Annotated in this window: 99 protein-coding genes, 1 tRNA gene and 9 pseudogenes (2 of these 109 only partly in view); 65 read left to right on the top strand and 44 right to left on the bottom strand. The window is 70.0% G+C overall.

All coding sequences use genetic code 11. The features are described 5' to 3' along the window. A protein-coding gene (locus tag KO353_RS00280) for an ArsJ-associated glyceraldehyde-3-phosphate dehydrogenase (RefSeq protein ID WP_218285824.1) crosses the window boundary here: on the bottom strand, positions 1 to 126 show its start. It extends 918 nt beyond the left edge of the window; the window shows 126 of its 1,044 coding nt (coding positions 1–126); the start codon lies at positions 124 to 126; its stop codon lies off the left edge, out of view. Beyond that, entirely contained in the window at positions 126 to 926 is an 801-nt protein-coding gene (locus KO353_RS00285) for a metalloregulator ArsR/SmtB family transcription factor (RefSeq protein ID WP_218285825.1), read from the bottom strand. The genes KO353_RS00280 and KO353_RS00285 overlap by 1 nt, the downstream gene beginning before the upstream one ends. Positions 927 to 1,157: 231 nt before the next feature. Here KO353_RS00285 and KO353_RS00290 point away from each other — a divergent pair, with 231 nt between their 5' ends. From KO353_RS00290 to KO353_RS00325, 8 genes are all read left to right on the top strand, one after another. Further along, complete coding sequence (locus tag KO353_RS00290) at positions 1,158 to 1,823, top strand: hypothetical protein (RefSeq protein WP_218285826.1); 666 nt, start codon at positions 1,158 to 1,160, stop codon at positions 1,821 to 1,823. Beyond that, positions 1,820 to 2,122: a flagellar biosynthesis regulator FlaF gene (locus tag KO353_RS00295; protein WP_218285827.1), complete on the top strand. Its 303-nt coding sequence runs from the start codon at positions 1,820 to 1,822 to the stop codon at positions 2,120 to 2,122. Before KO353_RS00290 ends, KO353_RS00295 begins: the two co-directional genes overlap by 4 nt. Positions 2,123 to 2,163: 41 nt before the next feature. After that, positions 2,164 to 3,273, top strand: a complete 1,110-nt coding sequence (locus KO353_RS00300; protein ID WP_218285828.1) for an NAD(P)/FAD-dependent oxidoreductase — start codon at positions 2,164 to 2,166, stop codon at positions 3,271 to 3,273. 131 nt (positions 3,274 to 3,404) lie between these two features. Next, complete coding sequence (locus tag KO353_RS00305) at positions 3,405 to 6,701, top strand: transglutaminase family protein (protein WP_218285829.1); 3,297 nt, start codon at positions 3,405 to 3,407, stop codon at positions 6,699 to 6,701. 52 nt (positions 6,702 to 6,753) lie between these two features. Then, entirely contained in the window at positions 6,754 to 9,276 is a 2,523-nt protein-coding gene (locus KO353_RS00310; protein ID WP_218285830.1) for a circularly permuted type 2 ATP-grasp protein, read from the top strand. Positions 9,277 to 9,287: 11 nt separating this feature from the next. After that, positions 9,288 to 10,178, top strand: coding sequence for a transglutaminase family protein (locus KO353_RS00315; protein WP_218285831.1), 891 nt, complete (start codon positions 9,288 to 9,290; stop codon positions 10,176 to 10,178). Positions 10,179 to 10,194: 16 nt separating this feature from the next. Further along, positions 10,195 to 11,175, top strand: coding sequence for a threonine ammonia-lyase (locus KO353_RS00320; RefSeq protein WP_218285832.1), 981 nt, complete (start codon positions 10,195 to 10,197; stop codon positions 11,173 to 11,175). 67 nt (positions 11,176 to 11,242) lie between these two features. Next, positions 11,243 to 11,605, top strand: a complete 363-nt coding sequence (locus KO353_RS00325; protein WP_218285833.1) for a carboxymuconolactone decarboxylase family protein — start codon at positions 11,243 to 11,245, stop codon at positions 11,603 to 11,605. A 137-nt stretch (positions 11,606 to 11,742) separates the two neighbouring features. On the opposite strand, the gene KO353_RS00330 is transcribed toward KO353_RS00325, so the two are convergent. The 5 genes from KO353_RS00330 to KO353_RS00350 form a co-directional block, all read right to left on the bottom strand. Continuing rightward, the gene (locus KO353_RS00330) at positions 11,743 to 12,846 is read right to left on the bottom strand and encodes a branched-chain amino acid ABC transporter substrate-binding protein (protein ID WP_218285834.1); all 1,104 of its coding nucleotides are present in this window, start codon (positions 12,844 to 12,846) and stop codon (positions 11,743 to 11,745) included. A 92-nt stretch (positions 12,847 to 12,938) separates the two neighbouring features. Then, positions 12,939 to 13,679, bottom strand: a complete 741-nt coding sequence (locus KO353_RS00335) for an ABC transporter ATP-binding protein (protein WP_407928203.1) — start codon at positions 13,677 to 13,679, stop codon at positions 12,939 to 12,941. Next, positions 13,676 to 14,524 carry an ABC transporter ATP-binding protein gene (locus KO353_RS00340; RefSeq protein ID WP_218285835.1) on the bottom strand — a complete coding sequence of 283 codons (849 nt, stop codon included), beginning with the start codon at positions 14,522 to 14,524 and terminating at the stop codon, positions 13,676 to 13,678. The genes KO353_RS00335 and KO353_RS00340 overlap by 4 nt, the downstream gene beginning before the upstream one ends. After that, entirely contained in the window at positions 14,521 to 15,822 is a 1,302-nt protein-coding gene (gene livM / locus KO353_RS00345) for a high-affinity branched-chain amino acid ABC transporter permease LivM (protein ID WP_235691954.1), read from the bottom strand. The genes KO353_RS00340 and livM overlap by 4 nt, the downstream gene beginning before the upstream one ends. 4 nt (positions 15,823 to 15,826) lie before the next feature. Continuing rightward, positions 15,827 to 16,741 (bottom strand): ABC transporter permease subunit, encoded by a 915-nt coding sequence (locus tag KO353_RS00350; RefSeq protein ID WP_218285836.1) that lies wholly within the window; start codon positions 16,739 to 16,741, stop codon positions 15,827 to 15,829. A 313-nt stretch (positions 16,742 to 17,054) separates the two neighbouring features. Here KO353_RS00350 and KO353_RS00355 point away from each other — a divergent pair, with 313 nt between their 5' ends. From KO353_RS00355 to KO353_RS00370, 4 genes are all read left to right on the top strand, one after another. After that, complete coding sequence (locus tag KO353_RS00355) at positions 17,055 to 18,404, top strand: NAD(P)H-dependent oxidoreductase (RefSeq protein WP_218285837.1); 1,350 nt, start codon at positions 17,055 to 17,057, stop codon at positions 18,402 to 18,404. Positions 18,405 to 18,587: 183 nt separating this feature from the next. Further along, positions 18,588 to 20,807 carry an esterase-like activity of phytase family protein gene (locus KO353_RS00360; RefSeq protein WP_218285838.1) on the top strand — a complete coding sequence of 740 codons (2,220 nt, stop codon included), beginning with the start codon at positions 18,588 to 18,590 and terminating at the stop codon, positions 20,805 to 20,807. A 439-nt stretch (positions 20,808 to 21,246) separates the two neighbouring features. Continuing rightward, a complete protein-coding gene (locus tag KO353_RS00365) occupies positions 21,247 to 21,858 on the top strand; it encodes a TRAP transporter small permease subunit (RefSeq protein ID WP_218285839.1) in 612 nt (203 codons plus the stop codon). Continuing rightward, positions 21,855 to 23,165: a TRAP transporter large permease gene (locus KO353_RS00370; protein WP_218285840.1), complete on the top strand. Its 1,311-nt coding sequence runs from the start codon at positions 21,855 to 21,857 to the stop codon at positions 23,163 to 23,165. The genes KO353_RS00365 and KO353_RS00370 overlap by 4 nt, the downstream gene beginning before the upstream one ends. A gap of 36 nt (positions 23,166 to 23,201) precedes the next feature. Here KO353_RS00370 and KO353_RS00375 read toward each other — a convergent pair whose 3' ends face one another. The 3 genes from KO353_RS00375 to KO353_RS00385 all read right to left on the bottom strand — a co-directional run bounded on the left by KO353_RS00375 (position 23,202) and on the right by KO353_RS00385 (position 26,062). Beyond that, the gene (locus tag KO353_RS00375) at positions 23,202 to 24,689 is read right to left on the bottom strand and encodes an amidohydrolase family protein (protein WP_218285841.1); all 1,488 of its coding nucleotides are present in this window, start codon (positions 24,687 to 24,689) and stop codon (positions 23,202 to 23,204) included. 86 nt (positions 24,690 to 24,775) lie between these two features. Next, a complete protein-coding gene (locus KO353_RS00380; RefSeq protein WP_218285842.1) occupies positions 24,776 to 25,825 on the bottom strand; it encodes a TRAP transporter substrate-binding protein in 1,050 nt (349 codons plus the stop codon). Between the two features lie 163 nt (positions 25,826 to 25,988). Next, positions 25,989 to 26,062 (bottom strand) — tRNA-Gln (locus tag KO353_RS00385). Positions 26,063 to 26,202: 140 nt separating this feature from the next. On the opposite strand from KO353_RS00385, the gene KO353_RS00390 reads away from it, so the two are divergent. The 7 genes from KO353_RS00390 (at position 26,203) to KO353_RS00420 (ending at position 34,811) form a co-directional block, all read left to right on the top strand. Then, positions 26,203 to 27,261, top strand: a complete 1,059-nt coding sequence (locus KO353_RS00390) for a Ppx/GppA phosphatase family protein (RefSeq protein WP_218285843.1) — start codon at positions 26,203 to 26,205, stop codon at positions 27,259 to 27,261. Positions 27,262 to 27,266: 5 nt separating this feature from the next. Continuing rightward, positions 27,267 to 27,962: an RlmE family RNA methyltransferase gene (locus KO353_RS00395; RefSeq protein ID WP_218287193.1), complete on the top strand. Its 696-nt coding sequence runs from the start codon at positions 27,267 to 27,269 to the stop codon at positions 27,960 to 27,962. Positions 27,963 to 28,066: 104 nt separating this feature from the next. Then, positions 28,067 to 29,590: an IMP dehydrogenase gene (guaB, locus tag KO353_RS00400; protein ID WP_218285844.1), complete on the top strand. Its 1,524-nt coding sequence runs from the start codon at positions 28,067 to 28,069 to the stop codon at positions 29,588 to 29,590. Between the two features lie 145 nt (positions 29,591 to 29,735). Next, complete coding sequence (locus tag KO353_RS00405; RefSeq protein ID WP_218285845.1) at positions 29,736 to 31,058, top strand: RsmB/NOP family class I SAM-dependent RNA methyltransferase; 1,323 nt, start codon at positions 29,736 to 29,738, stop codon at positions 31,056 to 31,058. After that, positions 31,055 to 31,627: a GNAT family N-acetyltransferase gene (locus KO353_RS00410; protein ID WP_218285846.1), complete on the top strand. Its 573-nt coding sequence runs from the start codon at positions 31,055 to 31,057 to the stop codon at positions 31,625 to 31,627. The genes KO353_RS00405 and KO353_RS00410 overlap by 4 nt, the downstream gene beginning before the upstream one ends. 134 nt (positions 31,628 to 31,761) lie before the next feature. After that, positions 31,762 to 33,309: a glutamine-hydrolyzing GMP synthase gene (guaA, locus tag KO353_RS00415; protein WP_218285847.1), complete on the top strand. Its 1,548-nt coding sequence runs from the start codon at positions 31,762 to 31,764 to the stop codon at positions 33,307 to 33,309. A 389-nt stretch (positions 33,310 to 33,698) separates the two neighbouring features. Further along, entirely contained in the window at positions 33,699 to 34,811 is a 1,113-nt protein-coding gene (locus tag KO353_RS00420; RefSeq protein ID WP_456236920.1) for a tyrosine-type recombinase/integrase, read from the top strand. A 427-nt stretch (positions 34,812 to 35,238) separates the two neighbouring features. Here KO353_RS00420 and KO353_RS00425 read toward each other — a convergent pair whose 3' ends face one another. The 5 genes and pseudogenes from KO353_RS00425 to KO353_RS00440 form a co-directional block, all read right to left on the bottom strand. Next, on the bottom strand, positions 35,239 to 35,838 hold the full coding sequence (locus KO353_RS00425) for a cation transporter (RefSeq protein ID WP_218285848.1): 600 nt from the start codon (positions 35,836 to 35,838) through the stop codon (positions 35,239 to 35,241). Further along, positions 35,835 to 36,065: a hypothetical protein gene (locus KO353_RS16815; protein WP_328774483.1), complete on the bottom strand. Its 231-nt coding sequence runs from the start codon at positions 36,063 to 36,065 to the stop codon at positions 35,835 to 35,837. Before KO353_RS16815 ends, KO353_RS00425 begins: the two co-directional genes overlap by 4 nt. Beyond that, positions 36,047 to 38,065 carry a heavy metal translocating P-type ATPase gene (locus KO353_RS00430; RefSeq protein WP_328774484.1) on the bottom strand — a complete coding sequence of 673 codons (2,019 nt, stop codon included), beginning with the start codon at positions 38,063 to 38,065 and terminating at the stop codon, positions 36,047 to 36,049. Before KO353_RS00430 ends, KO353_RS16815 begins: the two co-directional genes overlap by 19 nt. A gap of 74 nt (positions 38,066 to 38,139) precedes the next feature. After that, the gene (locus KO353_RS00435; protein WP_235691955.1) at positions 38,140 to 38,478 is read right to left on the bottom strand and encodes a DUF411 domain-containing protein; all 339 of its coding nucleotides are present in this window, start codon (positions 38,476 to 38,478) and stop codon (positions 38,140 to 38,142) included. Positions 38,479 to 38,677: 199 nt separating this feature from the next. After that, positions 38,678 to 40,012, bottom strand: a pseudogene (locus KO353_RS00440) (Nramp family divalent metal transporter). Between the two features lie 83 nt (positions 40,013 to 40,095). Between KO353_RS00440 and KO353_RS16935 the strand changes: the two are divergent. From KO353_RS16935 to KO353_RS00450, 3 genes are all read left to right on the top strand, one after another. Further along, complete coding sequence (locus KO353_RS16935; RefSeq protein WP_407928204.1) at positions 40,096 to 40,281, top strand: hypothetical protein; 186 nt, start codon at positions 40,096 to 40,098, stop codon at positions 40,279 to 40,281. Positions 40,282 to 40,350: 69 nt separating this feature from the next. Further along, complete coding sequence (locus tag KO353_RS16940; protein ID WP_407928218.1) at positions 40,351 to 40,551, top strand: iron dependent repressor, metal binding and dimerization domain protein; 201 nt, start codon at positions 40,351 to 40,353, stop codon at positions 40,549 to 40,551. Beyond that, positions 40,548 to 41,000: a MerR family transcriptional regulator gene (locus KO353_RS00450; RefSeq protein WP_218285849.1), complete on the top strand. Its 453-nt coding sequence runs from the start codon at positions 40,548 to 40,550 to the stop codon at positions 40,998 to 41,000. The genes KO353_RS16940 and KO353_RS00450 overlap by 4 nt, the downstream gene beginning before the upstream one ends. 147 nt (positions 41,001 to 41,147) lie before the next feature. Here KO353_RS00450 and KO353_RS00455 read toward each other — a convergent pair whose 3' ends face one another. Beyond that, positions 41,148 to 41,426 (bottom strand): putative sulfate/molybdate transporter, encoded by a 279-nt coding sequence (locus KO353_RS00455; protein WP_218285850.1) that lies wholly within the window; start codon positions 41,424 to 41,426, stop codon positions 41,148 to 41,150. 665 nt (positions 41,427 to 42,091) lie between these two features. Between KO353_RS00455 and trbB the strand changes: the two are divergent. The 10 genes and pseudogenes from trbB to KO353_RS00505 all read left to right on the top strand — a co-directional run bounded on the left by trbB (position 42,092) and on the right by KO353_RS00505 (position 51,251). Beyond that, positions 42,092 to 43,060 (top strand): annotated as a pseudogene (gene trbB / locus KO353_RS00460) (P-type conjugative transfer ATPase TrbB). Then, positions 43,057 to 43,377, top strand: a complete 321-nt coding sequence (locus KO353_RS00465; protein ID WP_218285851.1) for a TrbC/VirB2 family protein — start codon at positions 43,057 to 43,059, stop codon at positions 43,375 to 43,377. The pseudogene trbB and the gene KO353_RS00465 overlap by 4 nt, the downstream one beginning before the upstream one ends. Further along, the gene (locus KO353_RS00470; RefSeq protein ID WP_218285852.1) at positions 43,377 to 43,649 is read left to right on the top strand and encodes a VirB3 family type IV secretion system protein; all 273 of its coding nucleotides are present in this window, start codon (positions 43,377 to 43,379) and stop codon (positions 43,647 to 43,649) included. The genes KO353_RS00465 and KO353_RS00470 overlap by 1 nt, the downstream gene beginning before the upstream one ends. A gap of 7 nt (positions 43,650 to 43,656) precedes the next feature. Continuing rightward, a pseudogene (gene trbE, locus KO353_RS00475) lies at positions 43,657 to 46,131 on the top strand (conjugal transfer protein TrbE). Continuing rightward, positions 46,128 to 46,877, top strand: coding sequence for a P-type conjugative transfer protein TrbJ (gene trbJ, locus KO353_RS00480; RefSeq protein ID WP_218285853.1), 750 nt, complete (start codon positions 46,128 to 46,130; stop codon positions 46,875 to 46,877). Before trbE ends, trbJ begins: the two are co-directional and overlap by 4 nt. A gap of 44 nt (positions 46,878 to 46,921) precedes the next feature. Then, positions 46,922 to 47,920, top strand: a complete 999-nt coding sequence (gene trbL, locus KO353_RS00485; RefSeq protein ID WP_235691956.1) for a P-type conjugative transfer protein TrbL — start codon at positions 46,922 to 46,924, stop codon at positions 47,918 to 47,920. 262 nt (positions 47,921 to 48,182) lie between these two features. Continuing rightward, positions 48,183 to 48,878 (top strand): annotated as a pseudogene (gene trbF / locus KO353_RS00490) (conjugal transfer protein TrbF). Beyond that, positions 48,875 to 49,834, top strand: a complete 960-nt coding sequence (gene trbG / locus KO353_RS00495) for a P-type conjugative transfer protein TrbG (RefSeq protein ID WP_218285854.1) — start codon at positions 48,875 to 48,877, stop codon at positions 49,832 to 49,834. Before trbF ends, trbG begins: the two are co-directional and overlap by 4 nt. Positions 49,835 to 50,219: 385 nt before the next feature. Then, complete coding sequence (locus KO353_RS00500; protein WP_328774485.1) at positions 50,220 to 50,990, top strand: TrbI/VirB10 family protein; 771 nt, start codon at positions 50,220 to 50,222, stop codon at positions 50,988 to 50,990. 3 nt (positions 50,991 to 50,993) lie between these two features. Further along, positions 50,994 to 51,251 carry a DUF2274 domain-containing protein gene (locus tag KO353_RS00505; protein ID WP_218285855.1) on the top strand — a complete coding sequence of 86 codons (258 nt, stop codon included), beginning with the start codon at positions 50,994 to 50,996 and terminating at the stop codon, positions 51,249 to 51,251. On the opposite strand, the gene KO353_RS00510 is transcribed toward KO353_RS00505, so the two are convergent. The 7 genes from KO353_RS00510 to KO353_RS00540 all read right to left on the bottom strand — a co-directional run bounded on the left by KO353_RS00510 (position 51,230) and on the right by KO353_RS00540 (position 59,289). Then, complete coding sequence (locus KO353_RS00510) at positions 51,230 to 51,763, bottom strand: LysR family substrate-binding domain-containing protein (RefSeq protein WP_218287194.1); 534 nt, start codon at positions 51,761 to 51,763, stop codon at positions 51,230 to 51,232. The two genes, KO353_RS00505 and KO353_RS00510, sit on opposite strands and share 22 nt — an antisense overlap. 105 nt (positions 51,764 to 51,868) lie before the next feature. Beyond that, positions 51,869 to 52,114, bottom strand: coding sequence for a LysR family transcriptional regulator (locus tag KO353_RS16945; protein WP_268906201.1), 246 nt, complete (start codon positions 52,112 to 52,114; stop codon positions 51,869 to 51,871). Positions 52,115 to 52,757: 643 nt separating this feature from the next. Continuing rightward, on the bottom strand, positions 52,758 to 54,518 hold the full coding sequence (gene recJ / locus KO353_RS00520; RefSeq protein ID WP_235691957.1) for a single-stranded-DNA-specific exonuclease RecJ: 1,761 nt from the start codon (positions 54,516 to 54,518) through the stop codon (positions 52,758 to 52,760). Further along, positions 54,511 to 55,536, bottom strand: a complete 1,026-nt coding sequence (gene glpX, locus KO353_RS00525; RefSeq protein WP_218285857.1) for a class II fructose-bisphosphatase — start codon at positions 55,534 to 55,536, stop codon at positions 54,511 to 54,513. The genes recJ and glpX overlap by 8 nt, the downstream gene beginning before the upstream one ends. Positions 55,537 to 55,564: 28 nt before the next feature. Further along, positions 55,565 to 56,857 (bottom strand): homoserine dehydrogenase, encoded by a 1,293-nt coding sequence (locus tag KO353_RS00530; RefSeq protein WP_218285858.1) that lies wholly within the window; start codon positions 56,855 to 56,857, stop codon positions 55,565 to 55,567. Then, positions 56,857 to 58,104 (bottom strand): LL-diaminopimelate aminotransferase, encoded by a 1,248-nt coding sequence (locus KO353_RS00535; protein ID WP_218285859.1) that lies wholly within the window; start codon positions 58,102 to 58,104, stop codon positions 56,857 to 56,859. Before KO353_RS00535 ends, KO353_RS00530 begins: the two co-directional genes overlap by 1 nt. 93 nt (positions 58,105 to 58,197) lie before the next feature. Next, positions 58,198 to 59,289: an OmpA family protein gene (locus KO353_RS00540; protein WP_218285860.1), complete on the bottom strand. Its 1,092-nt coding sequence runs from the start codon at positions 59,287 to 59,289 to the stop codon at positions 58,198 to 58,200. 127 nt (positions 59,290 to 59,416) lie between these two features. Between KO353_RS00540 and KO353_RS00545 the strand changes: the two genes are divergently transcribed. After that, the gene (locus KO353_RS00545; RefSeq protein WP_218285861.1) at positions 59,417 to 61,213 is read left to right on the top strand and encodes a PHA/PHB synthase family protein; all 1,797 of its coding nucleotides are present in this window, start codon (positions 59,417 to 59,419) and stop codon (positions 61,211 to 61,213) included. Between the two features lie 102 nt (positions 61,214 to 61,315). Then, positions 61,316 to 62,623, top strand: a complete 1,308-nt coding sequence (locus KO353_RS00550; RefSeq protein WP_218285862.1) for a hemolysin family protein — start codon at positions 61,316 to 61,318, stop codon at positions 62,621 to 62,623. A 153-nt stretch (positions 62,624 to 62,776) separates the two neighbouring features. Here KO353_RS00550 and KO353_RS00555 read toward each other — a convergent pair whose 3' ends face one another. The 4 genes from KO353_RS00555 to KO353_RS00570 form a co-directional block, all read right to left on the bottom strand. Beyond that, a complete protein-coding gene (locus KO353_RS00555; RefSeq protein ID WP_218285863.1) occupies positions 62,777 to 63,568 on the bottom strand; it encodes an IS5 family transposase in 792 nt (263 codons plus the stop codon). Between the two features lie 111 nt (positions 63,569 to 63,679). Beyond that, positions 63,680 to 64,114, bottom strand: coding sequence for an arsenate reductase/protein-tyrosine-phosphatase family protein (locus KO353_RS00560; protein ID WP_218285864.1), 435 nt, complete (start codon positions 64,112 to 64,114; stop codon positions 63,680 to 63,682). 60 nt (positions 64,115 to 64,174) lie between these two features. Beyond that, complete coding sequence (arsB, locus tag KO353_RS00565; protein ID WP_218285865.1) at positions 64,175 to 65,248, bottom strand: ACR3 family arsenite efflux transporter; 1,074 nt, start codon at positions 65,246 to 65,248, stop codon at positions 64,175 to 64,177. A 15-nt stretch (positions 65,249 to 65,263) separates the two neighbouring features. Beyond that, positions 65,264 to 65,560, bottom strand: coding sequence for an ArsR/SmtB family transcription factor (locus tag KO353_RS00570; RefSeq protein WP_235691958.1), 297 nt, complete (start codon positions 65,558 to 65,560; stop codon positions 65,264 to 65,266). A gap of 144 nt (positions 65,561 to 65,704) precedes the next feature. On the opposite strand from KO353_RS00570, the gene KO353_RS00575 reads away from it, so the two are divergent. After that, the gene (locus KO353_RS00575) at positions 65,705 to 66,211 is read left to right on the top strand and encodes an IS5 family transposase (RefSeq protein WP_218285867.1); all 507 of its coding nucleotides are present in this window, start codon (positions 65,705 to 65,707) and stop codon (positions 66,209 to 66,211) included. Positions 66,212 to 66,262: 51 nt separating this feature from the next. On the opposite strand, the gene KO353_RS00580 is transcribed toward KO353_RS00575, so the two are convergent. Then, on the bottom strand, positions 66,263 to 67,012 hold the full coding sequence (locus tag KO353_RS00580; protein ID WP_235691849.1) for an IS5 family transposase: 750 nt from the start codon (positions 67,010 to 67,012) through the stop codon (positions 66,263 to 66,265). A 600-nt stretch (positions 67,013 to 67,612) separates the two neighbouring features. Here KO353_RS00580 and KO353_RS00585 point away from each other — a divergent pair. The 6 genes and pseudogenes from KO353_RS00585 to KO353_RS00610 form a co-directional block, all read left to right on the top strand. Continuing rightward, positions 67,613 to 68,863, top strand: a complete 1,251-nt coding sequence (locus tag KO353_RS00585; protein WP_218285868.1) for a tyrosine-type recombinase/integrase — start codon at positions 67,613 to 67,615, stop codon at positions 68,861 to 68,863. A gap of 67 nt (positions 68,864 to 68,930) precedes the next feature. Continuing rightward, positions 68,931 to 69,287, top strand: a pseudogene (locus tag KO353_RS00590) (transposase); the annotation flags it as partial. A 92-nt stretch (positions 69,288 to 69,379) separates the two neighbouring features. Continuing rightward, a pseudogene (locus KO353_RS00595) lies at positions 69,380 to 70,208 on the top strand (IS256 family transposase); the annotation flags it as partial. Between the two features lie 17 nt (positions 70,209 to 70,225). Continuing rightward, entirely contained in the window at positions 70,226 to 71,611 is a 1,386-nt protein-coding gene (locus KO353_RS00600; protein WP_218285870.1) for a transposase, read from the top strand. Between the two features lie 21 nt (positions 71,612 to 71,632). Then, positions 71,633 to 72,091: pseudogene (locus tag KO353_RS00605) on the top strand (transposase); the annotation flags it as partial. Positions 72,092 to 72,166: 75 nt separating this feature from the next. Then, positions 72,167 to 72,460 (top strand): annotated as a pseudogene (locus KO353_RS00610) (transposase); the annotation flags it as partial. 61 nt (positions 72,461 to 72,521) lie between these two features. Here KO353_RS00610 and KO353_RS00615 read toward each other — a convergent pair. Beyond that, positions 72,522 to 72,926, bottom strand: coding sequence for a type 2 periplasmic-binding domain-containing protein (locus KO353_RS00615; protein ID WP_218285872.1), 405 nt, complete (start codon positions 72,924 to 72,926; stop codon positions 72,522 to 72,524). A gap of 90 nt (positions 72,927 to 73,016) precedes the next feature. Here KO353_RS00615 and KO353_RS16200 point away from each other — a divergent pair, with 90 nt between their 5' ends. The 8 genes from KO353_RS16200 to KO353_RS00655 all read left to right on the top strand — a co-directional run bounded on the left by KO353_RS16200 (position 73,017) and on the right by KO353_RS00655 (position 79,453). Continuing rightward, a complete protein-coding gene (locus KO353_RS16200) occupies positions 73,017 to 73,217 on the top strand; it encodes a hypothetical protein (protein ID WP_235691959.1) in 201 nt (66 codons plus the stop codon). A gap of 686 nt (positions 73,218 to 73,903) precedes the next feature. Continuing rightward, positions 73,904 to 75,280, top strand: a complete 1,377-nt coding sequence (gene mgtE / locus KO353_RS00625; protein ID WP_218285874.1) for a magnesium transporter — start codon at positions 73,904 to 73,906, stop codon at positions 75,278 to 75,280. Positions 75,281 to 75,348: 68 nt separating this feature from the next. Beyond that, positions 75,349 to 76,104, top strand: a complete 756-nt coding sequence (locus KO353_RS00630) for a hypothetical protein (RefSeq protein WP_218285875.1) — start codon at positions 75,349 to 75,351, stop codon at positions 76,102 to 76,104. Positions 76,105 to 76,125: 21 nt separating this feature from the next. Then, positions 76,126 to 76,353, top strand: coding sequence for a hypothetical protein (locus KO353_RS00635; protein ID WP_218285876.1), 228 nt, complete (start codon positions 76,126 to 76,128; stop codon positions 76,351 to 76,353). A gap of 32 nt (positions 76,354 to 76,385) precedes the next feature. After that, on the top strand, positions 76,386 to 77,096 hold the full coding sequence (locus KO353_RS00640) for an MgtC/SapB family protein (RefSeq protein ID WP_218285877.1): 711 nt from the start codon (positions 76,386 to 76,388) through the stop codon (positions 77,094 to 77,096). 95 nt (positions 77,097 to 77,191) lie between these two features. Continuing rightward, positions 77,192 to 77,982, top strand: a protein-coding gene (locus tag KO353_RS00645; RefSeq protein ID WP_407928205.1) for an IS5 family transposase whose coding sequence is annotated in 2 segments (ribosomal slippage) — positions 77,192 to 77,533 and positions 77,536 to 77,982 — 789 coding nt in all. Because the reading frame shifts where the segments join, the coding sequence is not laid out codon by codon here. A gap of 68 nt (positions 77,983 to 78,050) precedes the next feature. Beyond that, positions 78,051 to 79,157: an IS630 family transposase gene (locus KO353_RS00650; RefSeq protein WP_218285878.1), complete on the top strand. Its 1,107-nt coding sequence runs from the start codon at positions 78,051 to 78,053 to the stop codon at positions 79,155 to 79,157. Between the two features lie 128 nt (positions 79,158 to 79,285). Further along, positions 79,286 to 79,453, top strand: coding sequence for a VOC family protein (locus tag KO353_RS00655; RefSeq protein ID WP_218285879.1), 168 nt, complete (start codon positions 79,286 to 79,288; stop codon positions 79,451 to 79,453). A gap of 195 nt (positions 79,454 to 79,648) precedes the next feature. Here the strand turns inward: KO353_RS00655 and KO353_RS00660 are convergent, their stop codons facing one another. From KO353_RS00660 to KO353_RS00700, 9 genes are all read right to left on the bottom strand, one after another. Beyond that, entirely contained in the window at positions 79,649 to 80,446 is a 798-nt protein-coding gene (locus KO353_RS00660; RefSeq protein ID WP_218285880.1) for a potassium channel family protein, read from the bottom strand. Positions 80,447 to 80,626: 180 nt separating this feature from the next. After that, entirely contained in the window at positions 80,627 to 81,787 is a 1,161-nt protein-coding gene (locus KO353_RS00665) for an iron-containing alcohol dehydrogenase (protein ID WP_218285881.1), read from the bottom strand. A gap of 47 nt (positions 81,788 to 81,834) precedes the next feature. After that, a complete protein-coding gene (locus tag KO353_RS00670; RefSeq protein ID WP_218285882.1) occupies positions 81,835 to 82,905 on the bottom strand; it encodes an ABC transporter ATP-binding protein in 1,071 nt (356 codons plus the stop codon). After that, positions 82,902 to 83,894, bottom strand: a complete 993-nt coding sequence (locus KO353_RS00675; RefSeq protein WP_218285883.1) for an ABC transporter ATP-binding protein — start codon at positions 83,892 to 83,894, stop codon at positions 82,902 to 82,904. Before KO353_RS00675 ends, KO353_RS00670 begins: the two co-directional genes overlap by 4 nt. Before the next feature lie 5 nt (positions 83,895 to 83,899). Next, positions 83,900 to 85,357 carry an amidohydrolase family protein gene (locus KO353_RS00680; protein WP_218285884.1) on the bottom strand — a complete coding sequence of 486 codons (1,458 nt, stop codon included), beginning with the start codon at positions 85,355 to 85,357 and terminating at the stop codon, positions 83,900 to 83,902. A 10-nt stretch (positions 85,358 to 85,367) separates the two neighbouring features. Further along, positions 85,368 to 86,975 carry an ABC transporter substrate-binding protein gene (locus KO353_RS00685; protein WP_235691960.1) on the bottom strand — a complete coding sequence of 536 codons (1,608 nt, stop codon included), beginning with the start codon at positions 86,973 to 86,975 and terminating at the stop codon, positions 85,368 to 85,370. A gap of 26 nt (positions 86,976 to 87,001) precedes the next feature. Continuing rightward, positions 87,002 to 87,874, bottom strand: a complete 873-nt coding sequence (locus KO353_RS00690) for an ABC transporter permease (RefSeq protein WP_218285885.1) — start codon at positions 87,872 to 87,874, stop codon at positions 87,002 to 87,004. Then, positions 87,871 to 88,812: an ABC transporter permease gene (locus KO353_RS00695; protein WP_218285886.1), complete on the bottom strand. Its 942-nt coding sequence runs from the start codon at positions 88,810 to 88,812 to the stop codon at positions 87,871 to 87,873. Before KO353_RS00695 ends, KO353_RS00690 begins: the two co-directional genes overlap by 4 nt. A 6-nt stretch (positions 88,813 to 88,818) precedes the next feature. Then, positions 88,819 to 90,528: an amidohydrolase gene (locus KO353_RS00700; RefSeq protein ID WP_235691961.1), complete on the bottom strand. Its 1,710-nt coding sequence runs from the start codon at positions 90,526 to 90,528 to the stop codon at positions 88,819 to 88,821. A 306-nt stretch (positions 90,529 to 90,834) separates the two neighbouring features. On the opposite strand from KO353_RS00700, the gene KO353_RS00705 reads away from it, so the two are divergent. After that, complete coding sequence (locus KO353_RS00705; protein ID WP_218285887.1) at positions 90,835 to 92,424, top strand: ABC transporter substrate-binding protein; 1,590 nt, start codon at positions 90,835 to 90,837, stop codon at positions 92,422 to 92,424. Positions 92,425 to 92,518: 94 nt separating this feature from the next. On the opposite strand, the gene KO353_RS00710 is transcribed toward KO353_RS00705, so the two are convergent. From KO353_RS00710 to KO353_RS00720, 4 genes and pseudogenes are all read right to left on the bottom strand, one after another. Then, positions 92,519 to 93,451 carry a 2-hydroxyacid dehydrogenase gene (locus tag KO353_RS00710; protein WP_218285888.1) on the bottom strand — a complete coding sequence of 311 codons (933 nt, stop codon included), beginning with the start codon at positions 93,449 to 93,451 and terminating at the stop codon, positions 92,519 to 92,521. Then, complete coding sequence (locus KO353_RS16625; RefSeq protein WP_268906202.1) at positions 93,448 to 93,882, bottom strand: DUF1194 domain-containing protein; 435 nt, start codon at positions 93,880 to 93,882, stop codon at positions 93,448 to 93,450. Before KO353_RS16625 ends, KO353_RS00710 begins: the two co-directional genes overlap by 4 nt. A gap of 44 nt (positions 93,883 to 93,926) precedes the next feature. Continuing rightward, positions 93,927 to 94,121: pseudogene (locus KO353_RS16630) on the bottom strand (DUF1194 domain-containing protein); the annotation flags it as partial. Beyond that, the gene (locus KO353_RS00720; RefSeq protein WP_218285889.1) at positions 94,118 to 94,864 is read right to left on the bottom strand and encodes an SDR family oxidoreductase; all 747 of its coding nucleotides are present in this window, start codon (positions 94,862 to 94,864) and stop codon (positions 94,118 to 94,120) included. The gene KO353_RS00720 and the pseudogene KO353_RS16630, both read right to left, overlap by 4 nt. A 168-nt stretch (positions 94,865 to 95,032) precedes the next feature. Between KO353_RS00720 and KO353_RS00725 the strand changes: the two genes are divergently transcribed. The 3 genes from KO353_RS00725 to KO353_RS00735 are packed head-to-tail and all read left to right on the top strand — an operon-like array spanning position 95,033 to position 98,099. Next, a complete protein-coding gene (locus KO353_RS00725) occupies positions 95,033 to 95,845 on the top strand; it encodes a hypothetical protein (protein ID WP_218285890.1) in 813 nt (270 codons plus the stop codon). 8 nt (positions 95,846 to 95,853) lie between these two features. After that, the gene (locus tag KO353_RS00730; RefSeq protein WP_218285891.1) at positions 95,854 to 96,738 is read left to right on the top strand and encodes a hypothetical protein; all 885 of its coding nucleotides are present in this window, start codon (positions 95,854 to 95,856) and stop codon (positions 96,736 to 96,738) included. Then, on the top strand, positions 96,735 to 98,099 hold the full coding sequence (locus KO353_RS00735; RefSeq protein ID WP_218285892.1) for a hypothetical protein: 1,365 nt from the start codon (positions 96,735 to 96,737) through the stop codon (positions 98,097 to 98,099). Before KO353_RS00730 ends, KO353_RS00735 begins: the two co-directional genes overlap by 4 nt. A gap of 66 nt (positions 98,100 to 98,165) precedes the next feature. On the opposite strand, the gene trpE is transcribed toward KO353_RS00735, so the two are convergent. Together trpE and KO353_RS00745 are read right to left on the bottom strand one after the other, a co-directional pair. Continuing rightward, positions 98,166 to 99,674, bottom strand: coding sequence for an anthranilate synthase component I (gene trpE / locus KO353_RS00740; protein ID WP_218285893.1), 1,509 nt, complete (start codon positions 99,672 to 99,674; stop codon positions 98,166 to 98,168). Further along, the gene (locus KO353_RS00745) at positions 99,671 to 101,563 is read right to left on the bottom strand and encodes a peptidylprolyl isomerase (protein ID WP_218285894.1); all 1,893 of its coding nucleotides are present in this window, start codon (positions 101,561 to 101,563) and stop codon (positions 99,671 to 99,673) included. The genes trpE and KO353_RS00745 overlap by 4 nt, the downstream gene beginning before the upstream one ends. Before the next feature lie 133 nt (positions 101,564 to 101,696). Here KO353_RS00745 and tpiA point away from each other — a divergent pair, with 133 nt between their 5' ends. From tpiA to KO353_RS00805, 12 genes are all read left to right on the top strand, one after another. Further along, positions 101,697 to 102,437: a triose-phosphate isomerase gene (gene tpiA, locus KO353_RS00750; protein WP_218285895.1), complete on the top strand. Its 741-nt coding sequence runs from the start codon at positions 101,697 to 101,699 to the stop codon at positions 102,435 to 102,437. A 91-nt stretch (positions 102,438 to 102,528) separates the two neighbouring features. After that, entirely contained in the window at positions 102,529 to 102,861 is a 333-nt protein-coding gene (secG, locus tag KO353_RS00755) for a preprotein translocase subunit SecG (protein ID WP_218285896.1), read from the top strand. Between the two features lie 103 nt (positions 102,862 to 102,964). Then, positions 102,965 to 104,608 (top strand): CTP synthase, encoded by a 1,644-nt coding sequence (locus KO353_RS00760; RefSeq protein WP_218285897.1) that lies wholly within the window; start codon positions 102,965 to 102,967, stop codon positions 104,606 to 104,608. A 91-nt stretch (positions 104,609 to 104,699) separates the two neighbouring features. Then, positions 104,700 to 105,530 (top strand): 3-deoxy-8-phosphooctulonate synthase, encoded by an 831-nt coding sequence (kdsA, locus tag KO353_RS00765; protein WP_218285898.1) that lies wholly within the window; start codon positions 104,700 to 104,702, stop codon positions 105,528 to 105,530. A gap of 137 nt (positions 105,531 to 105,667) precedes the next feature. Continuing rightward, on the top strand, positions 105,668 to 106,966 hold the full coding sequence (gene eno / locus KO353_RS00770; protein WP_218285899.1) for a phosphopyruvate hydratase: 1,299 nt from the start codon (positions 105,668 to 105,670) through the stop codon (positions 106,964 to 106,966). A 40-nt stretch (positions 106,967 to 107,006) separates the two neighbouring features. Beyond that, positions 107,007 to 107,336, top strand: a complete 330-nt coding sequence (locus KO353_RS00775; protein ID WP_235691962.1) for an FtsB family cell division protein — start codon at positions 107,007 to 107,009, stop codon at positions 107,334 to 107,336. A 253-nt stretch (positions 107,337 to 107,589) separates the two neighbouring features. Then, positions 107,590 to 108,618, top strand: coding sequence for a pyruvate dehydrogenase (acetyl-transferring) E1 component subunit alpha (pdhA, locus tag KO353_RS00780; protein ID WP_218285900.1), 1,029 nt, complete (start codon positions 107,590 to 107,592; stop codon positions 108,616 to 108,618). Positions 108,619 to 108,646: 28 nt separating this feature from the next. Beyond that, on the top strand, positions 108,647 to 110,017 hold the full coding sequence (locus KO353_RS00785) for a pyruvate dehydrogenase complex E1 component subunit beta (protein ID WP_218285901.1): 1,371 nt from the start codon (positions 108,647 to 108,649) through the stop codon (positions 110,015 to 110,017). Between the two features lie 26 nt (positions 110,018 to 110,043). Beyond that, the gene (locus tag KO353_RS00790; RefSeq protein WP_218285902.1) at positions 110,044 to 111,411 is read left to right on the top strand and encodes a pyruvate dehydrogenase complex dihydrolipoamide acetyltransferase; all 1,368 of its coding nucleotides are present in this window, start codon (positions 110,044 to 110,046) and stop codon (positions 111,409 to 111,411) included. A 31-nt stretch (positions 111,412 to 111,442) separates the two neighbouring features. Then, complete coding sequence (gene lpdA, locus KO353_RS00795) at positions 111,443 to 112,843, top strand: dihydrolipoyl dehydrogenase (RefSeq protein ID WP_218285903.1); 1,401 nt, start codon at positions 111,443 to 111,445, stop codon at positions 112,841 to 112,843. Between the two features lie 3 nt (positions 112,844 to 112,846). After that, positions 112,847 to 113,830, top strand: coding sequence for a lipoyl synthase (gene lipA / locus KO353_RS00800; RefSeq protein ID WP_218285904.1), 984 nt, complete (start codon positions 112,847 to 112,849; stop codon positions 113,828 to 113,830). Between the two features lie 52 nt (positions 113,831 to 113,882). Further along, on the top strand, positions 113,883 to 114,115 hold the 5' end (the start) of the coding sequence (locus KO353_RS00805) for a type II toxin-antitoxin system RatA family toxin (RefSeq protein ID WP_218285905.1). Its footprint extends 244 nt past the window's final position; 233 of the gene's 477 nt are visible here — the first part of the coding sequence; the start codon lies at positions 113,883 to 113,885; its stop codon lies off the right edge, out of view.

Raw genomic sequence — 114,115 nt, forward strand, 5'->3', positions numbered from 1 at the left:
GTTCACGTGCACGACCTCGAGCCGGTTTCCGGCGCGCGGGTCGGAGGGCGGCCGGTCCGCCCCGCCGAGCGCCGCGCGCAGCACAAGCCGCCCGATCCGCCCCATGCCGTTGATGCCCACGCGCATCAGGCCGCCACCCTGGGGCCGATCGCCTCGAGCTGCGCCTTCGCCGCGAGCCGGTCCGCATGATCGAAGGGAAGGCTCACGAACAGGTCAATCCGACGTTGCAACGACAGGTAGAGGTCGTCGAGCAGCCTCTCCCGCTCGGCGGCGCTGCCTCGGAACGCTGCCGGATCGGGAAGCGGCCAAGCGGCGGTGACGGGACGGTCCCCGAACTCGGGGCACGTTCTGTTCTCGAGCGTGTCGCACAACGCGATCACGAAATCCATCCGCGGCGCGGCGGGGCCCGTGAACACCTCCCACGACTTGCTCGCAAGCCGCGAGACGTCATGGCCGAGGGAAGCGAGCTTCGCGATCACCTCCGGCATGGGCTCTGGTGCCGGGTCGGACCCGGCGGAATAGGCGCGGAAGCGCCCCGCCCCGAGACGGTCGAGAATCGCCTCCGCCATGATCGAGCGCGCGGCATTGCGCGTGCAGAGGAAGAGAACGTTGAAGGCGGGGGAGAGACGGTCGGTCCCGGAGTGATCGCTCGAGCAGGTCTCGGCGAGCAGACCGAGGAGCGACCGCAGCGTGTCGAGCCGTGCGGCGTAGCGGATCGAGCGCCCCTGGCGGGAGGCAGCCACCAATCCGGCCCGGTCGAGCGCCGCGAGGTGGAAGGAGAGGGTGGAGGGGGGGACGCCAAGCCGGGTTGCGATCTCGCCTGCCGCGAGGCCGGAGGCACCGGCGCTGGCAAGGAGGCGAAGCATGGAAAACCGCGTTTCCTGGGCGAGGGCAGCGAAGGCGCGGGTGATCGTCTCCGTTTCCATTGTTCCAGGATACTTGAAATCACTTTCCTCAGCAAGCCATCGCGAAACCCGCCTGAGGGAAGACCGCAAGGAAGGAATTCGCGCGAATGTCACGCGCCTGGAGCGAGGATTTCTCGAAATGAGACTTGTCTCGCGATTAACCGGAGGTTCAACGGTTCACCCCATGCTCAGCCGCAACGGGAGTCGCCCGTCGACTCTCGCGCTTCCGGTCCGGTCGGGAACGAGGCGGTCATGGCTGAGACAGGTCGAACGGTTCCGTTTGCGCTTCCCGCTGGTGCGGATCGCGAGGCGGCACGGTGCCTCGGCCTCGCGCACCCGCTCGGACCTCCGGAAGGGCTTCGTGCGGTCGAGGCCGCACTCGCGCGCGGTCTCGCCTCGGTCGGCGAGGCGCTCGTCGCGCTCGACCGCGCGGTGACGCTGATCGGCGATCTGCGCGCGCTTCTCGAACGCCTCGCCGACGCGGACGCGACGGCCACCGAGCGCGCTGCGGTCATGCGCGGCTTCGCCGCCGCGCGGCTCGGGCTTCGCTCGCTCTGCGAGAGCGTGGCCCTGCTCGACGGCTCCCTGCCGCGTGGCTTGAGGGTGATCACTGGCATCGACGCCGGGGCGATTGTCGTCGCGTCGTTCGATCTGCGTCCCGCCATCGCGGCAATCGCCGAGGCGCCGTCGGCGCGAGTCGCCGCCGCCATGCTCGCCCCTCGCGGAGCGCTCGCCGAGGCAGAGCGCGCGCTTGCCGAGGCGCAGCGCCGGCTTGCCGCCGATTTGCGACGGTTGCGCAATCGCCAGAGCCTCAATCGCGCGCTCACCCTCGCCTGGGGCGACGGCTCGGCAGCCGAACCGCCTGCACTGTGGCAGCGCCTCGCAGCACTGCTTCGCCCGCGGGCGCAGGCGCGATGACGTTGAACCACGGCTTCATCCTCTCCTCCCCCGAGGCCTTCGCCAGCACCGCCGAGCGATTGCTCGCCGCCGGCGACGATTTGGTCGCGCGTAGCAAGGCCTTCGGCGACCAGCAGGCTCTCTGGGGCGAGGTGCTCGCGGCGATTGCCGCCTCGGGAGACACCCTCCCGTCTGCGCTTCGTGACGACCTCTTGCGCCTCGCCGCCCTGGTGCTCGAGGACCTCGAGGAGGTCGAGCCGGATCTCGCGCTGCATGTGACGGTGAACCGGGCGATGCGCGACGGGCTCGGGGAAGGCTGAGCCGCCTTGCCACGGCGGCGCGGCTTGGCGAAGGTCGCGCCATGCACCGGACCGACATCGCCGTGATCGGCGCTGGAATCGCGGGCGCCTCCGTCGCGGCGGAGCTCGCCGCCGCCGGCCGTCGCGTCACCCTTCTCGAGGCCGAGGACACGCCCGGCTACCATTCAACCGGTCGCTCCGCCGCCCTCTGGATCCTCAACTATGGCCCGCGCGATGCCCGGCTTCTTTCGGGCGCGAGCCGGGGCTTCTTCTTGTCGCCGCCGCGGGGCTTCGCCGACCATGCGCTCACCCGACGACGCGCGGTTCTGATGATCGCTCCGCCCGGGCAGGAGCAGGCGCTCGCCGCAATGCTTGCGGAGGGCGAGGGGATGCGCGCTCTCGGGCCGGCGGAGGCATGCGCGCTCGTTCCCATCCTCCGGCCCGGGGCGGTGGCGGGAGCGGCGGTGGAGGAGGACGCGTTCGACATCGATGTCGCGGCGTTGCACCAAGCCTATCTCCGCATGCTCCGCGCCCATGGCGGGCAGGTGGTGACCGGGGCACGCGCGGAGGCGCTCACCCGCCGCAACGGCATGTGGGAGATCGCGACCCCCGCCGGCGCCTTCTGCGCCGCCGTCGTGGTCAACGCCGCAGGAGCGTGGGCTGACGTCGTCGCCAAGCGCGCTTCCGTCACTCCCCTCGGCCTCACCCCGATGCGACGCACCGCCCTGATCGTCGATGGCCCGCCCGGGCACGACCCCGACGCCTGGCCGCTCGTCGGCGATGTCGCCCACACCTGGTACGCCCGCCCCGAGGCGCGCCGGAAGCTGATGCTCTCCCCGGCCGACGAGACCCCGATCGAGCCTTGCGACGTTCAGCCTGACGAGCTCGACCTCGCGCTCGCGATCGACCGTGTGCAGGCGGCGCTCGATCTCCCGGTGGCGCGGATCGAGCACCGCTGGGCGGGGCTTCGCACCTTCACGCCAGACCGTTCGCTCGCGATCGGGCCGGGGAGGGAGGAGGGGTTCTTCTGGTCCGCGGGCCAGGGCGGCTACGGCATCCAGACCGCCCCGGCGGCCGCGAAGCTCGCGGCGGCTCTGGTGCTCGGGCGCGACCCCGGCGCTCTCGGGCTCGCCGAAGCCGCGCGTCTCGCCGACCCGCGACGCTTCGCCTGATCCCCCGGTCCGGCACCGGGCGGCGACAGGGGGCTTGCGGCCGCGCGGTCACGCCGCGGCGGGCGTTAGCGTCGCTCCCCGCCGGCACGGCGCGTGCTATGTCGCTCGCGCATCCAGCCCCCGAGGGAAAGATGAGCATCCATGTCGCGCTGACGCACCGAACCTCCTACCGCTACGACCGCCTCGTCTCCCTCGGGCCGCAAACGATCCGGCTCAGGCCCGCGCCGCATGCGCGCACGCCGATCCTGAGCTATTCGCTCACCGTCGCCCCGAAGCCGCACTTCCTGAACTGGCTCCAGGACCCGCAAGGCAACTTCCTCGCCCGCGTCGTCTTTCCCGAAGAGGTCGACCGCTTCGAGGTCACCGTCGACCTCGTCGCCGACATGGCGACCATCAATCCCTTCGACTTCTTCCTCGAGCCCGAGGCCGAGCACTTCCCCTTTGCCTACGACCCCCGTCTCGACCAGGAGCTCGCGCCCTTTCGCAGGCTGGAGCCTGCCGGCCCGAGGCTTGCCGCCTTCCTCGCCACCGTCCCGCGCGCCCGCCGCCGCAGCGTCGATGTCCTGGTCGATCTCAACGCAAGGCTTTCGCGCGAGATCGCCTATATCGTGCGCCTCGAGCCCGGCGTCTGGACGCCGGATGAGACGCTCGCCAACGGGAAGGGCTCGTGCCGCGACACGGCCTGGCTGCTTGTGCAGATCCTGCGCCATCTCGGCTTCGCCGCACGGTTCTGCTCGGGCTACCTGATCCAGCTCGTCGCCGACGTCAAACCGCTCGAGGGGCCGGCCGGCCCGTCGGCCGACTTCACTGACCTGCACGCCTGGTGCGAGGTCTATCTCCCGGGCGCGGGCTGGGTCGGGCTCGACCCGACCTCGGGCCTGCTCGCCGGAGAGGGCCACATCCCGCTCGCCGCGACACCCGACCCTGCCTCCGCCGCGCCGATCACCGGCACGCTCGAGAAGGCGGAGACCGAGTTCAGCTTCGAGATGAAGGTCACGCGCGTCTCGGAAACCCCGCGCGTGACGAAGCCCTACACCGAGAGCGCGTGGCAGGCGATCACCCGCATGGGCGGCCTCGTCGACCGCGCTCTCGAGAGCGGGGCAGTGCGCCTGACCATGGGCGGGGAGCCGACCTTCGTCTCAGCGACCGATCGTGACGCGCCCGAATGGACCACCGACGCCCTCGGCCCCACCAAGCGCCGCCTCGCGGGGCGGCTTCTGCGACGTCTGCACGCCCGCTGGTCACCGGGCGGGGCGCTGCTCTACGCGCAAGGCAAGTGGTATCCGGGCGAGCAGCTGCCGCGCTGGGCGCTCTACGTCCACTGGCGAACGGACGGAGAGCCGGTCTGGCGCGACCCGGCCCTTCTCGCCTCCGACGATGACCGCGACAACGCCACTGCGCGCGACGCGAGGCGCTTCGCCGAACGCCTCGCCGAGCGGCTCCAGGTCGATCCCGGCTGTGCGCTGCCGGCTTACGAGGACGTCCACTACTATCTCTGGCGCGAGCAGAGGCTTCCCGCCAACGTGCTCGCCGAGGACGCGAAGCTGAAGGACCCGCTCGAGCGCGCGCGGCTTGCCAGCGTGTTCGGCCAGGGGCTCGGCGCGGAGGTCGGCACGGTGCTGCCGCTGCGCCGGATCGAGGCGGGCGGCGCGCGGCGCTGGCAGACGGGCCGGTGGTTCTTCCGTCCGGGAACGCTGTTCCTGATCCCCGGCGACTCGCCGATCGGCTACCGCTTGCCGCTTGAGAGCCTGCCTTGGGCCTCCGAGGAGGCGATCGACGCCGAACCTGTGCGCGACCCCTTCGCCGCGATCGAGCCGCTGCCGCCGCGTGAGGCGCTCTGTCGGCATAAGGGCCTCGCCCAGCGCGTGGTCGAGCAGCGCCCGCCCGAGCCGGGCCGCGAAGAGCCAAAGGTCGTGCGCACCGCGCTCACGGTGGAGCCGCGCAGCGGGATCCTGCATGTGTTCCTGCCCCCCCTCACGCGCGCCGAGGACTGGCTCGACCTCGTCGCCGCGATCGAGGAGACGGCCGCCGAGGCGCACCGGAAGGTGATCCTCGAAGGCTACCTGCCGCCCTATCACCCCGGCCTCCTGCACTTCTCCGTCACGCCCGACCCGGGCGTGATCGAGGTCAATGTCCACCCCGCGCGGAGCTGGGACGAGCTCGTCGAGCGAACCGACACGCTCTACGAGGAGGCACGCCAGGTCGGCCTCGTTGCGGAGAAGTTCAATCTCGACGGCCGCCATGTCGGCACGGGCGGCGGCAACCACGTGGTGATCGGCGGTGCCACGCCGGCCGACAGCCCGTTCCTGCGCCGGCCCGACCTCCTCAAGTCACTCCTCGGCTTCTGGCACAACCACCCCTCGCTGTCGTACCTGTTCTCCGGCCAGTTCATCGGCCCGACAAGCCAGCACCCGCGCGTCGACGAGGCGCGCTCGGACAGCCTCTACGAGCTCGAGATCGCGTTCCGACGCGTCCGCGCCGGAGAGGAGACCCCGCCCTGGCTGACCGACCGGCTGTTCCGCAATCTTCTGATCGACGTCACCGGCAACACCCACCGCACCGAGTTCTGCATCGACAAGCTCTACGACCCGGTCAACCCGGGCGGGCGGCGCGGCCTCGTCGAGTTCCGCGGCTTCGAGATGCCCCCGCATCCGCGGATGAGCCTTGTGCAGCAGCTTCTTCTGCGCGCCGCGATCGCCGCCTTCTGGGCGAAGCCCTATGAGCGCCGGCTCGTGCGCTGGAACACACGGCTGCATGACCAGTTCATGCTGCCGCACTTCGTCGCGCAGGATTTCCACGACGTGCTCGAGGAGTTGGCCGGGCACGGTTTCGCGCTCGACCCTGCCTGGTTCGCGCCGCACCTCGAGTTCCGCTTCCCCCGGATCGGCAGCGTCGTCGTCCGGGGCATGGAGCCCGAGCTCCGCCACGCACTCGAGCCGTGGCATGTGCTCGGCGAGGAAGCCTATGCCGGCGGAACGGTCCGCTATGTCGACAGTTCGGTCGAGCGGGTTCAGGCAAGGGTCACGGGCTGGGTCGAGGAGCGGTTCGTGCTCGCCTGCAACGGCATCGCCGTTCCGCTCACGCCGACCGGAACGGAGGGCGAATATGTCGCCGGGGTCCGATTCAAGGCCTGGCAGCCCCCCTCCGCGCTTCACCCGACGATCGGCGCCCAGGGGCCGCTCGTGTTCGACATCTACGACACGTGGTCTGGCCGGTCGCTCGGCGGCTGCACGTGGCATGTCGCGCATCCGGGGGGGCGCGCCTACGAGACCTTCCCGGTGAACGCCAACGAGGCGGAGGCGCGGCGTCGCGCCCGCTTCCTGCCGATAGGGCACACGCCTGGGCAGATTCCGCCCCCGCGCGGCGCGGACGCGGGGACCGCAAGCCTCGAACACCCCTGCACGCTCGACCTCAGGCGCTTCGCCTGAGGCGGACCACGCCATCCCTGGCCGGCAGCGCCGGCTCGTCTAGAGTGAAGGCATGACGCCCGATCGAGCGGCTGTGGCCGCGCCGGCGAACCCGCCTCCGTTCTATGACGAGATGGTCGATGGCCGCGGCGGGATAAGGCCGCACTGGCGTGGACTCGTCGGCCTGCTCGCGAGCCTTCCCCAGGGAGGGCTGGCTGACCGCGCCCGACGCCTCGACCGTGCCTTTGAGGAGGAGGGGATCGCCACCGTCCTGCCGGCAGACCCGGGCCAGGGGCCGGCGCAACGGCCCTGGCGCTGCGACCCGCTGCCGATGGTGCTTCCGGCAGGCGAGTTCGCCGCCCTGGAAGCGGGCCTCGCGCAACGGGCGGCGCTGCTCTCGGCCATTCTCGCCGACCTCTACGGGCCGCAGCACCTGCTTGCCGCGGGCCTTCTCCCGCCCGCGCTCGTGTTCGCGAACCCTGCCTTCCTCCGCCCCTGCCGGGCGCCCGTCCCACCCGCCGGCCCGATCATCCACCTGATGGCGGTGGATCTGATCCGGAATTCGAGGGGAGAGTGGCAGGTGCTCGCCGACCGCACGGGCGCCCCGAACGGGCTCGGCTTTGCCCGGGAGAACCGCCGCATGGTCGCCCGCGTGATGCCGGAGGCGTTCCGCTTCGTCCAGGTGCGCCAGCTCCGCCCCTTCTTCGACCACTGGCTCGACAGCCTCCAGCGCGCCGCTCCTCCGGGCAGCGATAACCCGCGAATCGGTCTGCTCACGCCCGGCGCGGCCCACGCGAGCTGGGTCGAGCACGTGTTCCTCGCGCGCGAGCTCGGCTGCGCGCTCGTGGAAGGGGGTGATCTCACGGCGCGTGACGGGGCGGTGTTCCTCAAGACTCTCAAGGGGCTGCAGCGTGTGCATGTGCTGGTGCGCCAGGTCGAGGGGCGCCATGTCGACCCGCTCGAGCTTTCGCCCGACAGCGCCGTCGGCGTGCCCGGTCTTCTCGATGCCATGCGCGCGGGCGGGGTGAAGGTTCTGAACGATCCAGGAAGCCACCTCGCCGAGGCACCGGCACTCGCCGCCTTCCTGCCGCGTCTTGCCAAGCATCTGCTCGGCGAGCCCTTGCGCCTTCCCTCTGTTCCGACCGTCTGGCTCGGCGACCCGGCGGCACTCGCCGCCGTGCTTGCCGCTCCGGAGCGGTGGATGATCCGGCCCGCTCTCGACGGCACCGCCCCGGCCCTTCACCCGGGAGAGCTCGGCGATAGCGCCCGCGCCCATCTGCTCGCGCGGATCCGCGCCGCTCCAGCGAACTTCGCCGCGACCGAGGCGATCGCGCCCTCCGCCGTTCCCGCTCTTGACGGTCAAGGTCTCGCGCCGAAGCCGCTCGTGCTCCGCCTCTTCGCTCTCGCCGATGGCGCCGGCGCGTGGCGGACGATGCCGGGGGGGCTCGCCCGCCTGCTCGAGGAGGGTGATCGCCTCGCCGGCCGCCTGCCGCGCGAGGGGGTCGCCAAGGACGTGTGGGTGTTGAGCGAGGATCGCACCGACATCGTCGGGCCCGCCGCCTTCGCTCTCCCGCCGCTTGCGATCCGCCGCGTCTCGGCAGAGCTGCCGAGCCGGGTGGCGGATGATCTCTACTGGCTCGGCCGCTACGTCGAACGCCTCGAGAATGCCGCGCGCCTGCTTCGCGCCGTGATCGTGCGTCTTGCCCGCGGCTGGCTCCTGCCGCGCGATCTCGCCGAGCTCCGCGCGCTCGCCCGCTGCCTTGCCGATGCCGGGCTGATCGACCGCGAGGTCGCCTCGGCCGCGCCCGATGGCCCCGCACTTCCGGGCGCGATCGCGGAGGTCTGCCTGCCGGGGCGGCCGGTCGCCCAGCTCTTCGACCATGTCGGCCGGCTCACGCGAGCGGTGCGCGACCGGCTCACGACCGACATGTGGACCACCATCACTCATTTCGCCGCCGAGGCACGCGAGCGAGCGGCCGAGGCCTGCCGCGGCCTCGAGGAGCTGAACGAGGCGGCAGGCGCGATCCTGCGCTTCTCGGCAGGGCTAGCCGGCCTCGCCGCGGAGAACATGGTGCGCGGCGGCGGTTGGCTGTTCCTCGACCTCGGCCGGCGGATCGAGCGGGCGATGCACACGGCGCGCGACCTCGCCCACGCTCTCGACCAGCCGCCGGCTCGGGTCGAGGCTGGCCTGAGGCTCGCGATCGAGCTCTGCGACAGCGCCATCACCTACCGTGCGCGCTACCTCTCCGTCCTCCAGCCGGGCCCTGTGCTCGACCTCGTTCTTGCCGACCCGGGGAACCCGCGCTCGGTCGCCTATCAGCTCGAGGCGGTGGAGCGAAGGCTCGCCGAAGTCCAAGGCCTGCCGGAGGGCGATCTCGCCCGCACCGCCGGGGCGCTGCGCGCCGAGGCCGAGGCGATGGTCGAGGCCGTCGCGGCTGCGTCGGAGCCGGCCGTCGAGGCGGTTCGCCTTCCGGCCCGGCTCAGGGCCCTCTCAGCTCAGGTCGGCGCGCTGTCGGAGGCGATCGCGCGGCGCTATTTCAGCCACGTCCCGGTGGCGCAGGCCCTCGGCGTGGGCGAGGAACAGGCGGAAGGCTGAGGGAAGGGGAGATGCGCTACCGGGTCCGCCATACCACGACCTACCACTATGGCGAGATGGTCGACCTCGCGAGCCACCTCCTCCACCTCACCCCGCGTGCCCTGCCAGGCCAGGTGGTGCTTGCGGCCGCGCTTGCGGCCGAGCCGGAGCCGGTGCGGCTGAGAACGGGGCCGGACCATTTCGGCAACGACGTCACCTGGATGTTCATCGAGACGCCGCATGATTGCTTCAGCGTTACCCTCCGCGCCGAGGTGGAGGTCGCGTTCCCCCCGCCTCCTTCGGCGTCGGCGACGCTGCCGTGGGAGCAGGTTGCGGCGATCACTGCACGGCCCGGCGGCGAGGGCTGGCGTGCGTCCGAGTTCGCCGCACCAAGCCCGATGGCGCCGGCGGACCCGGCGGCCGGCGCCTACGCTGCGGAAAGCTTCCCGGCCGGTCGGCCAATCCTCGAGGGGCTGCTCGAGCTCCAGTCGCGGATCAGGCGCGACTTCACCTTCCGCCCGGGCGTGACCACCGTGTCCACGCCCGTCGCACAGGTGATCGCCTCCTGCGCCGGAGTCTGCCAGGATTTCGCGCACGTGATGATCGCGGGCCTGCGACATCTTGGGCTGCCCGCGCGCTACGTCTCGGGCTATGTGCGCACCCGGCCGCGCCCCGGCGAGCCGCGTCGTCAGGGGGCTGACCAGTCGCACGCCTGGGTCGGCGCCTGGCTCGGGCCAGGGCATGGGTGGGTCGATCTCGACCCGACGAACGATCTCGTGGTGCGGGACGAGCACGTCGTCCTGGGCTGGGGCAGGGACTATGCGGATGTCTCGCCGGTTCGCGGCGTTCTGCTCGGAGGCGGGGCGCATTCGCTTTCGGTCTCGGTCGATCTCGAGCCGATGGAGGAGGAGGGAGAGACGTGAGCACTGCGCCTGAGGGATGGACGTGAAGCTCCCGACCTTCGCGGACGTGCTCGCAGCGCGCGAGCGACTTGCGGGGCGGATCGTGCGCACGCCGACGCTCCGCAGCCCCGTGCTGGACGAAGCGACCGGCGCGACCGTTCTCATCAAGCCCGAGCCGCTACAGCGCACCGGCTCCTTCAAGCTGCGCGGCGCCACAAACCGGATCGCGCTCATGGAGGAAGACGAGCGGCGGCGGGGCGTGGTGACCTATTCCTCCGGCAACCACGGCCAGGCATGCGCCGCGGCCGGGCGGATGTTCGGCGCGCCCGTCACCGTGGTGATGCCGTCCGATGCCCCCGCGATCAAGGTCGAGAGCACGAAGAGGTGGGGGGCGCGGATCGTCCGTTACGATCGCGAGAGGGATGACCGGGAGGCGATCGCGCGCGGGCTATCCGACGAGACAGGCGCGACGCTTGTGCCGCCCTTTGACGACGCGGACGTGATCGCGGGCCAGGGCACGGCGGCGCTCGAGCTGATCGAGGACGCCGCCGCTGCGGGCCTGCGGCTTGATGCGTTGTTCGTCTGCACCGGCGGCGGCGGGCTGCTCGCCGGCTCGGCGCTCGCCGTCGAGGGGGCGGCAAAAGGGGCGGCGGTGATCGCGGTCGAGCCCGCGGGGCATGACGATCATGCGCGCTCCTTCGCGGCGAAGGCGCGGCAGCGCAACGCCCCGGGCGGCTCGACCCTGTGCGACGCGCTGCTCGCACCGACACCGGGCGAGCTCACCTTCGCGGTCACGCTCGGCCGGGTGCATGGTGCGGCCGTGGTGCCGGACGGTGACGTCCTGCGCGCGATCCGTTTCGCCTTCGACCATCTCAAGCTCGTCGTCGAGCCGGGCGGTGCGGTAGCGCTCGCGGCTGTACTCTACGGCACCGTGAGCCTCAAGGGAGCGGTGATCGGCGTGATCGTCTCCGGCGGCAATGTCGACCCGGCCGTGTTCGCGCGCGCCCTCGCGGCTTGATCCCTGTCAAGGCGTTGGCGTTCGCGGCAAGCGACCGTGCGGGCGTCACGACCGGAAAGGGGAGAGCATGCTCAAGGACTGGCTCGGCTTCCGCACCACGCTGCGCGGCGCAGTCGCGCATCTGACGAAGGCACACCCCGAGATCATCAAGGGCTTCGGCGCACTGAACCACGCCTCGAAGCAGACGAAGCACCTCGATGCCAAGACGCGTGAGTTCATCGCTCTCGGTGTCGCCATCACCACCCACTGCGAAGGCTGCATCAACGCCCACGTGGAGGCGGCTCTGAAGGCCGGGGCGACGCGGGAGGAGATCGCCGAGGCGCTGGGTGTGGCGATCGCTCTCAATGCCGGCGCGGCGCTCACCTATGCCGGCTATGTGATGGACGCGGTCGAGGCGCACACGGCCGAGGCACGCGGGACCGCGCCCTGAGCCTCGCGCGAAGCTCAGGTCCCGGGCGGCGAGGCCGGGAGGCCGACCGGACCCGGTGACGTGTGGAACGAAGAAGGGCCGCCCGCGTGCCGCGGACGGCCCCGTCTCAGCGGCAAAACGGCGCGCGGCGCCGGCGATCACATTTCGCTGTAGCTGCCGCCGCGCCAGACGTAGAACACGTAGTCGGGCTGCGTCACGTCACCCTTGCGGTCGAAGCTGATCGGCCCGAGCACGCTCTGCCACGGCCCCTGCGCCTTCAGGGTCTCGGCAACGCGGCGCGGGTCGGTCGTGCCGGCGCGCTTCGCGGCCTCGGCCCAGATCTGGATCGCGGCATAGGTGTAGAGCACGTAGCCCTCGGGATCGATGTTGCGGGCGCGGAACTTCGCCACGACATCGGCCGCCGCTGGGCGCTTGCGCGGGTCAGACGAGAAGGTCATCAGCGTGCCCTCGCCGGCGGGCCCGGTGATCTGCCAGTACTCGTTCGTGACAAGCGCGTCGGCGCCGATCGCAAGCGCCTGCAGCCCGCGCTCGCGCATCTGCCGCACGATCAGCCCGGTCTCGGTGTGGTAGCCGCCGAAATACACGACCTCGATATTGGCCTGCTGGAGGCGGGAGACGAGGGCGGAGTAGTCGCGCTCGCCGGCGACATAGGCCTGGTAGAGCGTCTCCTGCATGCCACCCGCATTCATCACCTTCTTGACCTCGTCGGCGAGGCCTTTGCCGTAGGCGGAATTGTCGTGGAGGATCGCCACGCGCTTGCCGCGCAGATTGCTCAGGATGTAGTTCGCCGCGACAAGGCCCTGCTGGTCGTCACGGCCGCAGACGCGGAACGTGTTCCAGCTTCCCTCGTCGGTATAGCGCGGGTTGGTCGAGGCCGGGCTGATCTGCAGCACGCCCTCTTCGGCATAGACCTTCGAGGCGGGGATTGAGCTGCCTGAGCAGAAATGCCCGGCGACGAACTGGACCCGGCGCGACACGAGATTGTTCGCGACCGAGACGGCCTGGCGCGGGTCGCAGGCATCGTCGCCGATCTCGAGCACGAGCTGCTGGCCGAGCACGCCGCCGGCAGCGTTGATGTCCGCCACCGCCTGCTCGGCGCCGGCCTTCATCTGCACCCCGAAGGCAGCGTACTGGCCGGTCATCGGCCCTGCGGTCGCAATGCGGATCTGCGCCTGCGCAAGCCCGCTGCCGGCAAGCAGCGCACACGCGGCGGCAGCCGCGACGAGCGTTCTGCGGAACATGCTTGTCTCCCTTTCTGGTTGCGGCCGCGCGCGGCGGCCCTTGTCGTGAGGCTAGGACAGATCGCCGTCGGCGGGGAAGGGGTCGAGCCCCTTCAGGCCCTGCCGCCCTCGAGATAGGCCGCCCGAACGTCAGGCCGAGCGAGCAGCTCCGCTCCCGTTCCGCTCATGGTGATCCGGCCGTTGACAAGCACATAGCCGCGATGGGCGAGCCTCAGCGCATGCCAAGCGTTCTGCTCGACCAGGAGCACGGTGAGCCCGGTGGTCCGATTGAGCTCGCGGATCGCCGCGAAGATCTGGCGCACCAGCATCGGCGCAAGCCCGAGCGAGGGCTCATCGAGAAGGAGAAGCCGCGGCCGGCTCATCAGCGCCCGGCCGATCGCGAGCATCTGCTGCTCGCCGCCCGAAAGCGTGCCGCCGCGCTGGCCGAGCCGCTCCCTGAGCCTGGGAAACAGGGTGCAGACACGCTCGAGATCCTCCTCGAAGGTGGCGGTGCCGAGCACCTCGGCCCCCATCCGGAGGTTCTCGAGCACGGTCATGCGCGGGAAGATCCGCCGCCCCTCGGGAGCATGCGCGATGCCGCGGCGCATGATGAGGTGTGTCGGCATGCCGGTGATGTCCTCGCCCGCGTGCAGGATCCGCCCGCTCAGCGGCGCAGGGCTGCCGCAGATCGTCATCATCAGGGTCGACTTGCCCGCGCCGTTGGCGCCGATCAGGGTCACGATCTCGCCCGGCATCACCTCGAGCGACACGTCGCGCAAAGCGACGATCGAGCCATAGGCGGTGGTCACGCCCGAAAGCGAAAGCAGCGGTGCCTCGGGCTGCGCCGCCGTCATTGCCGATGGAGCTCCGCATCGACCGCGATCGCCTCCTCCTCCTCGACGCCGAGATAGGCGGCGATCACCTTCGGGTCCTCGCGCACCTCGGCCGGCGTGCCGTCGGCGATCTTGCGGCCGTAGTCGAGCACGACGATGTGGTCGGAGATCGTCATCACCACCGACATGTCATGCTCGATCAAGAGGATCGAGCAGCCGCCGCCGTCCGCCCCGTGGTCGCGGATGAAGCGCAGAAGCGTGTTCAGCTCCTCGCTCTCGCGCGGATTGAGCCCTGCCGCCGGCTCGTCGAGGCAGAGCAGCTCCGGCTCGGCGCACATCGCCCGCGCGATCTCGAGCCGACGCTGCGCGCCGTAGGGAAGGCTTGCTGCGGCATCGTCCGCCCGCTCGAGGAGCCCGGTCCTGTCGAGCCAGAAACGGGCACGGTCGATCGCCTCCCTCTCGCGGCGTCGGAACGGGCCGATGCCGAGAAGAGCGAGCGGGAGGCGCCCGCCTTCGCGCATCAGCCGGTTGTGCTGCGCCACCATCAGGTTCTCGAGCACCGTCATGCCGCCGAACAGGCGGATGTTCTGGAAGGTTCGGGCGATCCGCGCGTCGCGCGCGATCCGGTGCTGCGGCAGGCGCTCGAGCCGGAACGTTGCGCCGTCGGCGTGGGTGATCGTGATGCTTCCTGCCGTCGGCCGGTAGAACCCGGTGAGGCAGTTGAAGACGGTGGTTTTCCCAGCGCCGTTCGGCCCGATGATCGCTGTGATCTCGCCCCGTCGTGCCGCGAAGGCCACTTGATCGACCGCGACGAGACCGCCGAAACGCATCGTGAGCCCCTCGACGGCGAGGATCGGCGCGCTCACCCTCTGCCCTCCGCGACGTGCTCGGCCGCAATGGCGCGCTGCGTGCCCAGGCTGACGGAGGGCTCGCGCGAGGCGACGAGGCCGCGGGGGCGCCAGACCATGATCGCGACCATGGCAAGCCCGAACACCAGCATGCGATATTCGTCGAGGCCGCGGAACACCTCGAAACCGCCGATCATCAGCGTCGCGGCAATCGCGACACCGAGCTGGCTTCCCATCCCGCCGAGAACGACGATGGCGAGGATCAACGCGCTCTCGATGAAGGTGAAGCTTTCCGGGCTGATGAAGCCTTGGCGCGTGGCGAAGAAGGCCCCCGCGAAGCCGCCGAACATCGCGCCCGTGGCGAAAGCGGTGAGCTTCACCGCAACGACCGAGAGGCCGAGGGCGCGCGCGGCGATCTCATCCTCCCGGAGCGCCTCCCACGCGCGCCCGATCGGATGGCGCCGCAGCCGCAGCGTGACGAGGTTGGTGATCAGCGCGAGCACGAGGATGAGGTAGTAGAGAAAGACGATCCGGTGCAGCGGCGACGGTTCGATGCCGAAGAAGCCGGCGAAGGTTCCCTCTCCACCCGCCATCGAGAAGGGCAGGCCGAAGAAGGTGGGGCGGGGGATCCCGCTCATGCCGTTCGGCCCGCCAGTGAGCGTCGTCCAGTTGAGGAGCACGACACGAATGATCTCGCCGAAGGCGAGCGTGACGATGGCGAGATAGTCGCCGCGAAGACGCAGCACCGGAAAGCCGAGCAGGATTCCCCAGGCAGCGGCGATCAGGCCCGTGAGCGGAAGCGCCGCCCAGAAGGAGAGGTCGAGGAACTTCGCCATCAGCGCATAGCCGTAGGCACCGACGGCGTAGAAGGCGACATAGCCGAGATCGAGCAGCCCGGCGAGGCCGACGACGATGTTGAGCCCCCAGCCAAGCATCACGTAGGTCAGCACGAGCGTTCCGAGATCGATCTCGTAACGTCCGACACCTGGGAGGAGCGGCAGGAACAGGGCGAGCGCGAGCAGCACGGGCGCCACCATCCGGCCGACCCGCGCAAGAGGCGAGGGGCCGATCCGCGGCAGCGCCTCGACCGCACGTCCCGCCTTCGCCTCGCGGCCCGCGAGGAACAGGCAGAACAGGAGCCGGCCGAGGAATACGGCCGCGACAGCCGCGAGGAGAAGCCCAGGGCGGGGGACGAGCGTCAGGCCGCGCCCGGCCGCCTCGGTCTTGAGCCCAAGCAGCGGCGCGCCGACCCCGAGCGCGACGAGCGCGGCAAGCCCGGCATCCTTGACGATGTGCGCGATGCTCCGCTGCGCCACGCTGTCAGACCTTCTCGACCTCGTGCCGCCCGAGCAGGCCGGAGGGCATGAAGAGCAGGGTGAGCGCGAGGATCGAGAAGGCGGCGACGTCCTTGTACTGCACGGAGAAATAGGCCGACCAGAAGGTCTCGATCAGGCCGATCAGAAGCCCGCCCAGGACAGCGCCAGGCAGCGAGCCGATGCCCCCCAGCACGGCGGCCGTGAACGCCTTCACGCCCGCGACGAAGCCGATGAAGAAGTCGATCACGCCGTAGTAGAGCAGGTACATCATGCCCGCGACAGCGGCCAGCGCCGCGCCGATGACGAAGGTGAGGCTGATCGTGCGGTCGGTGTCGATTCCGAGCAGACGCGCCATCTTCTGGTCCTGCTCGCAGGCGCGCATTGCCCGGCCGAGCGGCGTGCGCGCGACGATGACGGTGAACGCCGCAAGCACCACAAGCGTCGTCAGGATGATCAGGATCTGCATGATGCTGATCGAGACCGAGACCTGCTCGCCCTGGTGCAGGATGAACCCGCCCTGGACCACGGGCTCGAGCGGCTTGACGCGAGCGCCCTGACTTACCTGGACGAAGTTCTGCAGGAAGATGCTCATGCCGATCGCCGAAATCAGCGGAGCCAGCCGAAACGATCCGCGCAGCGGCCGATACGCGATCCGCTCCACGGCGAAGCCGTAGAGCGCGGTGAAGCCCATCGCAAGCGCGAGCACGACCACAAGCGCGATCGGCACGGCGGTGATGCCGCCCATGCCGAGCAGCAGAAAGGCGATGAGAGAGATGAAGGCGCCGACCATGAACACGTCGCCATGGGCGAAGTTAATCATGCCGATGATGCCGTAGACCATCGTGTAGCCGAGCGCGATCAGCCCGTAGATCATGCCGAGCGTGAGCCCGTTGACGAGCTGCTGCAGCGCGTAGTCCACGCCGTCTCCCCTCGTGCTCTCCCTGCCGCGGCCGGGCGCACCGGGCAGGGCGGCCGGCCCGCTCCGGAATGGCAGAAGCGAAGGCCGAGCGCAACGGTCTCCCGGCTTCGGTAGGGCTTCGCCCGACACCGCGAGCCGGCCGGCGGCTGCGTCGGGGCGCCGCTCTCGGAGCCTTCGGCGCCGATCCTCTCGATGCCGCTGCCCTGTGCTGCGCGCCCGTCACGAGGACAGCGCGTGCTCTCGCCGGCCCTCCCTCCACGCTCGCCCCGCGCCCGGCTAGGCTTGTGCTCTGATCGAGAGAGGGGAGGGAGCAGTGAACCTGCACGCGAAGCTGACGGCACGGGAAGCGGCGGGGCGGCCGGTGCGGATCGGCCTCATCGGCTGCGGCAAGTTCGCCTCGATGTTCCTTGCCCAGGTGCCGCGCACGCCCGGGCTGCACGTCGCGGCGATCGCCGATCTCGCGCCTGAGCGTGCGCGGGCGAACCTCACGCGCATCGGCTGGTCGCCGGAGCGCTTCGCCGCTTCGACCCTCGACGACGCCATCGCCCGGCGGGCGATCTGGCTGACGGAGGACGCCCTCGCCATGGTTGCCGACCCGCGCATCGAGGTCGTGGTCGAGGCGACCGGCCACCCCGCTTCCGGGATCGCCCATGCCCGGGCGGCGATCGCCGCCGGCAAGCACGTGGTGATGGTCAACGTCGAGGCGGACGTGCTCGCAGGCCCTGCGCTCGCGGCTGAAGCCGCGAAGGCGGGCGTCGTCTACAGCCTTGCCTATGGCGACCAGCCCGCTCTCGTGTGCGAACTCGTCGATACGCTGCGCACGGCGGGCTTCACCGTCACTGCTGCGGGCAAGGGAACGAAATATCTTCCCGCCTATCATGCCTCCACGCCGGAGACGGTGTGGAGCCACTACGGGATCAGCCCCGAAGCAGCGGCGGCTGGGGGGATGAACCCGCGGATGTTCAACTCCTTCATCGACGGAACGAAGAGCGGGATCGAGATGGCCGCAGTGGCGAACGCGACAGGGCTTGCCGCGCCACAGGACGGTCTCCTGTTTCCGCCCTGCGGTGTCGACGACCTGCCCCTGATCCTGACGCCTGCTTCCGAGGGCGGGGTTCTCGCGGGGAAGGGGATGGTCGAGGTCGTGTCGTCCCTGGAACGGGACGGCAGGGCGGTCTCGCGTGACCTGCGCTGGGGCGTCTATGCCGTGTTCGAGGGCGAGACGGAGTATGTGCGCCGCTGCTTTACCGAATACGGCATGCGCACCGACCCCTCCGGCCGCTATGCCGCACTGTGGCGCCCCTACCACTTCATCGGTCTCGAGCTCGGCATCTCGGTCGCGTCTGTCGCACTGCGGGGCGAGCCGACAGGTGCGCCGGAGGCGTTCAGGGCCGATGTCGTCGCCGTCGCCAAGCGCGATCTTCCGCTCGGGACGGTGCTCGACGGCGAGGGCGGTTCGACCGTCTGGGGCAAGGTTGTGCCCGCCTCGCGCTCACTCGCGATCGGGGCGCTGCCGATCGGCCTCGCCCATGGCGTGACGCTCACACGCCCTGTCGCGTCCGGAGCGATCATCGGCTGGGCGGATGTGCGCGCGAAGGACGACGACGCGACGCGCTATCGCCGCGCGATGGAGGAGGCGTGGCGCCAACGCGCCGCTGCCTGACGCGCGTCGCCGCTGACGATCCGGCTGCCCTGGCGTCATGCGGCCGGCGCAAGCTCTCCTAACGGTCCCCTCCCGCGTTGGTACCGCCGAGCCCTCTGCCACGCCGACGCCCCTTGCAACGCACCGCATCATGCCGTGGTCACGCTTCGTGACGCTCCGGCAACTATATGACGGAATGATGACATGCGTGTTGCGCTCGCCGTCGTGATGCCGCTCCTTCTCGTGCCCGTGGTCGCCAGCGCCCAGGGGAGCGCAGCGGGTGAGCGGCCGGTCTTCAACCGGATTGCGACTTTCGAGGTCGTGCGCAACCTTCTGCCTGAGCGTGATCGCGCGCGGAAATCCGTTGCCGAGATCGTCACCGCCGCCGCCGAGGGGACGCTCCTGATCTATGTCGATGGCGAGCAGAACGGTCTCGGGTTCGTCGACATCACCGACCCGGTCGCCCCGCGGCCCGCCGGATTTCTCGCTCTCGAGGGCGAGACGACGTCGGTCGTGGCGCATGGTCCCCGTGCCTATGTGGTGAGCGACACCTCGCCGGCGAAGGATCGCCCCTCGGGCTTCGTTTCAACGATCGACGTCGCCTCGCGCCGCATCCTCGGCCGCTGCGAGCTCGGCGGCCAGCCCGACGCGACGGCGGTGACGCATGACGGCAGGTTCCTCGTGATCGCGATCGAGAACGAGCGCGATGAGAGTCGTGACCGGGGGCGTCTGCCGCAGCTTCCGCCCGGGTGGCTGGCGATCCTCCCTCTTTCGGCGGAGGGGCTCGACTGTGCGGGGCTTCGCCGCGTCGATCTCACGGGCCTCGCCGAGGTCGCTCCCGAGGATCCGGAGCCCGAGTTCGTCGATGTCAATACGCGCGGCGAGGCGGTGGTGACGCTTCAGGAGAACAACCACATCGTCATCGTCGATGTCGCCTCGGGCCGCGTGCTGCGTCATTTTTCTGCCGGTACGGTCACGCTCTCGGGCGTCGATGCCCGCCGCGACGGCGTGATCCGCCCCACCCAGGCGCTCGAGAACGTCAGGCGCGAGCCGGATGCAGTGAAATGGCTCGACGAGACGCGGTTCGTGACCGCCAACGAGGGCGACTACCAGGGCGGGTCGCGCGGCTTCACGATCTTCAACGTCTCCGGTGCGGTCGAGTTCGACAGCGGCAACGCTCTCGAGCGGCTCGCGATCCGGCTCGGACACTTTCCTGAGCGTCGTGCCGGCAGCAGAGGTGCCGAGCCAGAAGGGATCGAGGTGGCGACCTTCGGCTCTGACCGGCTGATCTTCGTCGGCCTCGAACGCGCCTCGCTCGTCGCCGTCTACCGCGACCGGGGGCCGGGGCAAGTGCCCGAGTTCCTCCAGGCGCTGCCGACCGGTGTGGGGCCCGAGGGGCTTCTCGCCATCCCTTCGCGCGGCCTGTTCGTCGTGGCCGGAGAAGTGGACAATCCCGAGACGGGGCTGCGCTCGACCATCACCCTCTACCGCCTGGGCCCCGGCCCCGCACGCTATCCCACGATCGTCTCGGAGGACGGGCCGGACGGCGCCCCGATCGGGTGGGGAGCACTCTCCGGCCTTGCCGCGGATCGTTCCATCCCTGGCAGGCTCTATGCCGTTACCGACAGTTTCTATGCCGAGGCGCAGATCCTCACGATCGAAGCGGGTGGCGAGGGGCCGGCGAGGATCGTCGCCTCCACTGTCGTCACGGAGAATGGCCGCCCGGCCGCGGACCTCGACATCGAGGGGATCGCCGCGCGCGCGAGCGGCGGGTTCTGGCTCGTCTCCGAAGGCAACCCCGAGCGCGCGGAACGGCCGACCGAGAACCGGCTCCTGCGCGTGTCCTCCACCGGCGCGATCGAGGAGGACATCCGCCTGCCCGAGGAGCTCGCGCGTCACGCCGTGCGGTTCGGCTTCGAGGGGGTGGCGGCCGTGGGCGAGGGAGCGAACGAGACGATCGTGATCGCGGTGCAGCGCGAGTGGCGGGATGATCCCAAGGGCTTCGTGAAGCTGCTGCTCTGGCGCCCCGCGGACCGACGCTGGGGCGTGCTCCGCTATCCGCTCGACCCGACACCTCGAGGGTGGATGGGGCTGTCGGAGATCACCGCCGTTGGGCAGGATCGGTTCATCGTGATCGAGCGCAATAACCAGTGGGGAGAGGGCGCGATCAAGCGCCTCTACGCGATCTCGCTCGCGGGGCTTAGGCCGGCCGAGCCGGGTGCCGCCGAGGTGCCGGTCGTCACCAAGCGGCTCGTGCGCGACGTCGTGCCCGATCTCGCCGCCTCCTTCGGCACGGTGCTCGAGAAGCTCGAAGGGTTCACGATCGACGCCGCAGGCGAGGCCTTCGCTGTGACCGACAATGACGGCGTGGACGGCACCTCGGGCGAGACACAGTTCCTGCGCCTCGGCCGCCTTCCGCTCTGAGGCGCGAGGCGCGCCGCGGGTCGGCGGCAACCCGATCGGCACCAGCCTCCCAGGGGTCCGCCGTGCTGCGATCGGCTCCGTTTTCGTTGACCCCCCCCGGCGAGGACCGTTCCGTGAACGGAGCGGGCTAGGCATCCGCCCGCAGAAGGAGCCGTGAGGGGACGACGCACCGGACGACATCGTCCGGGTCGTCGGTTGCCCACGCCTTCGGCATCTGCCGCCTGTCCGAGCGACGTCGTGTCAGGCGCCGCCGCAGCCGCGCGCAGGCGAGGGGTGCGCACCGGCCCTTCGATCCGCGCGGCTGCCGGTGCTTCGGCCCGCACTTGCCCTCTGGCACCGATCTTGCTGTCCGATCGTCACGCTTTTCGTCACGCGTTGCCTCTTCGAGCGCGTCTCGGACCCCCATGCAGAAACGGCCCCCCACTCTCCCTTGCCGGCAATGACCTCGCCCCCGAACCCTCTGGTGCTGCGCCTCAGGCCAGCGACACGCCTGCTCGCGGTCCTCTGCGGCGTCTGGCTGCTCGGCTACAGCCTGCTCGTGTGCGTCGACATCGTCGCGCGCCGGTATTTCGGCATCTCGCTCCAGGGCACGGATGAGATCGGCGGCTACACGCTCGCGGTGCTCGCGGCCTTCGGCTTCGCCCACGCTCTGGCCGAGCGGCGTCATACGCGGATCGAACTCGCCCTCGCCGCCATGCCGCGCCCGCTCCGGGCGCTCGTGAACCTGCTTGCCGCGGCGGCGATCGCGGCCTTCGCCGTGTTCGCCGCGCTGCGCGGCCGGGCGGTGCTCGGGGACAGCCTCTTCTTCATGTCGGTGTCGAACTCGCCCCTTCAGGTGCCGCTCTGGATCCCGCAGGGCGCCTGGATGGCAGGCCTTGTCACCTTCGCGGTCGTTTCGGTGCTGCAGGCGCTACACGCCGCACTACTCGCCCTGCGGGGGCGTGCCGCCCAGCTCAATGCCTGGTACGGGCCTCCCACCATCGCGGAGGAGATCGCCGCCGAGACGGGCGGAGCCCTCGCGGACCAGAACGGGACGGGGGCGTCGCGATGAGCGGCTTCGGCGTCACCCAGGCGGCGATCGGTTTCGCCATCATGCTCGGGCTGATGGGGCTCGGGGTGCACGTCGCGGTGGCGATGGCTGCCGTCGCCCTGCTCGGCGCGGCACTCTATCTCGGCGAGCCGGTGATCAATGCTCTCGGCACGCAGATCTGGGCCGCGACCGACAGTTTCACTCTGCTCGCCGTTCCGCTCTTCGTTCTGATGGGCGAGCTTCTCGTGAAGGGCGGGATCACGGATCGGATCTATCGCGCGCTTGCCCTCTGGCTCGGGCCGCTTCCAGGGGGCCTGCTCCACACCAATATCGGCGCGTCGGCGATTTTCGCCGCCGTCTCCGGCTCCTCGGTCGCGACAGCGGCAACGATCGGCACGGTCGCTCTCCCCGCCTTCGCCGACCGCCGCTACGACCAGCGGCTCGTGCTCGGTTCGATCGCCGGCGGGGCGACGCTCGGCATCCTGATCCCGCCTTCGATCAACATGATCATCTATGGCGCGATGACGAACACCTCGGTGGGCAGGCTCTATGCCGCCGGCGTGGTACCCGGGCTTCTCTTGATGGCGATGTTCATGGCGGTGACGGCGGTCCTCTGCCGGCTTCGGCCGGCGCTGGCGGGAGGGCGCGAGCCCCTCACGCCGCTCTCCGTCCGGCTGCGCGGGATCGTCGATCTCGCTCCGCCGCTTGCTCTCTTCATCGTGGTGATGGGAAGCATCTACGCCGGCTGGGCGACGCCGACGGAGAGCGCTGCCGTCGGCGTGGTCGCCGCCCTCGTGCTCGCGCTCGCTCAGGGGCGGCTCACTCTTCGCCTCGTCGCCAGCGCGTGCGAGACGACCGTCTCCGTCACTGCGATGATCGTGCTGATCGTCGCCGCGGCATTCTACCTCAACTTCGTCCTCGGCATCCTCGGCGTGCCGCAGGCTCTGACGCGGTTCGTCACCTCGCTCGGGCTCGATTCGACCGCGTTCCTGATCGTCCTCGTCGCCTTCTATCTCGTGCTCGGCTGCTTCCTCGAGACGCTCTCGATGATGGTCGGAACGATCCCGATCGTGTTCCCGATCGTCACCGCCTACGGAATCGATCCGGTCTGGTTCGGGATCTTCCTCGTGATGATGTGCGAGATGGCGCTGATCACCCCGCCTGTGGGGATGAACCTCTATGTGGTCCAGGGCGTACGCGGCGGCGGGTCGGTCGGCGATGTGATCGTGGGCGCGCTTCCCTATCTCGCGATGCTCGCCCTGCTCACCGCGCTTCTGATGATCTTTCCCGGGATCGCTCTCTGGCTTCCGAGGCTCGCCTTCGCCTGACGCCCGCGCGCCGGTCTTCGCCGGAGGCCCGCGGGCTCAGCGCCAGCGGGCGCGGTGGAAGGCGGCGACGGCCTCGACGAGCTGCGCCACACGCTCCTCGCGCTCGGCCACCACCGCGCGCGAGCCTTCCGCCGCCCGAGCCGCCGCTGCGGCGACAGCGTCCGCGTCGAGGTGGGGGAACTCCCCGTCACGGTACAGCACCCGGCCGTCCACCATGGTCATGCGCACCGAAGCGGCCGAGGCCCGGGCCGTAAGAAGGGATTCGAGCGGCAGGCCCGGATCGGCATAGGCGCCGCGGAGCCTCTCGAGGTCGAGCGCGACGAGATCGGCCCGGAACCCGGGCGCAATCCGGCCGATCCGTCCGCTGAGCCCGAGCGCCGCGGCGCCGTTCTCGGTCGCCATCAGAAGCAGGGTCGCCGGGTCCGGTCGCGGCGGCGCGTGCCAGGAGGGCAGTGCCGCGAGCGCCGCGGCGAGGCGAAGCTCGGTCCAGAGGTCCTCGGTGTCATCGAGGGTCTGGTTGTCGGTACCGATGGCGACGCGGACACCGGCGGCGAGCCACTCCGCGAGCGGTGCCGCACCGCAGCCGAGACGGAGATTGCTCGAGGGGTTTCGCACCAGGATCGTTCCGGTCTCTGCGGCGATCGTCGCCTCCCGCCCCGTCACGTGCACGGCATGGGCGATCGACGTCGCCGGCCCGAGCACGCCGAGTGACGCAAGCCGGGCGAGCGTGCCTTCGGGGTAGAGCCGTTGCGCCGCACCGGCCTGCGCCACGCTCTCGAGCGCGTGCAGGTGCAGCGGCGCTCCCCGGCGTCGCGCCGCCGCCGCTACCGCCTCGAACACGCCGTCGCTCACCCATTGCGGGCCCGCAGGGGCGAAGCAGAGGCCGATCCGCCCGTGCGCGGGAAGCCGTTCGGCAAGCCTGTCGAACAGCGCCTCCGCCTCGGCAGCGGTGCGCGCGAACACCGGCGGGTCAGGCTCGCCGACGACGGCGCGCAGCGCCTCCGGAAGCGAGGCGAAGAACGCGCTCTGCTCCTCGGCGGGGAAGACGAGGCTCGCCCGGTCCTGTACGCCGACGCCGACGATGGCGCGCAGGCCCGCCGCGTCGTAGGCGTCGATGGTGCGAAGGAGGTCGTCCTCCTGGTTCGCCCGGCCCCAGGCGGTGTTGGCGTGGATGCAGGCGGTCGTGCCGGCGGCGAGCATGCGCAGCGCCGCAAGCGGCACCATCGCTGCCGGGTCAAGCCAGCCGCGCCGACGCTTCAGAGTCTGCCACGCCTCGAGGATCAGGTCGGGGAAGCCGAGCTGCACCTGTGTGAGGCCGCGGCCATGCTGGTGGGCATTGACGAGCCCAGGCATCAGGAGGCAGCCCGGAAGGGAGAGGGTCTCGGCGCCTGGCACGGCCTCGGCCGCATCCGGCCCGGCGGCGAGGATCGCTCCGTTCTCGATCGCGACCGTCCAGCCAAACTTGGGCGTCATCGCGTCGCTGCCGGGAAGAACGGCGTCGGGGCGCAGGAGAAGAGCTGCCATTGATCTCGTTCCTGCCCACGATGTGGGCGCGCGCGCGAGCAGCCTGCCGAAGCGGACGGCAGACGCCCGCGCGCGAACCGGAACGCCTAGTTGATCGTGAAACCGCGCGCGGCCCCGACGGTTGCGTTCCACACCTGCGTGCACTGTGCCCAGACACGATTGCAGGTGTCACGCCAGGTGGGGAGGATCACGGCGGTAACGGCCTCCCGGACCTTTGCCTGATCCTCCTCCGTCACGGTCACAAGCGTGTTGTTGAAGCGCTTGTGCTCGCGGCATTCCCCGCCCGTCGAGCAGGCGAGGGCGTCGCCGTTGGTCGTGGCAGCGAGCTCCCACATCTGGTCCTCCATGCGCTTGAACTCGCGCAGGAGCGCAGCCTGCTGTTCGGGGCTAAAGCGGCGCCACGCAGCGAGCGTCATGAAGTGTCCCTGCACTGCACCGGAGAGGCCGAGCGGCAGGATGTGGGTGGTGACCTCCGGCCAGTTGGCGGTGTTTCCGGAGGTGGCGGAGGTGATGGCGCAGGTGGTGACCCCGCGTTGCAGCGCCGGATAGACCTCGGAGAATTGCAGCGTGACCGGCGTGGCGCCGAGGTGCTGCAACAGGGCCGACATGGTGGGCGTGAAGGAGCGCACCTTCTGCCCCCTGAGGTCGGCGACGGAGCGGATCGGTGCGGCGCAGTAGATGATCTGCGGCCCGAAGGGCCAGAGCGTCATCACCTTCGCGCCGAACCGCTCCTGGAGCCGGCGGTCGAACACCTCGCGATAGGCGTCCACGGCGCGGCGAAGGTCCGGCACGGTGGTGGAGACGCCGATCAGGTCGAGCCCCTCGAAGAACGGGTCGTCGCGCGCCACCATCCCGATCTGGACGCTCATGACGTCGAACGCGCCCGAACGGAGGTGGCGCAGGCTGTCGGCTGCCTGGATGCCGAGCACGTCGAGCGGGTTGTAGGTGACGGTCAGCGGAATGCCGGTGGCGGCGGCGAGCCCGGTGAAGAAGGGCCGCTCGATGCCGTCCACGTGTTTGGTGTTCTGGCTGAAGTTGCCGGTGACACGGAGCGGGATCTGGGACGAGGCATCGAGGGGATGGGTTAGGATCAACGCGGCGGCGAGGCCGGCGAGGAGCGGGCCGGTGTGGCGCATGTGCGGTGGTTCTCCCTGAACGAGCGGAACGCACCAGAGCCAGCAATCGGCGTGCCAGGAGCGAGGCGGTCGTGCCGGGTGCGCGAGGGGAGGCAGCAGCGGGCACGCTCAACGAGGGCGGCCAATGCCGCCCACCGTCACCCCGCGTCGGCGTGCAGACCGATGGCTGGGGGACCTGGATTCGAACCAAGGCTGCCCGGTTCAGAGCCGGGAGTTCTACCGCTAAACTATCCCCCAACCCTCGCAGCGCGGGCGGATAGCACAGAGCGCCAGGGCGAGCAACGTCCCACCCGCCCTCAGGCGCCGTCGTCGCCCTTGCGAAAACCCTGCCGACCGCCCGATCATGCGACCGTCACAGAAGGTTCCGGCCGCGCCCCATGCCGCCCCACGCGCTGCACGCGGAGAGAGAGAGCCTGCCGCTCTACGCGGCGCTCGACCTCGGCACCAACAACTGCCGGCTGCTCGTGGCGGCGCCCACAGCGCACGGATTCCGCGTGCTCGACAGCTTCTCGCGTATTGTCCGGCTCGGCGAGGGGCTCGCGACCACGGGCGCCCTCTCGCCCGAAGCGATGGACCGCGCGGTGGCGGCGCTCGCCGTCTGCGCCGACAAGCTCGGGCGCAGGAAGGTTCGTCGGATTCGCGCGGTGGCCACGGAAGCCTGCCGTCGCGCCGCGAATGGCGCCCGCTTCCTTGCGCGGGTCAGGGAAACGACGGGCCTTGCCTTCGAAGTGATCGGGCCACGCGAGGAGGCGGAGCTCGCCGTCGAGAGCTGCGCCCCGTTGCTCGCCGGCCCTGAGCGTCGGGCGCTCCTGTTCGACATCGGCGGCGGCTCGACCGAGCTTGCGTGGCTCAGGATCGATGGCGAGGGAGAGATCACCCTCACCGGCTATGCCTCCGTGCCGCTCGGCGTCGTCACCCTCGCCGAACGCTGGCGCGAGGCCGCGTTCACGGCTGAAGGCTTCGAGGCGATGACGATTGAGGCGATGGCCGCGCTTCTGCCCTTCGATGCCGTCCATTGCATCTCGGCCGAGGTGGCGCGCGGGCAGGTTCGCCTCGTCGGCACCTCCGGCACGGTCACCACGCTTGCCGGCGTCTCGCTCGGGCTCGCGCGCTACAGCCGCGCGATGGTCGATGGCCGCGTCCTTGCGGTCGAGGCGGCCGATCGCGCTCTCGCGACCGTCAGGGAGATGGGGCGCGAGGGGCTGACGCGACACCCGTGCATCGGGCCGCAGCGCGTCGATTTCGTGCTGCCTGGCTGCGCGGTTTTCGCCGCGATCCGGCGCCTCTGGCCGGTTCCGGCGATCGTGGTGGCCGACCGTGGGCTGCGCGAGGGGATCCTGCTTCGGTTGATGCGCGCCGATCGGGGCAGGATCGCACGCCAGCCTTCACGGCCGGTGACGATCACCCGTTGGTCGCTCGAGCAGGGGAGCGTCTGACGGCGATGGCGCGGCGCGGCCGCGGCGCTGCCGGCGGGGCCGGACGGAAGCTCACCGTGACGGTCCGTTCCGCACGGAGGCGTGACCCGGCGAGCACGCGGTGGCTGCAGCGTCACCTAAACGATCCTTATGTGCAGGCGGCGAAGGCGAGGGGGTACCGCTCCCGCGCTGCGTTCAAGCTGATCGAGCTCGATGACCGGTTCCGGCTGATCCGAAAAGGCGCTCGGGTGCTCGACCTCGGCGCCGCCCCGGGAGGCTGGACCCAGGTCGCGGTCGAGCGCGCCGGCGCTGGAGGAACGGTGGTCGGGGTCGACATCCTGCCCGCGGCGCCCGTGCCGGGCGCGACCCTCCTTCAGGGTGACCTCACCGACGCCGAGGTCGCGCAGCGAGCCATCGCGGCACTCGGCGGCAGGGCGGATCTCGTCCTGTCCGACATGGCTCCCAACACGGTCGGCCATGCCGCGACCGACCATCTCCGCATCGTCGCGCTCGCCGAAGCGGCGATGGAGCTCGCCCTCGCGGTTCTCGCTCCGGGCGGGGCGTTCGTGTGCAAGGTGTTCCAGGGCGGGTCCGAGCGCGGCATGCTCGCCACGCTCAAGCGGCACTTCGCCTCCGTCCGGCATGCCAAGCCGCCGGCGAGCCGCAAGGAGAGCGCCGAGACCTACGTGGTCGCGACCGGGTTCCGCCCGGGCGGCGCCTGACGGCGCGCCCCTGAATTCCGCGTCACGCGCGGCTTCTTCGCTTGCGGCGCAACCCCCGGCGGGTTACCAGACGCCGCCAAGGTTGCGGACGAGAGGTTCCCGCCATGGCTCCCGACACGACGCCCGCCTCCACGCCGGCCGCCGCCGCGCGCGCTGCCGACCGCCGCGTGATCGAGGAGGCGCTCGCCTTCGACGACATCCTGCTCGTCCCGGCCTATTCACAGGTCCTGCCGAGCCAGACGAACGTCGCCACCCGGCTGACCCGCCGCATCGGCCTGAACCTGCCGCTGATCTCCGCGGCGATGGACACGGTCACCGAAAGCCAGATGGCGATCGCGCTCGCCCAAGCCGGGGGCATCGGCGTGATCCACAAGAACCTCGAGCCAGAGGACCAGGCGGCGCAGGTGCGCCAGGTGAAGAAGTTCGAATCCGGCATGGTGGTCAATCCCGTCACCATCCACCCCGACCAGACGCTTGCCGAGGTGCGCGCGCTGATGGCCACACATCGGATCAGCGGCATCCCCGTGGTCGAGCGCGGCACCGGCCGGCTCGTCGGCATCCTCACCAACCGCGACGTGCGCTTCGCGCAGGACCCGGCCCAGAAGGTCTACGAGCTGATGACGCGGGAGAACCTCGTCACGGTGCGCGAGCACGTGGGCGCGGAGGAGGCGCGGCGGCTTCTGCACAAGCACCGGATCGAGAAGCTTCTCGTCGTCGACGACGCCTATCGCTGCGTCGGTCTGATCACGGTTAAGGACATGGAGAAGGCGACCGCCCATCCCGACGCATCGAAAGACGAGCTCGGGCGGCTGCGCGTCGCCGCCGCGACCGGGGTTGGCGAGGACGGCCTCCGCCGCGCGGAGCTGCTCGTCGCGGCGGAGGTTGACGTGATCGTGGTCGACACCGCGCACGGGCACTCAGGCGGCGTGCTCCGCGCGGTGGAGCGGATCAAGCGCCTCTCGAACGCCGTCGAGGTGATCGCGGGCAATGTCGCGACACCTGAGGCGGCGCTGGCGCTGATCGAGGCGGGGGCGGATGGGGTGAAGATCGGCATCGGGCCGGGCAGCATCTGCACCACCCGGATCGTCGCCGGAGTCGGCGTGCCGCAGTTCAGCGCCGTTCTCGAGACGGCTGAGGCCTGCCACGCCCGCGGCGTTCCCGCGATCGCCGATGGCGGCATTCGGAGTTCGGGCGACATCGCCAAGGCGATCGCCGCCGGGGCGGACGCGGTGATGATCGGCAGCCTGTTCGCGGGCACCGACGAGAGCCCCGGCGAGGTGTTCCTCTACCAGGGGCGCTCCTACAAGGCCTATCGCGGCATGGGCTCGATCGGCGCGATGCGCAAGGGCAGCGCCGACCGCTATTTCCAGCAGGATGTCGGCGAGGCGGAGAAGCTCGTCCCTGAGGGAATCGAAGGGCGCGTGCCCTACAAGGGGCCGGTGGCGGCGGTGATCCACCAGCTCGTTGGTGGCCTGCGCGCCGGCATGGGCTATGTCGGTGCGGCAACGATCGCCGAGCTGCAGACGAACGCGCGCTTCCGCCGGATCACCGGTGCCGGCCTGCGCGAGAGCCACGTGCATGACGTCGCGATCACGCGTGAGGCGCCGAACTACCGGCTCGAGCAGTGAGCGCGCCCGCACGCGCCGTGGCGGTGAGGCCCAAGGCGCTCATGATGCGGTGTGACGATGCCCGCGCGACGGAGCGCGCCGGGAAAGGCCGTCGGAGCACCGCAAGCGCGCTGACGGCCTCTGATGCGGGGGCGGACGCGCCGCCGTGACGCCGCCTGCCCGCATCCAGACGGGAATCGAGCTGATCGAGGCGACCGAGGCGTCACCCGCCGCGCCCGCCGATGCGGTGGTGAACGCCTTCTTCCGCGCAAAACGCTTCATCGGCGGGAGCGACCGACGCGCGATCGCCGAACGCTTCTGGGCGATGCTGCGGTCGGAGGCCCGGCTGCGCTGGGCGCTCGAGCGAGCGCACGCGCCGATCACCCCGCGCACGCGGATGCTCGCTCAGCTCCTCGCCGAGGGCCTCTCCCCCGATGCCGTGGCCGGGCTGTTCTCTGGGGCACGCCGCGGCCCCGAGCCGCTCACGAGCGGCGAACGCGCGGCGCTCTTTCGCCTCGCCGCCCTGCCGGCGGGCGAGGCGCCCCCTGACGCCGTCCGCTTCGGCATTCCCGAGTGGCTCCTGCCGCGCTTGGCGGCGCGGTTCGGGGCGGAGCTCGAGCGCGAGATGGCGGCGATGGACGCGCCGGCACCGACCGACCTTCGCGCCAACCTTCTCAAGGCGACGCGCGAAGAGGCACGCGCCGCACTTGCCGCCGAAGGCATCGCCACTGTGCCGACACGGCTCTCTCCCTGGGGCCTGCGCGTCGAGGGGCGCCGGCCGATCACCGCGACGGCGGCGTTCCGGGAGGGCCTCGTCGAGATCCAGGACGAGGGAAGCCAGCTCGTCGCCCTCCTCACCGATGCGCGGCCGGGCATGCGCGTGATCGATCTCTGCGCCGGCGCGGCCGGCAAGACGCTCGCCCTCGCGGCGACGATGGGCAATCGCGGCAGGCTCGTCGCTTGTGATGTCAACCCCGGGCGTCTCGATGCCGCTGTGAAACGGCTCCGCCGCGCGGGTGTCGGCAATGTCGAGCGACGCCTGCTCGCACCCGGCGAGAAGTGGACCAAACGCGCCGCTGGCGGGTTCGACCGCGTTCTTGTCGATGCACCCTGCACGGGAACGGGCACCTGGCGCCGCAACCCCGATGCGCGCCTGCGCCTCCGCGCGGAGGATCTCGCCGAGCTCGTCGCCAAGCAGGCGTCGATCCTCGATCGCGGATCACGGCTGGTGAAACCGGGCGGCACCTTGGTCTATGCTACCTGCTCGGTGCTCGTGGAGGAGAACGAGGCGCAGGTGGACGCCTTCCGTCGTCGCCATCCGTCGTTCGAGATCGTGCCGCTTGCGCAAGCGTGGGCCGCGGTCGCGCAGGGCGCCCCTCCCTGCGAGGGACCGTTCCTCTCGCTCACGCCGGCACGCCACGGAACCGACGGGTTCTTCGCCGCCGTGCTGCGCCGCAGCGGCCCCGCACTCGAGGGTGGTGCGGCGTGATCGCGATCCGCCGCGCCCGCCCTGCCGATGCCGACGCGATCGGCGAGGCGCATGTCGCGGTGTGGCGGTCCACCTATGCCGGGATCCTGCCGGCCGACTATCTCGCTGCGATGTCCGCCCCGCGCCAGTCGGCGCAGTGGCGACGCCTGCTTGCCGTTCCCGCACCTGGGCACGCGGTGTTCGTCGCCGTCGCCACCGGCGCCGACAGCCCCGAGCATGACGGCGCTCCGCGTGTCGTCGGCTTCGCCTCCGGCGGCCGCGCCCGTTCCGGCGTGCGCGAAGCAGGCGAGATCGAGACGCTCTACCTGCTCGAGGACTGGCGCGAGCGCGGCGTGGGGCGGCGTCTGATGCGGGCTCTCGCTGCCCATCTCAACGCCATCGGTTGCCGCTCCGTCATGCTGTGGGTGCTGAAGGACAATCCCGCCCGCTGGTTCTACCAGCGCTTAGGCGGTCGGCCGGTCGCCGAGCAGATCATCCGCTTCGCCGGCGCGCCGGTGATGCAGATCGGCCTGTTGTGGGAGCCGATCACGGTTCTGCTCGCCGCCACCGCGCCGACGGCGGACCAGTAGCGCTCCGACGGCCCATCCCCGCGCCGCTTCCCTTGCACGGCGATGGCGTGCTGTTGGATGCGCTGGGTCCTGCTCGCCAGGCTGCGCAGGCCGCGCCGCTTCCCTTTTCGGCGAAATCCTGTACTCGGTCCGCCATGACGGAGCGCGTCCTCATCCTCGACTTCGGCAGCCAAGTCACGCAGCTGATCGCACGTCGCGTGCGCGAAAGCGGCGTCTATTGCGAGATCTGGCCCTACTCGGTTGACCCGCAGCGGATCGCCGACTTCGCCCCGCGCGCGATCATCCTCTCGGGCGGCCCTGCCTCCGTCACCGAGGGCTCTTCGCCGCGCGCCCCCGAGATCGTCTTCAAGCTCGACGTTCCCGTGCTCGGAATCTGCTACGGCCAGCAGACGATGATGGCCCAGCTCGGCGGCGAGGTTCAGAGTTCGGACCATCGCGAATTCGGCCGAGCCTTCGTCGATGTGATCGACGAATGCGCCCTGACCCAGGGCGTGTGGGCCAAGGGCGCGCGCGAGCAGGTGTGGATGAGCCATGGCGACCGGGTGACGCGGCTCGCGCCGGGGTTCCGGGTGGTCGGCGTCTCCGAAGGTGCCCCCTTCGCCGTGACCGCCGATGACCACCGGCGCTTCTACGGGGTGCAGTTCCACCCCGAGGTGGTGCACACGCCCCATGGCGCGCAGCTTCTGCGCAACTTCACCCACGGCATCGCCGGCTGCTCGGGCGACTGGACGATGGCCAGCTTCCGCCAGGCGGCGGTTGCGCGGATACGCCGCGAGGTCGGCACGGGGCGCGTGATCTGCGGCCTCTCGGGCGGCGTGGACAGCTCCGTTGCCGCGGTGCTGATCCACGAGGCGATCGGCGACCAGCTCAGCTGCATCTTCGTCGACCATGGCCTGATGCGCCAGGGCGAGGCGGAGGAGGTGGTGGCGACGTTCCGTGATCGGTTCAACATCCGCCTCGTGCACCGCGACGCGTCCGATACCTTCCTCGATGCGCTTGCGGGCGTGACCGATCCGGAACAGAAACGCAAGACGATCGGTCGGCTGTTCGTCGAGGTGTTCGAGGAGGAGCAGGCGAAGCTCGGCGGGGCGGAGTTCCTCGCGCAGGGAACGCTCTATCCGGACGTGATCGAGAGCGTGAGCGTCACCGGCGGGCCGTCGGTGACGATCAAGAGCCATCACAATGTCGGCGGCCTGCCGGAGGGGATGCGGATGCGGCTTCTCGAGCCGCTGCGCGAACTGTTTAAGGACGAGGTGCGCGCTTTGGGACGCGAGCTCGGGCTTCCTGAAGCGATCGTCGGCCGGCACCCCTTCCCCGGCCCGGGCCTCGCCATACGCATTCCGGGCGAGGTGACGCGGGAGAAGGTGGCGCTCCTGCGCAAGGTGGACGCGATCTTCCTCGAGGAGATCCGCTCGGCGGGGCTCTATGACGCGATCTGGCAGGGGTTCGCGGTCCTGCTTCCCGTGCGCACGGTCGGCGTGATGGGCGATGGGCGCACCTACGACCACGCCTGTGCGCTCCGCGCCGTCACGAGCACCGACGGCATGACGGCGGACGTCTATCCGTTCGACATGGGGTTCCTGATGCGGGTCGCGAACCGGATCGTGAACGAGGTGCGGGGGATCAATCGCGTGACCTACGACATCACCTCCAAACCTCCCGGAACGATCGAGTGGGAGTGATGCGATAGGCTTCGGCATGGTTCGCCACCTATCGTTCGAACTGATCTAACGAGCTAAATTCATCGGGTATTCCTAGTGTAGTGCTTCGCGATCTATCGCGCGCAAGCGCGTTGATCTGACGGCATCGCCGACGGTATCGTCTTTCAGGCAGCGCCGGCATTCTCGGATTTGCCCGCCTGGAGGTCGATCAACGGCAATCCCGATTTTTGCACCCAATACGCTGAATTGATTGGTGATTTTCGCACGACTGACGGTATCGTTTCTGACGGTATCCCTAACCCTGGGGAGGGGCGTATCGTATGCGCTGAGGAGGGCGTCATGCTCACCGATATCGCCCTCAAGCGGCTGAAACCAAAAGGAAATCGCACAAAGTTGCTGACCGTGACGGTATGTATGTCGCGGTCCTGCCGTCAGGTGCGATCTCGTTCCGCTACGACTATCGGCTGAACGGGCGCCGCGAAACGCTGACCCTCGGCGCCTACGGACCTGGCGGACTGACGCTCGCCGAAGCCCGCGAGCGCTGCCTCGTTGCTCGGAAGACCGTTGCGGGCGGACAGTCTCCCGCGCAGGAGAGGCGGCGCGCGAAGCGCCGCGCGGCAGAAGCACCCACCATTGCGGCCGCCGGAAAGCGCTGGTTCGACGGCGCGCGCATGGCCGAGAGCACACGGGCGATGCGGAAGGCGATCTTCGACCGGGACATCCTGCCGACGTGGAAGAACAGGCTCCTGTCGGAGATCACGCCCGACGACCTGCGCGGGCTCTGCGCCAAGGTGAAGGAGCGCGGCGCGCCGGCGACCGCGATCCATGTCCGCGACATCATCAAACAGATCTACGGCCACGCGATCCTGCATGGCGAGAAGGTTGCGACCCCAGCCGACGAAGTGGGGCCGGCATCAATCGCCACCTTCATGCCGAAGGATCGCGCGCTTTCGCCGTCGGAAATCCGCATCCTGTTCAACCAGATCGAACACGTCGCAACCCTGCCGACCATTCGGCTCGGGCTCCGCCTCATTCTCCTGACCATGGTGCGCAAGAGCGAGCTGCTCGATGCAACCTGGGACGAGGTGGATTTCGAGAACGCTGTCTGGACCATTCCGAAGGAGCGGATGAAGCGCTCGCGGGCACACAACGTCTATCTCGCGCGACAGGCACTCGACATCATGGTTGCGCTGAAAACCTGCGCTGGCAATTCGCCCTATGTGCTGCCCTCTCGCTATGAGGCCGACCAGCCGATGTCTCGTGCGACCTTCAATCGCGTCATCTACGCGGTTGTGGGGCGTGCGAAGACCAGCGGGCTGCCGTTGGGCGCCTTTACGGTGCACGACCTGCGGCGCACTGGCGCGACGTTGCTGAACGAGCTCGGCTTCAATAGCGACTGGATCGAGAAAAGCCTTGCCCATGAGGACAATCGATCGTCGCGCGGTGTCTACAACACGGCGGAGTATGAGCCGCAGCGTCGACACATGCTCCAGGAGTGGGCGGACATGATCGACGCATGGTGAAGCGGCCAGAAGCGGGTGCCCACCCTCTCTCCGCCGACGATGCAGCTTGGGCCGACTGACGTCATGCCTTCACAGGCCGCCGAATGCGACCGGAAGCGCGATCAAGACGTGAAATGGGGGCAAAGGCGAGCGCCGCAATCGCGCCGCAACCCGGCGCGAGGAGCCACCCGCTACCGTCAAGGCGCGTGGTTACCTGGGCGCTGCGCGATCCGATGCGAACCGCCGTCGCTCTCACGGTTCGATCCCCGGATGGCGGTGGCGAGAGGGTGCCGCCTTGTGCGGCTTTGGCGTCGGAGGCGAGCGAAGGAGCGGCACCGGCTCGAGAGTAACGGCCAGTCCCTCGAACTGCCGCGCATGGCTGCGGCAGCGTGTGACGTCGTCGTGCGAACCCGACGTCACCATCCGAAGCCGTCGCCAGGCCAAGGCGTCACGCGCGCGGATCGCGTGATTCCTGGCGTGCCGCCTCCCAGACCTCGCGGGCGCTGTCGGCATACATGGCGGCGATACCAAGCCCGACGACCAGGTCAGGCCAGGGCGACATCGTCGCTGCGGTAGCGAGAGCCGCGCCGATGATCGCGATGTTGGCGATCACGTCGTTGCGCGCCGACAGGAACGCCGCGCGCGCCAGGCTGCCGCCGGTCGCGCGGTGCCGTGCCAGCATCAGCGCGCAGATGAAGTTCACTGCCATGGCGCCGCCGCCGGTGAGCGCCAGGAGCCACGGGTCGGGAACCGTCACCTCCGCGGCCAAGACCTTCTCCGCCGCCGTCCACAGCGTCGCGAGACCGGGTACGAGCAGAACGCCGGCCAGCAGCATCCCGAGCCGCGCGCGGGCCGCAAGCGACCAGCTGAGGCCGACCAGGATCAGCAGGTTGATTGAGGCATCTTCCAGGAAGTCGATGCTGTCCGCGAACAGCGCAACCGACCCAATTGCCAGCGCCATCGAAAACTCGATGCCGAAGTAGCCCAGGTTCAGCGCAGCGACGAACGCGACCACTCGGCGCAAGGCGGGATCTGCCGGGCGGGTCATGTGTGCGGTGCCCAGCGCAGCAGACGCAGCGCGTTCAGCGTCACCAGGACGGTCGCGCCGGTATCCGCCATGATCGTCGGCCACAGCCCAGTGATGCCGAGCAGCGTCGTCACCAGGAACACGCCCTTGAGACCGACCGCGACGGCGACGTTCTGCTTCACCTTCGCCATGGTCGCGCGCGAGAGCGAGACGAGCTCGGCCACGCCCGTCACGCGGTCCTTGAGCACAGCGGCATCTCCGTCTCCAGTGCCACGTCGGTGCCATCGCCCATGGCGACGCCGACCGAGGCCGCGGCAAGCGCCGGCGCATCATTGATGCCGTCGCCGACCATGATGACGGGTCCCCGGTCCCGCAGCTTCGCGATTTCGCGCAGCTTGTCGTCGGGCAGCAGCTCGGCCTTGGCGGCGAGGCCGAGGGAAATGGCGATGGCTTCGCCGGTGCGGCGGTTGTCGCCGGTCAGCATGACGGGGCGCACGCCGAGTGCGGTGATGGCGGCGACGCCAGCGGCCGCATCCGCGCGCGGCTCGTCGCGCAGGGCGACCAAGCCCGCCGCCGCGCCATCGACCAGCACGACCGAGACCGTCTTGCCCTCGCCCTCCAGCCGGTCAAGTGCCGCTGCGAGCGCACCGAGTTCGGCGCCGGATTCGCGCGCATGGCGCGGGCTGCCGATGCTCACCCGTAGCCCCGCCACTGTGCCGGTGACCGCGCGGCCGGGCAGGGCCGCCTGTGCTTCGGCGGCTGGGACATCGACGCCACGCGCGGTCGCCTCGGCCAGGATCGCCTTGGCGAGCGGGTGCGAGGAGCCCTGTTCGACCGCGGCGGCAAGTGCCAGCACCGCCTCCGCGCTGCGCCCTTCGGCTGGCAGCACGTCGGTGACGCGCGGGCGGCCTTCGGTCAGGGTGCCGGTCTTGTCGAAAGCGACGGTCCGCGCGCCGCCGATCGTCTCGAGCGCCGCGCCGCCCTTGATCAGCAACCCCCGCCGCGCCCCCGCCGAAAGCCCCGATGCCATGGCGGCCGGCACCGAGATCACCAGCGCGCAGGGGCAGGCGATCAGCAGCACCGCGAGGCCGCGGTAGATGCTTGTCCACCAGTCCCAGCCGAGCGCGAAAGGCGGGATCACGATCACCAGCAGTGCCACGATCATCGCGCCGGGCGTCCACCAGGTCGAAAAGCGCTCGATGAAGCGCTGCGTCGGTGCGCGCGAGGCCGTCGCGTCCTCGACCATGCGGATGATGCGGGCGATGGTGTTGTCGGTCGCGGCGGGTGTCACGCGGACCCGGATCGCCCCCTCCGCGTTGATGCTGCCGGCCATCACGGCATCGCCCGGGCCGCGCGAGACAGGGATGCTCTCGCCCGTCACAGGGCTTTCGTCGAGGGCGGAGGCACCATTCTCGATCACCCGCTCGCAGGGCACGCGGTCGCCGGGGCGCACCAGCACCAGGTCGCCGACCGCGAGCCGGTCCGCCCGGACTTGCTCCGTCGTGCCATCGGCGCGCAGCCGGAGCGCGACCCGCGGCATCAGCGTGGCCAGCGCACGGATGCCGTCGCGCGCCCGCCCCGCGGCGATATTCTCCAGCAAATCGCCGGCGGCAAACAGCAGCACGACCACGGCCGCTTCCTCGGCCGCGCCGATGATCGCGGCGCCGATCGCGGCCGTGCACATCAGCGTCTCGATGCTGAAGGGGCTGCCCGACCGCGCCAGGGCGATGGCACGCCGCCCGAAAGGCACCAGGGCGACCAGCGTCGCGATGAGGAACAGCGGGTAGGTCAGCCGCTCCGGCAGGACGAGGGAGAGCGCGTAGGCGCCGAGCACGAGCGCGCCGAGCGTCCAGACCAGCATCGCCTTGCCGGTCCGCCACCAAGGCTTTCCGGCATCGGCGGGGCTGTCGTAGTCATGGCCATGCGCCGGGGGCGGAGCCGCGTCATGCGTGTGATCGCCGGGGCTGTCTTGCCCATGGCCGTGGCCGCAATCACACCCGGGCGGCGGCGCGGACGCCGAGCCGGCCTCGGCCATCCGCCGGGTGGCGTAGCCGAGGGACGCGACCTGCGCCTCGACGGCCTCCGCCCTGCCATCGTCACCAAGTTCCAGCGTCTGGCGCTCGGCCATGAGGTTGACCTCGACGGCGGACACGCCTGGCAGGCGTTCCACGGCCTTGGTCACCTTGGCGACGCAAGAGGCGCAATCCATGCCCTCCACGCGCCAGCTCAGCTTCGTCGTCGCGCCCATGTTGCCCGTCCGGTCATCCCGGACAGCGGTATGGAACCTCCAGCGGCTAGAGGTTCAAGCCTCTTTTCGCACCGTCAGGCCGGGCGGCTGCAAACGAAACGCATGAAGGGGCGGTGCGGGCCATCGCCGAAGGCGATCACGTCGTAGGTGTCCGGCGCCTGTCCCGGCACCTCCATGCCTGGCGAACCCACGGGCATTGCCGGCACGGCGAGCCCGCGGACCCCGGCGGGTCGCTCGGCCAGCAGGCGCCGGATGGCAGCGCTCGGCACATGCCCTTCGAGGACGAAGCCGTCGACCTGGCCCGCATGGCAGGAGAGCAGGTCGGCTGGCGTGCCGAGCAGGCGGCGCACCGGTGCGACGCTCGGCACGACCTGATCCTGCACCGCGAAGCCTTCCGCGCGCAGGTGGTCCACTCAGCCGGTGGAGCACCCGCAATTCGGGTCGCGCCAGACCGAGAGGGGAGTGGCTGCCAGCGCGCGGAGGGGCGCGGCGACAAGGCCGGCGAGGCCGGCAGCGATCAATTGACGGCGTGGTGGCATCGCTCGGTCCTCCGGCTCTCGGAATAGCCGGCGTGCCGGCCGGGTGACCATCGCTGGCGTCGCCTGGGCCCCCTCAGGCACCGAGCGCCACGTTCAGCAGAACCTTGACGTTCAGCGCCACGATGACCGCCGCGATCACCCAGCCGGTCACGACCTGCCAGCGTGGTGCGCCAAAGGCGCCCATGCGCGCCTTGTCCGACGCGAACATCATGAGCGGGATCACAGCGAAAGGCAGCTGCATGGACAGGATCACCTGCGACAGGATCAGCAGCTGCGCCGTGCCGGAGGCGCCTTATATCCAGGTGACCACCACCGCCGGGATGATCGCGATCAGCCGCGTCACCAGCCGACGGAACACCGGCGGCAGGCGGAAGCGCAGGAAGCCCTCCATCACCACCTGGCCGGCGAGGGTCGCGGTCACGGTCGCGTTCAGCCCGCACAGCAGCAAGGCCACGGCGAACAGCTTGGCCGCCAGCACGCTGCCGAGTAGTGGCGCCATCAGCTGGTAGGCGTCCTGGATTTCCGCGACCTCCGTATTGCCGGAGGTGTGGAAGGTGGCCGCCGCGGTGATCAGGATGGCGGAGTTGACCAGCAGCGCGAGCGACAGCGCGATGGTGCTGTCGATGGTGGCGAACTTGATCGCCTCCTTCTTGCCGGCATCGTCCATCGTCCAGGCGCGGGACTGCACCACGGCGGTGTGCAGATAGAGGTTGTGGGGCATCACCGTCGCACCGAGGATCCCCATGGCGATCTAAAGCTGGGTCTCGTTCTTCACGATGCTCGCGGCCGGGATGTAGCCGCGCAGCACCGCGCCCCTTTCCGGGTCAGACAGCGCGATCTGCACAGCGAAGCAGCCGAAGATCAGCACGATGAAGCCGAAGATCAGCGCCTCGAGCCAGCGCACCCCCTTGTTCTGGAGCCAGAGGATGAGGAAGGCGTCGAGTGCGGTCAGGATCACGCCGTAGAGGAGTGGAATGCCGAACAGGAGCTCCAGCGCGATGGCCGTGCCGATCAGCTCGGCGAGGTCGGTCGCGCAGATTGCGATTTCCGCGAAGAGCCAGAGCGGATAGGCGACCGGCTTCGGAAAGCGTTCCCGGCAGAGCTGCGCCAGGTCACGCCCGGTCGCGACGCCGATCCGCGCGCACAGCGCCTGCAGAAGGATCGCCATCAGCGAGGAGGTGAGCGCGACGGCAAGCAGTGTGTAGCCGAAGGCCGAGCCGCCCGCGAGCGATGTGGCCCAGTTGCCCGGGTCCATGTAGCCGACCGCAACCAGGTAGCCCGGCCCCATGAAGGCGAACAGCTTGCGCAGAAAGCCGGCGGCATTGAGCACCGCGACGCTGCGGTGGACCTCCGGCAGGCTCGGCGTGCCCGCCACCGGCGGAACGGCGGCATCCGACGGCGGGTTCATGGCGTGCCTCCAAAACTTAGCAGAGGCTGCGGAGTGATTGTGGGGCTATCAAGAGCTTCAAGCTGGGAGATCCGAAGCACCGCATGCGTCGCAATACCGTCCTGAAACCGCTGCCGTCCGAGGATGACCAGGCCGCCCGCTTCGTGCGCCAGCGCGAAGCGGACCGAACCGCCGTCGCCGAGGACTATGTCGAGCTGATCGCGGATCTGCTCTGTGCCGAGGGCGAGGCGCGGGCGGTCGATCTCGCCCGGCGCATGGGCGTTTCCTAGGCGACCGTCGCGAACACGATCACCCGGCTGCAGCGCGACGGGCTTGTCGAGACAAGGCCCTATCGCGGCCTGTTCCTCACCGAGGCCGGGGCAGAACTCGCCACACGGGCGAAGGCGCGGCACGAGCTCGTCGTGCGCTTCCTCATCGCGGTCGGCCTTGATGCGGAAACGGCCGAGGCCGATGCCGAGGGCCTCGAGCACCATGCGGGCGAGAAGGCACTCGCGGCCTTCGCGCGCTTCCTCGACGCGCAGAACGGCAAGCGCAGATGAGCGCGGCCTATTCGATCGGCGACCTCGCCCGCGCCACCGGCGTCAAGGCCACCACCATCCGCTGGTACGAGCAGGAAGGCTGGCTGCCGCCGCCCGCCCGCACCGAGGGCGGCCACCGGGCCTATTCAGAGCCCCATCTGCGCCGCCTCGGCTTCATCCGCCATGCGCGCGAGCTCGGCTTCGACAGCGCGGCGATCCGCGCCCTGCTCGACCTCGCCGACCACCCGGAAGCCGATTGCAGCGCTGCGAATCGGCTGGCGACGGCGCAGATGCGCGAGATCGACGCCCGCCTGCGCCGCCTCGAAGCCCTGCGCGCGGAGCTGGATCGCATGGCCACAAGCTGCGCCGGCGCTGTCATCGGTGAATGCCGCATCATCGAGACGCTGGCTGACTTCGACCACGGCAATTGCGATGACCCGACCCATGGCGGGGAGCGCGGGCCGGGCTGATCTACTCCGCTGCGCGACGATCGCCGCGCAGTGCGCGCCGCGCCACCTTGATGATCCAGCCGGCCGCGAGGCCGATCGCCGGATCGAAGGCAAACGTCCCAAATGCAGCGGCGGCGATCGCCGGGCGGCAATCCGGCCGCGCCTCGATCAATGCCTCGAAAGGGCCAGGTCACCCCCGGCGAAGACCAGCAACGCGCCCACGGCCGCCAGTGGAATGGCGCCGAGCAAGGCCGCCGCATCCCCGGCGAAGCCGAGCCCAAGCACGAGCAGGATCGCGCCCAGCAGGCCCGGCGCTGAGCCCGTTCGCGCACTGAAGCGGTACTGCGCCACCAGCCCGCCCGCGCCATGGCACATTGGCATGGCGCCGAACGGGGCGAGCAGCAGGTTTCCGGCGCCGGTCGTCAGTGCCAGCCGCCGCTCAGTCACGCGTCCACTCGTTCAGAACATCTCGCGCGCCAGGCGGCGCTCGACCCCGATGACGGCATCTCGCTCTGATGCGCCACCGTGAAGAAAGTCCGACTCTCCGTCTACTGGACCCGAAGCTCGCGAAGCAGCTCGAGGCCTAAGCGCAGGAGCGCCGCCGCTCGCTCTCCGTCGTCGCCGAGGCGTCGATCGCGTCATTCCTCTCACCCGACGCGCCGGATCGGATGGAGGCGGTGATGGCGAAGCGCCTCGACCGGATGAGCCGCCAGATCGAACGGCTGAACCGCGACACTGGCATTGGCCTCGAAACGCTGGCGCTCTTCGTCCGGCACTGGCTGGTCGCCGTGCCGGCACCCCCCGAGGCACACTATGCCGCCGCGCAGGCCAAGGGCAACGCTACGAGCGATTCCTCGAAGCTCTCGGTCGGCGCCTGTCGAAGGGGCCTACGCTGCTGCGCGAGGTTTCGCTCGACGTCGCGGGCACCGCGGAGGGCGCGCTTGCAGGCGAGAGCGACGAAGTGGGCTGAGTTCGGTTTCGCGAAGCCGCTTCTCTCTACACGCCACCCCGCTACGCCCATGCTGGACTTGTTGAACCCACCCAGACTTGCCGCTCTCTAATCATCCCCGCTCGCTGCGGCACTTCTGCCGCGGCACCACCACGGGGACCGCATGTCGCTGCATCCGCTCAAGCCCGAGACGACTGCTCGTGGCGCGCGCATGCTGCGCACGGCCTTCGGCCCCGGCATCGTGGCATGGCTTGAGGACCCCGCCGTCGTCGAGGTGATGCTCAACCCCGACGGCCGGCTCTGGATCGATCGCCTCGCGGAAGGGCTGGCCGATACGGGGCGCTGTCTCTCCTTCTCCGACGGCGAGCGCATCATCCGCCTCGTCGCGCATCATGTCGGCGCGGAGGTGCATGCGGATCAGCCCTGCCTGTCGGCCGAGCTGCCCGAGACGGGTGAACGCTTCGAGGGCCTGCTGCCGCCGGTCGTGGCCGCCCCGGCCTTCGCGATCCGCAAGCCCGCCGTCGCAGTCTTCACACTGGAGGACTACGTCGCCACCGGCGTCATGACGGCTGGGCAGGCCGCCGCAGTGCGCCGCGCCGTCGAGGCACGTCGCAACATCCTCGTCGCCGGCGGTACCTCGACCGGCAAGACCACGCTGACCAACGCCCTGCTCGCCGAGGTGGCCCGCTAGGGCGGCCGCGTCGTGCTGATCGAGGACACGCGCGAGCTTCAGTGCCGCGCGCCGAACCTGGTCGCACTGCGCAGCAAGGACGGCGTCGTCTCGCTGTCTGAGTGAGTTCGCCGTGCCCTGCGCCTGCGCCCCGATCGCATCCCCATCGGCGAGGTGCGCGGCGCGGAGGTGCTCGACCTCCTCAAGGCCTGGGGCACCGGCCATCCCGGCGGCATCGGCACCACCCATGCCGGCTCTGCCCTCGGCGCGCTGCGCCGCCTCGAGCAGCTGATCCAGGAAGCTGTCGTCACCGTCCCGCGCGCGCTGATCGCGGAGACAATCGACGTCATCGCCGTGCTCGCCAGCCGAGGCGCCGACCGCCGGCTCGCCGAGCTCGCCCAGGTCCGCGGCCTGACCGCCTCCGGCGACTACGACCTCACCCCGACAGGAGACACACCATGACATCCACGCTGCCCGCGCGCCTCGCCGGCGCGGCTGCCTTCGCGCTCTGCCTGGCACTCACCGCCCCAGCCCACGCCGCCGGCTCCAACATGCCCTGGGAGCAGCCGCTGCAGCAGGTGCTGGAATCCATCGAGGGGCCGGTCGCCAAGATCATCGCGGTGATCATCATCATCGTCACCGGCCTGACGCTCGCCTTCGGGGATACCTCGGGCGGCTTCCGGCGGCTGGTGCAGATCGTCTTCGGGATCTCGATCGCCTTCGCGGCGTCGAGTTTCTTCCTGTCGTTCGTCCAGTTCGGCGGCGGGGCGCTGATCTGATGGCCACGCCGGCCGATCCCGTCCCGGGCTTCTCGGCGCCGGTGCACCGCGCGCTGATCGAGCCGATCCTGCTCGCCGGCGCGCCGCGGGTGGTCGCCATCGCCAACGGCACGCTCGCCGCGGCGATCGGGCTCGGGCTGCGGCTCTGGGTCGCGGGCGTGCTGATCTGGCTGGTCGGCCACCTCGCCGCCGTCTGGGCGGCGCGTCGGGAGGCGCAGTTCGTCGAGGTGGTCCGCCGTCACCTGCGTTACCCGGCCTGGCTGCGCGCGTGAGGCGGCGGTGCTGAACCTCGCCGAATACCGCCGGAAGCCCCAGACGCTCGCGGACTTCCTGCCCTGGGCCGCCCTGGTGGCACCCGGCGTCGTGCTGAACAAGGACGGCTCCTTCCAGCGCAGCGCGCGCGTCCGCGGCCCGGACCTGGACAGCGCCACGCCGGCTGAGCTCGCGGCGACCGCCGCGCGGCTGAACGGCGCACTGCGCCGCCTCGGCTCTGGCTGGGCGGTCTTCGCGGAGGCGCAGCGCATCCCGGCGCGCGGCTACCCCGCCAGCACCTTCCCCGACCCCGTCTCGGCCCTGGTCGACGCCGAGCGCCGCGCCCAGTTCGAGGGTGAGGCCGAACAGGGTTCGCACCGCGAACCCCGGCCGAACGGCGCGCATTTCGAAACGAGCTACATCCTCACCTTCGCCTGGCTACCGCCGGCCGACGACGCGGCCCGTGCCGAGGGCTGGCTCTGCGAGGGCACGGAGGGCGTCGACGCCGCGACCGGCCGAGAGGCGCTGCGCGGGTTCATCGACCGCACCGACCGCGTGCTCGACCAGATCGAGGCCTTCGTGTCGGAGGCGCGCTTGCTGGACGATGGCGAGACGCTGACCTTCCTGCACTCGACGGTCTCGACGCGCCGCCACCTGGTCCGCGTCCCCGAGACGCCGATGCACCTCGACGCGCTGCTCGCCGACCAGCCGCTGGCGGGTGGCCTCGCCCCGCGCCTGGGTGAGGCGCATCTGCGCGTGCTCACCATCACTGGCTTTCCAAGCGCGACCTTCCCCGGGATCCTCGACGAGCTGAACGCGCTCGCCTTCGAGTATCGCTGGTGCACCCGGGCGATCTGCCTCGACCGGACCGATGCGCAGAAGCTGCTCACCCGCATCCGCCGCCAGTGGTTCGCCAAGCGCAAGTCGATCGCCGCCATCCTCAAGGAGGTGATGACCAACGAGCAGAGCGTGCTCCTCGACAGCGACGCCGCCAACAAGGCGGCCGATGCCGATGCGGCGCTGCAGGAGCTCGGCCAGGACATCGCCGGCTGGGCCTATGTGACCGCGACCGTCACGGTCTGGGACGAGGACGCGCGCGCAGCGGACGACAAGCTCCGCCTGGTCGAGAAGGTCATCCAGTCCCGCGACTTCACGGTCATCCGCGAGGGGGTGAACGCCGTCGAGGCCTGGCTCGGCAGCCGCCCCGGCCATCTCTACGCGTATGTCCGGCAGCCGCCGATCTCGACGCTGAACCTCGCGCACATCGTGCCGATCTCGGCGGTCTGGGCCGGGCCGGAGCGGAACGAGCATCTCGGCGGCCCGCCGCTCTTCCATGCGCGCACGGAGGGCGCGACACCGTTCCGCTTCTCGCTGCATGTCGGCGATGTCGGACACACGCTGGTGATCGGCCCGACCGGCGCGGGCAAGTCGGTGCTGCTGGCGCTGATGGCGCTCCAGATCCGCCGCTACGCCGGCGCGCAGGTCTTCGCCTTCGACTTCGGCGGCTCGATCCGCGCCGCCGCGATCGCCATGGGCGGGGACTGGCACGACCTCGGCGGCGTGCTGGCGGGGGACGGAGCCGAACCGGTCGCACTCCAGCCGCTGGCGCGCATCGATGCGCCGGAGGAACGCGCCTGCGCGGCGGAATGGATCGCCGGCCTGCTCGCCCGCGAGGGCGTCGCGATCGACCCCGCGGTAAAGGACCATCTCTGGTCCGCGCTGACCAGCCTCGCCTCTGCGCCCGCCTACGAACGAACGCTGACCGGACTCGCCGTGCTGCTCCAGGCCCAGGCGCTCAAGCGCGCGCTCGAGCCCTACACGCTCGCCGGCCCCTGGGGCCGGCTGCTCGACGCCGAGGCGGAGCGGCTGGGCGAGGCCGAGGTGCAGGCCTTCGAGACCGAGGGGCTGATCAGCACCGCCGCGGCCCCCGCCGTGCTGGCCTATCTCTTCCACGCCATCGGCCGGCGTCTCGACGGACGGCCGACGCTGATCATCGTCGACGAGGGCTGGCTCGCGCTGGATGACGTCACCTTCGGCGCGCAGCTGCGCGAATGGCTCAAGACGCTCCGCAAGAAGAACGCCTCGACGATCTTCGCGACGCAGTCGCTGGCCGACGTCGACGGCTCCGCCATTGCGCCGGCGATCATCGAGAGCTGCCCGACCAGAATCTTCCTGCCGAACGAGCGCGCGCTCGAGCCGCAGATCGCGGCCATGTACGCGCGCTTCGGGCTGAATGACCGGTAGACGGAGATCCTCGCCCGGGCGACACCAAAGCGCGACTACTACTGCCAGTCCCGCCGCGGCAACCGGCTCTTCGAGCTGGGGCTGTCGGAGGTCGCGCTCGCCTTCTGCGCGGCGTCCTCCAAGACCGACCAGGCCGCCATCGCCGCGACCCTCGCCACGCATGGCCGCGCCGGCTTCGCGCGCGCCTGGCTGCTGCGCCGCGGCCTCGACTGGGCCGCCGAGCTTCTGCCCGACCCTCCGGAGAACAGCGCCCCATGATCCGCCGACCGCTCCACGCCGCGCTGCTCGGCGCGGCCCTCGTCACCCTGCCGCTCCCCGTCGCGGTCACGCCCGCCCAGGCGCAGTGGACGGTCTTCGACCCGTGGAACGACGCGCAGAACATCCTCTCCGCCGCCCGCGCGCTCGACCAGATCAACAATCAGATCGCCTCGCTCCAGAACGAGGCGCAGATGCTGATCAACCAGGCGCGCAACCTCGCGAGCCTGCCCTACTCCTCGCTCATGCGGCTGCAGCAGTCCTTCACGCGGACGCAGCAGCTGATCGCCCGCGCCCAGCGCCTCGCCTACGAAGTCACCGACATCGAGCGCGCCTTCACCCAGGGCTATGGCAGCGCCGCCTCGCTCGGCTCCAGCCAGCAGATGTTCGCCAATGCGCGCGAGCGCTGGCAGACCTCGGTGGCCGGCTTCCAGGACGCGCTGCTCACCCAGGCGACGGTGGTCGGTAACCCGACCGGCACCCGCGCCGAGATCGAGGCGCTGATCGGCCAGAGCCAGGGCGCGACCGGCGCACTCCAGGCGGCGCAGGCGGGCAATCAGCTGCTCGCGCTGCAGTCCCAGCAGATCGCCGACCTCACCGCCCTTCTCGCCGCGCAGGGCCGCGCCCAGGCGCTGGAGGCGGCCCGCGTCGCCAGCGGCGAGGAGCAGGCGCGCGAGCAGTTGGACCGTTTCCTCGCCCCGGGCGTCGGCTACCAGCCGGGCGCGGCGCAGATGTTCCATGGCCGCTGAGCCGTGGGCGTGGCGTCGCATCCCCACACACCCCGGGACGTGCCATGAACGGCACCGGCGTCATCGACCGCTTCCTCGACGTCTTTACCCGCTCCATCGACAGCGGGTTCGGCCTGCTCGGCGGCGAGGTGGCCTTCCTCGCCGCGACGCTCATCGTCATCAACATCACCCTCGCCGCGCTCTTCTGGGCCTGGGGCGCGGACGACGACATTATCGCCCGCCTGATCAAGAAGACCCTCTTCGTGGGCGTCTTCGCCTGGATCATCGGCAACTGGAATTTCCTGGCCCAAATCGTCTTCGATCACTTCGCGGGCCTCGGCCTGGTCGCGTCGGGCTCGACCATCACCGCGCAGCAGCTGCTCCAGCCGGGCCGCGTCGCGCAGCTCGGCCTCGATGCCGGGCGGCCGCTGCTCCAGGCCGTCTCCGGGCTGATGGGCTACATCTCGTTCTTCACGAACTTCGTCCAGATCGCGATCCTGATGTTCGCCTGGGCGGTCGTCCTGCTGTCCTTCTTCATCCTGGCGATCCAGCTCTTCGTGACGCTGATCGAGTTCAAGCTGACGACGCTCACAGGCTTCGTGCTGGTGCCCTTCGGGCTGTTCGGCAAGACGGCCTTCCTCGCCGATCGCGTGCTGGGCAACGTCGTCTCGTCGGGGGTGAAGGTGCTGGTGCTCGCCGTCATCATCGGCATCGGCTCGACACTCTTCGCGCAGTTCACCGCAGGCTTCGGCGCCAACCAGCCGACCATCGACGAGGCCATGTCCATCGTCCTCGCGGCGCTGGCGCTGCTGGCGCTCGGGATCTTCGGGCCGGGCATCTCCAACGGGCTGATCTCGGGCGGGCCGCAGCTCGGCGCGGGCGCGGCGGTCGGCACAGGGCTCGCGGCAGGGGGGCCATGGTCGCCGGCGCCGCTGCGGTGCGCACGGGCGCGGCTGCCGTTGGCGCGGCAGGGTCTGCCATCGGCGCTGGCGCGCGGGGCTCGGCCTATGCGCTCGGCAACACCGGCACGGCCTACCGCAGCGGCGGCGCCTCGGGCGTGGTGACGGCCGCGGGTTCCGCCGCCATCAGCCCGTTGCGCAGCGCGGCAGGAAGCCTCCGTGCCAGCCAGGCGGCCGGCAGCGCGGCTGTCACTGGCGGCGCATCACCCCCGGCGGACCCCCCGCAATCCTCCGGCGCCCCCGCCTGGGCCCGCCGCATGCGGCGCGGCCAGGCGCTGAGCCACGGCGTCACCACCCTCGGACACGCCATCCGCTCCGGCGATGGCGGCGGCGCGGGCTCCTCCATCCGCCTGTCGGAGGATCGCTGATGTCATTGTCTCCCTTTCGGCGCCCCTCCGTCCGCTACGGCCGCACGCCCGAGCCCGAGACGCCCTACCAGCCCGCCGCCCAGGCCTAGGATGAGCGCATCGGCTCCGCCCGCGTCCAGGCGCGGACCTGGCGCCTCATGGCGCTGGGCGAGCTTTTCCTCATCGCCGGCCTCGCCGCCGCCCTGGTCTGGCAATCCGCCCGCGGCACGATCGTGCCCTGGGTGGTGCAGGTGGACCGGCTTGGCGAGGCGCAGGCGGTCGCCCCCGCGATCGCGAACTTCCGTCCGCCCGACCCGCAGATCGCCTGGCACCTCGCGCGCTTCATCGAACAGGTGCGCGGCATCGCCGCCGACCCGATCATCGTCCGCCGAAACTGGCTCCGCGCCTATGACTTCGCGACCGATCGCGGCGCGCTGGCGCTGAACAACTTCGCGCGCGCCAGCGATCCTTTCCGCCGCGTCGGGCGCCAGCAGGTCGCGGTCGAGGTCTCCAGCGTCATCCGCGCCTCCGACGACAGTTTTCGGGTCGCCTGGATCGAACGAACTTACGAGAACGGCCAACTCGCGCGCACCGAGCGCTGGACAGCGATCCTCACCATCGTCGTCCAGCCAGCACGCGACGCTGAGCGCCTGCGCAAAAACCCCCTCGGCATCTTCGTCCACGCCATCAACTGGTCGCGGGAGCTCGGGCAATGAGGCACGCACACCCTACCCTGGCGCTTGTCCTGCTGGCCCTCGGCGCCTGCGCCTTTCGCCCGCCCGAGATCAGCTACGACGACGAGCCGATCCAGGCGACGCAGCTCCCCGAGCCGCCGCGGCCCGTGGAGATCGTCGAGGTGCCGACGCCGCTGCCCCTGCCGGGCCAGCTTCAGCGCATCCCGCCCTCGCGTCGCACACCCGAGCCGCACGATCCCACGGTGCGGGTCAACCAGGCCAATGCCGCCGCGCGCGTGCAGCCCGTGCGCGCGGGCTTCATCAACGCGGTGCAGGTCTACCCCTTCACGCCCGGCGCGCTCTATCAGGTCTACACCGCGCCCGGCCAGGTCAACGCCATCATGCTGCAGGAGGGAGAGACGCTGGTCGGCAACGGCCCCGTCGCCGCCGGCGACACGGTGCGCTGGATCATCGGTGATACCGAGAGCGGCACCGGCCCCACGCGCCGCGTGCACATCGTCGTCAAGCCGACGCGGCCCGACCTCACAACCAACCTGATCATCAACACCGATCGCCGCACCTATCTGCTGGAGCTGCGCTCGACCGAGCGCACCGACATGGCCTTCGTCTCCTCGCAGTATCCGCAGGACGCGCTGATCGCACTGCGCCGGCAGAATACCGCCGCACCCGTCGAGCAGGGGCTTGATCTCGCACGGCTGCGATTCCGCTACGAGATCGAGGGCGACAGCCCTGCCTGGCGGCCGCTGCGCGCCTTCGACGACGGGCGCCAGGTCTTCATCGAGTTCCCGCGCCGCATCGGCCAGGGCGAGATGCCGCCACTCTTCGTCATCGAGCCGGAGGGCGAGGGGCAGCTCGTCAACGACCGCGTCCGCCAGAACTTCATGATCGTCGACCGGCTTTTCGCCGCCGCCGAACTGCGCCTCGGCGACCGGCAGCAGCGCGTGCGCATCGTGCGCACCGATGGCCGCGCGAGATGAGTGGCGCGGCGCCAGAACGGGGCGGGAGCGAGCGCGACATCGCCGCGGCGCTGCGCCCGCGCCCAGATCCGCCGCGCGTGGTGCGGCTCTCCCGGCGGGTGCTGATCGGGCTCGCCGTCGCGGCCGGGCTCGGCATCGGGGCGGCGCTGATCGCGGCCCTGCAGGGCCGCAGCGGCGGCGAGGGGCCGCGCGAGCTCTACAGCACCGACCGGAACCCGCAGGCTGATGGCCTCGCCACGCTGCCGCGCGACTATGCCGGGATCCCGCAGCTCGGGCCGCCGCTTCCGGGTGATCTTGGCCGGCCGATCGTGCGCGCGCAGGAGCGCGGCCAGCCGGTCTGCCGCCGGCGGTGCCCACGACCGCCGATCCCGTGGAGCAGCGGCGGTTGCAGGAGATCGAGGCGGCGCGGACCAGTCGGCTCTTCGTGCAGATCGAAGCACCCGGCGAGCCGCGCAGTGCTGCACCCGCCGGACCGCCGGCAGCGCATCCCGGCGCGATGCCGATCGGTGCCGACGGCACCGACCGGCGGCTCGCCTTCCTGGGCGGGCCTGCAGACTGCCGCACGACCTCGCCGGATCGACCGCAGGCGCCCGCCAGCCCCTTCGTCATCCAGGCTGGCAGCGCCCTCCCCACGGCGCTGCTGACGGGCCTTCGCTCCGACCTGCCTGGCCAGATCACCGCCCAGGTCACGGCCAACGTCTTCGACAGCCCGACGGGGCGGCACCTGCTCATCCCGCAAGGCGCGCGCCTGATCGGCGCCTATGACAGCCGTATCAGCTTCGGACAGCGCCGCATCCTGCTCGTCTGGAACCTGCTGATACTGCCCAACGGGCGCTCCATCGTGCTGGAGCGCATGCCGGGTGCCAACGAGGCGGGCTATGCCGGGCTCGAGGATGGCGTGGACTACCACTGGGGGCGGCTCTTCCTGGCCGCGGGCCTGGCGACGCTGCTAAACCTCGGCCTCGAACTCGGCCGCGACGACGAAAGCGACATCGCCCGCGCCATCCGCGAAAGCGGCCAGGACACCGTCGGCCGCGCCGGCGAGGAGATCGTCCGCCGGCAGCTGTCCGTCCCGCCAAGGCTGACCGTGCGCCCCGCCTTTCCGGTGCGCGTCATCGTCCACCGTGACCTCGTGCTCGAGCCCTACGAAGGCTGACCCATGCCGAAGTTGAAGCTCGGCCCCATCCTCGACGACCGTCCGGTGAAGCTCAGCGTGGAACTGCCTGCCGAACTGCACCGCGACCTGGTCGCCTACGCGGAAGCGCTCTCGCGTGAGACAGGGCAGCAGGTCGAGCCCAAGAAGCTCGTCGCGCCCATGCTGGCGCGATTCCTTGCGAGCGACCGGGCGTTCCGCTCGGCACGCCGGCCCGCGCGTTGGCCGCGCGCGCCGCAGCCTCAGCCAGCGCGCGATCCATGAGTCGCGCGCAGTTGCGCCAGGAAACGACGCAAAGCGGGGTTGTCGCGCTTGGGGTCCCAGTATGCCGCGGCTTCCACTATCGACGGCCCCATCTCGACGCCGACGGGCCGGAACACGACGCCCGGATACGAGGCGCCTGACGCGGACTCAGCGAGTACGGCGACGCCAAACCCAGCGCCGACCAAATTGAACATGCCCTCCCGACTGACATCATGCGCTGCGAAGCGAGCTGTTGCTCCAAGCGGCAGCAGTCCCTGGACCGTGACGCGGGCTTCTGGTCCTGAACCACGTGACGTTACGATGAATGTCTCGTCCACCAAGTCCCGCCATCGCACGAAGTCGGCGTCGGCGAGTGGATGGCGTTCGGGCAAGGCGATCATGCCGGCCTCTTGCCACAGCGCTAGGCGGTCGAGCGCCGACTCATCCATCGGCCCCAGAAGCAGTGTGAGATCCACCTCGCCGCCGCGCAGGGCCGACAGGAGCTCATCGCGGCTTACTTCGCGAAGCCAGATCTCGACGCCCTGGTTCTACTCTACGAACCGCATCAGCGCCTCTCGGAACTGTCCAATTGAAGCGGAGAAATATGTGCCGATCACCAGTCGGCCCGTCGCAGCCGATCAAGCCTCCCGCGCACGCAATACGGCAGATTGCAATCCGCCGAGCACGCGGGTTGCCTCAGCAAGAAACTCGTCACCGGCGGCCGTCAGCCTCAGGCCGGACGGACGCCGCTCGAAGAAGAGCGACACTCCGAGCCCGTCCTCAAGTGCCCGAATGCTGCGACTGACGGCCGAAACGGTTCTGCGCGCCTCACGTGCCGCCAGACGGATGCTCCCGGTGCGTGCCACCAAGATAGCCAGCGACATTCCACGCAGGTCAATTTCGCCCCGAAGTGGTTCGCCTTGTCTTCGCCGCTGTAGCCGTCGCGGCACTTGGCCCAGCCTCCAATGCCGGCCGACCCCGATCCCGGTCGTGCGCGGGCCTTGGAGCGCGCTCCAGGCGCGCAGGACCGGCCCCCTCTTCTACGATGACGGGAGCATGCCGAACTCAGTTGCCCGCGTGCAATCACAAACGAGATGACATAGCCGTGCCGGAGGTCATCCGTTCTCGACCCGCTGCGTATGGTCCTCGCTTGCGGCACGAGAAGTTGCATTCGATTGCAAACCCGGAAAGGACATCGCCAACATGTTCAACCGCTCGGTTAGGCGCCGATCAAGCTGTGCTGCAGCCCGTGGGCCCTGGGGCGTGCCTGGCGGAGGCGTTCCGAGTGGTACCGTTCCTGGGGTCATGGGGGGTTAGCGGGTAAAGATGACGGTATCGACGACGGTATCTGCCAGAAGGCGAGATATAAAATTACGGTAAATCACATGTCTAACGGTACTATTCACGATCGAGTGGGAATGAGCCGCCCGGCCGCGGGCCGTGCGAAGCGCGCCGCCGCGGCGCGGTCATCGCTGCGTGGAGAAGAGCACGGGCACGCGGGCCACGGAGCCCGCGCCCCGCAGCGCGTCACAGTGCGGCGTCCACCACATGCAGTGCGACCGCCTCGCCGCCACGGAAGCCGTCGCGCCGGAGCCGGCCGGCGAGCCGCAGCGGGCGGCCGCGCGCCGCAGCAAGGGCGGCGGCGAGAGGGCCCTCATCGGCGCGGAACATCACGCCGCGAAGCGCCGCTCCGCCTTCTCCCTCGAGCGAGAGGGTCAAAGTGGATCCGCCGCTGCCGACGCGGGCGAGGTGGGCGAGCACGCCGCGGAACGCGAACAGAGGCTCCTCGTTGCTTACACCGAACGGGCCGAGGCGGGCGAGCGCCTCGGCAAGACCGGCCGTGGCCGCCTCCGGAACGAGCTCGCCCGCGAGCGCAAGCGGCGGAGGCCCCGGCTGAACAGAGCATGCCGCCGCGGCGCAGAGCGACTCATGAAGCGCCGCGAGACGGTCGGGCGAGGTGCTGAGCCCGGCCGCAAGCGCATGTCCTCCTCCCTTGTCGGCAAGTCCCGACGCAACCGCTGCGCGCACCGCGGCACCAAGGTCGAAGCCGGGAACAGAACGGCCCGAGCCTTTGGCGGTGCCGCCCGCGAGGGAGAAGACCAGTACGGGGCGGCGAAGCCGCTCCCTCAGGCGGCCGGCGACGATGCCGATCACCCCCTCGTGCCAGGCCTCGCAGGCGACCAGGACCACCGGCAGGCCAGCTTCGGCCTGCCGTTCAGCCTCGGCTGCGGCGGCGGCGAGCACCGCCCGCTCCACCGCCTGGCGCTCGCGGTTGAGCCGGTCGAGCAGATCGGCGAGCGCCTCCGCCTCGGCCTCCTTGTCGGCAAGCAGCAGGCGCACCGAGAGCCCCGCGTCGTCGAGCCGCCCGGCGGCATTCAGCCTCGGCCCGATCGCGAAGCCGATCGCGTCCGCGTCAAGCGCCCGCCTCAGCCCCGCGCGCTCGGCAAGCGCCTTGAGCCCGGGCCGCGGGGCGGCGGCAATCCGGGCAAGCCCGCGATCGACGAAAGCGCGATTGAGCCCGACCATCGGCACCATGTCGCACACGCTGGCGAGAGCGACGAGGTCGAGTTCGGCAAGGAGATCAGGCTCCGGTCGGGAGGCGAACCAACCCGCGCCGCGCATGCGGCGGAGCACGGCGACTGCGGCGAGGAAGGTGACGCCCGCGGCGCAGAGATGGCCAAGCCCGCTTCTGTCGTCCGGCCGGTTCGGGTTGACGACCGCGGCGGCTGCCGGCAGCGCGCCCGAAACACCGTGATGGTCGAACACGATCACGTCGGCGTCCCCGGCGACGGAGGCGATTGCCGCGTGCGCCGAGGTTCCGCAATCGACACAGATGATCAGCCGCGCGCCGGCCGAGACGAACCGGCCGAAGGCCGCCGGATTCGGGCCGTAGCCATCGCGCAATCGGTCAGGCACGGCATGCAGAACGCGCGCCCCGAGCCGCTCGAGAAGGCCGACGAGCAGGGCGGTGCTCGCCGTGCCATCGACATCGTAGTCGCCGAACACTGCGATCGTTTCGCCATCGATGATAGCGGCGGCGATCCGCTCGGCGGCGCGATCGGCATCGGCGAGGGAGGAGGGGTCGGGCATCAGGTCGCGCAGCCGCGGCGCGAGGTGCCGGGCCGCCGCCTCCGCCTGCACGCCGCGCGCGAGCAGGATCCGCGCCACCGGTTCGGGAACCCCGGCGGCCTGGGCGAAGCGGGCCGAGGCGAGGAGATCCGTCTCGGCGAGGATCCAGCGCCGCCCGCTCAGAGAGAGCGGTGCAGCGTCTTTGCCTGCGTCAGGCACCGACCCAGGACTTGCGCGTGAAGTTGTGGTGCGCCTCGATGTAGCGCACGGTTCCCGACTTCGATCGCATCACGAGGCTGTGGGTGATCGCCCCGCCGGGGATGCGGCGGACGCCACGCAGCATCGCCCCGTTTGTGACGCCGGTCGCGGCGAACATCACGTCTCCGCGTGCCATGTCGGTGGTGGAATACTTGCGCGAGAAGTCGGTGATGCCGCAGCGGGCGGCGCGCGCCTTCTCCTCGGCGTTGCGGAACAGGAGCCGCCCCTGGATCTGGCCGCCGATGCAGCGCAGCGCCGCTGCGGCAAGCACGCCCTCCGGCGCTCCGCCCGAGCCCATGTAGATGTCGATCCCGCTCTCGGGCTGGGAGGTGGCGATCACGCCCGAGACATCGCCGTCGCTGATGAGCATGATCCGCGCGCCCGCTTCCCGCACCTTGGCGATGAGTTCGGCGTGCCGCGGCCGGTCGAGGATGCAGACCACGAGGTCGGACACCTCGACCTTCTTCGCGCGGGCGAGAGCGGTGAGGTTCTCCTTCGGCGTCGCATCGAGATCGACGAGCCCCTCGGGCAGCCCGCCGCCGATCGCGATCTTCTCCATGTAGACGTCCGGCGCGTTGAGAAAGTTGCCGGCTTCCGCCAGCGCGACGACCGCGAGCGCGTTGTTGCCGCCCTTGGCGGTGATCGTCGTCCCCTCGAGCGGGTCGAGAGCGATGTCGGCCCGCATTCCGCCCATGCCGACCTTCTCGCCGATGTAGAGCATCGGCGCCTCGTCGCGCTCGCCCTCGCCGATCACCACCGTCCCGTCGATCGCGACCGTGTCGAAGGCGCGACGCATCGCGTCGACCGCTGCCTGATCGGCCGCCTTCTCGTCGCCTCGGCCCATCAGCCGGCTCGCCGCAAGCGCCGCCGCCTCCGTCACGCGAACGAGCTCGAGCGCGAGGTTCCGATCAACATTGGTCGCCCCCGGCGCGTCGCCGTCTCCGGCGAAGCTCCGGGCGTCGCGGGCTCTCGTCGCCATCCTGTCGTTCTCCCTGTCCCAGTTGGACCTACAGGGCCTCGATCCGCAAAAGGGTCGGCGGCGCGATCACCGAATCGAGCGCGCCGATCCGGGCGAGGGCCGCGGCCATCGCCGCCTCGCGGCAGATATGCGTGGTCAACACCACCGGAACCGCCTCGCCCGGGCTTCGGCCGCGCTGCAGCATGCTCTCGAGGCTGACCGAATGGTCGCGGAGGATCGCCGAGATATCGGCGATCACGCCCGGGCGATCGACCACCATCAGGCGGAGATAGTAGGCCCCCTCGCGCTCGGTGATCGGCACCGCAGGCTCGGCGGAGAGCAGCGACGCGGCCATGCCGAAGGGAGGCGTGTGACGACCGCGGGCGATGTCGATCAGGTCGGCGACGATCGCCGAAGCCGTCGGGCCTGCGCCGGCGCCGCGGCCCTCGAGCAGAACGCGGCCGACGAAATCGCCCTCGAACGCGACCGCATTGAACACGCCCTCGACAGGCGCAAGCGGCGAAGTGACGGGAATCATCACCGGGTGGATCCGCGCCGACACGCCAGCGGCGGTGCGTTCGGCGATGCCGAGAAGCTTGATCCGGTAGCCGAGCTCTCCGGCGAACGCGATGTCGAGAGCCGAAACCGAGCGTATCCCCTCGACATGCACCGAGCCGAAATCGACCGGCCGGCCGAAGGCGAGGGCAGCGAGGATCGCGAGCTTGTGCGCGGCGTCGATCCCGTCGATGTCGAAGGACGGGTCGGCCTCGGCGTAGCCGAGACGCTGCGCCTCAGCGAGGGCTTCCGCGAACTCGCGCGCCTCGGCGCGCATCATCGTCAGGATGTAGTTGCAGGTTCCGTTGAGGATCCCGGCGACACGGGTGATCCGGTTCGCCGCGAGCCCCTCGCGCAGCGCCTTGATCGCCGGAATGCCTCCGGCCACCGCCGCCTCGAACAGAAGCGGCGCCCCCGTCGCCTCGGCTTGGGCCGCGATCGCCGCGCCGTGCACCGCGAGCATCGCCTTGTTGGCCGTCACCACCGGCTTGCCGGCCGCAAGCGCCGCCTCGACCGAGGCCCGCGCCGGCCCATCCGCACCGCCGATCGCCTCGACGAAGACGTCCACCCCCGGGTCGGTCGCGAGCGCCACCGGGTCCTCGAACCAGCGCAGGCCCGCGAGCGGGACGCCGCGATCGCGGCCACGGTCGCGCGCCGAGACGGCGGTGACGGTGATGGGGCGCCCGGCGCGCGCGGCGATCAGCTCGGCGTTGGCGCGCAGAAGCGCGAGCGTGCCGCCGCCGACCGTCCCGAGCCCGGCGAGCCCGACCGAAAGCGGGTGCGCCATCAGGCCGCGTCCTCCACACCTTGCGCGGCCGGCTCCGCTTCGGCGCGCTCCGGAGCGTTCGTTCCCTGCAGGAAGGCGCGGATCGACCGGCAGGCCTGGCGGATCCGGTGCGTGTTCTCGACGAGCGCGATCCGCACGTGCCCGTCTCCGTGCTCGCCAAAGCCCACACCGGGGCTGACCGCCACCTTCGCCTTCTCGAGCAGGAGCTTGGCGAAGCCAAGCGAGCCGAGCGAGGCGAACCGCTCGGGGATCGGCGCCCAGGCGAACATCGAGGCTTCCGGTGTGGGGAGGTGCCAGCCCGCGGCCGCAAGGCCGCGCAGCAGAACGTCGCGCCGCTCGCGGTAGAGCGCGCGCACCTCCGCGACACAGTCCTGCGGGCCGTTCAGCGCCGCGACAGAGGCGATCTGGATCGGTGCGAAGGCGCCATAGTCGAGATAGGACTTCATGCGCGCGAGGGCGGCGATCAGCTTCGGGTTGCCGGCTGCGAAGCCGATCCGCCAGCCGGCCATCGAATAGGTCTTCGACATCGAGGTGAACTCCACCGTCACCTCCTTCGCGCCGGGGACGGCGAGCACCGAGGGCGGCGGCGTGTCGCCGAAATAGATCTCGGCATAGGCGAGGTCGCTGATGATGTAGATGCCCTCCCGGCGCGCGAAGGCGACGAGCTCGCGGTAGAAGTCAAGCGTGGTGGTCAGCGCCGTGGGGTTGGAGGGGAAGTTGACGATCAGCGCCGTCGGCTTCGGCACGGAGTGGATCACGGCACGATGCAGAGCGCGCAGCATCTCCTCGCCCGGCTGGTGCGGGATCGAGCGCACGGCAGCGCCCGCGATGACGAAGCCGAACTGGTGGATCGGGTAGGAGGGGTTCGGCACGAGGATCACGTCACCCGGGCTCGTGATCGCCGAGGCGAGGTTCGCAAGCCCCTCCTTCGAGCCGAGCGTGACGCAGATCTCAGTCTCCGGGTCGAGCCCGACGCCGAAGCGTCGGTCGTAGTAGGCGGCGACGGCGCGCCGAAGCCCGGGGATCCCCTTCGAGACCGAGTAGCGATGGGTGCGCGGGTCCTGCACCGCCTCGATCAGCTTCGCCACGACATGCGGCGGCGCGCCGCTGTCGGGATTGCCCATGCCGAGATCGATGATGTCCTCGCCGCGTGCGCGCGCCTCCGCCTTGAGCCGGTTCACCTCAGCGAAGACGTAAGGCGGCAGGCGTCGGATCCGGTGGAACTCGGTGCTCGGCTCGGCTCGCATCGGGGTTGGCCTCTGGCGCAGGGCGTCGGCGTAGCCTGCACCGCCGCCTCTGTCGAGAGAGCCGGGCGCGACCCCGAGTCGCGCCCCCCTCCGTCAGCGCGTGTATACCAGCCTGACCTCGGCGCCGCGACCGGCAGGTCCCGGCCGGGCGGAACCGCCGAGCTCGATCCGCTCGGCCGGCACGCCGGCCTCCCTCAGCGCCTCCGCCACTGCTCGTGCGCGCGCGAGCGGCAGGTCGAGCGCGCGCCCTTCGCCCGGCGCGTCGGCGAAGCCCGTCACCTGGAAGATCGCGGCGTTCCCACGCGACGCAAGCCGCGCGAGGATTGCCCGCTCCGCTGGAAGAAGCGTCGCTGAGCCCGGGAGGAAGCCGAGCGCGTAGCCGGCGCCCGCGGCCGCGGCGCGAGGTCCAGGCGCGAGGGCGGTCCGGTCGACCACGACGGAGGGCTCGGCTGGGGAGGGGGAAGAGGCGCGACCCATCTCATCAGGCGGCTGCGGGACAGGGGCTGGTGCCGTCGTCGCAGCGCGCGGCTCGGCCGGAGGCAGCAGGGTGGCCGGATCGGCAGAGACGAGGGCGGGTGGGGGGGGCGGCGGCGCGGCCTCCAGCGTTCGGGCACGCGCGGGCATCTCCTCCGGCATGGCCGTTGGCGGGGGAGGTGCAAGCGGCTCGATCGTGATCGGCGTGATCGGCGCCCTTTCGACCCGGCCGGGCGCCGGCAGAGCCGGTTGCGGGCCGGGCGGTGCGGCTTCGGGCGCGGCCCGGGGTGCCCCCGCGATCGGGAGCGGCGGCGGGGAGGGAGGCAACAGCGGCAGGGCCTCATCCTGGGCCGCTCCCAGGATGGTCGCCGCCCCGCCCGACAGCAGGGCCGAGCGGGAGGCCGATGCCTCGGGGGCGCGCGGCAGGGCAGGCGGCGCCGGCTGGCCGACATAGCGGGCGTTCGCACGGTCGGCGACCAGCGCCTCCGCCAGCGCCTGCCGCGCGGCGGGAGGGGTGGTCTCGGGGCGCGCGGGAACGCTGCCGAGGTTCGGATAGGGCTCGCCGGCTCCTGGAACCGGCGGAAGGCTCGCCGTCGGTGCGCGGCCCGCGGCGAGCCGCGCCCGCTCGATCGGGTCGGGCCCGGAGCAGCCGGAAAAAAGAAGCAGCGCGCCGAAGGCTAGCGCGGCAACGACCCATGGCCACGCCGCCACGCACCCCTGCCGGAGGCTCGCTTGATCGCCCCTGGCACGCGCTCTAGGGTCCCGGAACGTCACCGCTGCCGGGACCGACGCCGCTCGCCGCCCCTCGCGCGGTTCCGCTCCAGAGAGGAAACCTGTCATGGCCGATGACAAGGCCGCTCCGTCCTTCAAGCTTCCCGACCCGGCGATGTTGAGCCGAAACATGGCCGACATCGCAAGCCGCAGCCAGCGCATCGTGCTCGAGTTCCTGAAGCGCCAGGGCGACGACGCGCTTCCCGGCTTCGACCCGACGAGCATCGGCAGCGCCTTCCTCGAGATGACGGCGCGGATGATGGCCAACCCGGCCAAGCTCGTCCAGGCGCAGCTCGGCTTCTGGCAGGACTACATGCTGCTGTGGCACAACACCGCGCGCCGGCTGATGGGAGAGACGCCCGAGCCGGTGGTCTCCCCCGCACCGGGTGACCGACGCTTCAAGCACGAGGACTGGCACGAGAACGAGGTCTTCGACTTCATCAAGCAGAGCTATCTGCTCTCGGCCCGCTGGATCCAGAAGGTGGTGAAGGAGGTCGAGGGGCTCGACGACCGAACGGCGCAGAAGGTCGATTTCTACACGCGCCAGTTTGTCGATGCGATGGCGCCCTCGAACTTCCTGCTCACCAACCCCGAGGTGCTGCGCCGAACCGTCGAGACGGGGGGCGAGAACCTGGTGCGCGGCCTGAACAACCTGCTTGCCGATCTCGAGCGGGGCAAGGGCAAGCTGCAGATCCGGATGACCGACTACGAGGCGTTCAAGGTCGGCGAGAACATCGCCACAACGCCCGGATCGATCGTCTATCAGAACGATCTGATGCAGCTGATACAGTATGCGCCCACCACCGAGAAGGTGCTGAAGCGCCCGCTCCTGATCATCCCGCCCTGGATCAACAAGTACTACATCCTTGATCTGCGCCCGAAGAACAGCTTCATCCGCTGGGCGGTGGCGCAGGGCCACACCGTGTTCGTCATCTCCTGGGTCAACCCCGACGAGCGGCTCGCCGAGAAGAGCTTCGGCGACTACATGCTCGAAGGCCCTCTTGCCGCTCTCGATGCCATCGCCAAGGCGACGGGCGAGCGCGGCGTGAACGCGATCGGTTACTGCATCGGCGGCACGCTGATGGCCTGCACGCTCGCCTGGATGGCGGCGAAGCGCGATACGCGGATCAAGAGCGCCACCTTCCTTACCACCATGATCGACTTCGCCGAGGCGGGCGAGCTCGCGGTCTTCATCGACGAGGAGCAGCTCAAGGCGATGGAAGAAAAGATGGAGAAGCGCGGCTATCACGACGGCCACGAGATGGCGGTGACCTTCAACATGCTCCGCGCCAACGACCTGATCTGGTCGTTCGTCGTGAACAACTACCTGCTCGGGCAGGAGCCGTTCCCCTTCGACCTGCTCTACTGGAACTCGGACTCGACGCGCATGCCCGCGCGCATGCACAGCTTCTACCTGCGCCAGATGTACCAGCGGAACCTCCTCGTGGTTCCGGGCGGCATCGAGCTCGAGGGAGTGAAGCTCGACCTCAGGAAGATTTCGGTACCGTGCTATTTTCTCTCGACGCGCGAGGACCACATCGCGCCGTGGAAGAGCACGTACAAGGCGACCCAGATCTACAAAGGGCCGAAGCGCTTCGTTCTCGCAGCCTCGGGCCACATCGCGGGCGTGGTCAACCCGCCCGAAGCGGGCAAGTACAGCCATTGGATCAACCCCGAGCTTCCGCCCTCGCCGGACGAATGGTTCGCCGGCGCGACCGAGCTTGCCGGCTCCTGGTGGCCCGACTGGCAGCGCTGGGTCTCAGCGCTTGCACCGGCCAAGGTGCCTGCGCGCACCCCTGGCGATCGCGACCTTGCGGTGATCGAGCCGGCACCCGGCAGCTACGTGAAGGTGCAGGCGAACTGATCCCGCCGGCAGGACCGGCGCGGTGACGCGCCTCGCCCGGGGCGCTATCCTTGTCAAGGCGTCGCCAAGCCTCGGGCAGAGCGGCCGCGAGGAATGGGGCCGATGGACGTCGCGCTCGAGATCCTCATCATCGCCCTCCTGATCGCCGTCAACGGTCTGCTTGCGATGAGCGAGCTTGCCGTCGTCTCCTCGCGCAAGGCGCGGCTTCGGGCGATGGCGCGGAAGGGGGTGCGCGGCGCGGCTGCGGCGCTCGCCCTCGCCGAGGACCCGCAGCGCTTCCTGCCCACGGTCCAGGTCGGCATCACCCTCGTCGGCGTGCTCGCTGGCGCCGTCGGCGGAGCGACCCTCGCCTTCCGCCTCGGCGCCCTGCTCGATGACCTCGTCTTCCTCGCGCCGCATGGCGCGACGGTGGCCTTCGCGCTTGTGGTCGCGACCATCACGCTCGCCTCGATCGTGCTCGGCGAGATCGTTCCGAAAACGCTGGCGCTGCGGCGGCCGGAACCGCTCGCCGCCGCCACCGCTCCTCTTCTGGCCGCGCTCGCGCGACTCGCGGGCCCGGCGGTGTGGCTTCTGCAGTCGCTCTCCGGCGCCGTGCTCCGTCTGTTCGGCACGGCGAAGCCGGCCGAGACCGCGATCACCGAGGAGGAGGTGAAGGCGCTCGTGCAGGAGAGCGCCGCCGCGGGCGTGATCGAGCAGGAGGAGCGGCACATGATCGAGCGCGTGCTGCGGCTTGCCGATCGTTCCGTGCGGGCGGTGATGACGCCGCGGACGGAGGTGGCCTGGCTCGACCGTTCCGACCCGCCAGGCGAGATCGCCGCACGGATCCGCGCCCTGCCACCTACGCGGCTCGTCGTGTGCGAGGGCACGCTCGACAACGTGATTGGCGTCGTCCGTGCCAAGGACCTGCTCGATCAGCTGCTCGCGGGAGAGGCGCTTAACCTCGATGCCGCCCTGCGACGCCCGCCAGCGCTTCCCGACACCATGAGCGTGCTCGCAGCACTCGAGATCCTGCGCAACGAGCCGCTCGGCCTCGCGCTCGTGGTAGACGAGTACGGGAGTTTCGAAGGCGTGGTGACCGCCGCCGACATGCTCGCTGCGATAGTCGGCGAGCTCGCCGCCGGCGCGGGCGAGGAGGCGCCCACCTGCACCCGTCGCGCCGACGGCTCCTGGCTCATGGACGGGATGTTGCCGGCGGACGAGGTGCGCTCCCGCCTCGGCCTCGCCTCGCTGCCTGACGAAGGCGAGTACAACACGCTCGGCGGCATGATCCTCACTCTTGCCGGGCGGATCCCCGCCGAGGGCGACCAGGTGATCTGGCAGGACCACGTGTTCGAGATCGTCGACATGGACGGTCGTCGGATCGACAAGGTGATCGTCCGCCCCGCTCCCTCCGCTGTGCCGGACGTCTGACCCGTCGGCGCGCAGACCCGGCGCCGGAGAGCCTTCGCGGGCCGGCGCGCTAAGTGCGGCGCGCGCGGCGTCAGGGGGCCGGGCGTGCACGGTCGCCTGAGCAACAGGGCGGCAGCGTTTCCACGGTCGCGGAAACAGCTCTAGGCTCTGGACTCATAAGCACCAAGTGACGGTTGCGGCGAGGTAGACGGCGCTGAGGAAGACGTCTGCGCGTCGGTCGTATCGCGTGGCGATACGTCGGAAATCCTTGAGGCGGCAGAAGACGCGCTCGATCAGGTTTCGCTTGCGCCAGGCGCTCCGGTCGAAGGGGTGGTGCTGGTTGCGGGTGGGGTTGTTCGGGATCACCGGCAGGATGCCGCGGGCGAGGAGGAAGCTGCGGATGCCGTTGCTGTCATAGGCAGCGTCGGCGATGCAGAGCTTGGCTGACGGCCAGGGAGCAAGCAGCGCCAGTGCCACTGGCGCATCGCCGTGCTGGCCGGCGGTCAGTTCGAAACCGATCGGGCGGCCAAGATGATCGGTCAGCGCGTGGATCTTGGTGGTCCGCCCGCCCCGCGGCGGGCCCCATCGCGGCTTGCCGCGATGGGTTCCGCGACCGCCCGATGGCTTGCGCGCGCTCCCCCCTTTTCCACCCCCGGCGCTGCGATGGGCCTTCACATGGCTGCTGTCGAGCAAAAGCTCGGCCGGCGGGCCGCCAGCCCTGGCGAGCGCGCGGAACACGCGCTGCCACACGCCCTTGGCTCTCCAGCGCACGAAACGGTTGTACAGCGTCTTGCGCGGACCGTAGACAGCCGGCGCATCGACCCACCGACCACCAGAGCGCAGCACATGGACGATGCCGCTGATCACACGCCGGTCATCCACCCGAGGCTTGCCGCGTCTCTCCGAAGGCAAGAGCGGCGCAAGCCGCCGCATCTGCGCCTCGCTCAGCCAAAACAGATCGCTCATCCCGGTTCCCCCCACCAGCAAGGGAACCACTTCGACACACACCCTCCCGCGCCGCTCAAAGAACTTCACAAGGGCGGACCCTGGGCTTCGGCCTGCCGCCGCGGCTTGCCGCTAAGTCATTGACTCATTGGAGCAGCAGTGGGAACCCAGAAGCGGAAATTCTCTGGCACCGCCTCTTCGCCTGGTCGCCTCCACAGCAGGCGGCATCAGGGTCGCTCGGCAGAAGCAGGCTCCAAGTCGCGAAGCCGACGAACCAATCTCGTCGCGCGTGGCGCGGAAGGCATCGGTCATTCGGACTTGTGCGGGATCAGCGATCGGCCAGTGCAGCGGCCGCACCGCCCCAGGTACGACCAGACAGACTTCATCGGCGCACAACGTGACAATCGGCCCGAACCGGGCGAGGTCGATATTCTCGGGCGCCTTGGGCCGGTGGCCCGCGATGTCGATGCCGATCTCCGCCATCACCGCGACGGCCAATGGATTCAGCGTGCTCGGCTTGGAGCCCGCGCTCGCGATCAGCCGTGCGGGCCCGAACCGGGCGCGCAAGGCCCTCCGCCATCTGGCTGCGAGCCGAGTTGGCGACGCAGAGAAAGAGAATGCCATCGCTCATCGCGCTGCCTGTGGCCGCTCGCCGAACCATCGGCGCCCGAGCCAGAGGGCGACGTTGACCAGCGCAATGAGCACGGGGACCTCGACCAGCGGACCGATCACGGTGGCGAAGGCGACCGGAGACGTCAGGCCGAAGGTGGCGATCGCGACCGCGATGGCGAGCTCGAAATTGTTCGAGGCGGCGGTGAAGGCGATCGCGGTGGTGCGCGGATAGTCGGCCTCGATCAGTTTTCCCATCCAGAAGCTGACAATGAACATGATCACGAAGTAGAGTGCGAGCGGTACCGCGATGCGCGCGGCATCGAGCGGCAGCTTCAGCACGCTGCCGCCCTTGAGCGCGAACATCGCGACGATGGTGAACAGCAGCGCCACCAGCGTGATCGGAGCGATTCTCCGGATGAACTGCTGCTCGTACCAGGCCGCTCCCTTCGCCGGCAGCAGCAGTCGGCGGGTCAGATAGCCGGCCGCGAAGGGCAGGCCGAGATAGATCAGAACCGCCTCGGCGATCGTCCAGAATCCGATATCGACGACGCTGCCCTCGAGACCCATCAGGGACGGCAGCACCGCGAGGAAGAACCACGCATAGACGCTGAAGAACAGGATCTGGAAGACTGAGTTGAAGGCGACCAGGGCGGCCACGTACTGGTTGTTGCCGCCGGCGAGCTGGTTCCAGACGATCACCATGGCGATGCAGCGCGCGAGCCCGATCAGGATCACGCCCGTCATGTACTCCGGATGGTCACGCAGGAAGAGCACGGCGAGCGCGAACATCAGCAGCGGGCCGATGATCCAGTTCTGCACCAGCGAGAGCAACAGCACCCGCCAATCCTCGAACACGCGCGGCAGCTCCTCGTAGCGCACGCGCGCGAGCGGCGGGTACATCATCAGGATCAGCCCGAGCGCGATCGGCAGGTTGGTCGATCCCAAAGACAGGCTGTCGAGAAGACGCGGCACCGCCGGAGCCGCCGAGCCGAGCGCAACGCCCGCCGCCATCGCGGCGAAGATCCAGAGCGTGAGATAGCGGTCGAGGAACGACAGGCGCTGCCGCGGCGATGCGGTCGGGGAACTCATCTGCAGATCCTGCTGCTAGAGCGCGGCCACAAGGGCCTTAAGCCGCGCGAGCCCCAAGCCGCTGAGCCGGTAGCATACGCGCGGCCCGTCCACTTCACCCTCGACCAGCCCGGCCGCCTTGAGGATGCGGAGGTGTTCCGAAACGGTGGATTGGGCGAGTTCGAGGTCGGCGACGATGTCGCAACCGATGCAGCCCTCGCGTCGGGCCAGCAGGCGCAACACGCGCACGCGCGCCGGATGGCCGAGCGCCTTTGCCAGCACGGCAAGCTCCTCATCGGCGGCATTCGGTCGGGGAACGCTGCGGTGGCTCACGATCACTCGCCCTTGTTCGTTCATCGTCGAAGGACGATATAAGAGGCGCAGCTCGGCAGCCGCAACCCCCGCGGCGCGGCGATTGATCCGGCGCAAGGCCGACCTCCGGAGCGTCTGCCAGCCTCCGGTCTCGAAGAGGAGATCTTGCCCGATGCAGACCTACTCGGTGACAGCACGGCGCCTCGACGGCCATGGCAGCCGGATGCGCTGCAAGACGGCGGAACTGGTCGCCGATACCGATCCGGCCGGCCGCGCGGCGGGCGGACCACCAAGATCCACGCGCTGACCGATCATCTTGGCCGCCCGATCGGTTTCGAACTGACCGCCGGCCAGCACGGCGATGCGCCAGTGGCACTGGCGCTGCTTGCTCCCTGGCCGTCAGCCAAGCTCTGCATCGCCGACGCTGCCTATGACAGCAACGGCATCCGCAGCTTCCTCCTCGCCCGCGGCATCCTGCCGGTGATCCCGAACAACCCCACCCGCAAACAGCACCACCCCTTCGACCGGAGCGTCTGGCGCAAGCGAAACCTGATCGAGCGCGTCTTCTGCCGCCTCAAGGATTTCCGACGCATCGCCACGCGATACGACCGACGCGCAGACGTCTTCCTCAGCGCCGTCTACCTCGCCGCAACCGTCACTTGGTGGTTATGAGTCCGGAGCCTAGGCGCGAGCAGGGGACACCCTGCCCTCTAGGCTCAGGACTCATTGTCCGAGCCAGAAGGTGACGATGGCGGCGAGGGTGATGGCGCCGAAGAAGATGGTGGCGCATTGGTCGTAGCGGGTGGCGATGCGTCGGAAATCCTTGAGGCGGCGGAAGGCGATCTCGATGCGGTGGCGCTGACGATAGAGCGCCTTGTCGTAGGGGATGGGCTGCTTGCGGTTCTTCTTGGTCGGGATGCATGCGGCGATGCCACGCTCGGCGAGCGCGGCGCGGAACGGGGTGCTGTCGTAGCCGCGGTCAGCGATCAGCTCGCGCGCCGGCGGCAGGAGTGGGGCGAGGATGTTGGCGCCCTTCTGGTCGTTCATCTGCCCGGCGGAGAGCATCATGACGACGGGGCGGCCTTGGCTGTCGCAGACGGCGTGGAGCTTGGCGTTCAGCCCGCCCTTGGTTCTGCCGATGCACCGATCAGGCGCCCCCTTTTGAGGAGGCTGGCCGCGGTGCGGTGGGCCTTCAGGTGCGTGCTGTCGATGATTAGGCGGTCGGGCTCGCCGGCCTCGCCGGCGAGGGCGGCGAAGATGCGGCTGAACACTCCAGCGGACGAAGCGGTTGTAGAGGGTCTTGTGCGGGCCGTAGCCCGGCGGGGCGTCGCGCCAGCGCAGGCCGCCCCGGATGACGAAGATGATGCCGCTGAGGACGCGCCGGTCGTCCACGCGCGGGATGCCGTGCGAGAGCGGGACGTGCGGCCGGATGCGCCGCATCTGCGCCGGGGTGAGCAGAAACGGGACGGACATGAGGGCACCTCCGCCCCGTTCAGAATCACGCCCGCCCGCGTCGCCGCAAGCAGATGAATGGGTCCTGCGCCTAGAGTGACCATAACGGCCATTCGCAGTCTACGATTTCTACAAGTCGGAACGTTGCAGGATACGGAAGGGGTGCAGCGCTCCGACAGCACAATAATCGCGTGCCACCGCATGTGGTTTACGCCGACGCGGTGGGCCTGGCAGCACCGCCCTTCTGCGACGCTGACCGGCCCGCACCGACCTGGCTGACTCACTGGAAAACGGTAGCGTCTGGAATGACGCGAAGGGATCTGGCGCTTGGCGCCCGCTCAGCCCTCGAAGCGGGTGCAGAGTGTAGGGGCGAAAGCGCGCGGACACAGCAAAGCCACGCAACTGCAACGTTTGACAGCTGGACATGGCGTCCCGTACGAACGCAATTCCAGGGATTCAGGCCGTTGCAGCCTTGCGCAACCGTGACGGAATGAGGCGGCTGACACAAGGTATGAGGCCGGGTTGCGGCGGTTCTGAGCAAGCCTGACGCGGTTTGTTACGATTTCGCATTGCCCTCGCCGAGTGTGGGAACTAGTGTGGGAACCGGAGTGAGGTTCCCACATGCCCAATCTCGACAACCGCATCATCCTCGCGGCGCAGCCCAAGGCGACGCCCTACCGCCTGTTCGACGGCAAGGGACTGTTCCTTGTGGTGAAGCCCTCCGGCGCGAAGGCTTGGATGCTGCGCGTTCAGGTGGCCGGGAAGCGGCATGACGTGGGGCTTGGCGGCTATCCCACCGTCAGTCTCAAGGAAGCCCGCGAGAAGGCCGAAACGATGCGGAAGCAAGCCCGCGCCGGGATCGACCCAATCGAGGAACGCGAGGCCGCCCGACGCGAGCGCGAGGCCGCGCGCAAGGCCCTGGAGGAAGCCCAAGCCTGCACCTTCCGCGCCGTGGCCGAAGCCTGCATCCAGTCCCAAGCGCCCGGCTGGAAGGACCGCAAGACCGCCGTCATGTGGCGCAACAGCCTCGAACGCTGGGCCTATCCCGAGATCGGCGACATGCCCGTTGCCGCTATCGACAAGCATGCCGTCATGCGCGCGATATCGGCGGTCTGGCGCGAGCGGCCCGCCACCGCGAGGAAGGTTCTCCGCCGCATTGGCGCGGTGCTGCGCTACGCCGCCGCGCATGGCTGGCGCGCGAATGACAACCCGGCCGATGCGCGGATGCTGCGGAACATGGGCCTGCCCGCGCTGCCCGGAGGCCGCAACCTGCCGTCCCTGTCCTGGGCGCGCATCCCCTTGTTCTGGGTCGCGCTCGACAACGTGGAAGGCATGGGCGCTGCCGCGCTGCGCTTCGCCATCCTGACGGCGCTGCGCTCCGGCGAGGTGCGCAAGGCGCGGTGGAACTGGATCAGTTTCGAGGGTCCCGTTCCAGTGTTGACGGTTCCGGGCGAGGCGATGAAGGGGAAGCGCTCGGCCGAGGTGTTGCCGCACCGCGTGCCGCTTGCGCCCGCCGCGCTGGAAGTCCTGGCGCGGGCCTACCGCGAGGCGACCGGCCTGCCATGCACGGTGGCCGAGTTGCCCAAGCGCGCGGCGCTGGCGGGCAAAGCGCTGATCTTCCCGAGTGCGACACGCCGCACGCCGATCAGTGACATGACCATGAGCGCCGTCATGCGTCGGATGAACGCCGACTGCCCGCGTGGCGCACCACCACCGTGGCGCGACGCCGATGGCCGCGACGCCGTGCCGCACGGCATGCGGTCGAGCTTCAGCACATGGGTTGATGACGGCCACCCCGCCGAGCGCGAGGCGGCGGAGAGGGCGCTAGGCTCAGGACCTATTGATCGTTTGGAGCGACGCGGGCAGATGTGATTCTGGATGTGTCGGGGGTGCTGCCCTGGCCAATCCGACACCGCCCTTTCTGCTGACGCTGGCGCAGATGCGGCGCCTATCCCCGCACTTCCCGCGGTCGCACGGGATTGCACGGGTGGATGATGGCCGCGTGCTGAGCAGCACCATCTACGTGCTCCGCCAAGGCCTCTGGTGGCGCGATGCGCCGGCCGCCTATGGCCCGCACAAGACGCTCTACAACCGCTTCGTCCGCTGGAGTGTTCGACCGCATCTTCGCTGCCCTGGCGGCCGAGGCCGGCCCGCCGTCACGGCTGATGATCGATGCCACGCATCTGAAGGCGCATCGCACCGCCGCCAGCCTGCTCAAAAAGGGGCTTTGCCCCGCTGCATTGGCCGCACTAAGGGCGGGCTGAACTCGAAGCTCCACGCCGTCTGCGACGGTCGCGTCCCTGTTGGTGGTGTAGGTGCTGGGGGTGGTCATCGGCGGACGCCGGTAGGGTTGGGTTGCGAGAGCCACCCCTGACCTGAGGATCCCCGATGACCGACGCGATTATGAGCCTTCGTGCCCAGGTGGAGAAGGCCCCGGACGCCGACCTCCTGCGCGAGATGATCGGCTTTGCTGCCGAGCGGCTGATGGAGTTGGAGATTGGCGGCCTGACCGGCGCCGGCTACGGCGAGAAGAGCGCCGAGCGGCTGGTGCAGCGCAACGGCTACCGCGAGCGTGACTGGCAGACGCGCGCGGGCACGGTGGAACTGCGCATTCCTCGCTTGCGCCGAGGGTCCTACTTCCCCGGCTTCCTCGAGCCGCGCCGGATGGCGGAGAAGGCGCTGACCGCGGTGATCCAGGAGGCGTACATCCAAGGCGCCGCGACGCGCTCGGTCGACGATCTGGTGAAGGCGCTCGGCATGAGCGGCATCTTCGGGCTCCCATCGCGGCTTACCGCGATGGGGTCCCGTCAAGAGCCAGGTGAGCCGGCTCTGCGAAGAGATCGACGAGCGGGTGAAGGCGTTCCTGGATCGTCCGATCGAAGGCGACTGGCCCTATCTCTGGATCGACGCGACCTACGTGAAAGTGCGCCAGCAGGGGCGCATCGTCTCGGTGGCGGTGATCGTCGCGGTCGGCGTCAACGGCGACGGCCGGCGCGAGGTTCTGGGCATGGATATCGGCCCGTCCGAGGCGGAGACGTTCTGGACCGCGTTCCTGCGCAAGCTCGCCCGACGCGGCCTGCGCGGCGTCAAGCTGGTCATCTCCGACGCGCATAAAGGCCTGAAGGCGGCAATCGCCAAGGTGTTGAGTGCGACCTGGCAACGATGCCGCGTGGGGCTGTTGAAAAACCTCCCGGCCTCTGATTCGATCTCGCAGCGATGCGATGAGGTGGGAGCATGCTGGGGCGACGCGGACCGGAGCAGTACGAGTTCTTCGCTGGCTCTCTGCGTGAGCTGATTCCTGACGAGCATGTGCTCGCCCGCGTTGATCGCGTGCTCGATCTGAGCTGGATGCGTGACGAGGTGGCTGGGCTGTACAGCGCCGAGGCCGGTCGTCCCAGCACCGATCCGGAAGCGGCGGTCAGGCTGATGCTGGCCGGCTTCCTGCTCGGCCTCGTTCATGACCGCCGTCTGATGCGCGAGGCGGCGGTGAACCTGGCGATCCGCTGGTTCGCGCGCTTCGGCCTGACCGAGCCCCTGCCGGACCATTCCTCGCTCACGCGCATCCGCCAGCGCTGGGGCGCGGCGCGCTTTCGCCGCATCTTCGAGCGCACGGTGACGGCGTGCGTGGCGGCCGGGATCGCGAAAGGCGAGGTGGTGCATCTCGACGCCACGCTGATCCGCGCCGATGTCAGCTGGGAGGCGCTCGCGCAACGTTGGGTCGCAACGCTGGAAGCCGAGAACGAGCCGGTCGATCAGGCCGCGCGCGAAGGCAAGCAGACGGGCAGGTACAAGAAGGTCTGCACCACCGATCCTGACGCGACGATGGCGACCACCGGCCGCCGCCAGCGGCTCGAGCCGGCATACAAGCAGCACACCGCCGTGTGCGACCAGGCCGGCGTGATCGTCGACGGGGAGGCGACGACGGGTGAGCTCAACGAGGGCGGCGAGCTCGTGCCCGCGATCGAGCGCGTCGAGGCGGTGACCAGCACGGCCGTCGCGGTCGCCAGCGCCGATGCCGGCTACGCCTATGCCAAGGTCTACGGCGCGCTCAAACGGCGCGGCATCACGGCGGTCATCCCGCCGAAGGCTGAGCCGATCCGATCGCCGGTGCCGATGCGGCGCTTCCGCTACGATGCCCGCCACGACCGCCTCACCTGCCCACGCGGCAAGACGCTGAAGGCCGATCGGCGCGTGAAGCATCGCCGCTTCTTCACTGCGCGGGCGAAGGATTGCCGGCGCTGCGACCTGGCCCGCCTCTGCCGCTCGGGCGGGCGCGTCAACAAGGCGGTGGTGGTCGGTGACGACTATCCCGCGCTGCTGCGCGCTCGGCGTCGGCGCGAGAGGTGGAGCGATCACGACAAGGCCGTCTATGCCCGCCACCGCTGGCGCGTCGAGGGCGTGCATGGCGAAGCGAAGACCCGCCACGGCCTGGCGCGCGCGGTGCGCCGCGGCCTGGCCAATATCAGGATCCAGGTCTACCTGACGGCCGCCGCCATCAACCTCAAGCGTCTGGCGGCCGCCATCGCGGCCATGCTCTATGCGCTCGCCGTGGCTCTCATCGCGGAGGTCGAGATCGCGCCGCGGGCGAGACGCGCCAACACGGGATTCGCATCGGCCTGACTTGAGTTCTTCAACAGCCCCCGCGTGCACTTCATGCGCAACGCTTTGGCCCATGCCGGCAGGAGTGGCAGACGCGTCGTCTCCGCCTTCATCGCCACCGCGTTTGCCCAGAACGACGCGGCAGCCGCCACGATGCAGTGGCGCCGCGTCGCCGACCAGTTGCGACCCAAGCTGCCGAAGCTCGCCGCGCTGATGGACGAGGCCGAGAGCGATGTGCTCGCCTACATGAGCTTCCCGCCGCAGCACCGCGCCAAGCTGCACAGCACCAATCCGCTCGAACGCCTGAACGGTGAGATCAAGCGACGCACCGAGGTGGTCGGCATCTTCCCCAACGAAGCGGCCATCACACGCCTCATCGGCGCCATCCTGCTCGAACCGAACGACGAATGGGCCGTCCAGCGCGCACGCTACATCACCCTGGAAAGCATCAGCCCCGTCGGCGATGATGCACCCGTCAGCCTCCCCGCAATGGCAGGCTGACCAGCCCGGCCACGCCGGCAACCGCGGCAGCTCACCGCCAGCTACACCACGACACGGGACACGACCGTCTGCGACGGTCAGGGGCGCCCCGTGGTCCTGCTGCTCACCGAGGGCCAGGCGAGTGACCACCGCGGCGCTGCGCTGATGCTCCCGAGGCTCCCGCCCGCGCGTGAGCTGATCGCAGACCGGGGGTACGACAGCGCCCGCTTCAGGGCCGAACGCGCAGCGCGTGGCATCGCCGCCTGCATCCCCTCGACGCGCTCGCGCAAGCAGCCCATCCCGCACGACCCAACGCTCTACCGACAACGCCACCGCATCGAGAACATGTTCGGCCGCCTCAAGGACTGGCGGCGCATCGCCATGCGCTAAGACCGATGCGCTCACACCTTCCTCGCAGCCATCACCCTCGCCGCAACCGTCACCTTCTGGCTCAATCAGTGAGTCCTGAGCCTCGGCCTTGCGCAGCCCGGCCTCGAGCGCTGCCCGGGCCGGTGGCGCGAGCTGATCCCAAAAGCGCGGGTTGACATAGACCTTGGGCGAACACGCCGAAGAAGGGCCTGACGGTGCCGAAGCGCTTCACCTCGTGGAAGCGGCGCGAGACGAAGGCCGAGACATCGGTCAGCCCAGCATCGAGCCCGCCGGACTGCGGCGCGCCCACGACCTCCGGCGCCGGTGTGGCGACAGGAGCGGCGGCGACGGCGCGGAGCCCCGTTTCGATCAGCGGGTTGAGGCCCCGGATCCTGAGCCCCTGGAAATCGGCGAGGGTGAGGATCGAGCGGCGGCCCGAGGTAAAGATCGACAGCCGCGTGGTGAAGAGCCGAGCGACCGAGCGCACGCCGCGCCGCGCCGTGCCGCGTCGAGGAAACGCGCCGCCTCGGAGCCCGGGAATTCCTCGATCCGGCCGAGCTCAGTGAAGAGGAACGGGATGGTCGGCGCCCTCGTCTTCGGGATGGTGTTGCCCCAGGTGAAGTTGGTCGCCACCGCCGCCTCGAAGGCGCCGCGCGCGACGCCGGGGACGTTCTCGGCCACGCGCGCGAGCCGTTCGGCGGGGAACACCTCGACCTCGATCCCGGCGCGGCGTGCGGTGGCGTCCTCGGCGAAGGCGGCGAGCATGCGGGCGATGTGATGGTCAAGGGGATACTGGTGCGAGAGCCGCATCCTCGCCGGCTGCGCGCGCAGTGCGGGAGGGGCAGCAAGCATGGCGGCAGCTGCGGCGGGGGACGTCATGTCCGTGCGGCGTGCGAGTCGCATCCTTCCCTCCCTGACCGTTGCTCGGGCTTACGGCAGGCATGCGCATGGGTCAACGCTCGCGGGCGCTCCGTTCGCGCGATTGCGGTTGACAGGCCAATGCCAAGCGCATAGGTGATCCATCGCGGGCAATTTCCATTGCTCCGCAGCAAGGATCGTGACACGCGCAATGGGCGACGGAAGCAGAGGTCGATCGACGGCTCCCACCCCGGCGCGGCACTGGATGGTCTGAGCCGGGTCTCTGACCCGCCGCTCCTCCGTCAGTGCAGCCTCGGGCAGGGCCGGCAGACCGAGGAGATGGCGGGATGACTGCAGCGACACGAATCGTTGCGTTCGACGGTGGCGCGCCCGAAGCGCCTGCTGCCGCGCACCCGCACTCGCCCCGCGCCAGCGAGGGAGGTGGCCATGGACGACGGCAGTAGTAGTCGCAGGGGCCGCCCGCGCTGCCAGGGGCGGCCCCGCCACCTACACGACAGACAGAGACACCGCAGCCGCCCGGGGCGCAGCGCCTGACACGCGCGTCTCCGCCGGCGGCTGCCGCCAGACCGGACCGGAGACGACACGATGGACCTCAGGCTGCAGAGCGCTGCTCTTGCCTCGCTTCTGACCCGCGGCGACGAGATCTCTGCGCGCACCGCCCTCGCCGCCCACCACCCAGCTAATCTTGCCGCGATCCTGCCGACCCTGCCGCTCGATCTGCGGCTTCGGGCGCTGGCTTCGCTTCCGGTCGAACGCCAGGCGCAGGTGTTCGGCTATCTCGCGCCGGCCGACCAGCTCGCGCTTGCGCGGGCGCTGAGCCGCAAAGACCTCGGCGCGATGTTCGCCGCCATGGCGCACGACGAGCGTGCCGACCTCTTCAAGCGCCTGAGCGAGGAGGAGCGCGAGGCGCTGCTGCCCGGGCTTGCCCAGGCAGAGCGGGAGGACATACGCAAGCTCGCCTCCTACCCGGAGGACCGTGTCGGCGCGGTCATGACCTCGGACTATGCGACGCTCTCGCCGGAGCTCTCCGCGCGCGAGGCGATCGAGCAGCTCCGCCGCGAGGCGCCTAACCGCGAGACCATCTACGAGAGCTACGTTATCGACGAGTCGCGCACGCTCTTGGGTGTGGTCTCGCTGCGCGACCTGATCACCGCGGCTCCGGAAGCGAAGGTCAGCGAGATCATGCGGCGCGAGGTGGTGAAGGTCTCGGCGGAGGCGCCGCGCGCCGAGGCGGTGCGGCTCATCCGCGAATACGACCTGATCGCACTGCCGGTGGTCAATGGCGGGGAGAAGCTCGTCGGCATCGTCACCGCCGACGACGCGATGGATGTGGCCGACCTCGAGGAGAGCCGCCGCATCCAGATCTTCGGCGGCACCTCCGCGCTCGGGGGGCCGGACATCGACCTGATGAACTCGCCGCTCAGCCGGATTTTCACCGCGCGCTTCTTCTGGCTCGCGCTTCTCACCGTGTTCGGGCTCGCAACGAGCCATCTCGTCGCCGCGCAGTCGGAGATGCTCGAAAAGGTGCTCATCCTCTCCGCCTTCATCGCACCGATCATCGACATGGGCGGCAACACGGGAAGCCAGACGGCGACGATGGTGATCCGTGCGATGGCGCTCGGCCAGATCAGCCTCCGCTTCGCCGATTTCTGGCGTGTGTTCAGGCGCGACCTGCCGGTCGCGCTCGCGCTCGGCCTCGGCATCGCCGCGCTCGAGGCGGTGCTCGCCTTCACCACCAAAAGCATCGGCTGGGAGGTTGTCGCCGTCGTCGGTCTGTCGATGCTCTCCTGCACGGTGGCGGGAAGCCTGTTCGGCCTCGTGCTTCCCTTCGCTGCGCGCGCGATCAGGCAGGACCCGGCGACGCTGAGCGCGCCCGTCATCACCTCAATCATGGATATGCTGGGCGTGCTGATCTATTTCGGAATCGCCTGGATCTTCCTCGGCCATCTCTTCGTCGAGTGAGACGACGCGGCGCCGGGTCTCGGCCCGGCGCCGCCTCCCGTCACGCTCCAGAACCGGAGACGACAATCATGCGACTTCTGGCACCGCTTGCGCTCGCAGCCGCCCTCGCACCCGCCTTCACCCCGGGGGCGCTCGCCCAGGGCGGCCCCTACCGCGTCGATGACGCCGCCATCGCCGCGCCCGGGACCTTCAAGCTGGAATCATACGGCGCGTTCTCAGTGAACCGCTCGCGCGAGCGCGCCTACACCGTCACCCCCGGAGCCACCTTCGCCGGACTGCCCTTCGTCGAGTTCAGCCTCGGCCTCGAGCGGGCCGGGGAGGCGCGCGGCGACGACTCGGACAAGCTCCGCTTCTGGTCGAGCGTCATCTCGCCGCAGGCGAAGGTCGCCCTTCTGCCGATCGAGCGCCATGGCATCGGGCTCGCGCTCAAGACGGGCTTCTCCTACCGCACCGCGCTGCAGCGCCCCGAACCCGACCCCGACGCTCCGGCCCGCCTCCGCCGCCTCGACCTGCCCTTCGCGACCGCGATCGTCTCGGTCGCGCCGATCGAGAGCGTGACGGTGAGCGCCAATCTCGGCGTCGAATACGACCGCACGGAGACCCGCGCGGCGCCGACCTGGGGTCTCGGCGCCGCCTGGGAGGCGATCGAGTCGCTGTCGTTGATCGGCGCCGTCTCGGGCTCCGACCGCGGCCGGGCCGCGCTGCAGGCCGGGCTTCGCAAGACCGTGCTCGACGGCAGGCTCGACCTCGACGTCGCGCTCGGCCGCAACCTCTCCGACGAGCGCGCCACCTGGATCATTGCCGGCTTCGCCGCGCGGTTCTGAACCGGGGGACGGATCGATGGGGTGTTCGGAACGATGTCCGCCGCCCTGCGCGCGCGCTGCGTCCGGGTCGTCAGCGCGTTTCGCCTCGCCCTTGCGCTCGCGCTGATCGATCTCCTCGCGGCGCTCCTGCAGCGCCGTCTCGTCGGTGCGGGCGGCGCCTGGCCCTGGGTTCGCCTCGCGACGAGGCTTGCCGGCCTGCCGCTTCGGCGAGGCCCGTCGCATTGCGCGCACCGGCGCGGCGGGCGATGAACGCGGCTTTCGCCTCTTGAGGGAGACCGGGCATGATCGAGATCCACGAGGCGGCGCTCAGGCTCGCTGTGGCGGTGACCGCGGGCGCGCTGATCGGTGCCGAGCGGCAATGGCGGCAGAGGATGGCGGGCTTGCGCACCAACGCTCTGGTCGCGCTCGGCGCCTGCTGCTTCACCCTGTTCGGGCTGGTCACGCCCGGCGATGCGAGCCCGACCCGCGTGGCCGCACAGGTCGTCTCCGGCATCGGCTTCCTCGGCGCCGGCGTGATCCTGCGCGAGGGGTTCAACATCCGCGGCCTCAACACCGCCGCCACGCTCTGGTGCTCGGCCGCGATCGGCGTCTTCGCCGGAGCAGGCGCGCCCGCTCTCGCCGCCGTCGCGACACTGATCATCATCGGGGTCAATCTCGGCCTGCGCCCGCTCGTGCGCCTGATCGACCGCCAGCCGACCGCCGGCGCCGAGGTCGACCGGCACTACCGCGTCACGCTCACCTGCAAGGCGAGCAAGGAGGCGCATATCCGCGCGCTGCTCTTGCAGGCCGTGGCGTCGGCGGACGTGAAGCTGCAGCGCCTCGAGAGCGGCGACGAGCCGGCATCGGGCGACGCTCCTGCCGAGCGGGTGACGGTGACGGCGGACCTCGTCGCCTCAGGCCCGAGCGAGACATGGCTTGAGGCCACCGTGGGAAGGCTCTGCCTCGAACCGTCCGTGACCCGCGCCGGATGGTCAGAAGTGAAGACGGGCTAGGCTCCGGACCCATAATGTGTTCATAAAGTTCTTTGAGCGACGCGGGCTGGTGTGATTCGGGGTGGTTCCCTTGGCGGTGATGGAGGGGAACCGGGATGAGCGATCTGTTTTGGCTGAGCGAGGCGCAGATGCGGCGGCTTGCGCCGCTCTTGCCTTCGGAGAGACGCGGCAAGCCTCGGGTGGATGACCGGCGTGTGATCAGCGGCATCGTCCATGTGCTGCGCTCTGGTGGTCGGTGGGTCGATGCGCCGGCTGTCTACGGCCCGCGCAAGACGCTGTACAACCGTTTCGTGCGCTGGAGAGCCAAGGGCGTGTGGCAGCGCGTGTTCCGCGCGCTCGCCAGGGCTGGCGGCCCGCCGGCCGAGCTTTTGCTCGACAGCAGCCATGTGAAGGCCCATCGCAGCGCCGGGGGTGGAAAAGGGGGAGCGCGCGCAAGCCATCGGGCGGTCGGGAAACCCATCGCGGCAAGCCGCGATGGGGCCCGCCGCGGGGCGGGCGGACCACCAAGATCCACGCGCTGACCGATCATCTTGGCCGCCCGATCGGTTTCGAACTGACCGCCGGCCAGCACGGCGATGCGCCAGTGGCACTGGCGCTGCTTGCTCCCTGGCCGTCAGCCAAGCTCTGCATCGCCGACGCTGCCTATGACAGCAACGGCATCCGCAGCTTCCTCCTCGCCCGCGGCATCCTGCCGGTGATCCCGAACAACCCCACCCGCAACCAGCACCACCCCTTCGACCGGAGCGCCTGGCGCAAGCGAAACCTGATCGAGCGCGTCTTCTGCCGCCTCAAGGATTTCCGACGCATCGCCACGCGATACGACCGACGCGCAGACGTCTTCCTCAGCGCCGTCTACCTCGCCGCAACCGTCACTTGGTGGTTATGAGTCCGGAGCCTACTGGTTTGATCGAGTTGATGATTCCCTTGTTGGCCCAGACGTGGGAGTCGGGGCGGATGAGGGAAGGCGTTGAGGTCCGGTTCCGGCCGGGCGACCGGGAGCGGCTTGAAGGCGTGGTCTCTGACCGCAAGAGCCCGCGGCACCACGTCTGGCGGGCTCGGATCGTGCTGATGACCGCGGACGGCGCGGGCACGATGGCGATCCGCGCGGCGACCGGCAAAGGCAAACCCACGATCTGGCGCTGGCAGGCGCGCTCCATGCACGACGGTGCCGAGGGCTTGTTCCGCGACGCCCCGCGAGGCCGCGCCTTCGCTTCCACCTCGCCTGAGCAGATCGCCGCGGTGGTCGAACGCACGCTGCACGGCGACCCGCCAGCGGCGACGCACTGGACGTTGCGCTCGATGGGGAAGGCGAGCGGCCTGGCGCCGTCCACCATCCACCGCATCTGGCGCGAGCACGGCCTGAAGCCGCACCGGGTGGAGACCTTCAAGCTCTCCAACGACCCGAAGTTCGTCGAGAAGGTCCGCGGGCCGCAGGCAACGCCCGAAGGGCGGTACATCGTCGGCCTCTACGTCAACCCGCCCGAGCACGCCCTGGTGCTGTCGGTGGACGAGAAGAGCCAGATCCAGGCGCTCGACCGCACCCAGCCGGGACTGCCGATGAAGCGTGGCCGGGGTGCCACCATGACGCACGACTACAAGCGGCACGGCACGACAACGCTGTTCGCCGCGCTCGACGTGAAGGCGGGCACGGTGATCAGCCAGTGCATGCTCCGCCACCGCGCGGCCGAGTTCATCCGCTTCCTGCGGCTGATCGACAAGCAGACCCCTGCCGAACTCGACCTGCACCTGATCCTCGACAACTACGCCGCCCACAAGACCGAGGCCGTGAAGCGCTGGTTGGCCCGGCATCCCCGCTTCCACCTCCACTTCACGCCGACCTCGGCCTCCTGGATCAACGCCGTCGAGGGCTTGTTCGCCACGCTGACAAAGCGTCGCCTGAACCGCGGCATCTTCCGCTCCGTCATCGAGCTGAACCAGGCCATCCGCGCCTATCTCAATGCCCACAACGCCGACCCGAAGCCCTTCCGCCGGACCGCGCCCGCCAACACCATCATCGGCACGCACCAGCGCGGGAAACCTTCGCTGGAATCACTCCACTAGTTGCCTCCGCCAACTGGACCTGGGGCGAGGGCAATCCCGGCTATCGCTCCATCACGCTTTGCGGTGCGGAGATCCATCTCTCCTCCTTCGCCGGCGACGGCGCCTTCGGCACCGCGGTCTATCTCCGCGTGCCGGATGTGGAGTCGATCGCCGCCCGGCTCCGCGCCCTCTCGCCCGACTGCATCGAGCACGGCCCGGAGGATCAGGCCTGGGGCCAGCGTGAGCTCTACCTGCGCGACCCCGACAACAACCAGCTGCGCCTCGGCCAACCGGTCCCCGGCGGCGCCATCGGCTGATCCCGCCATGCCCTGCACGCACCGAGATCCACTCACGCGACCCAGCGCGGTCGCTCCCGGTGCGCTCTCTTGCCAAATCCTGCTAGCGTATAGTGAATCCGCAGCCTCCGCCGCGCTCTGCGCGCAAGGAGCCACCTGAAGACGTGTTCCGACGAGCGCCGGGCGCCCAAGTGCGCCCCCACGCCCGGAGCCCTCTCAGTCACGTCCCTCATCGGGGATGTTGAGCAGCGCGCCGCACGCCTTGCAGTGCACGGCGTCTGGGTCATGGCGCATGAGGCCGCAGCTCGGGCAGGGGAAGCGCACCTTGCGCGGCCGGAACAAGGCCTGCGCGAGTCTCAGGAACAGCGTCACCCCGGCGATCATGATCACCACCGAGATCAGCCGCCCCGTGGTGCCGGGGAGTGTGATGTCGCCGAAGCCCGTGGTGGTGAGCGCCGTGACCGTGAAGTAGAGCGCGTCGGCGTAGTTGGCGATCTGGTCGTTGCGACCGCTCTGCGTCTCATACACCACGGCCGTCATGACGAACACGAACACGCAGAGATGGACGGCGGCGAGGAACGCCTCCTCGTTGCGGCAGAAGAACGCAAAGTCCTGACGCAGCATCTCGGTCATTCGATAGGAGTGGAGGAGGCGCAAGGTTCGGATGATCCGCAGGAACCCGAGCCCCTCTCCGGCAAGCGGTGCGAGGAACGAGGCGATCGCGACGATGTCGATCACGGAGGCCGGTGTCGCTGCCGCGCGCAGCGCCCTCTTGCTCGCGCCGAGGCGAGCGAGGAACTCGGCGAGCAGAACGAGGCCGATCACGATGTCGGCCACCTCGATCGCGGGCATCCGCGGCATGAAGGACGTCGCGATCACGAACAGGATGGTGGCGATGTCGAATCCGAGGATCCCGTAACGGAACCGTCGGCACTCCGGCGCGGTGCCGAAATAGAGATGGTGCAAGCGCGCGCGCAGACGCGGCATGAGCGCCGGCAGATTCTTGGCCGTCATCCCCTGAGGTCCATCGATCGTGCGGGCGGAGGGTAGCGACAGGCTCGAAAGGCCGGCAACGGTGGCGGAGCGGGGTGTGACCGGGTCGCCCTGGCGATGGACGAGGGAAGGCGCAGCTTCCCGCGAAGGCGCCGCTGTCCTCGCCGCCGATGCCGATCGCAAGGAGCCGCCGCCCGGGCCCTATCCCCAGGCCTCGCGGTAGAGGGCGATGATCTCCTCCTTGGTCGGCACGCGCGGGTTGTTGGCCGGGCTGCCGCTCGCGAGGGCCTGATCCGCCATCAGCGGCAAAAGATCGTTCCAGCGGCGTTCGTCGAGCCCGTAGCTGCGCGGGCTTGGAACCGCGAGGTCGCGGTTGAGCGCATCGAGCTCCACGATTAGCCGCGCACCGGCGGCCGCGTCGTCATCCTCGGCGCGGGCCACGCCCATCGCCCGTGCGGCCTCGGCGTAGCGCGGCAGCGCCGCGTTGAGCGAGAAGCGGGTGACGGTGGGCAGGAGCATGGCGTTGGAGAGCCCATGCGCGACGTGGAAATGCGCTCCGATCGGCCGGCTAATGCCGTGGACAAGCGCGACGGAACTGTTCGAGAAGGCAAGCCCCGCGAGCGTCGCCCCGAGCATCATCGCCTCTCGTGCCGCCTCGTTCCTCGGATCGGCGTAGGCCGTGCGTAGGTTCCGCGCGATCAGCGCCATCGCGCGCAGAGCCATGGCATCGGAATAGGGGTTGGCGCGCTTCGACACATAGGCCTCGAGCGCGTGGGTGAGGCTGTCGATTCCGGTGTCGGCCGTGGTACGCGGCGGCACGGAATGGGTGAGCGTGTGGTCGACGATCGCCGCCGCGGGCAACGCCGCGAGCCCCGCGATCAGCATCTTCTCGTTCCGTTCCGTGTCAGTGACGACCGTGAAGCGCGTCGCCTCCGAGCCCGTGCCGGCTGTGGTCGGGATTGCAATGATGGGCAGGGCGGCCATGTCGGCGGCGGCTGGAACCTTCCAGTCCCGCATCTTGCCCCCGCCGGCGGCGAGGATCGCCATCGCCTTGGCCGTGTCCATCGGGCTGCCGCCGCCGAAGCCGATCAGGCAGTCGGCGTCGCTTCCGGCGAGCCGCTTCACCCCCGCCTCGACGACCGTGTCGGTCGGGTCAGGCACCGTGTCGCTGAAGACGGGTGGATCGATTCCACGCGCGCGCAGGGGGCCGAGAACACGCTCGACCGTGCCGGACGAGGCGAGGAACGGATCGGTCACAACGAATGGACGGGAGAGGCCGAGCTTGGCGAGAACCTCACCCACCTGCGTCACCGCAGTGCCGCCAACGAGCAGAAGCCGCGGCGAGACGATGGTCGCGATCATCGTGTTCCTCCTGAGCCGTCGAGGCGCACGCTAGGGCAGGTGCGTGCTCACGGCGAGGGGCGCCGCGCGGCGGCGAGTGCGAGCCGGCGGGCGACCGAGGGGCTCGGCGGGTGCGGCGCGAGGCTCGGGATGTCCGGAACGGCGAGCTCGTCGGCGCGATGGCAGGCGACGAGATGGCCCTCGCCGATCGGGCGAAGCGTAGGGCGCTCCTCGCGGCAGCGCGGCATGGCGTGGGCGCATCGCGTCGCGAAGCGGCAGCCGGGCGGCGGATTGATCGGGCTCGGCACGTCGCCGCCGAGTGCAGCCTCTCTCCGGCGACGCCTCGGGTCAGGCACAGGGATCGCCGCAAGCAGGGCCCGCGTGTAGGGGTGGCGCGGCCTTGCATAAAGTGCCGTCTTGGCCGCCGTCTCGACGATCTCGCCGAGATACATCACGGCGATCCGATCTGACACGTGGCGCACCACGGCAAGGTCGTGCGCGATGAAGAGATATGAGAGGCCGAGCCTCTGCTGCAGGTCTTTGAGAAGGTTTACCACCTGCGCCTGGATCGACACATCGAGAGCTGAGACCGGTTCGTCGCACACCACGAGGCGCGGGTTCACCGCAAGCGCCCGCGCGATGCCGATCCGCTGCCGCTGCCCGCCCGAGAACTCGTGCGGGAAACGCTCGGCGTGATACGGCGCGAGGCCGACAAGGCGGAGCAGTTCCTCGACGCGTGCACGGCGCTCGGCAGCATCGCCAAGCCCGTGCACCTCCATCGGCTCGGCAATGATTCGGCCAACCGTCATGCGCGGGTTGAGCGAGGCATACGGGTCCTGGAAAACGGGCTGCATCGCCCGTCGCACCGGGGCGAGAGCGGCCCCACGCAACCTGGTGATGTCCTCGCCCGCGAAACGGATCGTTCCGGCCGTCGGTTCAAGAAGCCGCAGGACGAGGCGGGCGGTGGTGCTCTTGCCGCAGCCCGATTCGCCGACAAGCGAGAGCGTCTCTCCCTCGGCGAGGTCGAACGACACCCCGTCCACCGCGCGAACGGATCCGATCACCCGGGAGAACACGATCCCGCGCTCGACCGGGAAGTGTTTGGCAAGGTCGCGCACGGAAAGCAGCGGCGCGCTCACGCGAGGGCGGCCTCGACCGGTGCCTGCCAGCAGGCGACGACATGACCGGGCCCGAGGGAGCGCAACTCGGGCATCTCCACCCGGCAGCGTTCAGTCGCGAAGCCGCAGCGCGGGTGGAAGCGGCAGCCGCGCGGCAAGGCGAAGGGGGGCGGCACCGTTCCCTCGATGGCAAGCAGCGTCTGGCTCTCCCCGTCGAGCCGCGGCACCGAGCCGAACAGGCCGAGCGTATAGGGGTGCTGCGCGTCGCCAAACACGGCTTGCACCGGCCCTGTCTCAACAACTCGGCCACCGTACATCACCGCGACCTCGTCTGCCATCTCCGCCACCACGCCGAGATCATGGGTGATGAGGATGATCGCCATCCCCGTCTCCTCCTGCAGGGCGCGGAGGAGATCGAGGATCTGCGCCTGGATGGTGACGTCGAGAGCTGTGGTCGGCTCGTCGGCGATCAGCAGCCGCGGCGCACAGGCGAGCGCCATCGCGATCATCACGCGCTGGCGCATCCCGCCCGAGAGCTGGTGCGGATATTCTTCGAAGCGACGCTCGGGCGCGGGGATGCGCACGCGGCGCAGGCTTTCGATCGCAAGCTCCTTGGCCGCTTTCGGAGAGAGGTCGCGATGCGCGCGCACCGCCTCCACGATCTGCCGTCCTACGGTATGCACCGGGTTGAGGCTCGTCATCGGCTCCTGGAAGATCATGCCGATCGAGCCGCCACGGAGAGCGCGCATCTCCGCTTCCGGTAGCGCGAGGAGATCGCGCCCATCGAAGCGTATCGCCCCGCCCGCGATCCGGCCCGGGCGCGGAACGAGCCGCATCACCGAAAGCGACAGCACGCTCTTGCCGCAGCCGGATTCGCCGACGATGCCGAGCGTCCTGCCGGGCCGGACGGAGAGCGACACCCCGTCCACCGCCGGTAGGTCGCCGGCGGAGGAGCGGAACACGGTGCGGAGGTTCTCGATCTCGAGGAGGGGGGCGGCCTGCTCGGCCATCCTGGTCAGATCGTGAGAAAGGTTGGCGGGCTGATCGCCTCGAGCGGGCGGTGCGCCCAGTCGCGCTCCGGCACGCCTGCGATCATCTGCTTCTGCGCCTCCTCGAGCTCGGCGGCGGCGGCGGCGTAGTCGATCGTGAGGCACTTCCCGTCGCGCACGACCTCGTGGCCGTCGACGAACACGGAGCGTATCGCACGGTCGGCCGCGGCGTAGATCAGGCTGCGCACAGGGTCGCGGGCGGGGCGCATGCCGGGGTGCGTGATGTCGACCAGAACGAGGTCGGCGCGGCAGCCTGGGGCGAGGCGGCCGATGTCGTCGCGCCCGAGCGCCTTGGCGCCATTCACCGTCGCCGCCTCGAACAGGTCGGCCGAGGTCAGCGCGCGGGGAGTTTCAGCCATCATCCGCGCGGCATAAGCCGCGAGCCGCATCTCGTCGAGCATGTTGTGCGGGAAGGTGTCGGTGCCGAGGCCGATATTGACGCCGCGGCGGCGATAGCGGCCGAAGTCGCGCAGCATGATGCCGCGCCTGGCAAACACGGTCGGGCAATGCGCGACGGTCGTTCCGCTGTCAGCGAGAAGGCCGAGATCGATGTCGGTCGACCAGCGCGTGCGCGGGTGGTCGTCGAGGAAGATCCCGTGGCCGATGATCGTGTTGGGCCCGAGCGTGCCGAGCTTGTCGAGCCACTGAATCGGCGTCAGCCCATGCCGGCGCGTGATCTCGTGGAACTCGACCACGCTCTGAGCGGCATGGATCTGCCAGGAGAGGCCACGGCGCTTCGCCTCGGCATGGCTGTCCTTCAGCAGCTCGGGCGTGCAGGTGTCGATCTGCGCCGGCACGACCATGCCGGAAAGGCGGCCCGAAGGGTGCTGCTCCGCCCGCTCGATCAGCGCGAAGGCCTCCTCCATCGCCTTCACGCCTGCTTTCTCGTCCCACTCGTAGTCAACCACGTGGCCGTTGCGCGTGAACCAGCGCGCCGAGCGGAACATCGGCGCGATCACGACACGCAGGCCGCTCTCGCCGAGCAGGTCAAGCCAACCGGGGTGGGCCATCGAGAGATCGGCCACCGTGGTGACACCCGAAAGCAGGAGTTCGGCGAGCGCCACGCGCACACAGGCCTTCACGCCTGATGGATCGCCCCGGAAGATCGGCAGGTATTCGTAGAGGGAGGAGTTGTAGAGACCGGGGGAGCCGACCTCGTCGGTCAGCCCCTTGTTCATCGGCTCCGAGGAGGGGTGGCAGTGGATGTTGACGAGCCCGGGCATCACCATCAGCCCCGAGCCGTCGATCACCCGATCCGCAGGGCCATCGTAGCCACGCCCGACGAAGGTGATGGCGCCGCCGCGCCAGGCGACATCGGCTCCCGGCATGTAGGCATGCCTCTCTGCCGACGCATCCCAGGCCACTGCGAAGGCGGCGTTGCGGACGAGCGTGGTCGGCTCAGGTGCGAGCGGCGCTTCGGTCATTGCTGCCTCCTCACTGCGTCAGCCGGATGTCGAGGCCCTTGTAGAGGGCAGCGGAATACACGCCGTGCGGGCGTGCGCCCTGGACCCGCCTGCCCGAGGCGAGCCAGAGCTGCGAGTGCGCGATCGGGAACCACACATTCGCCTCGGTGAGCTGGCGCTGAACCTTGGCGATCGCCTCCTGCCGCACCCGCTCGTCAAGTGCTGCGCGGGCGGTCGCGATCCACGCGTCAGTCTGTTCGTTCTTCCAGTTCATCCGGTTCGGCGTCGGCACCGCCGCGGAGCGGAAATAGAGGCTCATCGCATCCGTTGCCGAGGTGTAGGGGTAGGACATCGTGAAGGCGTCGAACTCCTGGGTCGCGAGCCGGCCCCAAGCGACGGTTGCGTCGAAGAGCTGGATTCGCATCTCGATGCCGACGCGCCGGAGATCAGCCTGCATCGCCTCCGTCATCTGCCGGTTCGCCTGCGTGGTGATGCCGTAGACGAGGAAGGACGCGCGCTGCCCGTCCTTAACGCGAATCCCGTCAGGCCCCGGCCGCCACCCAGCCTCGTCGAGGATACGCCGTGCCTCGGCTGGGTCGTAACCGACCTGCATCGCCTTCGCTTCAGGGTCGAAGCCGGGGGCGGCGGGGTGGATGATGGAGCGCATCGGGTCGGCCGCGCCGAAGAAGGTCGCCCGCACCATCGCATCTCGGTCGATCGCAAGGTTGACGGCGCGGCGGATCACGGGATCGCTGACCACCGGCTTGTCGACCTTGAAGCCCATGAAGACGTCGACGAAATAGTTCTCCTGGCGCGTCATCGTGATACCGGGCGTGCGCTTCAGCGTCTCCACCGCAAAGAAGGGGATGTACTGGGTGATGTCACCCTGGCCCGTCTGCAGTGCCGCGATCCGCGTGTTCGGGTCGGGAATCACGCGCCAGATCACGCGATCGACTTGCGGGCGCGGGTTCTGGTAGATCGGCGGGCCCCAGGCGTAGGTCGGGTGCTTCTGCAGCACGAGCTCCTGCCTCGGCGTCCAGCTCACCCAGCAGAAGGGGCCGGTTCCGTTGAAGCCCTGGGTGCCGAAATTGTCGCCGAGCCGCTCGACAGTGTTTCGGTCGATCACGCCGGCAAAGTAGAGCGTGAGCTGGAGCAGGAGCTCGCCGAACGGCTCCTCGAGCTCGTACTCGACAGTTGTGGCATCGACGGCGCGGATATCCTTCACGTTCCCGGCTCGGCCGCGCACGGGGCTGCGCGTGGCGGGGTCGATCCAGCGCTTGAGGGAGTAGACGACGTCCTCGGCCGTCATCTTCCGCCCATCGCAGAAGGTCACGTCGTCACGCAGCTTGAAGGTGTAGAGCTTGCCGTCCTCGCTCACGGTCCAGGATGTCGCAAGGCCTGGGCGAATGGTCTTCTGGTCCCAATCAAGCGAGACCAGCGTGTCCGTCATCATGTAGATGACCTCGCCGGCGGCGAAGGCCGTCACCTTGTGCGGGTCGTAGCGGTCGGCGTCGATCTCGCGCAAGACGACGAGGGTGTTCCGGGGCGCGGCCTGCGCCCAGGCAGCTTCGGCCGAAAACATGCTGAAAGCGCCGGCCGCGCCCATCAGCAATGCCTTGATCGTCCGTCGAAGCGGCATTGTTCGTCTCCCGTCTCGTTGAGGCGTCACACACGAAGCTTGGGGTCGAGCACGTCGCGCAGGGCATCACCGAGCACGTTGAACGCGAGCACGACCAGGAAGATCAGTACCGAGGGTACGACCGCGATATGCGGCGCGAAGAAGAGGAAGTTGCGCCCCTCTGCCGCCATCGCGCCGAGCTCGGCCGTCGGCGGCTGCGCGCCCAGGCCAAGGAAGGAGAGGGCGGAGCCGAGCAGCACCACCTGGCCGAAACGGAGCGTGGCAAACACGAAGATCGGCGAGAGACAGTTCGGCGCGAGATGGCGCCAGATCAGACGGGCGTCGCTCATTCCCACCGCGCGCGCCGCCTCGATATAATCGAGCTTCATCACGACGAGGGCGGCGCCGCGGACGATCCGTGCCATCAAGGGAACGGTCGCGATGGAGAGGGCGATCACCACCGCGATGAGGCCGGGGCCGAAGATCGCCGCGATCGCAAGCCCGAACAGGATCGCCGGGAAGGAGAGGAGCATGTCCATCAGCCGCATCAGGATGCCGTCGAGCCGGCGGTAGAACGCGGCGAGGAAGCCCACGAGAATGCCGATGGCACCGCCGATCGCGAGCGAGACGAGGCCGATCAAGAGCGTGGCCCGCAGCCCGAACAGGCAGCGCACCACGAGGTCGCGCCCCTGCGCATCGGTTCCGAGGAGATACTCGCCTCCGGGCGGCTGCAGCGTGGCCCTCAGATTGTTCTCGTAAGGATCGACGCTGGTGAGCCACGGCGCGAACAGGGCGGCGAACAGGGTTGCGAGGACGAAGCCGAGCGCGATCGCCGCGGCCGGATCGGACACCAATCGCCGCAGCACGCCCGGGCGCGCGGGCGCCTGTGGCACGTCCGTGGTCGCCGCCACCGCTGTCATGCGGCCCTCACCCGCGGGTCGAGGACTGCGTAGAGCACGTCCACGAGCAGATTGATCAGGATGAAGCCGAGCGAGAGCACGATGATCGTTCCCTGCGCGACCGGCATGTCGGAGGAGAGGATCGCCCCGACCGCAAGCCGCCCCACACCGGGCCAGGAGAAGATCGTTTCGGTGACGACTGCCCCGCCGAGCAGGAAACCGACCTGAAGGCCGATCAACGTCACCACCGGGATGAGCGCGTTGCGCAGGGCGTGGTGAAGCACGACCATCCGCTCCACGAGCCCCTTGGCGCGGGCGGTGCGGACGTGATCCGCCCCGAGCACGTCGAGCACGGCCGTTCGCGTCATCCGCGCCACCGGGCCGACGAACACGCCGCCGAGGGTGAGGGCCGGAAGCGCGAGCGCCTTGATCCCCTCGAGGGTCCAGATCGGCCCTCCCCGGCCGGTGAAGGGCAGAAGCTGCCACTTGAAACCGACGAGCCAGATCAGCATCAGCCCGACGAAGAACACCGGCACCGACACGCCCGCCACCGCGAAGGCCATCACGGCGCGGTCAAGCAGCGAGCCGCGCCAATATGCGGCGACGGTTCCCAGCAGGATCCCAAGCGGGATCGACCAGAACAGCGCACCGGCCATCAGCTCGAGCGTCGGCCCGATCGTGGCGCCGAGCTCCTGGGCGACGGGCACGTTGTTGATGATCGAGACGCCGAGATCGCCCTGGGCGAGCCGACCAAGATAGAGCAGGAACTGCATCCAGAGCGGCTGGTCGAGACCGAGGTCGCGCCGGATCGCCTCGATCACGTCCGGCGTGGCGAGCGGGCCGGCGCGCACCACCGCCGGATCGGTCGGCACGACTTGGAGCAGGATGAAGCCGATCAGAAGCACCCCGAACATCACGGGGATCGCGGTGAGAAGCCGGCGAGCGATATGGGCGAGCATCGGCCGTCAGTGACGTGCGGCGAGCGCGCCGTGGCGATCGTGCGTCACGACACCGCCGCATAGCGTCAGGTCGCAGGAGATGCCGCGCACACGCTCGATGAGCGCCTCCGGTTCGAGTGCGAAGAGGTCCTCCGAGAGCACGGCGATATCCGCATCGAGCCCAGGGCTCAACCTGCCGCGACGGGTCTCGGCGAACTGCGAGAAGGCGCCGCACCACGTGTAGCAGTGCAACGCCTCGGCAAGCGTCAGCGTCTCATCCGCGCCGAGCACGGTGCCCCGGTTCGTGCGCCGCGTCAGCATCGCGTAGAGATTGACGAAGGGATCGACGGTCGAGACAGGACAATCGGACGAGGCGGAGGGGTTGTGCCCCTCGGCAAGCCAGGTGCGCATCGGATAGGCGGCCTCCGCGCGCGGCAGGCCGAGATTGCGCACATAGAGGTCGCCGAACTCGTACATGAACACGGGCTGGGGCACGGGCAGGATGCCGCGCGCGAGCATCCGGCGACGCTGGTCTTTCGTCACGAAGCCGCAATGCTCGATCCGATGCCGACGGCCGGCGAGCTGGTGCTCGGGCGTGTCCGCCGTCTCCATCGCGGTGAGCACCTGCTCGATCGCGGCGTCGCCGATCGCGTGGATGTCGAGCTGCCACCCCTGGCGATGATACCGGCCGAGCAGGAGATGCATCGTCTCGTCCGGAAAGCAGAACACACCCCGGCCGCCGCCGGCCTGCTCGAGGTAGGGATCGAAGAACGCCGCCGTCAGCCCACCCGCCGAGCCGTCGGCGAACACCTTCACCGCTCCCCAGCGCAGCCTCTCGTCGCCCGCGTTCGGCCTGAGCCCGGCGGCCCAGGCGGTCTCGGCGATCCCCTCCGGATTGCCGGCGAGCACCTGCCACATGCGCTGTGAGAGGCGCCCCTCGGCCTTTGCCCGCTCGTAGGCGGCGATCTCGGCCATGCCCGCCGTCATGCCGACATTCATGTCGGTTGCCGAGGCGAAGCCGAGCGCGGCGAGCTCACGCCCGGCCGCTTCGATCGCCTCGACCATCCGCGCCTCCGAGGGCGGTGGCACGACATCAAGGACGAGCCGCATCGCGCGTTCCTGGAACAGACCGGTGAGGCGGCCCTCCCGGCGCTCGATCACGCCCCCTTCCGGATCGGGCGTGTTGTGGCCGACGCCCGCGCGCGCCATCGCCGCGCTGTTGGCCACTCCCATGTGGCCGCAGGTTCGGCGGATGAACACGGGATTGTCCGGCGCGACGCGGTCGAGCTCCTCGGCCGTCGGGTGCCGCCCGACGTCCAGGGCACCGTGATCATAGCCTCGGCCGATCACCCACGCCCCCTTCGGTGCCGTCTCGGCCGCGGCGCGAATGCGTCGGAGCAGTTCGTCGAGCGTCGTCACCTCCTCGGCGCGCAGGTTCACCTCCGCAAGGCCGAGCCCGTAGGGAAGCAGGTGCATGTGGGCTTCGTTCAACGCGGGAATCGCGAGGCGCCCGGCGAGGTCCACCCGGCGCGTGTGCGGGCCGGCGAGGGGGAGAACCTCGTCGTCGGTGCCGACGGCGACGATCGATCCCCCGCCCACGGCAAGCGCGGTCGCTTTCGGGAGGCCCAGGCCACGCCAGATCGTGCCTCCCCAGAGGATGATGTCCGCGCCCGGTGCGGAGTCCGTCACGAGGAAGCGTTCCAGCGTGGCGGCGATCGCCGCAGGACGGCGCGCCACGAGGGGGGCGTTGCGAAAAGACGGCTCACGTGCAGAGCTCCCGGCGATGCTGTGCTCGCGAGGGGATGTTCGAGCGCATCCGCGGGTGCGTCAAGCGCCTCGGCCCCGGCGTGTTCGCGCCGAGCTTTCCCGCAGCCTGGATCGCCGCAGCTGCGGTTCTGTTCCGTGCGCGTGGGCGGCCGGCGGACGCGGATCGTCACCGGAGGTTGTCGAGGGAGGCAGGAGCATCATCCTGGTCCATCTTGCCGCGTCGGATCGCGGTTGATACCGTGCCGGTCACTTAACGGATGTCGAGATGTGACCGCGATGGCACGACGCTCTCTTGCCGTGTGTACGGCTCTGTCGATCTCGGTCGCAGCTTTCGCCGCGCCGGCCCTCTCCCAGGCGCCCGCGCAGAGCACGCTCAGGATCGTTTTGATCAACGACCTCGCCAGTCTCGACCCGGTGCAGTCGACGGCCGCCTTCGTGCGCAACCATGGCTTCATGGTCTACGATCAGCTGTTCGGCCTTGACAGCCGTGGGGTCCCACGCCCGCAGATGGTCGAGACGCATGTCGCCTCGCGGGACGGGATGGAGCACCGTTTCACCCTGCGCGAGGGGCTCGCCTTCCATGACGGTGCGCCCGTGCGCGCGGCGGATGCCGTCGCCTCGATCCGACGCTGGGCGCAACGGGACGTCGTCGGGCGGGCCCTCGCGTCTGCGACCGCGGCGATGGAGGTCGTCGACGACAGGACATTCGTCATCCGGCTCTCGCGTCCGTTCGCTCTCGTCACCGAGGCACTCGCCCGGCCGACGGCGAGCGCCCTCTTCGTGATGCCGGAGCGCATCGCCGCCACCCCGCCGACCACGGCGATCACAGACGCGACCGGTTCCGGGCCCTTCATCTTCCGCGCATCGGAGTGGCAGGCGGGCAACCGGGCGGTCTACGTGCGCAACCCCAACTATCGCCCGCGCGCGGAGGAGCCGGATGGGCTTGCGGGCGGGAAGGTCGCGAAGGTCGATCGGATCGAGTGGGTCTCGATGCCGGACGGGGCGACCGCGGCGGCAGCGCTGCAGACCGGCGAGATCGACTTCATCGAGCAGCCCTCGCCCGACCTCGTCCCGGTTCTGGAACGTAACCGCAACATACGCCTGATCGCTCTCAATCCGGTCGGCTTCATGGTCTGGCTCAGGATCAATCACCTCCATCCGCCGTTCAATGACCCGCGCGCGCGCGAGGCGCTGCTCTACCTCGTCAATCAGCAGGAGGTGCTGCAGGCGATCGGTGTTCGCCCCTCGGAACAGGTGCCCTACTGCCCGGCCTATTTCATGTGCGGCACGCCGCTCGAGAGCAGTGCCGGGGCGAAGGGGCTGCGCGAGGCGGATATCCCCCGCGCGCGAGCGCTGCTGCAGGCAGCGGGCTATGACGGCAGGCGGATCGTGTTCATGAACGCGACCGACAGCCCCATCAACAATGCCGCAACCCTCACCATGGCCCAGGCCTTCGCCAAGGCAGGGCTGAACATGGACGTTCCGTCGATGGACTGGGCGACGGTGACGCAGCGTCGCAACCGACGCGAGCCTCCTGAGCAGGGGGGGTGGAACATGTTCGTGACGGTGGCGAACGTGCTCGACGGCCAGAACCCGCTCACCAATCTCTACCTTGCCTCTCCCTGCGACGGCGGGATCACCGGCTGGCCATGCGACGAGGAGCTCGAGCGGCTTCGGCGGGCCTGGTGGGAGGAATCTGATCCCGCGAGGCGTCAGGAGCTCCTGCACCGCGTGCACGCCCGCGCCTACGAGGTGATTCCCTACATCAACGCCGGGCAGTTCCGGACGCTCGCCGCCTACCGCGCCAACATCCACGGCATCCGCCAGACGACGATCCCCGTCTTCTGGGGTGTCGAGAAGCGCTGAATGTGATGGGGCCAGATCGGCGTGCGCGGAGGAGGCGAAGCGCAAGGCGCATGACCCGCAAGTCTGAGGGCCGGGGGCGCTGCGCCACCCGCGCTCAGTAGCCGCGGCGCGGATCGAAGGCGTTCAGCACCGTCCCGTCCACCTCGAAGGCACGGATCGCCTCCGCAACGAAGCGAGCCCGCGCAGCCCTGTCCGGGAAGCTCGCGACATGCGGGGTGACGAAGATCATCGGATGCGTCCAGACGGGGCTGTCCTCTGGCAGCGGCTCGACGTCGAACACATCGAGCGTCGCTGCTTCGAGCTGACCTGACTCGAGCGCGGCGAGAAGATCGGGGATCACCACATGGCATCCCCGCGCGGCGTTGATCACGCACGCCCCGCGCGGCAGCATCGCGAAGGTGCGGGCGTTGAGGATTCCCGTTGTCTCGGGCGTCGCCGCGAGCAGGCAGAGCAGGATTTCGGTGCTGGAAAGGAAGGCCGGAAGGGCGGAGGCGCCGGCGAAGGTCTCGATTCCCTCGAGCGCGCGCTCCGTTCGCGCCCAGGCGCGGACGCGGAAGCCGGCCTCCCGCAGGGCGCAGGCGGCGGGAAGCCCGAGTGTTCCGAGACCCATGATGCCGACGGTGCGGTTCGCGGCCTCCGTCGTCTCCGCCTCCTCCCAACGACGCACGCGCTGGTTGGCGATGAAGCGGTGGAACTTCCGATGATGGAACAGAACCGTCGCGAGCGCATACTCGCGCATCCGCGCCACCGCCTCGGGCGCGCCCATCTTGGCGATCGGCACCGCGGGAAGGCGGTCATCCGCCAGCAGATGGTCCACACCCGCGCCGGAAGAGATGACCAGCCGGAGGTTCGGGAAGCTCGCGAGGCGCCCCGGCTCCGGCGCCCAAACGAAGGCGTAGGCGACGTCCTCGGGCCGCACCGTCGGGTCGTCCCACCAGCGCACCTCAAGGCCCGGCAAAAGCTCGGCGAACAGCGCCTGCCACTCGGGCAGCGACGCCGCGCCGCCCGTCTTGACGAGCAGGATCATGCGATCTCGCGGACAAGCTTGCGCCGCAGGGCGGCCATGAACTCCGCCCTGGTCGGTGCGGATTCGACGAAGGCGCCCGGGCCGCCGATCACGTCGCGCTCGTACTGCGCCACAAGCCCGGCGCGTCCCTCGACGATGGCGAGCGCATTGATCACCACGCCCTTCGCCACCGCCGCATCGCGCGCGAGCGGGGCGGGGCGGAGGCTGCGCATGTCGCCCGCGTCGCCAGAGATGTCGATCACCTTGCGGGTCGCCTCGAAGGGGGAGGCCTCGAGCAGCGCGACGGCGTGGTCGATCGCGTCCCCGATCGCGTTCCAGGACTGAACCGACCGTGGCGCCGCGAGCAGCGCACGCGCGAAGGAGGACGCCCCCTCCGCGCCGGCGATGATGGTCCGAGCACCACGGTCACCGCGCCGCCGGGCGCTCCCCACTCCACATAAGCGACGGCGATCCGCCCGATGGGCCCCGAGCGTATGGCGGCGAGCACGCGGGCATCCCCGACCGCCTCGGCGATGCCTTCCTTCTGCAGGCGGAACTCGGTCGCGTCGATCGAGCCGGAGGCATCCGCCGCGAGCACGAGCACGACGTCCACAGGATCGGCCGCGCGGGCCGCAGGAGCAAGCGCCGCGGTTGCCGCGGCGGCGAGGAGGGTGCGCCGTCGTGCGGTCATCCGCGGCCGAGGAAGGGCATCTTGGTTGCCATGATCGTCAGAAACTGGACGTTGGCATCGAGCGGCAGGCTCGCCATGAAGGCGATGGCGCGGCCGACATAGGCGACGTCCATCCTCGGCTCGACGGCGAGCCGGCCATCCGCCTGCCTCACCCCAGCTGTCATCCGCTCGGTCATCTCGGTGGCGGCGTTGCCGATGTCGATCTGGCAGACGGCGATGTCGTACTTGCGACCGTCGAGCGAGGCGGTCTTGGTCAGCCCGAGCACGGCGTGCTTGGTGGCCGTGTAGGGGGCGCTGTCCGGTCGCGGCGCATGGGCGCTGATCGAGCCGTTGTTGATGATCCGCCCGCCGCGTGGCGTCTGGCTCTTCATCACCCGGAACGCCGCCTGGGTGCAGAGGAACACGCCGGTGAGGTTCACGTCGACCACGGCCTGCCAGGTCTCGAACGGCAGGTCCTCGAGCGGCACGCCGGGTGCGTTCAGCCCCGCATTGTTGAATACGCAGTCGACGCGGCCGAAGGCCTGCACCGCCTGCGCGAACAGGGCGTCGACCTCCTCTCTCTTCGCGACATCGGTCGGCACCACCAGCGTCTTCGCGGGGCCGGCGGCGGCTGCGGTCGCCTCGAGCGCCTCGCGACGGCGGCCGGCGAGAACGACGGCCCAACCGTCGGCGGCAAGAGCAAGCGCAGCAGCGCGCCCGATGCCGCTCCCCGCCCCGGTCACGATCGCAACGCGTTCGCTCACCCCCTCGCCCCCTCCTTGTCCGGCCAGCCCGTCCCGCGCCCCTTCGCGGCCACGCCATTTGGCCCGGGCGAGACGCTCCTGGCAACGCCATGGCGTTGCCTCATGCGATCGCGTTCACCGGGCGTTAACGCCGAGGCTGATAAAGAGCCGCAAGGCGGCGAGGGAGCCATGAGCGGTCGGACGGAAGGCTCTGGGCAGGAGGAGCGGCAGGCGTCGGAGCGAGCGGCCGACGGCGCGGTCGAGCCAGGCCTTGTCTGGACCGGCGCGATCGACGCGATCGCCGCGCGGGCCAGCCTCTACCTCTCGGTCGGGTACGGCCTGCACCTCAGGGGGCCGGCCGGCACGGGCAAGGCAACGCTTGCGCGTGCACTTGCCGCGCGGCGCGGCGGGGAGATCGTCATCGCTTCCCTCGGTGCGCCGGTCGAGCCGCTCGCGGCCTTGACGGTCGCCTCGGCTGCAGGCGCGACGCTCATCGTCGATGCCGAGGCGGAAGGGTTTGCCGCGTCCGTGCCGCGGCTTGCCGCCACGCTCTCTGGAGGGGCACCGGCGCATTCCGGCTTCCGGGTGATCGTCCTGTCGCGCCCGGGCGCGGCAGTGCCGGAGCTTCTGCTCGACCGTCTGGTCACGATCGACTGCGACGGGTATGACCGGGAGACCGAGCTTGCGATCGTCTGCGCCCGAAGCGGGCTCGGCCCCGACGAAGCCGGGCGGATCATCGACATGGTGCGCGACCTCAGGCGCTCGCGCGAATACGCGCACCGGCCGAGCCTGCGCTGCGCGATCACGCTCGCGGCCCTTGCGAAGGCTTCGGGAGCCGCCATCCGCGCCGACGATCCGCTGTTCGTCGCGCTTGTTCTCGATGTGCTTGGCGCACGGCTGAAGGTTGGGCCGGATGGGCTCGTCGATCCGCGGTATCGCCAGATGCTCCAGAAGCTCGTCGGCCATTTCTGCGGCGACCGGCCGGGCCCTCTGTCGCCATGACCGCACGGGTGGTGCTCACGGTCCTCGGTGTTGCGCCGGCAGAAGGGGCGGCAAGGGTTGCGGCGGCGCTCGGCTCAGGGCCGATCCCGGTGATCGTATGCCGCGCAGGCAGGATCGCCGGCTTTGCCGTGCGCGGCCGCGCCTGGATGGACCATCGTGACGAGCTTCGGTCGGCACTGGGCCGCGCAGCGGCTGTCTCGAGCTTCCTTCCCGCTGATCCGGGCCGGGCGGTCTGCGACGCGTCCGCCTGGCCGAACGTGATCGCCGCCGCCTCCGGCCCGCTCGCCGATGCGCTCGCCCGCGACGGGGAGGCGCAGCAATGGGACGTCACGATCATGCAGTCGGAACGGCGGCCGTGCGCCGCCGACCGGGCCGGCCTCGTCCGGTCCGCACTCCTGTCGAAGGCCCTCAGCGTCAGGCTGCGCGGCACGCGTGCAGGTCTCGTGGCGAGCCTGTTGATGCCGCGGGCGTCAACGGCGAGCATGCTCGCTTTTCTGGCCGAGGTCCCCGTGCGGCTCGACGGCACCGTCACGATCGAGGGGCCGCTCCCCCCGCTCGCCTTCTCGGCCTTCCGGCTCGAGCGCGCCGAAAGCGCGGCGCTCGAGCGCGCCTGGGCGATGCTCGCGCTTCGCGACCGGACCGATCCGACCGAGCTCGCGCGGCGCTGGCGCGGGCTTGCCTTCGCGCTCGACCCACGGCGCGACGGTGGCCGCCGCTGCGAGCGGCGGTACCGCGAGGCGGGCCGTGCCTACGGGTTGTTGCGCGGTCTCGCCGAAGGTCTTGGCGCGCGGGCGTTCCGGCGTGACGAGCTCTTCGCCCTATGCGGCAGAACCGTCGCGGTCCCCACAGTCGGGATGTCGTGGGCGGAGAGTCGCGCGATGGTGCCGGCATGATCAGGACGCTCGGCGCGACCTGGATCGCCGCTGCGGCGATCGCCGCCGTCGCCGCCGGCCTTGCGATATTCCATCTCGCTTCGGCAACGGCAGAGCCGATCGCGATCGCGGCGATTGCTGCGTCGATCGTCGCTGCCGTGCTGGCGCTGGTCGCCGCGCCGCTCGCGCTCGCACCGGGAGAGGCGCTGCGCGCCTCGCTGGAGCAAGGCGCGTCCGGGTGGGGAACGGCGCGGCGCGATCTCTGGGGCAGGCTCGCGCGCGAGATCGCGCGCCTCGCCGAGCCTGCCTCGCCGCCGCCTGATCCGTTCCTCGAGATGCGCCGGCTTGCGGCCAACCTCGAACTGACCCTTCGCGAGACCGGCGAGGAGATGGGTGTTGCCCGCCGCGCGGTCGCCGAGGCCGCTCAGTCGATCATCGAGGCGGCACGCGCGAGCGGCCGGCTCGCGGCCGCAGCGGAGAGCACGGAGCAGCGGCTCGCCAGCGCCGCTGCGGCCGCCGCAGCGGCGAGCGGCGCGCTCGCGCACCTGCCCGGATACGCGAGTGTGATCGAGGCGGCATCGCACCGGACAGGTGCGGCAGCGAGCGCGGTGACGGAAGCCCTGGCCGAGCTGATGGCGCGGCGGGAGCCATCGCCCGCCGAGGCGGCGTTGCGCGAGGCGCTCGCGCGTGGCGCCGACCAGGCACGCCGCCTCGAGGCGGTGATGCCGCTTCTGCTCGAGGCCATCAGTCGCCTGCCGTCCGCTGCGGCGAGTGGGGAGCGCCTCGCCGCCCTTGCCGAGTCGCTCGGGGCGAGCGCGGCGCTGCTGGCCGACGGGCTTGCACGGCTCGATGCCGCCTCAGCCCGGGTCGAAAGCGCCGCATCGTCGCTCGTGGTTCCAGATTTCGCCGCTCTGCTCGAGGCCGAGGCAGCCCGCCACGCAGCGTTGCGCGAGGAGGTCGTCGCTGCCGCCGGGCTCGCGGTCGAGACCGCCGTGACCCGGCTTGCCGACGTCTCCGAGGTGATCGCGATCGACGCCGTATGGCGCGCGGGCGATGCCGCGGCCGCGGCGGTCGCCCGGGTCGAGGCCTGCGCCCGTTCGCTCGCCGAGGCAGCGGCAACCGAGCACAGCGAGCAGGAGGCTCGACTCTCTTCCCTCGCAGGCGGGCTTGCTGCCACCAGCGAGACCCTCGAACGGTGTGTGGCCGAGGCGGAGGGGCTGATTGCGCGGCTCGAGGCGGCGACGGCGACGCGTTCGCTGCCGCGCGAGGCGATCGAGGTCGCCGGGGAGGAGCCGCTTTCCTCCGTCGCGGCCCGCCTGCTCGCGGAGCTTTCTGAAACGCACGAAGAGGGGGCGGCGGTCCTGTCCGACGGCGCCGATTAGTCGGACGATCGTCTGCGAACGATCGCCGGCGCGATCGCGGCCCGCGCCCTGGCCTGACCCCACCTCTCAGCGCCCGCCGCGCTGGAAGCGCACGGCTTCCTCGGCGGCGCGGATCAGCGCGCGCGCCTTCTGGCGCGTCTCCTCGTACTCCGCTTTCGGGTCGCTGTCGGCCACCACGCCGGCGCCGGCCTGAACATAGAGCATGCCGTCCTTCACCACGGCGGTGCGCAGACCGATGCAGGTGTCCATGTTGCCGCGCGCGTCGAAATAGCCGATGCACCCGGCGTAGATCCCGCGCCGCTCCGGCTCGAGCTCCTCGATGATCTCCATGGCGCGGACTTTCGGCGCGCCGGAGAGGGTGCCGGCCGGGAACCCGGCGCAAAGCGCGTCGATCGCATCGAGCCCCTCGCGCAGCCTTCCCTCCACGGTGGAGGAGATGTGCATGACATGGCTGTAGCGCTCGACCACGAACTGCTCGGTGACGCGCACGCTGCCGATGGCGGCCACACGGCCCACATCGTTCCGCCCGAGGTCGAGCAGCATCAGGTGTTCGGCGCGCTCCTTCGGGTCGGCGAGCAGTTCCTGCTCGAGGCGCTGGTCCTCCTCATGGGTGGCGCCGCGTGGGCGTGTTCCCGCGAGCGGCCGGATCGTCACCACCCCGTCACGCAGGCGAACCATGATCTCGGGCGAGGAGCCGACCACGGCGAACCCTCCGAAGTCGAGGAAGAACAGGAAGGGCGAGGGGTTGAGCCGGCGCAGGGAACGGTAGAGGGCGAAGGGCGGCAGGGAGAAGGGAACGCGGAAGCGCTGCGAGGGGACGATCTGGAACGCATCGCCTGCGGCGATGTACGCCTTGGCGCGTTCGACCGCGGCGATGAACTCGGCCTCCGTCATGTTACTCTCGACGGGCCCGAGGGAGGCGCTCGTGCGCGGTGCGGCTGGCGGCGGAGGAAGGGGGCGGGCGAGCGCGGCCGCGGCTGCGGCGAGGCGGGCTTCCGCGGCGGCAATCGCCGCCTCAGCGTCGAGCCCCGGTTCGGGCCGGAGCGTCGTGGCGAAGGTGAGTGTGTCTGCCACCGTATCGAACACGGCGACGATGGTCGGCCGCATCAGGATTCCGTCGGGCAGGCCGAGCGGATCGGGGTTCGTTTCGGGGATCCGTTCGATCCGGCGGACGAAATCGTAGGCGAGGTAGCCCACGAGGCCTGCGGCCATAGGCGGCAGGTGCGAAGGCACCTCCACCCGAGCCGAGGCGACCAGCGCCCGCAGCGAGGCGAGCGCTCCCTCCGGCTCCGGGCGCCAGGCCTCCGGGTCGGTGAGCGCGAACCGGTTGATCTCCGCCCGGTCGCCGCGGCAGCGCCAGATCAGGTCGGGGTCGAGCGCGATGATGGAGTAGCGGCCGCGCGTGGCGCCGCCCTCGACGCTCTCGAGCAGAACCGCGTTCGGCCGCCCGGCAGCCAGCTTGAGGAAAGCGGAGACCGGCGTCTCGAGATCGCTCACCGTTGTGGTCCACAGGAGCTGCGGCCTGCCCTCGGCATAGGCCGCGCGGATGGCCTGCGGGTCGTGCGCCTCAGTCATGGATCGGTGCCGACCATGATCCGGATCGCCCGCGGGTCGATCCTCGCCCCGGCGCGCGTCTGGATGGCTTGGGCGAATTGCGCCTCGAGGTCATCGGCAAGCGCACTGGACAGGGCGGCACGCACCGGCTCGAGCCGCTCGGGCGTTGGGTCGGGCCTGATCACGCGCGCGAGCGAAACCACGATAAACGCCTCATTCGCCTCGACCATGGTCACTCCGCCGGGCGCGAGGCCGAAAATCGCCTGCAACACCGCCGGCGGCGGCGCCCCGGCGCCGCGTGCCGCCCGGTTGAAGGGGCCGATCCGGCGCGCCGTCCAGCCCTGCGCCGCCGCCGCCGCCTCGAACGGCGTCCCGCCCTGGACGGCCGCGAGAAGCTGCGCGGCCTGCGTCTCCATCGCCCGGCGGCGCTCCGCCTCCTCCCAGGCCCTCCGTACCTCGGCGGCGATGGTCTCGAACGGCCGCAGCGCGGGCGGCGTCACCGCCTCGACCTGGACGGCGAAGAAGTTGGCCCCGTCCGCCTCCACGAGCCGTGTGGGCGGACCAGGCTCGGTGGCAAAGACGGTGTCGATCGCCCGCGTGCCCCATGGCGCGAGGTCGATCCGCGTCCCGTCCGGAGCGCGCCCGTTACGATCCATCGCCGGGATGTCGCGAAGCCTGAGCGCGTGGCGACGCGCAACCTCGGCGAGCGGGATTCCCTCGGCGATGCTGTCCTCGACCCGGTTGGCGATGCTGTAGATCCGCTCCGCGGCGAGCTCCCCCGCCACGTCGCGCGCAAGCTCCTCCCGCACCTCCTCGAAACTCCGAGTGGTGGCGGGTGCGATGGCAACCACCCGCATCACATGCCAGCCGAAGGGTGTGCGCAGCGGCTCGAGCACCGCGCCTGCGCCGGCGCCGAAGGCCGCCTCGGCCAGCGTCGCATCGGGGAGTTCGGCAGCGGTGACAGCACCGAGCGCGACGGCCGTGCCACCGGCCTCGGCGGCGCGCGCCTCGACGGACGCGAAGTCGAGCCCCTCGCGCCAGGCTTGGGCGAGGGCGCGTGCGGCGGCCTCGTCTGCAAGAACCGCCTGCTCGATCGTCCGACGCTCCGCCTTTTGGAACTCCGCGGCGCGGGCGTCGTAGGCGGCGCGGAGCTGCGCCTCTGTCGGCGTGATCTCGCGCGCCACGTCCTCGACGGTGAGCGCGACCAAGGCGAAGCGCCGGTACTCGGGCGCGGTGAAGCGCTCGGCGTTGTTCTCCCAGAAACGTCGGAGCTGATCCTCGGCGGGCTCCGGCGGGGCGGCGGCGGCGATAAACGGCATCTCCACGGCGAGCACCTCTCGCTCCTCCGCCCGGAAGGCGAGCACCGGTGCGGCAAGCGCCACCGGCGCCACCGCGCCCGCGCGCACGGCGGCAAGCAGCTGCTGCCGCTTGACGTCGCCGCGCAACAGCTCGAGGAAGCGAGCCTCGGTCAGCCCGGCGTTGCGCAGGAAGGCGTCGAAGGCGACGCGGCTGAAGCGGCCGTCGAGGCCCTGGAAGGCCTGGGCCGAGAATACGGCCTCGCGGAGCGCGTCGTCCGTCACCACGATGCCCCGCGCCTCGGCTTCCGCCGCGATCGCGGTCAGCGTGACGAGGCGGTTGACAGCATCCTCTGCGATCCTCTGGCGCAGCGGCGCGAGCGGCTGGAACTGCGGGCCGAACGTCCTCTGCAACTCGGCGAGCTGGCGTCGATAGGCGTCCGTCGCGTCGGCGAGCGGCACCTCGCGGTCGCCGACCGTCGCGACCGCGGTCGGCGCTCTGCCCCGGCCGGTGACAAAGTCGCCGATGCCCCAGACCGCAAAGGAGAGGATCAAAAGGACGAACAGCGCCTTGGCGACCCAGGAGCTGAGCCAGCCGCGCATGGCGGTGAGCATCGGACGCGAACCCTCAGACGGTGCCCAATCGAGGGCGCGGACCATAGGCGAGCGGCCAGGGCACGGCAACAAACCCCGGTTCCCAATCCCTCGACCAGCCTGTAGGAAGCGCCCCCGGTGGGCGGGGACGCGGATGGCAGGCGCGCTGATCGTCGGCAACTGGAAGATGAACGGGCTCTCCGAGACGGCACGCGCGCTCGCCCGAGCTGTGCGTGACGGGGCCGGCACGGTCGCCGATCGGGCCTGCCTCGTCCTCTGCCCTCCCGCTACGGTCCTGGCTCTGGTCGCGGCCGAGCTGAACGGTTCTTCGGTCCGTGCCGGCGGGCAGGACTGCCACCACAAGGCCGAAGGGCCGCACACGGGCGATATTTCCGCCGCGATGCTGAAGGACGCCGGGGCGTCCTTCGTGATCCTCGGCCATTCGGAGCGGCGGGCCGACCATGGCGAGACGGACGCGATCGTCGCCGCCAAGGCCAGGATGGCGCTTCGCTTCCAGCTCCGGCCGATCGTCTGCGTCGGCGAGACCCTGGCCGAGCGCGACCGTGGCGCCGCCGAGGCGGTGGTGGAGACGCAGCTCCTCGGCTCGCTTCCCGAGGGCTTCGCCGAAGCCCAGGGGATTGTCGCCTACGAGCCGGTCTGGGCGATCGGCACCGGGAGGACGCCCACGCGCGACGAGATCGGGGCGATGCACCGGCACATCCGGAGGCTGCTTGCGGAGCGCGAGATGGCAGCGGTGCCGATCCTCTATGGCGGCAGCGTCAAGCCGGCGAACGCGGCCGAGATCCTGGCCGTGCCAGATGTCGGCGGCGTGCTGGTGGGAGGGGCGAGCCTGATCGCGCGGGATTTCCTCGCGATCGCCGCGGCGGCCCCGTGACCAGACCGTCCGTGGCACGGGTGCGGGGGTGGCGCAGGCCCTGCGAAGCCGCTATAGGCCCTCGGCACGCTGGAACGGACACAGAAGGCCAATGACCACCATCCTCTTGGTCATCCACCTCTTCGTGACGGTCGCTCTGATCGTCGTCGTGCTGCTCCAGCGCAGCGAGGGCGGGGGCCTCGGGATCGGCTCGGGCTCCGGCGGCCTAGGGAACTTCCTCTCCGGCCGTGGCACCGCCAATCTGCTCACGCGCACCACCGCCGTGCTCGGCACGATCTTTTTCGCGCTGTCGCTCGCTCTTGCCCTGCTCAACCAGGGCACCCGTCAGCCGCGGTCACTGCTCGAGCAGCCGCCCGCGTCCAGTGCTCCGGCCGTGCCCGCGCCGGCAACGCAGCCCTCCGGCCCGGCGGTTCCGACCAACTGACGCCGCTGAGCCGTCAAGCCGTTCAAACGCTCGGCCGCGCGGATCCGGCCTGCGCAGGAGGGGCGTTGAGCACCTCACGCCTGCGTGCGTATGGTGCCCGCCCATGACGCGATACGTGTTCATCACGGGCGGCGTGGTCTCCTCTCTCGGCAAGGGGCTGGCATCGGCTGCGCTCGGGGCGCTTCTGCAGGCGCGCGGGTTCCGCGTTCGGCTGCGCAAGCTCGACCCCTATCTCAACGTCGATCCCGGGACGATGAGCCCCTACCAGCACGGTGAGGTCTACGTCACCGAGGACGGGGCGGAGACCGACCTCGATCTCGGCCACTACGAGCGGTTCACCGGCGTCAACGCCACAAGGGACGACAACGTCACCACCGGCCGGATCTACGCCAACGTAATCGCCAAGGAGAGGCGGGGGGACTATCTCGGCGCCACGGTTCAGGTGATCCCGCACGTGACCGACGCGATCAAGGCGGTGATCACCGCCCCCACCGCGGCGGAGGGCGAGGCGGAGGCCGATTTCGTTCTCGCCGAGATCGGCGGGACGGTCGGCGACATCGAGAGCCTTCCTTTCCTCGAGGCAATTCGCCAGCTCGGCAACGAGCTCGGTCCGGGGCGGGTCGTCTTCGTGCACCTCACGCTCGTTCCCTGGATCCCATCGGCAGGGGAGCTCAAGACCAAGCCGACGCAGCACTCGGTGAAGGAGCTGCTCAATGTCGGGATCCAGCCGAACATCCTGCTCTGCCGCTGCGACCGGCCGATTCCGGAGGCGGAGCGGCGCAAGATCGCTCTGTTCTGCAATGTGCGGCAGGAGGCGGTGATCCCGGCGCTCGACGTCGACACGATCTATGCCGTTCCGGAGAGCTACCACCGCGAAGGGCTCGACCGAGAGGTGCTGCGCCATTTCGGGCTGCCCTACGAGACCGAGCCTGATCTCGGGCGCTGGCAGGAGATCGTCGAAACGATCCGCTCGCCCGAGGGCGAGGTGACGATCGCGGTCGTCGGCAAGTACACGAACCTGCTCGACAGCTACAAATCGCTCACCGAGGCGCTCACCCATGGCGGCATCGCCAACCGCGTGAGGGTGAAGCTCGACTGGGTGGATAGCCAGATCTTCGAAACGCCTGGCGCGATCCATCGCCTCGAGGGCGTGCACGGGATCCTGGTCCCCGGCGGGTTCGGCGAGCGCGGCACGGAGGGCAAGATCGAGGCGGTCCGGTTCGCGCGGGAGCGCAGGCTTCCCTTCTTCGGGATCTGCTTCGGGATGCAGATGGCGGTGATCGAGGCAGCGCGGAACCTCGCCGGGCTTCCCGGCGCCTCATCGACCGAGTTCGGCCCATGCGAGAACCCCGTCGTCGGCCTCCTCACGGAATGGACCCGGGGCAACGAGGTCGAGCGTCGCGACGCGGGCGGCGAGCTCGGCGGCACGATGCGGCTCGGCGCCTATCCGTGTGTGCTCCAGCCCGGCTCGCTCGTCCGCTCGATCTACGGCAAGGCGCGGATCAGCGAACGGCACCGCCACCGCTACGAGGTGAACATCCGCTACAAACCGCTGCTCGAGGAGCGCGGCCTTCTGTTCTCGGGGATGAGCCCGGACGCGACCCTGCCCGAGGTGGTCGAGCTTCCGGGCCACCCCTGGTTCGTCGGCGTCCAGTTCCACCCTGAGCTGAAGTCCCGCCCGCTTGAGCCGCACCCTCTGTTCGCGAGCTTCGTCCGCGCCGCGCTCGAGCAGAGTAGGCTCGTGTGAGGTCAGCCATGCGTCACCCGATAGGCTCTCACGCTGGCCGGCCGCGGGGGAACGCAGCGCTCCGTTGGGCGGCGGAACCAGTTCGCGCCTGATGGCGACAGAGCAGCGCAGCGTCGAGATCGGCGGGCTTGCGATCGGCAACGACCGGCCGCTCGTCCTGATCGCCGGCCCCTGCCAGATCGAGAGCCGCGACCATGCTCTGATGATGGCGCGCGCGCTCAAGGAGATCGCAGCCCGGGCGGGGGTTGGGCTGATCTACAAGTCCTCCTTCGACAAGGCGAACCGCACGAGCCTCGAGGCCGCGCGCGGAGTCGGCCTCGAGAAGGGGCTCGCGATCCTCGCCGAGATCCGCGAAAGCCTCGGCATCCCGGTTCTGACCGACGTGCATGAGCCCCGCCAGTGCCGCGTCGCGGCTGAGGCCGTGGACGTGCTTCAGATCCCGGCCTTCCTCTGCCGGCAGACCGACCTTCTGATCGCCGCCGGGGAGACGGGGCGGGCGGTCAACCTCAAGAAGGGCCAGTTCCTCGCGCCGTGGGACATGGCGCAGGTCGCGCGCAAGGTGGCGAGCACGGGCAATGAGCGCATCCTGCTCACCGAACGCGGCGCCTCGTTCGGCTACAACGCCCTGGTCGCCGACATGCGGTCACTGCCGATCATGGCCGAGACGGGCTATCCGGTTGTGATGGACGCCACCCACGCGGTGCAGGCGCCGGGGGGCTTGGGCGGCGCGTCCGGCGGCCAGCGGGAGATGGCGCCGGTGCTCGCTCGGGCGGCGGTCGCGGTGGGGGTGGCGGCTGTGTTCATCGAATGCCATGACGACCCTGACCGGGCGCCGTCGGATGGGCCGGTGATGCAGAGGCTCGAGTCGATGCCGGGCCTTCTCGCCCGGCTCGTCGCGATCGATCGTCTCACCAAGCCCTGAGCCGGCACTCGCGGCTGCCGGCGTGTGCTGCGGCGGGAACGGCCCGTGCCGCACGGAGGGGCCGCCCCGCGCTCCGGCCCGATTGCCGCGCCGCCGTCGCCGGGCTAATCGCGACACCACCCCTGACGGAGACCGCCATGCCCAAGACCGCCATCGCCGACATCGTCGCGCGCGAGATCCTCGACAGCCGCGGCAACCCGACCGTTGAGGTGGATGTGGTGCTCGAGGACGGCACGGTCGGCCGCGCCGCCGTTCCCTCCGGCGCCTCGACCGGGGCGCATGAGGCGGTCGAGCTGCGCGATGGCGACCCGGCGCGCTTTGGCGGCAAGGGCGTGAAGAAGGCGCTCGACGCCGTGGAGGGGGAGATCTTCGACGCGCTCTCCGGCCTCGACGCCGCCGAGCAGGTGATGATCGACACGCTCATGATCGATCTCGACGGCACGCCGAACAAAGCTCGCCTCGGTGCCAACGCCATCCTCGGGGTGAGCCTGGCGGTGGCGAAAGCGGCGGCAGCGGCGCACGGCGTGCCGCTGTGGCGCTGGGTCGGCGGGAGCCTTGCCCGCACCCTGCCCGTGCCGATGATGAACGTGATCAACGGCGGCGCGCATGCCGACAACCCGATCGATCTGCAGGAGTTCATGATCCTGCCGGTCGGCGCTGGCACGGTGGCCGACTCGATCCGCATCGGGGCGGAGGTGTTTCAGGCGCTGAAGCGGACGCTCGCCGACCAGGGGCATGCGACGAATGTGGGCGACGAGGGCGGGTTTGCGCCGAACCTTGCCTCAGCCGAGGAGGCTCTCGGCGCGATCGCCAAGGCGACGGAGCGCGCGGGCTACCGGCTCGGCGAGGACGTGCTGCTCGCGCTCGACTGCGCCGCCACCGAGTTCTTCAAGGGCGGCCGCTACGTGATGGAAGGGGAGGGGCGCACGCTCGAGCCGTCCGAAATGGTCGAGTATCTCGCCGGCCTCTGCGCTCGGTGGCCGATCGTCTCAATCGAGGACGGCTGCGCCGAGGATGACTGGGAAGGGTGGAGGCTTCTGACCGAGCGTCTCGGCAGGACGGTCCAGCTCGTCGGCGACGACCTGTTCGTGACGAACACGGCACGGCTCGCCGAGGGGATCGAGCGTGGTGTGGCCAACGCGATCCTGATCAAGGTGAACCAGATCGGCACGCTGACCGAGACGCTCGAGGCCGTCGAGATGGCGCACCGGGCCGGCTACCGCTGCGTGATGAGCCACCGCTCCGGCGAGACCGAGGACAGCACCATCGCCGATCTCGCGGTCGCCACCAATTGCGGCCAGATCAAGACGGGATCGCTCAGCCGCTCCGACCGGACCGCAAAATACAACCAGCTCCTCAGGATCGAGGCGGCGCTCGGCCCGGCGGCACGGTTCGGCGGGCGGGCGTCGCTGCGGCGTGCCCAGCTCGCCGCGTGAGGCTTGCCCCGACGCGGCAGGGCATGATTCTCTCCCCGGCATGGGGATGTCCCTCGAGACGAGGCGGCGCATCAGCGCGGCGTTTGGAACGGTGTTCGCCGTCGCCGTCATCGGTTTCTTCGTCTGGCACACGCTCCAGGGCAGCCGCGGGCTGATCGCTCTCGGCGCCATCCGCGAGCAGATCGCTCTTGCCGAAGCCGAGCTTGCCCGCCTCGAGGCGGAACGCGCGCGGCTCGAGGCGCGCGTCGCCGGGCTTCGCGGTGACCGGCTCGACGCCGACGCGCTCGACGAGCGGGCGCGGCTGATGCTCAACCTCGCGGGCAAGGACGAGCTCGTGATCCTGTACGGTCCCGGCGGTCGGCTTTGGTGACCGCGGCGGCCGGCAACGGCCCATCGTCCTGGTTCTGGTTCCGGCAACTTCCTTTCGCGGGCGGAGGGGGCGCCGCAACGCCGCGGCGTGGCGGCGTGCCCTGAATCAGCGCTTTCAGCCGGCTTGACCGCTTTCCGGTTAACGTCGCCTATTGCATTGCGGCATAAAGGTTTTTCGCCGCGTTCGTGCTTGCGTTCGGGGTGTCGCTTCGCTACGGGTGCCGGCGGTGACAAGATACGCCCGGGGGTCGAGGATGGCAGGCACGGCTGAGGCAGGTGCGGCACGGCGCAAGGGCAAGGCCGAGAAGGCGCCGTCGATGAGCCGAGACGAACTCCTCAAGGCCTATCGGGACATGCTCCTGATCCGACGATTCGAGGAGAAGGCGGGCCAGCTCTACGGCATGGGGCTGATCGGCGGCTTCTGTCACCTCTACATCGGCCAGGAAGCGGTCGTCGTCGGCATGCAGGGCGCGATCAGCCCGGGCGACCAGGTGATCACCTCCTACCGCGACCATGGCCACATGCTCGCGATCGGGATGGACCCGCGCGGCGTGATGGCCGAGCTCACGGGGCGGATCGGCGGCTATTCGAAAGGCAAGGGCGGCTCGATGCATATGTTCAGCATCGAGAAGGGGTTCTATGGCGGCCACGGCATCGTCGGCGCCCAGGTGAGCCTCGGTGCCGGCCTCGCCTTCGCCAACTGGTACCGCGGCAATGACCGTGTGTGCCTGACCTACTTCGGCGAGGGCGCCTCGAACCAGGGCCAGGTGTTCGAGACTTTCAACATGGCCGCGCTCTGGAAGCTTCCCGTGGTGTTCGTGATCGAGAACAACCGCTACGCGATGGGCACGGCGCAGGAGCGCAACACCGTCACCGCCGATCTCTCCAAGCGCGGTGCGCCCTGGGGCATTCCGGGCATGCAGGTGAACGGGATGGACGTGATGGCGGTGCGGGAGGCGGCCGAGATCGCCGTTGGCCACTGCCGCGCCGGCAAGGGGCCGTATCTGCTCGAGATGAAGACCTACCGCTACCGCGGCCACTCGATGTCCGACCCGGCGAAATACCGCACCCGCGAGGAGGTGCAGGAGATGCGCCAGAGCCACGACCCGATCGAGGGCGCGCGGGCGGCGCTCGCCGAACTCTACGGGGTGGACGAGGCGCAGCTCCGCCCGATCGAGGAGGAGGTGAAGGCAATCGTGCAAGACGCGGCCGACTTCGCCCGGGCCTCGCCCGAGCCCGACCCCTCCGAGCTCTGGACCGATGTGCTGGTCGAGACCGAGTGAGCGCCTATCTGCCCGGGGACAGACCACGATGACCGAGATCCTGATGCCGGCTCTGAGCCCGACGATGACGGAGGGCAAGCTTGCGAAGTGGCTGAAGAAGGAGGGGGAGCGGATTAAGGCGGGCGAGGTGATCGCCGAGATCGAGACCGACAAAGCGACGATGGAGGTGGAGGCGGTCGACGAGGGGATTCTGGCACGGATCGTGGTTCCCGAGGGAACGGAGGGGGTGGCGGTGAACTCCGTGATCGCTGTGCTCGAGGAGGAGGGAGCGGCCGCCGCGCCAGCACCGACCCCCGCGTCCAAGCCTCTGGCGCCGGTCGCGCCGCCCGCGCCGAACCCTGCGATGGCGTCGCTGGCGCCGGCCGCTCCGGCCGCTGTCGCGGCCTCCGCCCCGTCGCGCGAGAAGGACTGGGGGCCCGTCGCCACCATCACCGTCCGCGAGGCGCTGCGCGAGGCGATGGCGCTCGAGATGCGTCGCGACAAGGACGTGTTCCTAATGGGCGAGGAGGTCGGCCAGTACCAGGGCGCGTACAAGGTGAGCCAGGGGCTGCTCGACGAATTTGGGCCGAAGCGCGTGATCGACACGCCGATCACCGAACACGGTTTCACCGGGCTTGCGGTCGGCGCCGCGTTTGCAGGGCTCAAGCCGATCGTCGAGTTCATGACCTTCAACTTCTCGATGCAGGCGATCGACCAGATCATCAACTCCGCGGCCAAGACCCTCTACATGTCGGGCGGCCAGGTGCGCTGCCCGATCACGTTCCGGGGCCCCAACGGAGCGGCGGCGCGCGTCGCCGCCCAGCACAGCCAGTGCTTCGCCTCCTGGTATGCGCACTGCCCCGGGCTCAAGGTGGTCGCGCCCTGGTCCTCGGCCGACGCGAAGGGGCTTCTCCGCGCCGCGATCCGTGACCCGAACCCGGTGATCGTTCTCGAGAACGAGGTTCTCTACGGGCAGAGCTTCCCCTGCCCGACCGACCCGGAGTTCATCCTCCCGATCGGCCGCGCGAAGGTGGAGCGGGAGGGGACGGACGTCACCCTCGTTGCCTTCTCGATCGCCGTCGGCTGGGCGATGCAGGCGGCGGAGGCGCTTGCCGAGGCCGGCATCTCGGCTGAGGTCGTGAACCTGCGCACCCTGCGCCCGCTCGACATCGAGACGATCGTCGCCTCCGTGAAGAAGACGAACCGGATCGTCACGGTCGAGGAGGGCTGGCCCTACGCCGGCATCGGCGCCGAGCTTGCGGCGACGGTGATGGAGCACTGCTTCGACTGGCTCGACGCACCGCTTGTGCGCGTGCACGGCGCCGACGTGCCCATGCCCTACGCCGCCAATCTCGAGAAGCTCGCTCTCCCCTCCGTGCAGCAGATCGTCGAGGCCGCGCGGCGGGTGGCCTATCGCTGAGCAGCGCAGGCGAGGGGAGGGAGACGATGGCCACCAACATCCTGATGCCGGCTCTGAGCCCGACGATGACGGAGGGCAAGCTTGCGAAGTGGCTGAAGAAGGAGGGGGAGCGGATTAAGGCGGGCGAGGTGATCGCCGAGATCGAGACCGACAAAGCGACGATGGAGGTGGAGGCGGTCGACGAGGGGATTCTGGCGCGGATCGTGGTTCCCGAGGGAACGGAGGGGGTGGCGGTGAACTCCGTGATCGCTGTGCTCGAGGAGGAGGGAGCGGCTGCCGCGCCAGCACCGACCCCCGCGTCCAAGCCTCTGGCGCCGGTCGCGCCGCCCGCGCCGAAGCCTGCGATGGCGTCGCTGGCGCCGGCCCCGGTCGCCGGGCCTGCCCCGGCGCCCGCTCCGGCCAGCGCCACGAGCAACGGCCATGGCGGTGACGGCCGCGTGTTCGCCTCGCCGCTCGCGCGTCGTATGGCCGCACAGGCCGGCATCGACCTCTCCGCCCTCAAGGGCTCGGGCCCGGGCGGGCGGATCGTCAAGGCGGATATCGACGCGGCGCTTGCTGCGCGCGCGCATCCCGCCGCCGCCGCCGCTCCTGCCGCGCCGCCCGCGCCGGTGGTCGCCCCGTCGCCCGTCGTTGCGCCTGCCCCCGCTCCTGCGCCGGCGGCGAAGGCGGCCCCGACGCCGTCCGTCACCGTCACGGCGCCGCATCGACTCGTTCCGCATTCGACGATGCGCAAGGTGATCGCCAGACGCCTCGGCGAGAGCAAGGCGACCATCCCGCACTTCTACGCCTCGCGTGACGTGGAGCTGGATGCGCTGCTCAAGCTCCGCGCTGAGCTCAACGCGAAGTCGCCCAAGGAGGGCCCCGGCGCCTTCAAACTCTCGGTGAACGACCTCGTCATCAAGGCGGCCGCGCTCGCGCTCAGGCGCCTGCCCTCGGTCAACGCCTCCTGGACCGACGAGGGCATGGTTCTCTACGACGATGTCGACATCTCGGTCGCCGTTGCCGTCCCGGACGGCCTGATCACGCCGATCATCCGCAAGGCCGACCTCAAGGGCCTCGCCGCGATCTCGAACGAGATGAAGGACCTCGCGGCGCGCGCCAGAGCGGGCAAGCTCATGCCCGAGGAGTTCCAGGGCGGATCGTTCTCGATCAGCAACATGGGCATGATGGGGGTGAAGGACTTCGCCGCCATCATCAACCCGCCGCAGGCGGCGATCCTCGCCGTCAGCGCGGCCGAGCAGCGCCCGGTTGTGAAGGACGGGGCGCTTGCGATCGCGACCGTGATGACCGTCACGCTCAGCGTCGATCACCGCGTGATCGATGGTGCTCTCGCCGCGGAGTGGCTCGGCGTGTTCAAGGGCATCGTGGAGGACCCGCTGCAGATGATGCTGTGAGTGGCGGCAGGAGCGGAGAAGGGGGGCGGCCATGCCCGACGCGTATGACCTGATCGTGGTGGGCGGCGGCCCTGGCGGCTATGTTGCGGCCATCCGCGCGGCCCAACTCGGCATGCGCGTCGCGCTGGTCGAGCGCGAGCATCTGGGGGGCATCTGCCTCAACTGGGGCTGCATCCCAACCAAGGCCTTGCTGCGGGCCTCAGAGATCAACCACCTCCTCCACACGCTCGACGCCTATGGCTTTGCCGCCGACAACCCGCGCTTCGACCTCCAGAAGGTGATCGGGCGCTCGCGCCAGGTCGCGGCCCAGCTCTCGGGAGGCGTCAAGCATCTCCTCAAGAAGAACAGGGTCACGGTCGTCGATGGCCACGGCGCGCTCGCTGGGCCGAACACCGTTCGCGTGACCAAGGACGGCAAGGATGCCGCCACCCTCACCGCGCCTCACATCATCCTCGCCACCGGCGCGCGCGCCCGCGTGCTGCCGGGGATCGAGCCGGACGGGAAGGTGATCTGGACCTATCGCGAGGCGATGGTCCCAGCGGCGATGCCGAAATCACTGCTTGTCATCGGCTCCGGTGCGATCGGCATCGAATTCGCCTCCTTCTACGCGAACATGGGCGCGAAGGTGACGGTGGTGGAGGTGATGGACCGGATCCTTCCGGTCGAGGACGCCGAGATCTCCGCCTTCGCGCACAAGGCCTTCGTCAAGCAGGGGATGACGATCCTCACGAATGCGACCGTCAAGGCGGTCGCGACGTCAGGCGCTGGCGCTGTCGTCACCGTCGAGGAGAAGGGCGGCAGGACGCATGAGATCGCGGTCGAGGTGGTGATCAGCGCCGTCGGCATTGTCGGCAATGTAGAGGGCATCGGCCTCGAGGGCACCGGCGTGCGGGTCGAGAAGACACATGTCGTCACCGACGGGTTCGGCTGCACCGGCGAGCCCGGCGTGTACGCGATCGGCGATCTCACCGGCCCGCCCTGGCTTGCGCACAAGGCGAGCCATGAGGGTGTCGTCTGCGTCGAGGCGATCGCGGGCCTAAGCCATGTGAGCCCGCTCGACGTCACGACCATCCCCGGCTGCACCTATTGCCGCCCGCAGATCGCAAGCGTGGGGCTGACGGAGGCGGCGGCGAAGGCGAAAGGCCACGAGGTTCGGGTTGGCCGCTTCCCCTTCATCGGCAACGGCAAAGCGATCGCGATGGGCGAGCCCGAGGGGCTGATCAAGACCGTGTTCGACGCCAAGACCGGCGAGCTCCTCGGCGCCCACATGGTCGGGCCCGAGGTGACCGAGATGATCCAGGGCTATGTCGTGGCCCGCACGGCAGAGCTCACCGAGGCGGAGCTGATGCACACCGTCTTCCCGCACCCGACCATCTCCGAGGCGATGCACGAGAGCGTGCTCGACGCCTACGGCCGGGTGATCCATATCTGAGCCATGACCGTCCGGATCGAGATCGACCACCGCAAGACAGGCGCCGCGCGCCACCCGGAGAAGGCGCATCGGCCCGACAACCCTATCCAGCGCAAGCCGGCCTGGATCAGGGTGAAGGCGCCGACGCACCCGGTCTATGTCGAAACGAAGGCGCTGATCCGCGAGAAGGGGCTCGTCACCGTCTGCGAGGAGGCGGCCTGCCCGAACATCGGCGAGTGCTGGTCGAAGCGCCACGCGACGATGATGATCATGGGCGATGTCTGCACGCGCGCGTGCAGCTTCTGCAATGTTGCCACCGGCATCCCCAAGCCTCTTGATGCCACCGAGCCGCAGCGCGTGGCCGAAGCGGTGGCGGCGATGGGCCTTCGCCACGTCGTCATCACCTCGGTCGATCGTGACGACCTCGCGGATGGCGGTGCCGCGCATTTCGCCGCCACGATCCGCGCTATCCGTGCTGCCGCCCCCGGTACCACCATCGAGGTGCTCACGCCCGACTTCCTGCGCAAAGGGGATGGCGCGATCGAGACCGTGGTCGCGGCGCGACCGGACGTGTTCAACCACAACCTCGAGACCGTGCCGCGCCTCTACCCGACGATCCGCCCGGGCGCGCGCTACTTTGTCTCGCTGCGCCTGCTCGCGCGGGTGAAGGAGCTCGACCCGTCGATCTTCACCAAGTCGGGGCTGATGGTCGGGCTCGGCGAGGAGCGGATCGAGCTGATCCAGGTGATGGATGATCTCCGCGCGGCTGAGGTCGATTTCCTCACCCTCGGCCAGTATCTGCAGCCGACGGTCAAGCACGCGGCCGTCGCACGCTTCGTCACGCCAGAGGAGTTCGCCGACTATGCCGCGCTCGCTCGCGGCAAGGGGTTCCTGATGGTTGCGGCGAGCCCCCTGACGCGCAGCTCCTACCACGCCGACAGCGACTTCGAGGCCCTTCGCGCGGCGCGCGACCACCAGCTCGCTGTGAGGGCCGATCGCGCCCGCTGACACACCGTTTTCGTCTTTTCTTCACAGGGCTTGCCCCCAGATACTGGGCACGATGCCAACGCACGCGCAGAAGACCTTCATGCCCTACCGGCCAGACCAGCTCTTCGACCTGGTCGCCGATGTGGGCCGGTACCCCGAGTTCCTTCCCTGGTGCATCGGCGCGCGCGTTCGCGAACGGTCGGACGTCCACCTGGTCGCCGACCTCGTGATCGGCTTCAAGGTGTTCCGCGAGCGGTTCACGAGCCATGTCACGCTCGATCGGCCCGGCCACATCCACGTGCGCTA

Source organism: Elioraea tepida, assembly GCF_019203965.1.
In the GTDB taxonomy this organism is placed as follows: Bacteria; Pseudomonadota; Alphaproteobacteria; order Acetobacterales; family Acetobacteraceae; genus Elioraea_A; species Elioraea_A tepida.

Bases quoted from the DNA above. Each gene is read 5' to 3' on its own strand.
- trbJ (WP_218285853.1), top strand. From the start codon at position 46,128: ATGATCCGCCGACCGCTCCACGCCGCGCTGCTCGGCGCGGCCCTCGTC.
- KO353_RS00375 (WP_218285841.1), bottom strand. From the start codon at position 24,689: ATGGCAGCTCTTCTCCTGCGCCCCGACGCCGTTCTTCCCGGCAGCGAC.
- tpiA (WP_218285895.1), top strand. From the start codon at position 101,697: ATGGCAGGCGCGCTGATCGTCGGCAACTGGAAGATGAACGGGCTCTCC.
- KO353_RS00320 (WP_218285832.1), top strand. From the start codon at position 10,195: ATGGACGTGAAGCTCCCGACCTTCGCGGACGTGCTCGCAGCGCGCGAG.
- guaA (WP_218285847.1), top strand. From the start codon at position 31,762: ATGACGGAGCGCGTCCTCATCCTCGACTTCGGCAGCCAAGTCACGCAG.
- mgtE (WP_218285874.1), top strand. From the start codon at position 73,904: ATGGACCTCAGGCTGCAGAGCGCTGCTCTTGCCTCGCTTCTGACCCGC.
- KO353_RS00630 (WP_218285875.1), top strand. From the start codon at position 75,349: ATGCGACTTCTGGCACCGCTTGCGCTCGCAGCCGCCCTCGCACCCGCC.
- KO353_RS00530 (WP_218285858.1), bottom strand. From the start codon at position 56,857: ATGGCGCACCCGCTTTCGGTCGGGCTCGCCGGGCTCGGGACGGTCGGC.
- KO353_RS00310 (WP_218285830.1), top strand. From the start codon at position 6,754: ATGACGCCCGATCGAGCGGCTGTGGCCGCGCCGGCGAACCCGCCTCCG.
- KO353_RS00420 (WP_456236920.1), top strand. From the start codon at position 33,699: ATGTATGTCGCGGTCCTGCCGTCAGGTGCGATCTCGTTCCGCTACGAC.
- KO353_RS00775 (WP_235691962.1), top strand. From the start codon at position 107,007: ATGGGGATGTCCCTCGAGACGAGGCGGCGCATCAGCGCGGCGTTTGGA.
- KO353_RS00430 (WP_328774484.1), bottom strand. From the start codon at position 38,065: ATGGGCGCGACGACGAAGCTGAGCTGGCGCGTGGAGGGCATGGATTGC.
- KO353_RS00285 (WP_218285825.1), bottom strand. From the start codon at position 926: ATGGAAACGGAGACGATCACCCGCGCCTTCGCTGCCCTCGCCCAGGAA.
- guaB (WP_218285844.1), top strand. From the start codon at position 28,067: ATGGCTCCCGACACGACGCCCGCCTCCACGCCGGCCGCCGCCGCGCGC.
- eno (WP_218285899.1), top strand. From the start codon at position 105,668: ATGCCCAAGACCGCCATCGCCGACATCGTCGCGCGCGAGATCCTCGAC.
- KO353_RS00665 (WP_218285881.1), bottom strand. From the start codon at position 81,787: ATGATCGCGACCATCGTCTCGCCGCGGCTTCTGCTCGTTGGCGGCACT.
- KO353_RS16935 (WP_407928204.1), top strand. From the start codon at position 40,096: ATGCGTCGCAATACCGTCCTGAAACCGCTGCCGTCCGAGGATGACCAG.
- KO353_RS00660 (WP_218285880.1), bottom strand. From the start codon at position 80,446: ATGACGGCCAAGAATCTGCCGGCGCTCATGCCGCGTCTGCGCGCGCGC.
- KO353_RS00600 (WP_218285870.1), top strand. From the start codon at position 70,226: ATGCTGGGGCGACGCGGACCGGAGCAGTACGAGTTCTTCGCTGGCTCT.
- KO353_RS00690 (WP_218285885.1), bottom strand. From the start codon at position 87,874: ATGACAGCGGTGGCGGCGACCACGGACGTGCCACAGGCGCCCGCGCGC.
- trpE (WP_218285893.1), bottom strand. From the start codon at position 99,674: ATGACTGAGGCGCACGACCCGCAGGCCATCCGCGCGGCCTATGCCGAG.
- KO353_RS00545 (WP_218285861.1), top strand. From the start codon at position 59,417: ATGGCCGATGACAAGGCCGCTCCGTCCTTCAAGCTTCCCGACCCGGCG.
- KO353_RS00710 (WP_218285888.1), bottom strand. From the start codon at position 93,451: ATGATCCTGCTCGTCAAGACGGGCGGCGCGGCGTCGCTGCCCGAGTGG.
- KO353_RS00330 (WP_218285834.1), bottom strand. From the start codon at position 12,846: ATGTTCCGCAGAACGCTCGTCGCGGCTGCCGCCGCGTGTGCGCTGCTT.
- glpX (WP_218285857.1), bottom strand. From the start codon at position 55,536: ATGGCGACGAGAGCCCGCGACGCCCGGAGCTTCGCCGGAGACGGCGAC.
- KO353_RS00390 (WP_218285843.1), top strand. From the start codon at position 26,203: ATGCCGCCCCACGCGCTGCACGCGGAGAGAGAGAGCCTGCCGCTCTAC.
- KO353_RS00370 (WP_218285840.1), top strand. From the start codon at position 21,855: ATGAGCGGCTTCGGCGTCACCCAGGCGGCGATCGGTTTCGCCATCATG.
- KO353_RS00650 (WP_218285878.1), top strand. From the start codon at position 78,051: ATGAGGGAAGGCGTTGAGGTCCGGTTCCGGCCGGGCGACCGGGAGCGG.
- pdhA (WP_218285900.1), top strand. From the start codon at position 107,590: ATGGCAGGCACGGCTGAGGCAGGTGCGGCACGGCGCAAGGGCAAGGCC.
- KO353_RS00425 (WP_218285848.1), bottom strand. From the start codon at position 35,838: ATGACCCGCCCGGCAGATCCCGCCTTGCGCCGAGTGGTCGCGTTCGTC.
- KO353_RS00680 (WP_218285884.1), bottom strand. From the start codon at position 85,357: ATGACCGAAGCGCCGCTCGCACCTGAGCCGACCACGCTCGTCCGCAAC.
- KO353_RS00450 (WP_218285849.1), top strand. From the start codon at position 40,548: ATGAGCGCGGCCTATTCGATCGGCGACCTCGCCCGCGCCACCGGCGTC.
- KO353_RS00675 (WP_218285883.1), bottom strand. From the start codon at position 83,894: ATGGCCGAGCAGGCCGCCCCCCTCCTCGAGATCGAGAACCTCCGCACC.
- KO353_RS16200 (WP_235691959.1), top strand. From the start codon at position 73,017: ATGGTCGGCGCCCTCGTCTTCGGGATGGTGTTGCCCCAGGTGAAGTTG.
- KO353_RS00725 (WP_218285890.1), top strand. From the start codon at position 95,033: ATGAGCGGTCGGACGGAAGGCTCTGGGCAGGAGGAGCGGCAGGCGTCG.
- KO353_RS00585 (WP_218285868.1), top strand. From the start codon at position 67,613: ATGCCCAATCTCGACAACCGCATCATCCTCGCGGCGCAGCCCAAGGCG.
- KO353_RS00535 (WP_218285859.1), bottom strand. From the start codon at position 58,104: ATGCGAGCCGAGCCGAGCACCGAGTTCCACCGGATCCGACGCCTGCCG.
- lipA (WP_218285904.1), top strand. From the start codon at position 112,847: ATGACCGTCCGGATCGAGATCGACCACCGCAAGACAGGCGCCGCGCGC.
- KO353_RS00550 (WP_218285862.1), top strand. From the start codon at position 61,316: ATGGACGTCGCGCTCGAGATCCTCATCATCGCCCTCCTGATCGCCGTC.
- trbG (WP_218285854.1), top strand. From the start codon at position 48,875: ATGAGGCACGCACACCCTACCCTGGCGCTTGTCCTGCTGGCCCTCGGC.
- KO353_RS00790 (WP_218285902.1), top strand. From the start codon at position 110,044: ATGGCCACCAACATCCTGATGCCGGCTCTGAGCCCGACGATGACGGAG.
- KO353_RS00325 (WP_218285833.1), top strand. From the start codon at position 11,243: ATGCTCAAGGACTGGCTCGGCTTCCGCACCACGCTGCGCGGCGCAGTC.
- KO353_RS00580 (WP_235691849.1), bottom strand. From the start codon at position 67,012: ATGTCCGTCCCGTTTCTGCTCACCCCGGCGCAGATGCGGCGCATCCGG.
- KO353_RS00760 (WP_218285897.1), top strand. From the start codon at position 102,965: ATGACGCGATACGTGTTCATCACGGGCGGCGTGGTCTCCTCTCTCGGC.
- KO353_RS00305 (WP_218285829.1), top strand. From the start codon at position 3,405: ATGAGCATCCATGTCGCGCTGACGCACCGAACCTCCTACCGCTACGAC.
- KO353_RS16945 (WP_268906201.1), bottom strand. From the start codon at position 52,114: ATGTCGCTGGCTATCTTGGTGGCACGCACCGGGAGCATCCGTCTGGCG.
- KO353_RS00505 (WP_218285855.1), top strand. From the start codon at position 50,994: ATGCCGAAGTTGAAGCTCGGCCCCATCCTCGACGACCGTCCGGTGAAG.
- KO353_RS00735 (WP_218285892.1), top strand. From the start codon at position 96,735: ATGATCAGGACGCTCGGCGCGACCTGGATCGCCGCTGCGGCGATCGCC.
- KO353_RS00335 (WP_407928203.1), bottom strand. From the start codon at position 13,679: ATGACGGCGGCGCAGCCCGAGGCACCGCTGCTTTCGCTTTCGGGCGTG.
- KO353_RS00745 (WP_218285894.1), bottom strand. From the start codon at position 101,563: ATGCTCACCGCCATGCGCGGCTGGCTCAGCTCCTGGGTCGCCAAGGCG.
- KO353_RS00685 (WP_235691960.1), bottom strand. From the start codon at position 86,975: ATGCCGCTTCGACGGACGATCAAGGCATTGCTGATGGGCGCGGCCGGC.
- KO353_RS00290 (WP_218285826.1), top strand. From the start codon at position 1,158: ATGGCTGAGACAGGTCGAACGGTTCCGTTTGCGCTTCCCGCTGGTGCG.
- KO353_RS00555 (WP_218285863.1), bottom strand. From the start codon at position 63,568: ATGAGCGATCTGTTTTGGCTGAGCGAGGCGCAGATGCGGCGGCTTGCG.
- KO353_RS00360 (WP_218285838.1), top strand. From the start codon at position 18,588: ATGCGTGTTGCGCTCGCCGTCGTGATGCCGCTCCTTCTCGTGCCCGTG.
- KO353_RS00395 (WP_218287193.1), top strand. From the start codon at position 27,267: ATGGCGCGGCGCGGCCGCGGCGCTGCCGGCGGGGCCGGACGGAAGCTC.
- KO353_RS00300 (WP_218285828.1), top strand. From the start codon at position 2,164: ATGCACCGGACCGACATCGCCGTGATCGGCGCTGGAATCGCGGGCGCC.
- KO353_RS00380 (WP_218285842.1), bottom strand. From the start codon at position 25,825: ATGCGCCACACCGGCCCGCTCCTCGCCGGCCTCGCCGCCGCGTTGATC.
- KO353_RS00705 (WP_218285887.1), top strand. From the start codon at position 90,835: ATGGCACGACGCTCTCTTGCCGTGTGTACGGCTCTGTCGATCTCGGTC.
- KO353_RS00640 (WP_218285877.1), top strand. From the start codon at position 76,386: ATGATCGAGATCCACGAGGCGGCGCTCAGGCTCGCTGTGGCGGTGACC.
- lpdA (WP_218285903.1), top strand. From the start codon at position 111,443: ATGCCCGACGCGTATGACCTGATCGTGGTGGGCGGCGGCCCTGGCGGC.
- KO353_RS00785 (WP_218285901.1), top strand. From the start codon at position 108,647: ATGACCGAGATCCTGATGCCGGCTCTGAGCCCGACGATGACGGAGGGC.
- kdsA (WP_218285898.1), top strand. From the start codon at position 104,700: ATGGCGACAGAGCAGCGCAGCGTCGAGATCGGCGGGCTTGCGATCGGC.
- KO353_RS00695 (WP_218285886.1), bottom strand. From the start codon at position 88,812: ATGCTCGCCCATATCGCTCGCCGGCTTCTCACCGCGATCCCCGTGATG.
- KO353_RS00295 (WP_218285827.1), top strand. From the start codon at position 1,820: ATGACGTTGAACCACGGCTTCATCCTCTCCTCCCCCGAGGCCTTCGCC.
- KO353_RS00465 (WP_218285851.1), top strand. From the start codon at position 43,057: ATGACATCCACGCTGCCCGCGCGCCTCGCCGGCGCGGCTGCCTTCGCG.
- KO353_RS00365 (WP_218285839.1), top strand. From the start codon at position 21,247: ATGACCTCGCCCCCGAACCCTCTGGTGCTGCGCCTCAGGCCAGCGACA.
- KO353_RS00470 (WP_218285852.1), top strand. From the start codon at position 43,377: ATGGCCACGCCGGCCGATCCCGTCCCGGGCTTCTCGGCGCCGGTGCAC.
- arsB (WP_218285865.1), bottom strand. From the start codon at position 65,248: ATGAGTTCCCCGACCGCATCGCCGCGGCAGCGCCTGTCGTTCCTCGAC.
- trbL (WP_235691956.1), top strand. From the start codon at position 46,922: ATGAACGGCACCGGCGTCATCGACCGCTTCCTCGACGTCTTTACCCGC.
- secG (WP_218285896.1), top strand. From the start codon at position 102,529: ATGACCACCATCCTCTTGGTCATCCACCTCTTCGTGACGGTCGCTCTG.
- KO353_RS00315 (WP_218285831.1), top strand. From the start codon at position 9,288: ATGCGCTACCGGGTCCGCCATACCACGACCTACCACTATGGCGAGATG.